Genomic DNA, 115343 nt, shown 5'->3' on the forward strand with positions numbered 1-115343 from the left:
GACACGGTGGCCACACCGTGCCACCCCCTGGGGCATTGACCTATGCACCCAGCGCCACACTGCGCGCTGAGGTGCTCGCCAACGACGCCTGGTGCCGATACCCCTACTGCGGGATGCCCTCACACCTGTGCGACCTCGACCACTGGCAACCGTTCAACCACACCAACCCCGAGACCGGCGGGTGGACGGTCCTCGGTGATCTGATCCCGCTGTGCCGGGCCGATCACCAACGCAAACACCTCGCCGAATGGGTACCTACGCTCCTTCTGGACCGGCGGGTGGAGTGGCGGAACCGGCGCACCGGGCAGATCATCGTCACCTACCCGCGGTGACGGTCTCTATGTTCGTGGTGTGGAACCAGCTGTGGCTCAACGGGTCTCGAGGCTCGGCGCACGCGCCTCACACCTCGACCATCGGGGGACAGGTTCTCACCCCACACAGTGGTTAGCGGGTTCGGGTCGTGGCGTCCTGGCATGCGGAGTTGACCGCGGGCATGACTTGCGGGCGGAAGCCGGTACCTTTCCGAATGGTCAGCAGCGCGACGAGACCACCTGCGGCGCAACACACTGCGGCGATGATCATGGCGACCTGGAATCCGCTTCCGAGTGGCTGGCCGGGTCCGGCGTCGAGGCCGGCGACTGCGGGTAGGACAGCGACTGCGAGGAGACCGGCGAGGCGGGCGACCGCATTGTTCACACCGGAGGCGGTGCCCGCACGGCTGTCGTCGACAGCGGCCAGTGCGGCGGAGGTCAACGGTGCCACCGTGATTGTCATACCGAGCCCGAACATCACCACCCCGGGCAACACACCCCCCAGATATCCGACTCCGGGTACGGCACGCGCCATCAATCCCAAACCAACTGCGGCCACAAGGGGTCCCACGGTCATCGGAAGGCGAGGCCCGGTGCGCTGCGCGATCTTTCCCGACAGCGGCGACCCGAACAGCATGATCACCGTGCTCGGGAACATCGCAGCACCCGCTTCCAACGCCGAATACCCCATGCTCTGCTGCAACTGCAGGGCAAGCAGGAACAGCGCTCCACCGAGCGCGGCATAAACAAGCAGGGTCGTCAGGTTGGCTCCGGTGAACTGACGTGACCGAAACAGGCTCAGCGGCAACAACGGATCACGCACCCGCAGCTCGACGATCACGAAAACAACCAGCGCCGCGCACCCGACTCCGGCGGCGCCGACCGACAGCGCAGACCAGCCCCGGGCAGGTCCCTCGATGAGCGCGTAGATGACTCCTGCCAGCCCCAGAATCATGGTGCCGGCGCCGAGCACGTCGAGCCGTGCATGCTCGGTCTGATCACGCGACTCCGGAACATGGCGCAGCGCAATCCATATCGCTCCCACCGCCAGTGGGACACTCAGATAGAACACCCCACGCCACGACACCGAATCGACGAGCCACCCGCCGACGAACGGCCCCAGCGCACTGGTGGCCCCGGACATCCCGGCCCACAGGCCGACCGCGGCACCTCGATCGTCGGGCGCGATCTCCGAGTTGATCAGCGCGAGACTACCCGGAACGACGGCGGCCGCTCCGACGCCCTGCACGAGACGGGCGACGACGAGCCACTCGATACTCGGGGCGAGTGCGCAACCCACCGACGCGACCGCGAACACCACGAGCCCGCCGACGAACACCGCCCGCCTGCCATATCGATCACCGGCCACCCCACCCACCAACAGCAACGCACTCAGGGTGAGCATGTACCCGTCCAGAACCCATTGCTGCCCACGCAGATCCGTGTCCAGATCACGCGCGATCGCCGGCAAGGCGACGTTGACGACGGTCCCGTCGAGGAACGCGACGCCGGAACCCAGGACGGCTGCGACGATCAGCCAGCGGCCGCGCGCCGACGCGGCGGCAAGCGTGCCCGACTGATCATCGTGGCCGTCGGAGGTCATCGGCCCTTACGCGCCCCGTAGTCGCCGGCAGCCAGTGCCCACAGCACCAGTACCGGTTGACCGAACAGGCGCCCCAATCGCTTGGCATCCGAATCGAGTCCGAAAGCGTCGATGTGCGCAACATATTGGTGGATATTTCCCGGGAACACCGCGATGAAGAACAGCGCCGTGATGCCGGCAACGATCCGCCGGTACCTCGGCAAGGCGATGAGCGCCGCACCCAGACCGATCTCCACCACCCCGGACGCCAAGACGGTGGCATCCTTGCCGAGGGGTACCCAATCGGGCACCTGAGCCTGGAACTCGTTGCGCTGGAAGGTCATGTGTCCGATGCCGGCAAGCGCGAGAACAGCACCCAACGCGGTTCGGGCCACGGCACGGCCACGGGTCTGGGGCATCGGGGATGGGGCTGGCAGACTACTCGTCGAGATCATCGGTGGCCGTTTTCAGTCGTCGGCCAGTGAGAGCGTGACCTCGACGTTGCCGCGGGTCGCGTTCGAGTACGGGCACATCTGATGGGCCTTCTCGACGAGGTCGCGCGCGGCTGCGGCGTCCACCGCGGGCAGACTGATCTCCAGATCGACGGAAATGCCGAACTTCCCGGCGTCGTCGGAATCCAACGATACCCGCGCGCCCACAGCCGAATCCGTGACGTCGGCCTTCTCCGACCGTGCCACCATCCGCAGTGCACTGTGGAAACACGCCGCGTATCCGATCGCGAACAGTTCCTCGGGATTGGTGCCCTCGCCGCTTCCGCCGAGTTCCTTCGGCGTGGCCAGATCGAGATCGAGGCGGCCATCGGCGCTGCGCCCGTGCCCGTTTCGGCCGTCACCGGTGGCGAGCGCCTCGGCGGTATAGAGATGATTCATGCTGATACTCCCTTGTTGTCGGACTTGTCGAGGTTGTTGAGCCTGTCGAGCTCTCCGATGAGGTTGTGGAGCAACGATCGGAGCGGAACGACGTCGTCGGGAACGAACTCCGGCTCCCCGGGCTGGTCGGCCGCCGCGGTCAGGCCCTCCAGCAGTGCCGCCAGAACGCAATCCGACCGCTCCCCCAACGCCGTGCCGGCCGGCGTCAGTTCGACGATGATCGACCGCTCGTCCTCCGTCGAACGCCTGCGTTCGACGAGACCGGCCCCCTCGAGCCTGCGGACCAATGGCGACACGGTTCCGGAATCGAGGTGCAGACGTTCACAGAGCCGGCCGACCGCCACCGACCGTTCTTCCCACATCACCAGCATCACCAGATACTGCGGATAGGTCAGTCCGAGTTCTTGCAGCCCAGGCCGTTGCGCGGCGATGACCGCACGCGAGGCGGCGTACAGCGCGAAGCACAGTTGGTCGTCGAGACGAGGAGTCGCCATGTGTCTGACCATAACCCTCAACTAGGTGCCACGCAACTAGGTGTTGCACAACCTAGTTGCCAAAACCATTTTCACCCTCACTCGACCTCGACGCGTACCGCATCGGGATAGAAGGCCAGATGATCGGCGATCTCGGCCACCGCCCGATAGGGCTCGGCGTAGAACCATGCCTTATCCGGGACCTCGGTACCGTCGGCCTCGCGCAGACCGTGATAGCCGGCGTCGCCCTTGTACGGGCAGTAGGTGCTGTGCGCACTCGTGGTGAGCACGTCGGCGACGACGTCGTCGCGCGGAATGTACTGCACCGGTGGATAAGTGGCCTCCCGCAGCGTCATCGCGTGCGTGGTGTCGGCGATGAGTTGCTCGCCCAGCCACACCCGTACCCGGCCGGGCGTCGGTTCGACGGTGATCGGATGGGTGGCGTCCGGGGTGAGTCGTGGTCGGTCGCTCATGATGCCTCCTGTTGATGGTCGGTTATCTGTCTGTCTTCGAGAAGCCTTGCCGCAGTGCGCAGATCCGCGCCAAGCGCGGCGGGAGCGAGGACGCGGATGCCGAACAGTCCGGCAACGGCGACCAACGGCACGGTCAGATGGGCACGTGCCCGCACGAGCGTCGAATGTTCGCCCTGCGCCTCGAAGTCGAGACTCAACGCCGCATCGACCGGTCCCCACCGCCCGATCTCGCGCCACCGCTGCGCTCGGCGGCTCTCCACGACCTCCATGGTCGGCCGGACGAAGGGGACGGCGGTGACATCGATCCAACTCGAACCGGCCTCACCCGGTTCCCCCACATCGGCCTCGTCGGCGACCCGGAGCAGGCTGGCCTGCCATTCGGCGCGGCGGCCGGGATCGCTGAGATAGTCGTATGCGACCTCCGAGGCGACACCGAATTGCACTGTCACATCGGCGATCTGCAGACGGGCCGTCGACTTCATCCCGACGCCGTCAGAGTGCGGGCCAGGACTGCGGGCCCGAACTGCCCGCCGGGTAGTCCTCCAGCGGCACCTTGTTCGCCTCCCACGCGTCGATCACGGGTTGCACGATGCGCCAGCATTGTTCGGCCGCATCACCGCGGACCGCGAGGGTGGCGTCACCGTCGAGGATGCCCGAGAGCACCTCGGCGTAGGCCCGGACCGACCCGTGACCGAGGTCGGCGTCGAAGTCGATGGTCTTGACGGCGAACGGGTTGGTGCCGTCGTGGATGTTCAGCTGCACGTTCATCACATCCGGACCGAGCTTGAGCCGCAACACATTCGGTGCCACTTCGGTGCCGAACTGCGCGGGTAGATGACGCACCGGCCGGAACGTCAGCGCGATCTCCTTGACCGGCGGCGCCAGGGCCTTGCCGGAGCGCAGCGTGAACGGCACCCCATCCCAGCGCGCGGTGCGCACGCCGAACGTCGCCTCGGCCAGCGTCTCGGTGTGGCGTGCGGGATCGACGCCCTTCTCATCGACGTAGGACGGCAACTGCTTGCCGTCGACCTCTCCCGCGGTGTAGCGCGCCCGACGGGAATGGGCGACCGCGTCGTCGCCCCAGATCTGCACCGCACGCAGCGCCGCGCCCGTCGCATCTCGCAGGTCGCGTTCGCCGAGCGTCGCCGGCGAATCCATCGCCACCACGGCGAGCAATTGCAACAGGTGGCTCTGCACCATGTCCCGCAATGCGCCGGTGCCCTCGTAGAAATCGGCACGCCCCTCCAGCCCGAGATCCTCGTCATAGCGGATGACGACGGACTCGATGTGGTCGGCCGACCAGACCGGCTCGAACATCCGGTTCGCGAAGCGCACGCTGAGCAGATCGAGCAGCACCGACTGCCCGAGGAAGTGGTCGACGCGAAAGACCTGCTCCTCGGGGACGAGTTGGGTGAGCAATTGGTTCAGCGCGTGCGCACTGGCCTCGTCGGTGCCGAATGGCTTCTCCGGGGCGAGGATCGTTCCGTCCGGAATGTCCACATCCCGCAACGCTTCACACGATTTCTCGGTGACCGCCGGCGGCACCGCGAAGTACAGCACGGGACGTCCCTTGGCCTCGCCGAGGAGCCGCGACAGATCGTCGGAATCGGTCAGATCGCCCTGCCGGTAGACGGTTTCGTCGGCGAGAGCCAGGGCGGTGGGGCCGGCATCGTCGCCGAACGCCTCGCGTACCTCGCCGCGCCAGGTGTCGGCGTCACGCTCCGATCGACCGACCCCGATGAGATGCACCCGGCGATCCGGCTCCCGGTCGAGCAACTGCCCCAGGGCGGGCAACAGCAGCCGCTTGGTCAGATCACCGGTGGCTCCGAAGATGATCAGGGTGGTGTCCGTCATGGCTTCTCCTGGTGATCATGTCCGGTGAACACCGGACCGGTGGACGCAGCAGGCCTCGTCCGAAGCCTACTCACACCCGCGACCGCGCAGGTGTGGATGCGAGCTCGGGCGGGTACCCACCGCGGGAGCAATGCACGTCGAAGGAAAGGAGCTCGATGATGTCGGGCACGGAGCCGATCGATGACCTGTGCGCCACGATCTCCCATCTGGCCGACGGCGATCGGACCCGCACGCTGGCCGTCGCCGAATCGCTGACCGGAGGAAACATCGCCGCGGCGTTGAGTCGGGCGGAGAACTCGGGCGCGTGGTTCGCCGGTGGCATCGTCGTGTACCGCCCCGAGGTCAAACACGGGCTGCTCGAGGTACCGCCCGGGCCGGTCGTCTGCGCGGAGGCGGCGTCGGCGATGGCCACCTCGACGGCGCGTCTGCTCGGCGCCGACGTGGCGGTCGCGGTCACCGGTGAAGGAGGGCCGCAGCCGCAGGAGGACGAGCCGGGAACGGTGTGGTTCGGCGTGTTCAGCGGCGACCACGCCGAGACGCGGCGTCGCCGATTCGAGGGCGAACCCGCCGAGATCGTCGAGGCCACCACCATCGAGGCCCTCCGATTGTTCGTGTCAACCCTGACCTGAGAGGCCCCTGAGCCGGTCGAGTGAGGGCAGAATCGACGGATGACCACCCGCATCGAGGACCTCGGATTCGTCGGCGACTGCCGGACGGGGGCACTGATCTCCCGCACCGGACGCGTGAACTGGCTGTGCGTCCCACGATTCGATTCACCGTCGATCTTCGCGTCGCTGCTCGGCTCCCACGAACACGGAAGCTGGTCGCTGAAGCCCGCAGGCGACGCGACCCCGGTCAGCCGCCACTACGACGGCAACACGCTCATCCTGGTCACCCGGTGGGAAACCGAAACCGGTGTCGCCGAGGTCCACGACTTCATGCCCGTCGACGGCGGGCGCGTCGACCTGGTACGCCGCGTCGTCGGGATCACCGGCACAGTCGAGTTCACGACATCGCTGCGCATGCGCTTCGACTACGCCCGGTCGGTCCCCTGGGTACGTCAGGTCGGCGAGGACGAACACGCCCTCCTGGCGATCGCCGGACCGGATGCCGTGATACTCCGCGGCGTCACCCTGCGCGCCACCGACCACGTCCACCGCGCAGGTTTCTCCGTCGACGCCGGCGAGCACCGCGACCTCGTCCTCACCTGGTATCACTCCTACCGGCCGCAACCCGCACCACTCGACGTCGACACCGCCCTCGAGACGACACGACAGTGGTGGACCGAGTGGGCGAGCCACATCGAACATCAAGGGCCGCACCGCGATCGGGTGGTCCGATCCCTGGTCACCCTGCGCGCACTGTCGAACCTCGACACCGGTGGCATCGTCGCCGCCGCCACCACTTCGCTACCGGAAATGCCTGGCGGGGAACGCAACTGGGACTACCGATATGTGTGGCTACGGGATGCGGCACTGACGCTGGACGTCCTGATCTGCCACGGCTTCCTGCATGTGGCCGATCATTGGCGCACCTGGTTGATGCGTGCGATCGCCGGTGACCCGAAACGGGTACAGATCCTCTACGGCATTGCCGGAGAACGTGATCTGCCCGAACGCGAGTTGCCGCTGCCCGGCTACGAGAACTCGACCCCGGTCCGGGTCGGCAACGCCGCCGTCGACCAGTTCCAGGCCGACACCATCGGCGAGGTGATGGTCGCGCTACACACCGCGCGGACGGCCGGACTCCCCGAGACGGATTTCTCCTGGCCCCTGCAACGGCACCTGCTCAAGCGCGTCGAGGCCTACCTCGACCAGCCCGACCAGGGCATCTGGGAGATGCGTGGCGAACCGAGGTTCTTCACCCATTCACGGGCCCAGGAGTGGGCGGCCTTCGACCGCGGCGTCAAAGCGATCGAGGACTTCGGCCTGACCGGCCCGCTGGACAAGTGGAAGCGGCACCGCGACGATCTGCGAGCCGAGATCGACAGCCGCATGGTCGATCCCGACGGCGGTTACTTCGTGCAATACGCGGGGACCGGCGAGGTCGACGCCGCACTCCTACAACTGCCGCAGATCGGTTTCTGCGCGCCGGACGACCCGCGGATGCTGGCCTGCGTCGAGCGCATCGAACGCGACCTGATGCCCGACGGACTGGTGGCCCGCTATCGCTCCGAATCGGGCGTCGACGGCGTCTCGGGCACCGAACACCCCTTCCTGGCGTGCACGTTCTGGCTCGTCGAACAGTACGCCCGCAGCGGGCGCGTCGAGGACGCCGAGACACTGATGACCCGGGCCTGCGACACCGCCAGCGACCTCGGGTTGTTCTCCGAGGAATACGACCCGGGCGACCGGCGGCAGGTGGGCAACGTCCCTCAGGCCTTGTCGCACCTGGCCTTTGTGCGTGCCGCGGACGCCTTGGCAGGTGCGGTCGACTGAAAGTGCCCACGAAAGCTGCAGCAGACCATGATCATTGCTGCGGCACAGGCGAATTGACGAACCAGAGGATCTCTTCACGCATGCCGCGGCTGCGCCAGCCGTCGGCGGTGCGGACCATCGTGTGGTGGTAATAGCCGCCGCACGTACTCAACTCGTCGAAGCCGGGTATCTGCATCGGGTTGTAGAACTGCGCGGTGACCGTGGCGGTGTCACCGTCGATGGTCGCGTCGATGTTCATCACGTAATGCATGGTCATCGGCAGTGCCGAGAGTCCCGCCTCCAACCACTCCACCACCTCGTCGACGGACCCGACGATCCCGAACGGCGATGAGCGGTAGTCGATCGTCGCGTCGGCGGTGAACAACGAGCGGTATCGCTCCCAGTCGCGGGTGTCCACGGCCCTGGCGTACCCGGTCAACAGGTGCTGTATCTCCAGCGTGTCGGCCACGCGCTTCGCATCCATGGCGTCCGACGCTACCCGGCTCTCACGAACTGCGTTCCCGATCGTCGAACTCCTCGGCCGCGACGATCCGTGCCGCCACCTCCGCGACCGGCGTGTTGGACTCCTGGGAGAGGCGCCGGATGATCTCGAAGGCCCGGACCGCGTCCACGCGGAAGCGCTCCATGATCATGCCCTTCGCCTGCCCGATGAGGTCTCGGCTGGCCAGCGCGCTGCGGAACTGCTCGCCCCGGTGCGCGGTGTTGAGCGCGATCGCCGCATGCGTCGCGAGGGTCTCGGCCAGATCGCGGGCCTCCTCGTCGAAGGCGTGCGGGGTGCCGGAAAACAGATTGAGCGCACCGAGTTCGCGGCCGGACACATACAGCTGGATCGACAGATTGGACCGGATCGGGGTGCGTTCACGCACCGCCCGCATGAGTTCGGGCCACCGCGGCTCGGTCTCCACGTCGTCGATGCCGACGATCCGCTCGTTCCAGATGGCCTCGAAGCACGGGCCGTCGCCATACTCGTGCTGCAGCACGTCGAATTGGCGGGCGATCAGATCGGTCTCGGCCGTCGACTCGAGCGTGGGTGTACCCGCCGCATCACGCACGACCATGGTGAACCCGGCGTGGTCGACGTCGGGCAGGATCTGCACCGCCGATTCGGTGACGTGTCGGATGACGCGGTCCGGCCCGAACTCCGCCTCGGACACCCCGTGGACGGCGCGCGAGTTCGGCGATCTTCGCGTGGATGGATGCGCCGGAGTCGTCGGTGTGCGTCACCCTTCCCTGCGTACTCCCATTCACCCCCGTCCGCAGCCGACCGACGGGACCAAGGTCCCGAATCCGCGGCCGGTATCCGCAAAACGCCTGGACCGCACCACTGCGCGGCGGCAGCGAAGGTGACGCGGGTGGGGCAGGTGAGTAAAGTGATCATGCCCGAGCCCGCTGGCACTTCTACTGGATTCACGTGTGGAGGTTTCTCAGTGCTCGATGACGCCGGACGTGATGCTGCCTTCGACGCCACGGCTCGCGCCCACAACGTCGGGAGTTTCCGCTTCCTCTTCGCCACGCAGCGATGGGAATGGTCCGACGAGGTCGCCGCCCTGCACGGCTATGCTCCCGGCGAGGTCGAGCCGACGACCGAACTGATGGTCGGTCACAAACATCCCGACGATCGCGAGGACTTCGAGCGCCTGGTGGGGCGGATGCTCTCCGAGCACAGCCCGTTCTCCAGCCGGCACCGCATCATCGACACGCGCGGCGTTCTCCATCACGTCGTCGTGATCGGGCATCCGCTCCTCGACGCGTCGGGGGTCGCGATCGGCACCGAGGGCGTCTACCTGGACATGGACGGGTGGGAGACGAACGTCGTCAAGGACCAGATCGACCACCACATCAACCGTTTTCGCGAAAGCCAGGGTGTCATCGAGCAGACGAAGGGCATGATCATGTTCGCCTACCGCGTCAGCGCGGAGCAGGCCTTCGAGGTACTCAAGTGGCGATCGCAGACCACGAACATGAAGATCAGCAGCCTGTGCCGCAGCATCCTCACCGGCAGCCAGGCGATCGAGGTACCCGACGCCGTCCGGCAAAACTTCGACCACCTGCTGCTCACCGCCCACGAGTCGGTCGACCCGGTCGAGTCCGAGGGGGCACAGGTGATCGAGCCATGAAGCCCGTGATCGAGCACAGCACGGCGAGCCCGGACCAGGTGTGGTCGGTCCTGTCCGACGGCTGGCTGTACTCGTCGTGGGTGGTCGGAGCCGCCCGCATCCGACAGGTCGACGCGGGGTGGCCGGCTGCCGGCACCCGTATCCACCACTCGGTTGGCGCGTGGCCCGCGCTGCTCAACGACAAGACCTGGGTTCGTCGCATCGACACCACGAGCCCGGACGCCACCGCGCTCGAGTTGTCCGCGGCCGCATGGCCGTTCGGCAGGGCGCGCGTGGTCGTGACGGTCCGGCCCGACCCCGACGGCACACAGCTGGAGATGGTCGAGCACGCCGAGACCCCGCCCATGTCCTGGTTACCCGACGAGGTGCAGCACCTCGCCATGGCACCGCGGCTGCGCGAGTGCCTCCGCCGGCTGGCGTCGATGGCCGAAGGTGTCGATCGCAAGGCCTGACGCGCACCCGGCCAGGTCAGGTCCGCGTGAATGCTCTCGGGCCGAACATGTTTGACGCACCCCATGTTTGACGCACCGCCGACCTGGGCACGCTGACGGGAGACCATCAGCGACCAGGAGGAACAGATGCGAGCGGTGACATGGCAGGGCAAGCGCACGGTATCGGTGGACGAGGTGCCCGACCCGAAGATCGAAGAACCCTCGGACGCGATCATCAAGGTCACCTCCACCAACATCTGCGGATCCGATCTGCACCTGTACGAGGTCCTCGGCGCCTTCATGACTCCCGGGGACATCCTCGGACACGAGGCGATGGGTGTCGTCGAGGAAGTCGGCGCCGACACCGGCGAACTGCGGATCGGCGACCGTGTGGTGATCCCGTTCCAGATCTCGTGCGGCACCTGCCGCATGTGCGACGACCGGCTCTACACCCAATGTGAGACAACACAAGTCCGCGATCAGGGGATGGGTGCGGCACTGTTCGGCTACTCGAAGCTCTACGGGTCGGTGCCCGGCGGGCAGGCCGAGTACCTCCGTGTGCCGCAAGCACAGTTCACCCACATCAAGGTGCCCGACGACGCACCGGATTCCCGGTACGTCTACCTGTCCGACGTGCTGCCGACCGCCTGGCAGGGCGTGGAGTACGCGGGCATCCCCGACAACGGCACCGTCACGGTGCTCGGCCTCGGACCGATCGGTGACATGGCCGCCCGCATCGCCGCCCATCGGGGTGCGCGGGTGATCGCCGTCGACCGGGTACCCGAACGACTGGCCCGTGCCGAGGCCCGCGGCATCACCACCATCGACCTCGACGCCGTCGACGACGTGGCCGAAGCGGTCCGGGAACGGACCGACGGACGCGGCAGCGACTCGGTGATCGACGCCGTCGGCATGGAAGCCCATGGCTCGCCGGTCAATCAGATGGCCCAGCGTCTGGTCGGTCTGCTACCCGACGCGGTGGCCGAGCCACTCATGCAGCACGCCGGTGTGGACCGGATGGCCGCCTTCTACACCGCGATCGACGCCGTCCGCCGCGGTGGCACCATCTCGTTGAGCGGGGTGTATGGGGGCACGGCCGACCCGATCCCGATGCTCACGTTGTTCGACAAGCAGATTCAGCTCCGGATGGGTCAGGCGAATGTGAAACGCTGGGTTCCCGACATCTTGCCTCTCCTCGGCGACGATGACCCGCTGGGAGTGGATTCCTTTGCCACTCATGAACTCTCGCTCGACGAGGCGCCGCACGCCTACGACATCTTCCAGAACAAGCAGGACGGCGCGGTCAAGATCACCCTCAAGCCCTGACGGCACGCGACAATCGCGGTCACCCGGCGGAAGGAGCGTCCTCGGGATCGGTCAGCTCCTCCCGCAGGGCCCGCAGGGTCCGGGAGAGCAGCCGCGACACGTGCATCTGCGAGATGCCGACCTCCGCGGCGATCTCGCTCTGCGACATCCCACGAAAGAAGCGCAGCGACAGGATGTTTCGTTCACGCTCGGGGAGTCGGGCCATCGCCGGGGCCAGCGTGACGTAATCCTCCACCGCAGCGAGGTGTTCGTCGTCGCCGCCGAGCGTGTCGCCGATCGACTGCCGCTGCTCGTCGGCCTCGGCATCGATGGAGATGGAGTTGTAGGCCGACCGGGCCATCAGACCGTCGATGACCTCGTCGACGGAGAGGTCGAGGAATTCGGCGAGTTCGCTGGGTCGCGGCGAACGCCCGAGGCGTTGCACCAGTTCGTCGGCGGCCCGGCCGATCCGCAGTGAGATCTCCTTGCTGCGACGCGGCACGCGCATACTCCACGTGCCGTCACGGAAATGACGCCGGACCTCACCCATCACGGTCGGCACGGCGAACGAGAGGAAATTCGCGCCGCGCTCGACATCGAAGCGATCCACCGCGTTCACCAACCCGATCCGGGCGACCTGGACGAGATCGTCGAAGGCCTCCCCACGGTCGGCGAAACGGCGGGCCACATGCTCGGCCAGCGGCAGGCAGCGCTCGATCACCCGATCCCGCAGAACCGAACGATGGTCGGCGTCGGATTCGGCCCGCATCTCCGCCAGCATCGGGATGACGTCGGCGTACTCGTCATCACGGCGATCCTGTCCTTGCGTAGACGGCGACAAACAAATCCTCCATGGCCCGAGGTGGCGTTCTCGGACGATTGACCGGCAGATATGGCTCTCTTGTCACCGTACCCAGTTGCGCCGGACCCGAAACTCCCCTTGAAGACCTACCCGCCGGTCCGTACGGTTGGACACAGCGGTTCAGTCAAGCAGCTGCGAGCGGCGCGGACTGGACCATCTCCGTCTCGTCGCATCCTTTCACCGACTCCGATCTTTCACTGACTCCGATGTCACCTATGCGACGGAGGCCGCCATGAAACAGCTCGACACCAACATGACTTTCCATCCGGCGAACGACCCGGATGATTCAGCAGCGACGTACTCGGCGCCGCATCGTGATCGCGCGTCCACACCGATGGCCGTCGGACGGTCGTTCTGCGTGCAGCAACTCTCCGGCGCCATCGACATGCAGACCACCGCCGATTTCGCGGTGGCCCTCGACAGGGTGCTGGCCAAGCAGCCCGAGGGTGTGGTCCTCGACCTCACCGATGTCCGATTCCTCAGCGCATCCGGACTCGGGGTTCTGGTCGGTTTCCATGACGAAGCCGCTCAACAGGGCATTCCCGTCGCCGTGGTCGGCGGTACCCCGATCGCAGGGCCGATCCGCGCATGCGCCGGAGAGGCGGGTATCGACGTCTACGACTCCGTCGAGACCGCCGGGTGGGCGGTCATCACCGCTGCCGCGTCTTGCCGATCGTGACGGTGAGATCCCGGTGATCGGGACGATCGACGCATTCGATGGTGTGCGCGTCGGTGAGCGTGGTCACCACCCGCCACCCGAAACCTGTTGTGTCGATCTCGAATCCGGGGATCACCGGGCCTGCGGCGCGGGCCACCGCACCGGTCGGGCCGACGGTCAGCGACAGGTGCACCCGCGCACCGGCAACGGCTGCGGAGATGAGCTGGGAGCAGATCTCGTCGATCGCGATCTTGACGTCGGTGACCTCGTCGACGGTCCAGTCGGCGAGGTACAGGGTGCGCTCGACGACCGACCGGATGATCGAGAGCCGGTCGGACTCCGCGCCTACGGCGAGCTCCACCGGTTCTCCGGAGGCGTCCAACAGGTCGACGATCACCGTCTGCCCGCCGCCACCACTCACGCCGCTGTCTGTCACTGATCCTCTCCTCACGATGGTTGGCTTCTGACTTGGTTCTTACCCATCCCTTCGCCGGGCAAAACCCCCGTTGTGCCGGCGGTCGTCTTCGGCCTGCCGGCGGGTGCGCTCCCGGTAGCCGTAGGTGGCGCGCAGGACGTCATCGTAGCTGTCGGCGCTCGACCCGATGGCGCCTGCGAACATTCCCAACGACGTCGCCAGCCACGCCAGGCTCAGGTAGTTCCACACGTCGACCGGCGCCCCCAGCGTCTGCGTCATGAACCCGGAGTCGATGACGATGACCGCGGCGAGCAGGGTCGCGGTGAACAATCCGAGATAGAGCACCGCCGCACTGAAGGCGACGGTGACCACGGTGGCGATGTTGTAGAGCCGCGCACGCCGCGCCGTCGTGCGGCGCGGGGTGTCCCACAGCCGATTGTTGACCACCAGCCAGACGGTCGCGAGAACCAGCGACATCAGCGAGATGCCCAGCAGCCGCCACACGCTCAGCGCATCGGCCATCGACCAGATCGAGGTGAAGAACACCCCGAACGAGGCCGCGGCGGCCGCGGCCGCGGTCATGCCGGTGAGCGTGGGGATCAGCCGCCACGGCCGGTTGCCCCGAACCATGCCCAGTGTCAACCGCATTCGGCCGATTCGCCCGCCGTCGAGCAGTCGGTCGGTGCCTGCTGTCGGGTCGGTCGACCAGCCGCGCCCGCCCGGCTGGGGCTCTCGCCGACCACCGAGTCGGCCGGCGGCGAGGCCGATCGCGTCGATCAGTCGCCTCCGCGGGAACGGGCCGAAGGCCGGCGCGGAGATCACCGCCGACTCGCGCGCGGCGTCGACCTCGATCGACACCACATCGGGTGTGCGGGTACGACTCTCGGCGAATCTCGGTATCTCGGTGAGGAACACCACCGCTTCGGGGCCGAGTGTCTCGCCCGAGCGCACGGCCTCCAGGTTGGATTTGGGTTCCAGCTCCAGCGACGATTCGTCGGCCACCGTCAGCCCCGCGTACTCGAATGCGTTGGGCTCCAGAACGTCGCGGATCTCGTCCTCGGACTTCTCCACGATGGTGGCGGGCAAGCCGGGTTCGGCGATGATGCGTAAACCGGGTGCTTCGTCTGCTGCTCGTGTCATATGGTCCGGGGTACCCATCGCGAACGCGGGTCAATCGCGGCGTTCTACGGGTTTGACCTCGGCGTCCCCGGGTATCCCCGGACAGCGGGAAGTCTTCCCCACCATTCAGACGAGGAGACGGCGATGGCCATCTGCGACATGTGCGGCAACGAGTATCCGCGGGCGATGACGATCACGATCGGGACGGATCCGCACTCCGGCGGGGTCTTCGACAGCTTCGAATGTGCAATCGCCGCTCTCGCACCGCACTGCGGACACTGCCGGTGCCGCATCCTCGGGCACGGACTCGAGAGCGGCAACGACATCTTCTGCTGCGCGCACTGTGCACGCGAGGCCGGCCATCGTGGCCTGGTCGACCACATCGGGACGGCCGACGGCGGGTCCGGGCGCTGGCGGGTGTTCGACGACCGTCATGCCGAATCTGTCGACTGACGGAATCGGGGAACTGACGTTGGAGCGCCCGCGCTATCGCGTGAATGGGTTGCCGTCGAAGCGTTCTCGCGTCACGAAGTCCTCGACGGGTTCCCGCCGTAGCCGGGTGAGTTGTTTGACCGGCTTGCCCAGCGGCAGCACCGCCGCCACCGCGTGGGTGTCGGGGATCGCCAGGAGTTCGCGGACGCCGGGTTCCTCGGTGACGGCCATCGTGGTGATCGTGCCGCCGAATCCGCGAGAACGTGCGGTGGTGAGGATGTTCCACACCAGCGGATAGATCGAGCCACCCGGGACCACGCCGATGCGGTCGAGGTCCTTGTCCATCGACGCCACGACCTCCAGGTTCACCGTCACCACCAGCAGCACCGGCGCAGCGGCGAGCGGGGCGACGAACTCGTCGACGCCTTCGGTGGCGGCGAGGTCGGCGTCGGTGACCGCGCTGGGATGCACGACGTTCCACGGCATTTCACCCGCGGCACGCTGGGCCAGGTAGCGGCGGGCACCGGTCTTGCTCACTTCGGCGATCGCCTGCTTGGTGTCCGGGTCGCGCACCACGATCACATGTGCGCCCTGGCGGTTACCGCCACTGGGCGCGAAGCGCGCGGTGTCGAGGATCTCCCACAGCACCTCGTCGGTCACCGGATCGTCGGTGAACTCGCGTGCGGCGAAAGTCGTGCGGATGACGTCGTCGAATTCCATGTCTCGATCCTCCCACCACGAATACGGCTTCCACGCGAGCGGGCTCCGGACCCGGAAAATCGGGGGTCGGAGCCCGCTCACGTGGTATCTGTATTCGGCAGCCGAGCTAGACCTTCTGCTGCATCGACGAGCGCGCCGGATTGCCCTGCTCGGCCTTCTTCGGGTCGGGCTCGTCGGCCTTCTCGGTGACACCCTTCTTGATCTTGGCGCCCAGATCGGTGTCGACCCGGCTCCAATACTCGAAGGCCCGGGCCAGCACGGGCTCGCTGACACCGTTGAGCAGGTGACCGACGATGTTGTCCACCAAGCGATCCCGGGCGGCGTCGTCGAGGACCTCGCGCACCATCGTGCCCGCCTGACCCCAGTCGTCGTCCTCGGGATGATCGACGTAGGCGCTGCGGATGATGTCGCCGTCGGCGGCCCACTGCGGCTCGGCTTGCCCGGCGAACGTCGCTGCCGGACCGCCCTTGGAGTTCGGCGCATACACCGGGTCGGTCACCGGATTGATCCGCATCGCACCGTCTTTGGAGTAGGTGTGTACCTCGTTGCGCGGGGCGTTGACCGGGATCTGCTTGTAGTTGGCGCCCAGACGGTGCCGGTGCGCGTCGGCGTAGGAGAACACCCGGCCCAGCAGCATCCGGTCGGGACTGAACCCGATGCCCGGCACCACGTTGTTCGGCTCGAAGGCGACCTGCTCGATCTGTGCGTGATTGTCGGTGGGGTTGGTGTGCAACGTCATCCGGCCCACCTCCTGCAACGGATAGTCGCCGTGCGGCCACACCTTGGTCAGGTCGAACGGATTGAACCGGTACGAGACGGCGTCGTCGTAAGGCATGATCTGCACCTTGAGCGTCCAGCTCGGATGGTCGCCGCCGGCGATGGACTCGAACAGATCCCGGGTATGGAAATCGGTGTCCGCCGCAGCCATCTGATCGCCCTCGTGCTGGGTGAAGAACTCGATGCCCTGATCACTGATGAAGTGGTACTTGACCCAGGACTTCACACCCTGCGCATTGACCCACAGGTAGGTGTGCGAGCTGTAGCCGTTCATGTGCCGCCACGTCTTCGGGATGCCCCGGTCACCCATCAGCCAGGTGACCTGGTGGGCCGACTCCGGCGAGAGGGTCCAGAAGTCCCACTGCATGTCGTGGTCCCGAAGGTTGTTGTCGGCGCGACGTTTCTGCGACCGGATGAAGTGCTGGAACTTCATCGGATCCTTGACGAAGAAGACCGGCGTGTTGTTGCCGACCATGTCGTAGATGCCCTCGTCGGTATAGAACTTGAGCGCGAAACCCCTTGGGTCACGCCAGGTGTCGGGGCTGCCACGCTCTCCCGCCACGGTGGAGAACCGGGCCACCATCTCGGTTTTCACCCCTGGCTGGAACAACCCGGCGCACGTGTACGCCGAGACGTCCTCGGTGGTCTCGAAGGTGCCGAAGGCACCGCTGCCCTTGGCGTGTGGCTGTCGCTCCGGGATGCGTTCCCGGTTGAACTGGGCCATCTGCTCGATCAGATAGTGATCGTGCAACACGATCGGCCCGCCGGCGCCGACGGTCAGCGAATGTTCGTCGCTGCCCGCCGGGGCCCCGGAATCGCGGGTGGTGTAGAAATCGTTGTTCTCGGACATATCGCCTCCAACGGCCTTGAGCCGGATTGATTGTGTCCATCGCCGACGCCGGGCTGTGGCGCCGGCTCGCATCGCAAAGGCGAGCGCGAGGGTGCCAGGCTTCTCGAGCACCACTGCTTCGAGGGTAGCCGCTCGCCGGGCGCCGATGTCCAGGTCGGTGTCAGAACAGCAGCGGACCGAGCGCCGAGGAGAGCCCCTTCGCCGCGTCGACCAGCGAACGGATCGCGTCGAGCCGGGTGGAGACGCCGCCGATCATCACCGCGCCGCGGACGTCGCCGTCGGCGTCGAGGATCGGCACGGCGACGTGGGCGTGGTCGCAGACGAGCTCACCGTCGTCGATCGCGACATCGGTCCGGCGGATCTGTGCGATCTCATCGCCGAGGCGGGTGAGGTCGATGATCGTTGCCGGGGTGATCGGTGCCGGTGAGGCGCCGACCACCTCCCGCCACTGCGACAGCGACGCGAGCAGGATCTTGCCCGGCGCCGACGCGTGCGGATAGCGCATGAGTTCGCCGATACCGGTCAGCGGGTGGTCGGGGTCTGGGTCGAGGATTCGCAGCGTGGTGGGCCGGAAGTAGACCAGATGCACCGCGAAACGCACCGATGACCGGAACTCGTCGATCAGCTCCCGCGCCCGCGCGGGCACCGGTGGTGGCAGCACCCCCGACAGCATCGTCGAGAGCCGGGCACCCAGCGCGAAGCCGCGCAGGTCGGCGGTCCGTACCAGGTACTCGTCGGCGACCAGTCCGTTGAGCAGCCGGTAGGTGCTGGCCTGCGGGAAGCCCAGATGACGGGCGATCTCGCTGCCGGTGGTGCCCAGCCCCAGATCGGCGACCGCCTCGATGATCTGCAGCGCCCGAGCCACCGAATCAGCACGGTCGGGTCGTCCTATCGCCACGGGTGCACCTGCCGCGTCATCGCAGGGTCACCGTGAGGATGTCGTCGCGGCTCGTGGCGTCGAAGACACCGACGCGGCCGAATCGGGTTGGCGCGCATCGTGCGACCACCGCCACCGCGACAACGACAACGATCATCGAGATCACATAGATCGCGCACAGCACCCGCCCGCTGCCGACGTCGGTGGTGAAGCCGGTGACGAGGAGCACCACGAGGATCGTCGCCGTCACCGCACCCAGCACGGTGATCGCGCGGCTCGCCTCGCCGATCCGACGCAACATCGCCGGCGCCGCCAGGCACGCGGTGAGGTAACTGCCCATGTAGCCCAGCGCGCTCAGCGTCAAGAAGTCGCGGATGCCGGTCTGCGGGTTGCCGCCGCACCACAGGAAGATCAGCGGCCCGGCGACGACGGCGCCCATCGCGCACACCGTCGCGAACGCCGGGGTGTGGAACCGCCGGTGCGCCCGGCCGAAACCGGCGGGCACGACCTGCTCGCGGCCAAGCGTGAACAGCACCCGGACCAGTGCATTCACCGAGGCCAGCGCGCAGGCGAAGAAGGAGGTCGCGATGCCGAGGTCGAGGATCACCGACGCGACGCGGGTGCCTTCGGACAGGAACAGGGCGGCCAGTGGGGTGGGACTCTCCCGGATGCGCTCGGGGGCGCCGGCCATCGCCACCGACTGCGAGGTGACCGCGAGCAGATAGATCACCGCAGCGGCCGGCGGCGTCCACATCAGGGTGCGGGGAACGCTGCGGAAGGGCCGTCGGGCCTCGGCGGAGAGGGTGGTCGCGGATTCGAATCCGACGAATGCGCTGACCGCGACGACGATGTTGAGACCCATCGAGCCGGGGTCGATGTGCGAGGTGAAGGCCGCCGAATATCCGGCACCGCGGTGAGTGATCCCCAACCACAGCATCAGACCGACCATGATGACGACGGCGACGATCTCGATGCCGAGGATTGCCGTTGCCGAGACCTTGACCCCGCGCACCATCAATACCGTCATCACCGCCGCCGACGCGACGACGATGACACACATCGCGATCACCGACGGCGCGGCGGCCACGCCGAGGCTGACCGCGATATGGCTCAGATACAGCCCGACGGCGAGCAATCCGGCCATGCTCACCGAGCCGTAGCCGAGGATCGCCGACCACGCCGTCGGTAGCGCCACACGAGGTCCGAACCCTTGGGCCACATAGGAATACAGCCCGCCGACCACCGCCAGTCGCTGGGCCATCGGCCGGATGCACGCAGCGACGAGCATGATGACGACGGCGGCCGCGGCGAAGGCGAGCACGCCACCGGAACCACTGATCGCCGCGATCACGAACAGGGGCGTCACCGCCGACGTGCCGGCCGGGGCGATGGCCGCGACCGATTGCGCGAAGACGGGTATGAAGGGGAGTTGACGACGCGTGAGCCCCCGGACGGGCGACTCGTCGGCGACGAGTGGCGATCCGGTGGCGCGACGGCGAGAGATCGACGAGGACATGGCGCCCTCCACGGTGACCGAGAGCGCGTTTCCGCGCGTCGTTTTCATGTTTCATCCGTGTTAACCAGCGTGAGAATGTCGGCGTCTGTGATTCTCGACATGCCTTACATGGGCGCCATTGTGACGTGACACACACCTCGTAGCGTCGATTCTCGTTCCCTTCCCGGCGAGACCGACGCCGATCTTGCCGCCCACCGAAAGAGGCGCCCATGAGCACCACCGAACACGGTCGCGTCGCCGACGCCACCGCTGCCACCACCGACTACCTGGACAAACGCCGACTCGCGACGGGCACCGCCGGGTGGGTGCTGCTCGCCGGGCTCGGCGTCAGCTACGTCATCAGCGGTGACTACTCCGGCTGGAACTTCGGCCTGGCCCAGGGCGGTTTCGGAGGTCTCGCGATCGCCGCGGTCATCATCGCCGCGATGTATCTGGCGATGGTGCTGGGCATGGCCGAAATGAGTTCGGCACTGCCCGCGGCCGGCGGCGGATACACCTTCGCCCGCCGTGCGCTCGGGCCGTGGGGCGGGATGGCCACCGGCACCGCTGTGCTCATCGAGTACGCGATCGCCCCGGCGGCCATCGCGACCTTCATCGGGTCCTACGTCGAATCGCTGCATCTCTTCGGCATCACCGACGGATGGTGGGTGTACCTCGCCGCGTACGCACTGTTCATCGGCATCCACCTCGCCGGCGTCGGCGAAGCACTCAAGGTGATGTTCGTGATCACCGCGATCGCATTGCTCGGGCTACTGATCTTCGCGATCGCGGCGCTCGGCGACTTCTCGTGGGCCAACCTGACCAACATCGCGCCCACCGACGCCGCAGGTGCGAGTTCGTTCCTCCCACACGGATATCTGGGCATCTGGTCGGCGATCCCGTTCGCGATCTGGTTCTTCCTCGCGGTCGAGGGTGTCCCGCTGGCCGCCGAGGAAGCCAAGGACCCGGCCCGCAACGTGCCGCGCGGCATCATCGCGGCGATGTGCGCGCTGATGTTCACCTGCGCGCTGGTCTTGTTCCTGGTGTCGGGAGCCGGTGGCGCCGAGGCCATGCAGGATTCGGGTAACCCGCTGGTCGAGGCGCTGGGCAGCGGCGCGGCGCACACCGTCGTCAACTACATCGGCCTCGCCGGCCTGATCGCGAGCTTCTTCTCCATCATCTACGCCTACTCCCGGCAGCTGTTCGCGCTGTCGCGCGCCGGCTATCTGCCGAAGTCGTTGTCGGTCACCAACTCTCGCAAGGCGCCGACGCTGGCGTTGATCGTGCCCGGCGTCATCGGATTCGGCCTGTCACTGACCGGTGAGGGCGCGATGCTGCTGAACATGGCGGTCTTCGGGGCCGCGCTGAGCTACGTGCTGATGATGATCAGTCACATCGTGCTACGTGTGCGCGAACCGCAGCTGCCACGCCCCTACCGCACGCCGGGCGGCATCGTCACCACCTCGTTCGCCCTCGTCGTCGCCGTCCTCGCGGTCATCGCGACCTTCCTCGTCGACATCACCGCCGCCACCGGCTGTCTGATCGTGTTCGCGGTGATCATGGGCTATTTTGGCTTCTACAGCCGCAAGCGGCTCGTCTTCGCCACCGCCGACGAAGAGTTCCAGGCCATCGCCGACGCCGAAGAAGGACTCTCGTGACCTACCGTCAGACATTGCGCGGACAGACCTACACCTTCGCCGACCTCGTCGAGGTGCTGGCCAAGGCCACGCCTGCACGCTCGGGCGACGAGCTGGCCGGGTGCGCCGCGGAGTCCGACGCCGAGCGGGCCGCCGCCGCCTGGGTGCTCGCCGACCTCCCGCTGACGGTGTTCCTCGAACAGATGGTGGTGCCGTATGAGTCCGACGAGGTCACCCGGCTGATCATCGACACCCACGACCGCGAGGCCTTCGCGCCGGCGTCACACCTGACCGTCGGCGGCCTGCGCGACTGGTTGCTCGAGCAGGTCGGTGATCCGGAAGGACCACGCCGGCTGCGTGCCGTCTCGCCCGGGCTGACCCCGGAAATGGTTGCGGCGGTGAGCAAGCTGATGCGCAACCAGGATCTGATCGCCGTCGCCCGTCGCGTCGAGGTGATCTCGGCGTTCCGCACGACCATCGGATTGCCGGGCCGCCTGGCGACGCGGCTACAGCCCAACCATCCGACCGACGATCCGCGCGGCATCGCCGCCGGACTGCTCGACGGATTGCTGCTCGGTTGCGGTGACGCGGTGGTCGGGATCAACCCGGCGACCGACTCACCGCACGCCACCGCCACCCTGCTGAGGTTGCTCGACGAGATCCGCACCCGCTTCGACATCCCGATGCAGTCGTGTGTGCTCTCGCATGTCACGACCACCATCGGGCTCATCGAGGAGGGCGCACCGGTCGACCTGGTCTTCCAGTCCATCGCCGGAACCGAGGGCGCCAACCGCGGATTCGGCGTCGACCTCGCCGTGCTGCGCGAAGCCAACGAGGCCGGACGATCGCTGGGGCGCGGCACCGTCGGCGACAACGTGATGTACCTGGAAACCGGTCAGGGATCGGCACTTTCGGCGGGTGCGCACCTGGGCACCGGGGGCCGCCCGGTCGATCAGCAGACCCTGGAGACCCGCTCGTATGCGGTGGCCCGGGCGTTGGACCCGCTCCTGGTCAACACCGTCGTCGGATTCATCGGGCCGGAATACCTGTTCGACGGCAAACAGATCATCCGCGCGGGCCTCGAGGATCACTTCTGCGGCAAGCTCCTCGGCCTGCCGATGGGTGTGGACGTCTGCTACACCAACCATGCCGAGGCCGATCAGAACGACATGGACACGCTGCTGAGCCTGCTCGGCCTGGCGGGCTGCCCGTTTGTCATCACCGTGCCCGGCGCCGACGACATCATGCTGGGCTATCAGAGTCTGTCCTTTCACGACGTGCTCTACCTGCGCGAGGTCATGGGACTGCGCGCCGCACCGGAATTCGAGGCGTGGATGCAAACCATCGGTATGGCCGACGACGGCGGACGGGTCACCCCCCTCGATCCGCACACCTCACCGCTGCGCGGATTGGCCGCCTCATGAGCACCGGGAACTCCCCCGCCCACGACCCATGGGATCTGATGCGGCGCACCACGCAGGCGCGAATCGGTTTGCGGCGCAGTGGATACACCCTCTCGACGCACGACGTCCTGACCTTCCAAGCCGATCACGCCGCCGCCCGCGATGCCGTCCACACCCCGATGGACATCGACACCGTCGGCAAGGGCTTGCGGGAGTTGGGTTTCGGCGAGCCGATCGCGGTGACCAGCCGGGCTTCCTCCCGCGCCGAATACCTGCGGCGGCCCGACCTCGGCCGGATGCCCGCGGATCTGTCGTCGATCGAGTCGTCGGGGGCCGACATCGGCATCGTCATCGCCGACGGACTGTCGGCGACCGCCGTCGACACCCACGCCGTCGCCCTCGTCGACGCCCTGACGTCGGTTCTGACACCGCAATTCGCCGTCGCGCCACCGGTTCTCGCCTCACAGGCCCGGGTGGCCCTCGGCGACCACATCGGTGAGGCACTCGGTGTGGAGATGCTGATCGTCATCATCGGCGAACGGCCGGGCCTGTCGGTGGCCGACAGTCTCGGTATCTACCTCACCTATGCGCCCGAGCCGGGTCGGCGTGACTCCGAACGCAATTGCATCTCCAACATCCACCCGCCCGACGGTCTCGGGTACGCCGACGCCGCCCGGATCGTCGCGGCGCTGGTCGCCGGCGCCCGGCAACTCGGCGCGTCGGGTGTCGCCCTGAAGGACACCTCCGCGGGTGAGGCCGCGGTGGCTGCGGCGGAGCAGTCGGGGCTCACCTGAGGCACGCCGGGCGTGTGTGCCGACAGTCTTCACACGATTGCACCGAACGCCTCGTCGGCGACCTCCAGTGTTCGGACGATGTCGTCGGAGGTGAGGGCGGCGTTGATGAAGTGGTTGTGGTGGGAGGTGAGAAACACGCCGCGTCGAACACATTCGGCGATCCAGCGTTGATGCAACATCAACGACGGATCGTCGGCGATGCGAAGGTAGAACAGCGCGGGCTCGCCGGAGGCGACAAGGGTCAGACCGTGACCGGCGGCGACGTCGACGAGACCTTCGGTCAGAGAAGTGCCGAGTTCCCGGAACAACGCAGGCGCATCGAGTTCTTTGAGCTTGCCGATGGTTGCCATACCGGCGGCGAACGGGACCGCACTCATCCAGTAGCTACCGGTGTAGGTGATGCTGCTGACCGCCGACCGCAAGCTCTCCCGGCCGCACAGGGCGGACACGTTGTAGCCGTTGGCGATCGCCTTGCAGAAACAGATGAGATCGGCAGAGAAGCCGTAGTGATGGTCACTGCCGGCGAGGTCGAGACGAAAGCCGGCGCGCACGTCGTCGACGATGAGCACCACTCCGTGTTCGTCGCAGAGTGCACGAACCGCAGCCCAAAACCCAGACGCTGGTAGCTCGTTGTCGGCGAAGTTCCCGTGTTGGTACGGCTGTGCAATGAGGGCGGCAATCTCACCGCGATGTTCGGCGAAAGTCTCTCTGAGCGAGTCGATGTCGTTCCACTTGATCTCGATGTTGCCACCGACGTCCTGCGGCAGGACGCCGGGATAGTCGAGCTTCTGTGCCCACGGGTCGACGCCGTGATAGTAGCCGGAGAAGAAGACGATTCGGCGGCGTGCGGTGGCGGCGCGCGCGGTCATGATCGCGAGCGTCGTCACATCGCCACCGTTCTTGGCGAAGAATGCCCAGTCGGCGCTCGCGACGGTGTCGACCATCACCTCGGCGAAGTCGACGAGCGCCACCGACGGAACCGAGACGGTATCTTCCTTGCGCGCCTGGACATCGGCTGCGGCAGCAACATCGGGATCACCGTAACCCAGGACGTTGGGACCGTATCCGCACATGTAGTCGATGAATTCATTGCCGTCGAGGTCCCAGAATCGGGTGCCCTGGGCATGTGAGGAGAACTTCGGGAAGGCCGATCGCGGGATGTGCATGCCCTCGGTGGGCGACAGGTGGCCGTAGACACCTCCCGGAATCACCTTGGCGGCACGGGCAAATGCGGCGTCGCTCGCCGCGTATGTGTAAGGGCGGCTGGGGGATTGGATGTCGGTCATGTGGCGATCACGGCTCCAGGTAGGCCCCGACACGGTCGAGGATGCGGTTGAGGTTGTCGATGAGCGGGATCAGTCCGTACATGGCTATGCGGCCGTCGCCAACGCACGCCAACGAGGATTCGCGCCCGGCGAGCACGTCGCCGACCACGGTCAGGTCGGCGAAACGCAAGACCGCGGTCGGACGGGCAGAGGTGACGTCGGTGCGTCGCATGTACGACGAGGCGACCCGGAATCGATAGGTGTATTCGTCACCGATCTGCATGTCGATGCGCCCGTCGGGCATATGCGCCGCCGAGAATCGGCCGCTGTCATCATGATTGGCAACAACGGTGAGTGCGCCGGCCACCACCTCGAGGGTCAGCAACGTGGAGATCTCCCGGAACCGCGGGTCGGCGAGACGCTGAGGGTCGGGTCTCAGATACTCACCGAGAAGGTTGGTCAGCGGTGTGAACACCGTGGTGAGGAATCGTAGCCCGCGCGGTCCGGTGGCCGGGATGGGCGACGAATCACCGGCGACGACCGCGTTGAGATGGCAGGCTGAGGTGAAGAACAACGTGGGACCGCCTGCGCCCCAACCAGGTCGGATACCGCCGCTCCCGAAGGTGTAGCGCGCGTTCAGTCCGCCGGGCGCCCGGAGTGTCAACGTGGTGTCCGAGCGCATGGGCGACAGGATGTCGCGGGCGTCGGGCACCAATTCGACCAGGGTCGGCAGTGCCCCGAGCACGGCGTCGAGGTTGATCTCGGCGCGGACGCGCTCGTCGACGTCGATCAGCATGGGCGGCCATCCTTTTCTCGAGGGCCGCTGCCGGCCCGGGTGGTCGATCGGGCGCCGACGGTCAGCACCAGCCGACGCGGGGCACATCGGGCGGCGAACGCCTGGATGCGGTTGCCGAGGCCGACGGTGACCACCGGCCCGGACGTGGTGTCGAGCGCGGCGAATGCGGCATCGACGACCTCCTCAACGGTGCCGAGCCGACCGACCTTGAACTGTTCGGAGCCCGAAGCCTCGAAGAACTCGGTGGCGGTCGGCCCGGGGCAGAGAGCCAGGACGCGCAGACCGCTTCCGCGGCTCTCCTCCCAGATGGCCGAGGTCAGCGACGTCACGAAAGCTTTGCAGGCGGCATAGACGGCGAGATTGGGCACCGGTTGGTGACCGGCAGTACTCGACACGGTGATCAGTGCGCCCGCCGGACCGGCCGCCAGCAACGAGGGCAGGAGGTGGCGGGTGAGCAGTGCCGGCGCCACCACATCAACCGTCATCTCCTCGAGGATCCGATCGGCGTCCTCGTCGACGAACCGACCGGCGGTGCCGAAACCCGCGCAGTTCACCAGGATTCCGATGTCGAGGCCAACCTCGCGAAGATGTGCGGCGAGCGCGCCCGGCGCGGCAGGGTCGGCCAGATCGGCGGGTACGACGGCCGCCGACACCCCGAATCGACGCTCGAGACTCTCGGCGAGGGCGCGCAGTCGCTCGACCCGACGCGCGACGAGCACGACGTTGTGGCCGTTCCTGGCGAACCGTTCGGCAAAGCCCTTGCCAATACCCGAGCTGGCACCGGTGACCAGCGCCGTCGGCACATCTGCGCTCACAGCTCCCGCTTCCCGGAGACAGCGTGCAATCACACACATCCCTAATTTCTGGACAAATGACTCGTTCGGCTGGCGACGCTGCCGCAGAATTCTCGAGTTTCATCGACGTAAACACTGAAACTTCCCACTTGCGGCGTCGACTTCCCGCACTCTTAATGGGAGTAACCGGGACATTAGTCCAGACTCTGGAGTCCGGCAAGGTTTCGGCGTCCACCACGCCACGCGCCGGTGATAATTGACCCGCACACCGACAGGGGGACCAGGCATGCAGATCACGCCGACAGGACCGGGCACGGTCGAGGGACTGCCCTCACTGCGGGTCCGTAAGACCGCGGTGGCCTGCGGATACGCTGCGCAGGGACTCGGATACGCCGCGGTCATGACGGCGTTGCCGACCTTCCAGGACACCTGGGGAATCGACGACCAGGGCGTCGCGGTGATCCTGCTCGGCACGTGCGTCATGGCCGGTATCGGCTCGGTGGCCGCCGACCTGATCTCGGTACGCCGGGGCAGCCGGGTTGCGGTCTGCACCGCCCTGACGGTGCAGGTGGCGGCGATCGCGACGATGGCCTTCGCGCCCGTGTTCGCCGCGTTCATCGCAGCCGTGGTGGTCTACGGCATCGGCCTGGGCACCATGGATGCCGCCGCCAACATGCAGGGCACCATGCTCGAAGCCCGCACGGCCACACCGCATCTCGGACGCTTCTATGCCGCCTACACCGCGGCGGCCGCCCTCGGTGCGCTGGCCATGAGCGCTTTCCTGTCCACCGCGGCGGGCGCGATCGGAGCGCTGCTGACCGCCGGCGCGATCCAACTCGCGGTCGCGGTGTTCGGCGTCGTCGGCCTCGATCCGTCCCGGGAGGCGGTCCACGCCCAGCCCGACGCCGAGCCGTCACCTGCGCCGGACGCGGAACGAATCCCGTTGCCGCGCCGCGCGATCTGGCTCGTCGGTGCCACGCTGATGGCGATCTACATGCTCGACTCCGCGGTCTCGACGTGGAGCACCGTCTACCTCACCAACGCCTTCGACAACCTCGCCCACCTCGCCCCACTGGGGTATGCGCTGTATCAGGTCACCACCCTGCTGTCGCGCCTGGTGACCGACCGCCTGGAGATCCGGGTGGGCATCACGCGTCTGGCCCTGGCAGCGATCGGCATCGGCGTCGCCGGCTGTGTGGTGATCGCCGCCGTCCCGGCCTTCGCCGGGGCGATCGTGGGCCTGGCCATCGCCGGCATCGGCGGCGGAATCCTGATCCCCGTGACCTTCGCCGCGGCCGGACGCATCCTGCCCGCACGCCGCGACGAGGTCATCGCACGGGTGAACCTCTTCAACTACGCGGGAGTCATACTGGGCGCGGTGATCATCGGCGCCATTGCATCGGGCTCCGGGATCGGTCTCGGATTCCTCATCCCCGCGGCCGGTCTCGTCGCGGTCATCCCGCTGGCGCGACGCATCGACACGACGCGCTGGCGTCCGGCCCCGAGCGCGGTGTGATGACCAGCCACCAGAGCACCGAGCGGGGCGTCCGCGGACGCAGCCGTCAGCGTCGGCAGAAGCTGCTCGACGCGACCATCGAGATCATGGCCGAGCAGGGTCTCGCCGCCGTCACCCACCGGGCAGTGGCCGCGACGGCCGGACTACCCCCGTCGTCGACCAGCTACTTCTTCGAGTCGATCGACGAGCTGATGGCCGAAGCCGTGACCGAGGCTATGGACCGCGAGGTCGCCCGACTCGGGGCACTCGAGGGCGCGTTCGATGACGGCCCCGCGTCGGCGGGCCGGTTGATCGGCAGCTTCGTCGACTTCATCCGCAGCGAACACGACCCGCACACCGTCGCACAGTTCGAGATCTACCTCTACGCCTCGCGCAAGCCGGAGCTGCGCGAGCGGGTCGTCACGATCATCGAGGCCACCCGCGACGTTGCCCGCCGCGCGCTGAATGCCGCAGGTGTCGAGAACCCGCTGGCCGCCGACGCCATGCTCGCGATGATCGACGGATTCTCGTTGCATCGCATCGCCGATCCCGACACCACCGACGTCGAGAGTCTTCTGCTCGGTCTCCGCGCGCTGCTCGTCGGATTGTCGGCGCTCGAGGTGGTCGGCGATTCCGACCCTCCGGGTCAGCGCTGATCAAGACCCTCCGGGTCAGCGCTGATCAAGACCCTCCGGGTCAGCGCTGATCCAGGTACGCCCGGATCATGTCCTCCAACTCGGCCAGCAACGCCGTGTCCGGGGTGGTCGCACCGTCCTCACCCACCGCACTGAACGCCTCGTGCATCACTGCGTCGGCCGCGGCGAACACGGTGCGCGCCACCGTCATATCGCATCCGGTGAGTCCACACGCCTGCATCAGCTCGCACACCTTGACCGCCATCCGCGCCTTGTGTGCTCGCCCGGGTCCACCCGGCAGCCGCGCGATGGACCGCACGATCTGCACGCTGCGCTCGTCGGTGTAGATCCCCGCGATGTGTCCGATCACCTCGGCGACCGGGTCGGCGAGCTCCTCGACCTCGATGCGATCGATGACGTCGTCCATCAGGTTCTCGATGCGCTCGTGGTAGCGGGCGACGAGGGCGGCGGCGATCGCGTCACGGTCGGGCAGATACTGATGCAGGGCGCCGACCGAGAGTCCCGCCTCCTCGGCCACCCGGGTCAGGGTCAGGGCGTCGACACCCTCGCGCACCGCGATCCGGTCGGCGGCTGCGAGGGCTTTGCTGACCTTCTCGCGTGATCGCGACTGGGTGGGCGTGCGCTTCAGGGGTACCGACGAAAGATCGTCTTTCGGCGGAGCGGCCGGAGCCGGCTCGTCTGGAGCGGAATACACCGGCCCACCATATCCGCCGAACGTCGAGCGACACACAACCAAACTTGACTTTGGTTTTCCGTCCACTCACGCTGTTGTGCGTGACAGTCGACACCACCGGTCTGCGCGAACGCGTCGCTGCGATGTCCCGCTACCTCGGCGAACGCGGGCTCTTCATCGGTACCGCAGGCAACGTCAGTGCCCGGATCGACGGGGTGGTGGCCATCACCGCATCCGGGATCGATCTCACCTCCGCAGACGCCGACGAGGTCACCGTCGTCGACCTCGACGGCGCGGTACTCGATGGGCATCTGTCGCCGAGTTCCGAGGTGGACCTGCATCTCGGGGTGTACCGGCAGCCGCAGTTCGCGGGCCTGTCCGGGGTGGTGCACACCCACTCCCGATTCGCGACGGCGCTGTCCGTCGTGTGCACCGAGTTGCCGGTGATCCACTATCAACAGCTCTCTCTCGGCGGATCGCTGCGTGTCGCCCCATTCGAGACCTTCGGCACCCTCGAGCTCGCCACGGCGGTGCACTCGGCGCTGAGCGGACGCCTCGCGGCACTGATGGCCAATCATGGTGCGGTGGCCCTCGGCAACGACCTCGCCGCCGCCGCCGACAACGCGCTGCTGCTCGAGTGGTTGTGTGAGATCTATTGGCGCGCACACGCCATCGGGGCACCCCGTACCCTGAACGAGACCCAGCAGCACGGTGTCATCGAACATGCGCTGCGCATCGGATACGGCGGCACGAAGGAGATCGGATGACCGCAACGCCCGGGCGTCAACTGGCCACCGGTCGCACCGCCGACATCTTCGAGTGGGGTCCCGACCGGGTCGTCAAGGTGTTCACCGGGGCCCTCGACGACGCCGCCATCGCCACCGAGGTCCGCGATTCGATCGAGGCGAATACGTTGGGCATCACCCCGATTCGCTGTCACGGCACCGCTGCGCTCGACGACGGGCGGGTCGGAATCGTCTTCGATCGTCTCCACGGGGTGGCCCTCACCACCGTCGCCGAACGACGCCCCTACCGCATCCCGGCGGTGGCCCGGATGCTCGCCGCCGAGCACGCCCGCATCCACGCCGCCCGCAGCGACGTCTTCCCCGATGTGCGGGAGGTGGCCGTCTCGCTGCTCGACACCGCTCCGTTGTCCGACCTCGACGACCCCGAACGCGACGTGCTGCGCCGTCGAATCCGCGCACTGCCGAGTGGTGATTCGGTGCTGCACCTGGACTTCCATCCGCTCAACGTGTTCGAACACGACGGCGGACTGGCCACGATCGACTGGCAGTCGGCAGCGCTCGGCGACCCCGCCGCCGACGTCGCCGCGACGTCCTTGCTGTTCACCGAAGCCGAATTGTTCCCCGGTATCTCGGCGCTGCAACGCGTTGTCTACCAATCGGTTCGGCGGGTGATGTTGCGGTTCTACCTCGCCGAATACCGACGCCGCACCGGGATCGGAGCCGAGCGGATCGCGCCGTGGATGACCACGGCCCGCATCCTGCGCCTGGGTTGGCTCAACGTCGAGAGCGAACGTACCGACCTACTCGCCCGCATCCGGGCCGACCTCGGCGGGACCGATCCTTCCGGGACCGGCCGATGAGTCCCGCACCCCGGTTGCGGCGCAACGACTTCGGCGGTCGCACGACGACGGTCGACGTCCTGGTCATCGGTGGCGGCATCACCGGTGCGGCGATCGCCTATGAAGCGGCGAGCCGCGGACTCGACGTCGCGCTCGTCGAACGGTCCGATTTCGGCGGTGCGACGTCGGCGGCGACGGGCAAACTGATCCACGGCGGACTGCGATACCTCAAGCAGTTCGATATCCGGCTGGTGCGCGAATCCCTGGCGGAGCGGCGGACCCTGATGTCGATCGCCCCGAACCTGGTCTCACCGATCCCGATGGTGCTGCCCGATCCCGGCATCGTCGAACGCCTCGGACTGACTACCTACGACCTCCTCTCGGCCGACCGCAACCGGATCGGCGATCCCACCAAACACATTCCGCGCCATCGCATTCTCGATCACGACGAGCTCGCCGCGCGCGGCCTGGCCGACCTGCATTCCGGCGCCCTGTTCCACGACGCGATGATGGCCTTCCCCGAACGCCTCACCCTGGCCTTCCTGCGCAGTGCCGCCGAGCACGGGGCCCTTGTCGCCAATGGTGTTGCGGTGCAGACGATCATCGGTGGCGGTGGACGTGTGGTCGGGGCGCACATCTGCGATCGGCTGACCGGGGAGGTCGGTGAGGTGCGCGCCCGCGTCACCGTCAACGCGACCGGGCCGTGGGCGCGCGACGTGCTGGCGGGCAGTCCGCTCACCGAAACCCTCGCCGGACCACCGCCTACGGTCCGGTCCGAAGGCATCTATCTCGTCACCCGTGAACTGTCGACGACGATGGTGCTCACCGTTTCCGGGCACGGACATTTCAGTTTCGCGCCGTGGCGTGGGCTCTCACTGATCGGGCCGACCGAGACCCCGTACCGGGGCGCGGTCGAGGACTGGCGACTGACGCGCGCGTCGATCGAGACCTTCCTCGACGCGATCAACTCCGCATCGATGGTCCCGGTCCGGCTCGATCTCGACGACGTCGTCGCGGCCTACGGCGGCTTGCGACCACTGACCGAGCAGAACGGCGAGGACACCTACAACGCCAGTCGCGCTTCGGAACTCGTCGACCACCGCAGGGACGGACTCGCCGGCATCGTCACCGCGACGGGCGGCAAGTACACCAATTCGCGGGCCTTCGCACAGAAGGCGGTCACCGCGCTGAGTGAACGTGAGGGGCTGTCGGTACGCCGGAGTTCCAGCGCATCAACACTTCTCGCGGGCTGCCTACCCACCGGCGAGCACGTCCGGCAGGCCGGCGGGCTCGATGCACGGACGGTCGCGATCGTCGAGCAGATCTTTGGCAGCGACGCCGACGACGTGCTGGCGACGGCCATCGAGCGCCCGGACCTGGCGCGCACGGTCACCCACGACGGCATCCCCCTCGCGGCCGTGGCCCACTCCGCGCGACACGAATCGCCACGCACCCTGCTCGATCTGCTGCTGCGACGCACCGGCATCGGGACCGTGGGTCGGCCCGCCGACGACGACCTCACCGAGATGGCACAGATCGCCGGCGCCGAGCTCGGATGGGACGCGGCGCGGATCACCCGAGAGATCGCCGATGCGCGCGCCGGCCTGGGCGTCCCGGTGGATTGACCGGGTCGTCGGGAATAGGCCCTGGTGGGTCGGCCTTGACAGGGATATGAGTACACACGAGATCACTCTCGAGAACTTCGGAGCCACCGTCGAACAGGACGGCATCGTGCTCCTCGATTTCTGGGCCGGCTGGTGCGGGCCCTGCCGCCAATTCGCGCCGGTCTTCGACAAGGCCGCCCAAGCCCACCCCGACATCACCTTCGGCAAGATCGACACCGAGGCGCAGCAGCAGCTCGCCGGGAGCCTGGGTATCCGTTCGATCCCCACGCTGATGGCCTTCCGCGACGGCGTCCTCGTCTTCAATCAGCCCGGCGCGCTACCCGCAGCGCAGTTCGAGCAACTCATCGACGCCGTGGAGGGCCTCGACATGGACGAGGTCCGCGCCGAGATCGCGAAGTCGGAGTCGGATCAGGCCTCGTCCTGACCGCTCTCCACAGTCGGCGCGAGGTAGGCGACGATGGCGTCGGCGAGTCCGCGACGCGCGACGTCGAGGTCGCTGTAGCTGCCGAGTTGTTTCTCCGAGACCAGCCCCCGCATTGCGCCGGGTAGAAAGGCGGCCACCGCCGTCACACGCTGTGGGTCGATCGTGAGATCGCCGAATGCGTTCTGGCAGGCGGTGTTCCACTGCGGCGCCCACGAGCGCAGTTCGGTGGCGGTCTGCGGGTAGAGGCGTTCGAGTTCTGCGGACTCGCGCGGCAGAGCGGCGCGCAGGGTCTCGATCGCGCGCGAGTCCGGCGCGGTGAGTCCCTCGTACATCAGGTCGACGATGGCGTGGACACGCTCGCCCAGCGAGCTGTGGTGGTCGAAGTCGCGCACCGGTAGGGTGCCCCGGCGCTCCGCGGTACGGCGCAACACCGCCGCCCAGAGTCCGTCGATGTCGCCGAACTGGTATTTGACCGCTCCCCAGGTCGCCCCGATGTCCTTGGCGATGCGGTTGCCCGAGACCGATCCCGGATCACCGGTGGCCAACGACGCCACCGCGGCGTCGAGCATCGCGTCGCGTGTGGCCTGTCCCCGCTTGTTGGGGCGACGCACCGCAGCCTCTGTCATGATCTGGAGCCTACTGCGCGAGGCTTTTCGTAGAACCCTCTTGTATTTTTTCGTAGAGGGTTCTACTTTTCTGGTGGGAACATCGCTCGCGACAGCCCGCGGGCGAGGCGAACTGCCGGAAGGACCCGAGGTGGCCAAGACTCCGTTGTCGATGGAACCGACCGGCTGGTTCCAGGTCGCGTGGTCGGCGGAGATCGAGGTCGGCGCGGTTGTCCGGATGACCTATTTCGGCCAGGAGATGGTCGCGTGGCGGTCGGCGTCGGGCCGGGTCTCGGTCTTCGACGCGTATTGCGAACATCTCGGTGCCCACCTCGGATACGGCGGACATGTCGAGGGCGAGAACCTCGAGTGCCCGTTCCACGGCTGGCAGTGGAACAGTGAAGGGCGCAACGTGTGCATCCCGTACGAGGCGCGCCCGAACAAGGGCCGCCGTATCCGTAGTCATCCGGTCGTCGAGCGCAACGAGTCGATCTGGATCTGGTACGACAAGCACGGTCGCGCACCGTATTTCGAGGTGCCCGACATCTTCACCGCGTTCGGGGACGACGCCGACGTCGCGCGCCGCTACTATCCGCCGGTGCCGGCGGCGATCCGCTGTTGGCGCGGGCTCGAGCTGCACCCGCAGTACGTGCTGGAGAACGGCGTCGATTTCGCGCATTTCCTCTTTGTGCACAAGACACCGTTCATGCCGGAGTTCACCCGGCACGACTTCGACGGCCCGGTGTCCTATGTCGACTTCACCATCGCGTTCGAGGAGGGTAAGACCCTCGAGAATGCCGGCAGCGGAGTCTATTCCATCAACGCCGGGCTCGGCTGCTCGGTGACGAGGTCCTGGGGCATGATCGAGAACCGGACGATGCCCGCGGTCACCCCGGTCGACGAGCACACCTGCGACGTCCGGTTCACCGTGTGGATCGGCCGCAAACCCGGCGAGGAGAACGCCACCGGGATGACCCCCTACGGGCAGACGATGGCCGACCTGGTCATCGAGCAGTTCGCCGCCGACGTCGAGATCTGGTCGCACCAGCGCTACTCTGACCCACCGGCGTTGTCCCGCAAAGAGTTCGCCGGTTTCACCGCCCTTCGACGCTGGGCTGAGCAGTTCTACCCCGACGGCGAGGATCTGGGAACCGACCCACGCATGCCGCACAGTGGGGCCATCGTTCCGTTGCATCCGTCCGCGCACGTGACCAGCGCCTGATCCCCGACACCACACCACGGCGAGAGGTAATCCCGATGAGCCTTCCCATCCGCGTATTCCAGGTCGCCACCGGCAATCTGGGCACCGAGACCATCGGCCGCATCCAGCGCCACCCGGATCTCGAGCTCGTCGGGCTGCACTGCTACACCGAGGACAAGATCGGCCGCGACGCCGGTGAGATCGTCGGGATGGAACCGATCGGAGTGCGCGCCACCGGGTCCGTCGCGGAGATCATCGCCGCGCGCCCGGACGTGGTGACCTTTCACGGTGTCTTCCCCGACGAAGACCTCTACGTGGCGGTCCTCGAAGCGGGGATCGACGTCGTGACCACCGCCGACTGGATCACCGGCTACCACCGCGACACCAACCACCCGCATCCATCGGGGCGACGCGTCAGCGAGGTGATCGCCGATGCCTGCGCACGTGGCGGGGCAACCTTCTACGGGACCGGGATGAATCCGGGGCTTTGTCAGATCCTCGGCATCGTCAATTCCGCCGACGTCGCCGACATCGAGAACATCACCGTGACCGAGTCGGTCGACGTGTCCTGCCATCACTCCGCGCAGACCTGGCGAGAAGTGGGTTACGGCCTGCCCGTGGATGATCCGCGTCTGCCGGACATGTTGTACAAATACACCGCGGTCTTCGCCGACTCGGTGTATCTGATGGCCGACGCCTTCGACCTCCCACTCGACGAGGTCACGTTCGGCTATGAGCTCGGCGCCTGCACCAAGGACGTCGATCTCGGCTGGTATCAGCTACCGAAGGGATCGCTGGGCGGCAGCTACATCCGCTATCAGGGCATGGTCGGCGGGGTCCCGCGTGTGGAGTCCCACCTCGAGTGGCAGATGACGCCGCACACCGATCCCTCGTGGGACATCAAGGGCTGCTACCTGACTCAGATCCAGGGCGATCCCTGTGTCTACAACAAGCACATGATCTTCCCGCGGCCCGGCGTCGATCTCTCCGATCCGCAGAATTTCGCGTCGATCGGGATGACGGTCACCGGAATGCCCGCGCTCCATGCGATCCGCGCGGTCGTTGCCGCGCCGCCCGGTATCGTCACCAGCGCCGACCTGCCACTGCGTGCGTTCGCCGGACGATTCGCCGGTTGAGACCCTCGCACGCAGGCATCGTCGGACAAACAACATGCCCCGATCCTCATCGAGGATCGGGGCATGCCCGGTCATGTTCTACTTGACGCCGCTGAAGATGTACTGCAGCACAGCGAGCACGGTGTCGTTGGATTGAATCGCGTTCCACAAGATGTTGTCGATCATGATGGCTCCCCCTTTCACGTGAGACAGGACCACAGAATACAGAACAAACCTGACAGTTGAACCCCGGACTGTAACGGTAGGGACGCGATCGTGTCGTCACCAATCGGGGCCTTCCCGTTCCGGACGTACACCGTGGTAGATCCCACGCCGCACGATGACCGGCCAGAGCACCCTCTCGACCGCCCACGCGGGGAACCGGAACGCGCGGCCGTTCGGCGCGAACACCTGCAGACCGTCGCTCTGCGGGCCGAGAACCGACCCCCACTGTCGGGGTGGCGGCCGATAGGTCCGCAGCCGGCCGCCCCGTAGGTGGGCACGGACGTTGTGGGCGACCAGCCGGTCGGCGCGATTGCGTGCCGACGACCTCAGCGGATCGGTGGCGGCGACGTCGCCGACAGCGAAGATGTTCGGATACAACGGGTTCTGCAGGGTCGGCGTCACCTGCACGAAGCCGTCGTCGTCGAGCAGCGCAGTCGGCAGTCCGTCGGTGTTGGGGGCGGTGCGGCCGACCGCCCACACCACGAGGTCGGCCTGCGCCGGGGGCTGGCCGGTGGACCAGTGCACCGTGCCCCCGTCGAGTCGGGTTGTGTCGACGTCGGTGAGGACGGCGCGATGGTCGGGGTGCAGCCGAACCCCTGCGTGTTCGAGCCGCGCACCGACGGTGCGCCAGGTGCGCGGATGGTGCGTCCGCAGTGGCGATGGACCGGGAAAATACAAGTCCACCTTGGTATCCGGGCTGTGTGCGGCAATGTTGGCGGCCGCACTGACCGCCGACGCCCCGCCGCCGACGACGATCACCGAGCGCGCCTGGCGGACCTGCCGATGATGGTCGGCCAATTCCGCGGACACCTGCTTCTCGTCGCGGAACCGGGTGGTCCGCCAGAACCCGTTGGTGACGCCGGTCGCGATGACCAGGGCGTCATACGCCTTGTCGAGGATCGTGCCGTCGGGCCGGGCGACGGTGAGTCGCCGCCCATCCGGATCCAGTGACGTGATGCGTCCGTGCACGATCGTCGCGGCGTCGAGCGCGCGATATCGCCGGTAGGGCAACGCATATTCGTGTGCCCACGCTTCTGGACGGGTCAACCGCATGCCGAGTTCCTGCCCGCTGATCAGGCCCGGTGCGACGGTGATCCCGACGACGTCGGCGTGACGTGCGAGGTGGATCGCGGTGAGGGTGCCGGTGTCGCCGAGCCCGGCGATCACCACCCGTGGCCTGCTCACGCCGGATCGGTCTGCACGGTCGGTCGTGGTGGCCAGGGCACGAACTTCGACACCCGGCCGATCACTCTCGCATAGTCGGGGCGCCGGTCGAGGCTGCGCCGTTCCATCATCGGAATGCTGGCGCCGAGGAACATCGCCAGCATCACCACCGCGCCGGCGAACATCCACCACGCGTCGGAAGGAGCTGCCGCCACCCCGAACAACGCCAGCGACAACCAGAATCCGAACTCGCCGAAGTAGTTCGGGTGTCGCGACCACGACCACACCCCGCGATCCATGACCGCTCCGGCCGGGGCCGTCGCAACGAACGCATGCAGTTGACGATCGGCGACGGTCTCGAGACCAAGTGCGGCCACCCCGACCACCAGCGCGACCGCGGTCAGCCACGGCACCTCGGTATCCGGTTGGCGTACCGCGATGTATGCGGGCATCAGCGCGAGAAACACCTGCAGCGTCGGGATCAGATGAATCGCGGTGAGATCGACGACGACCTCGGCACGTCCGGCCTGATCGCGCAACATCGGGTACCGCCAGTCTTCATGATGGAGCCCGGGAAACCCCCTGGCCCAGTTGACCGTCAGGCGGACCGACCATGCCACGACCAGCGCGGTGAGCAGCCAGCAGTGCACCGCCGCGATTCCCGCGTCGCCCTCGACCCACCACCACACCACCAGCAATGGCGGGATCACGCTCCAATATGCGTCGTAGAAGCTCGAATTGTGGTGTGCCCGACTGAAGATGAAGACCACCAGCGTCGCGAGCACGTCGGCGATCAATGCGTTCAGCCATGGCATCGACAGGTGCGGACCCCACAAGAGCCAGACCAGACCGACCACGATGGCGATGGTGTAGGCGATTCCGATACGCAGGAAGCCGGCTGATCGAGTCATCGGTCTGATCGTACGGGTCGACGGTCACGTGTACGGGTGAAATCGCCATCGCCCGATTCCCCTACAGATCGACATGCACCCCGGTGAGCTTCTCCGCGCACTCCCACAGCTGCCGACCCAGCACGGGGTCGGTGGCCTTCTCGGCCAACGGGATCTGGACCGGCGGACCGCTGAAACCCATGGCGCCACGCGGGCCGTAGTACTGACCGCCGAGCACCGCCGGATCGGTGGCGGCACGCACGGTGATGAGCGCCCCACCGGAGGGCTCCATGATGAAGGTGCGCCGCAGCCAGCGCAGTGACGGTGTGGTGAACAGCCACTGCAGGAGTGCGTTCTGATCGCGCATGACACCGGACTGTGTGGCACCGGGATGCGCGGCCACCGACAACGCGCGCTGCCCGGCGTGGGTGAGTCGCCGCTGCAATTCGACCGCGTACACCAGCTGCGCGAACTTGGCGCGGGAATATGCACGCGCGGCGGTGAACCCGCGGTCCATGGTCAGGTCGTCGAAGTCGATGAGGCCTGCGCGATACACCTTGGAACCGACCGTCACGAAGCGCCCGGCCTCGGCGGCGGTCACCGCGCCGAGCAGCAAACCGTTGAATGCGTAGTGGCCGAGGAAGTTGGTGCCGAAGTCCATCTCGAAGCCGTCCACGGTGAGTTCGCGACGCTGGCGCATCAGGCCCGCATTGTCGACCACGAGGTCGATGACCGGGTACTCGGCACAGAGCTTCTCCGCACATTCCCGTACCGACGCAAGATCACTGAGGTCCAGGCGAGCGATGTCGAGGTCGGCGTCGGGCACGCTTGCCGCGATGGTGTCACGAGCCTCGGCGGCGGAGCGCGGGTTGCGGCAGGCCAACACCACTCGCGCACCCAATCCGGCGAGCTGACGTGCGGTTTCCAACCCGATCCCGGAGTTGGCGCCGGTCACCACCGCCACCCGCCCGTGTTGCGAGGGGGCGTCCGCCAGACCCCAACCTTTACCGCTCATCGTTGCCCCTCCTGACCTGTTTTGTGCCCTTTGGGTATCACACAGCGGAAATGTCGGTGTCGGATGGGCGGTGCCGACGCGATGGCGACAGAATGTGGAGGTGCCCACCGAGCGCGTACCCCCGTCGCCGTCGCGTGTCGCGCGAGTGCGGTCGGCACTCGCTTACGCGGTCGTGGCTCTGTGCGTCGTGCTCGGGCTCGCGGCCTGCGCGGGCACCCATGACGCGGCGCAACCCCCGGTGCCCGTGGCACCCGCCGGACTCCGGATTCAGCGCATCGACTACCCGGTGCCCCACCCCGATCCGACTCAGAACTGGATGGACCTGTATCTCCCCGACCATCAACACCTGAGCCGGATACCGCTGGTGATCCTGATCCACGGTGGTGGATGGGGCAAGACCATCGGCGCAGGCAGCTTCAACGTCTTCGCCGCCAGCGTCGCCGACCGCGGAGTGGCGGTACTCAACGTCGAGTACCGGCGTGTGGGCAGCGGCGGTGGCTGGCCGACCACATTCTCCGACGTCGCCGCCGCCGTCAATGACATCCCGGCCGTGGCCCGGGACTACCCGATCATCGATACACGACGATCCGTGGTGGTCGGTCACTCTGCAGGCGCCCAGCTCGCGGTGTGGACCGCCACCCGCGATTACCGCAGCGTCGACGCTCTCGGTGTACCGGTGAGATATCGGCCAGCGGTGGCGATGTCGATCGCCGGGCCGCTCGACATGCGTCGTGCCGCAGCGCTCGGCGACCGCAATGTGATGCGGGTGCTCGGCGGCCCGCCGCAACGGGTGCCGCGTCGGTATTCCGCTGTCGATCCGATCCAGAATCTCGACCCGCAGGTCCCGGTGATCGGGCTCGTCGGCAGCCTCGACACCACAGTGCCGGCGATTCTCACCCAGGACTACGTCACCGCCGACACCGCGGTCGGCGGCAATGCCCGACTCATAGTCTTTGCCGGACAAACCCATTCGTCGGTCGTTTCGCCGTCGTCAAGAACCTTCGATCGCCTCGTGGACGAAATCGTCGCCGCCGTCGGCCTGACGGCACCGGCGCACGACGATCGCTGATCGATCGCCCCGCATACGAATACAGATTCCACGCCAGCGGACCCTCGACCCCGAAAATCAGGGTTTTCGGCCAACTTGGTGGAATCTGTATTCGTATGACACAACCGCGGCGGTCGAGAGGCCACCGGTGATACCGCTCAGGCGGGGACGGTTTCCTTCTGCTCGGGAGCGGCACTGAACTCCCCGGCCGGCGTGAACCGGGCCAGCACATCGTCGGCGGGCTCGCCGGCCACGGCGGAGATGAAGCCCAACACGTCGTCGCGAGACTTCAACGACAGCAACGGATTCGGGTCGGACAGCAGTCCGAACAAGGCGGAGGCGATGTCGGTGTTCACCGCCGCCGCCGGGAACGCGAGCTCGAGGTGGGTGGCGAAGTCCGGATCGCCGAGGTACAGACGGGTGACCTCGGTGGCTGCGTGACCACGTCGCTCCCAGTGCTTTTCGAACTCGCTGGTCAGCCAGTTCTCGTCGAGGGCGGCATTCGGGTCATCGGCCAACCGGGCGCGAGCCGCCTTCACCAGTTCGGCAACCTGGATGAGGGTGTTCGCCGCACCCTGACCCGCAACCGGGTCGACGGCGATCGCGGTGTCGCCGATGGCGGCGACCACATGACCACTTGCGGTGTGTCCGACGGCCTTACGAACCGTCGGGGTCACCGCGCCGGTCAGCCAGGAGTACGGATCGGACTCGATCACCTGCAGTTGCGAGACCACCGGGGCGTCCTTCGGGAAGAACTTCTCGAAGATGTCGAGGACGGTCTGGCGTGCCGATCGTGCGTCGACGACGTTGTCGATGAGCGGAGCCCACTGCCCGTCGGGCTTGGCGAACACGATGAACGACCACGTCGATCCGGCATCCTTGTGCAGGAACGGGCCGACGAAGATCTCGCCGTTGTCGCTGTCGAGATTGAACAGCGAGTGCTGCCCGCCCTCGCGCGAGCGGTAGGCGAATGTGTCCGGGCCGTGGTCGACACCCTCGAGGGTCACCTGCAGAAGCCGGCGCTGCGGCTCGTGATAGTGCGTACGCGATTCGTCGACCCCGAACAGTGCCGACAGGCCACCCTTGCCGGTGGCCACGAGGGTGACGTCGTGGGCACCGGCGATCTCGTCGAGGCGAGCGGCGTCGATATGCCCCACCTCGAAACGCCCGCCACGGTCCAGGAAACGGCCGAGGCGGTCGTCGGCCCGCAGTCGCAGATCCACCGCCTGCGCGACATAGCCGTAGTCGGGATTGAATGCGAGCACATCGGCGCGCTCGTCGCCTATACCCGCGTGCAGGCGAACGCTGATGCCGGTGGTGTTGCCGACCTCGTAGAGATCCTCGATGATCTCCGCGTCCCACTCCCGTGGCTTGCCGAACAGCACGCCCACCCCTGTCGGCGGCACCTTGTCACGGAGCTCTTCGCGGTTGCGGTCGCTGTAGAGGGTGACCTCGAAGCCGGCGTCAGCGAACCCAAGCGCCGCGCTGGTCCCGGCCAGTCCGGCGCCGACGATGGCCACCGACCTCTTCGACGCTCCCCCGGTGTGCTGATCTGTCATGTGTTGTCCTCTCCCTTGTCGAACTCGTGGTCCGCTCGGATTCGATGTCGCGGATCACGCGCCGCGAGTGGCCCGAGCGGGCAGGCGCCAGCCAGCCTGCCGCGTTCGCAGGGACGGCAACAGGATTTCGTTCAGTGCAATCCCATCGGTCGCCTGCAGGGAAAGATGAGGTCAGGGCGACGCGCATCAGAAGAGCACATGTCGGATTCGCGAAATTCATGTGATGTTATTCACTTGGGAACGTACGTCCAGAATTGTCTCAGCGACCCGCAAGGTGACGCTGATACTGTGACGCTTGATCACGGATAGATCACGACGGTCTTCGGGTGCGACGACGCATCCGCACGTCGGCCGTGTCGCGGACCACCCCGCGCAACGTGGCGATCATCCGTCCCGAGCAGCCGTTCGAGAGTTGAGGAATGACGACAGCACTCACGCGCGCGACCACCACCGGCGTGCAGACGCAGGCACCTTCGGCCACCGCCTCGTCCGTCGGGCAGCGCTCCAAGCGGGCCTACCTGCACCACGTCGATCTCATCCGCGCGACGACGTTCTCCCTCGTCATCTTCGTACACTGCCTCACCCAGACCACCGACGAGTTCACCAGCCTGCCGGTCAACACCACCTCGATGCTGTTGCACTTCACCCGCAACACCTTCTTCGCGCTGACCGGCTTCGTGCTGATGTACCAGAACTTCGACAAGCGTGACTTCTCGACGTTCGCCTTCTGGCGTCGGCGCATCAAGCTCGTCATCTTCCCCTATGTGATCTGGTCGTTCATCTACTGGGTCGTCGAGGACATGTGGGTACACGGACGGCTGCGCGAGGTCCCGACGAGCCTCAACGAGTTCGGCAAACTCGCGATGTGGGGCCTCTCGGGCTTCCAGATGTACTTCCTGTTCGTGATGTTGCAGGTCTATCTGCTCTTCCCGCTGGTTCTGTGGCTGGTGCGGGCCACCGTGGGCAAACACAAGTGGGTGCTGCTGGCCAGCCTCGCCGCGCAGCTCGCGATCACCGTCACCATCACCTACTGGGAGCCACCGGCCTCGGTCGCCACGTACTGGTGGCACAACTACGCGACCTTCATCCCGTACCAGTTCTTCATCTTCTACGGGGCAATCGCCGCGGTGCATCGCGAAGAGATCGGACGCTGGCTGTCCGGTAAGGGCTGGTGGCTGTTCGGCGCATTGTTGGCCACGGCTGCCCTCGCCCTGGGCACCTACCTCTACGGGGTGTGGTACGACGGAAAGCCGGTGCACGACAACAACTCCGCGTTCTACCCCGCGCTCGTGCCGTTTCTCGTCGTGGCGATGACGTGCCTGTATGCGGTGGCCGCGCATTGGGGTGAGCACTGGCGCGAGATGACGCCGCGGTTCGCCCGCGCGGTGTCGTTCGCCTCCAACCGGTCCTTCAGCGTGTTCCTCTGCCACGTACTGGTGTTGTTCTTCATCCTGTACCCGCAGATGAACGGCAGGCCCGCGATGCTGGTTCTCATCGGCGAGCCCTGGAGCACCTTCGTCGTGTACCTGCTGACCCTGGCCGGCTCGCTGCTACTCGTCGAGATCCTGCGTCACCTTCCCGGGTCGCTCTACGTCACCGGACGCCCACGCTTGCCGATCCCGATCCCGATGCCGTGGCGTCGGGACCGGGTGTCGCAGAGCTGACCGGGCGCACCGCGAGCACCACGGCCGACGCCGGCCGATAGCAGCTCCGGGCGAGGCATTCCGTCCGCACAGCCGCGCGAATGCACAATGGACCCGTGACGTCATCGGGGACACACCACACCGCTCGGTACCTCGTCACGCTCCTGGTGATCCTCGCGGGTCTCGTCGCGGCTTGCGGCGCACCCGAACCGGCAGGCCCGGCATCATCGCCGGGTGGATCGCCCTCGGACATATCGCGGTCACCATCGGCGCCACCGACGAAGAAGTATGTGGCGCTGGGAAGTTCATATGCGGCGGGACCGGGTGGGACGCGGCTGACCGACAAGCGGTGCATGCGCTCGGCCGACAACTATCCCAGTCTGGTCGCGCGGCGCCTCGGACTCACACTCACCGACGCGAGTTGCTCGGGCGCCGTCGTGGCCGACGTCATCGACCGCGCCCAACCGGGACGGGCGAGTCGACCACAGGTCGACGTGCTCACCCCCGACACCTCGCTGGTGACCGTCACGGTGGGCGGCAACAACATCCACTACGTCGGTCGAGTCATGGCCTACAGTTGCCAGGCGGTCGGCCCGGTCGTCGGGGTACGACCCGACCACTGCAATGCCAAGCCCTCCCCACCTCCGGGTGTGCGCGAATTCGCCCATCTCACCGACGATCTGGTCCGCATGCTGCGTGTGATCCACCAGCGTGCGCCGCGGGCGTCGGTCCTGTTCGTCGACTATCTCCCGCTCGTCGACGGCACGCAGTGCGACCTGCTGCCCTTGACCACCGAGCAGCAGGCCGAAACCGACGCCGTGTATCGCGGGCTGAACGCCGCCATCGCGACCGCGTCGAAACGCGGTGACGCGCGCGTCGTGGCGGTGTCGACGGCCGGGCGAGACCACGGGGTGTGCTCACCGGTTCCGTGGCTGCTCGGATACCAGGGGCCGGCCCCCTATCACGAGACTCCGGCGGGCAAGGCGGCAATCGCCGACTTGGTGTCCGAATCGGCGCGCGGCACAACCTGATCGGCACTACAGAACCGGATCGTCGCCGTCACCATCCGGTCACCGCCGTCACCAGTGCTCTGGGTCGTGCGAGCAGCGCCTCACGGATCACGTTGCGCGCCTGCGTGATCACCGAGCACTCGCACCGCGCATCCACACCGGTGGCGTCGACACCGAGACTGCGGCACAACGCAATCGCACGCGGGATGTGGAAGTCCTGCGTGATGAGCACCGGACGATCGACGTCGTACACCGTGCGCAGGCGTCGACAGGTGTCGGCGGTATCGAACCCCGCGGGATCGTCGACGATCACCCCCGATGGCACACCGCGCCGCTCGAGATAGGTGCGCATCACCGCAGGCTCGTCTCCGGCGTCGGCAGAACCGTTGCCGGAGTTGATGATCCGAGCAGCCGCACCGGATCGGTACAGGTCCAGCGCGGTGTCGAGACGGCCCCGCACGTAGTCACCGGGTTCGCCGTCGGAGACCAGGGACCCCAACACGACGACCGTCGAGCCGCGAGGCACCCGATCCGGCGCCGGCACACGACCATAGGCAGCGACGAACACCCATGTCGCCGCGACGGTGACGACGAGTTCGACGACGATCAGCGTCACCGGGATCGCACGCCGGGCCGCGCTCCGCAGATCCACCCGCCCACCGTAGCCCGGCCCGCCGACGGGCACCCGGGACCTTTGGCCTGCGTCGATGGATCTCGTGTGGGCGCCTGCCGCAAGAGGCGGTAGTGTGATCCCAGCCACAGTTCGAGTCAGCAGGAGGGGGTGGCCCGCATGCCGTACATGCCGATCACGGAATCGATGTTTCTCATCGCCGAGACCCGCGAGCAGCCGATGCACGTCGGAGGGCTGCAGCTGTTCGTCCCGCGCGAGGGCCAGTCGTCGAACGAGCTGGCCGAGGAGATGGTCGAGCGGTTCTACGCCTGCACCGAGCTGCATTCACTGTTCCGCAAGCGCCCGGCGAGTCCGGCCAGCGTCATGGGATATACCGCGTGGTCGTTCGACGAGGAGATCGACTTCGACTACCACGTGCGCCGCGCCGTCCTACCCCGGCCCGGGCGCGTCCGCGAACTGCTGCGTTACGTGTCGCTGCACCACAGTGCCCTGCTCGATCGCAATCGTCCGATGTGGGAGGTGCACATCGTCGAGGGTCTCGACGACGGCCGCGTCGCGCTCTACACGAAGATCCATCACTCGCTCATCGACGGCGTCTCGGCGCTGCGGATGCTGCAACGGACCCTGTCCACTGATCCCGACGACCGGAACGGGTCGGCGCCCTGGGATCCGGCGCTCTATCGGCGCTCCCGTAAACCCAAGGCGCCGAACCCCTCCCGTATCCCCGTCCTGTCCGGCGCGATGGGACTGGCGGGTGCGGCTCTCGAGGTCGGCGGACAACTCGTCGGCATGGTCCCCGCCACCACCAAGATCGCGTGGACGGCGATGACCAACAAGGACTTCGCCGCACCGTTCCGTCCGGCACCCAAGACGATCCTCGACGTCCCGATCGGCAGTGCACGCCGGTTCGCCGCCCAGCAGTGGCCCACCGAGCGCCTGCGGGCGGTCGCCCAACAGATGGACATCACCCTCAACGACGTGGTCATCGCCATGTGCTCGGGTGCGCTGCGGTCCTATCTGATCGACCGCGACGCCCTGCCGTCGGCGCCACTGATCGCCGCGGTCCCGGTGTCGATGCACCTCGGCGGGCCCGACGGCAAGGACGGCAACTCGATCACCGCGATCCTGGCGAACATGGCCACCGATCAGCCCGATCCCGAGCGTCGGCTGCGTACCCTGGTGAATTCGATGCGCGAGTCGAAGAAGGTGATCCGCGGACTCGCCCCGCTCCAGGCGCTCGCGTACGGCGCCGCGACGATCGCCTCGCTGGCGTTCGCCACCATCCCCGGCTTCGTGCGGTACACGCCGCCGCAGTTCAACATCATCATCAGCAACGTGCCGGGCCCGAGTGAGCACATGTACTGGAACGGCGCTCGCCTCGACGGCGTCTACCCGGTGTCGGTCGCCATGGAGGGCCTCGCACTCAACATCACCGTCACCACGACCGCCGAGCACGTGAACTTCGGCCTGATCGGTGCCCGTAAGGAATTGCCGAGCCTGCAGCGGCTGCTGACCCATCTCGACACCGCCCTCGAGGAACTCGAGAAGGTCGCAAATGTCACACCCGCCGGTACTGACTAGACAGTAAGTTACTGGCGGGTATTCTTTTCTGGACAACTCCGGAGACCGACCGAACGTTACTTAGGTCAGCCTTGGCAGCGCTTGCACGTCCTCAGCAATTACGGTTACCCGTAGTAGACGTCGGACCCCGCGCACGTCAGCCCGCGCCGGAAGGTCTCTAGACAACCAGAGAGGGGCCGTGACGCCGTGAATGCCACGACGATCACCATCGGCACGATTGCCGCGGTCATCAGCCTGTTCTGCTGGGCGTTGTTCCTGCGCGGCGTGTGGACAATGGTCCGCGCCATCGCACAGGGTCAGCGCGTCGACAGTTCACGCTACTTCCCGATCCTCCCGCGACTGTGGACGATGCTCAAGGAGTTCGTCGGCCACACCCGGATGGTGAAGTTCCGAACGGTCGGCTGGGCGCACTGGCTGGTGATGTTCGGCTTCCTCATCGGCGCGATCTTCTGGTTCGAGGCCTACGGGCAGATCTTCGACCCGCACTTCCACTGGCCGGTCATCGGCGCCTGGAACATCTACATCTTCGCCGACGAGGTCCTCGGACTCGGCACGGTCATCGGCATCACCGTGTTGATGATCATCCGCCAGCTCAATCACCCGCGGGTGCCCGAGCGCCTGTCCCGCTTCTCCGGCTCCCGCTTCGGTGCCGCGTACTTCGTCGAGTGGGTGGTGCTGCTCGAAGGTCTGGGCATGGTCTTCGTCAAGACCTTCAAGATCTCGGCCGGCCTCGAGGATCCGCCCATCTGGACCTCCTTCTTCACCCACTACTTCGCGCAGCTCTTCGAAGGGTCGTCGGAGTACTGGGTCACCGGTGCCGCGGTCATCAAGCTGATGAGCGGCATGATCTGGCTGGCCGTGGTGGGCTCCAACATCGACTGGGGTGTGGCCTGGCACCGCTTTGCCGCGTTCTTCAACATCTATCTCAAACGCGAGGCCGACGGCGGCGTCGCACTCGGCGCGGCCAAGCCGATGATGTCGGCGGGCAAGGTCCTCGACATGGAGACCGCCGACCCCGACGTCGACGCCTTCGGCGCCGGCAAGGCCGAGGACTTCTCCTGGAAGGCGTGGCTGGACTTCACCACGTGCACCGAGTGCGGCCGTTGCCAGAGCCAGTGCCCGGCATGGAACACCGGAAAACCGTTGAGCCCCAAGCTGCTCATCATGTCGCTGCGCGACCACGCGCAGGCCAAGGCGCCCTATCTCATCGCCGGTGGACGCACCGACATGGGTGGCGACGAGGTGGGTCTCGTCGACGCCGACGGCAATCCCGACGAGGCCAAGCTCGCCAAGATCCCCGAGGCCGCACGCGCCGAGGCCGCCCGCAAGCTGGTCGGCGAGTCGGCCGGCACCGGGGCGATCGACGGTGAACTCGGTGCGGTCATCGACACCGAAACCCTGTGGAGCTGCACCACATGCGGAGCGTGTGTGGAGCAGTGCCCGGTCGACATCGAGCACGTCGACCACATCATCGACATGCGCCGCTACCAGGTGCTCATCGAGTCGGACTTCCCGACCGAGCTCGCGGGCATGTTCAAGAACCTGGAGAACAAGGGCAACCCGTGGGGCCAGAACTCCTCGGCGCGCACCAACTGGATCGACGAGATGGACATCGAGATCCCGGTGTTCGGCCAGGACGTCGAATCGTTCGAGGGCTTCGAGTACCTGTTCTGGGTGGGTTGTGCCGGCGCCTACGAGGACCGCGCGAAGAAGACCACCAAGGCCGTCGCCGAGCTGCTCGACATCGCCGCAGTGAACTTCCTGGTCCTCGGCGAGGGCGAGACCTGTACGGGTGACTCGGCTCGCCGCGCGGGCAACGAGTTCCTGTTCCAGATGTTGGCGCAGCAGAACATCGAGATGATGAACGAGGTCTTCTCGACCGCTCCACAGCAGCGCAAGAAGATCGTCGTCACCTGTGCGCACTGCTTCAACGCGCTGGGCAACGAGTACCCGCAGCTGGGCGCAAAGTACGAGGTCGTACACCACACGCAACTGCTGAACCGCCTGGTTCGGGAGAAGCGTCTGGTCCCCGTCGCGCCGCTGGGTGAGGGCGTGACCTATCACGACCCCTGCTATCTCGGTCGCCACAACAAGGTTTACGACGCCCCGCGCGAGCTGATGGCGGCCTCCGGGTCGAACCTGCGGGAGATGCCGCGCCACGGCGAACGGTCCATGTGCTGCGGCGCCGGTGGCGCCCGCATGTGGATGGAAGAGCAGATCGGCAAGCGCATCAACATCGACCGGGTCGACGAGGCGCTCGACACTCTCGGCGACAAGATCGGCGGCGACGTCCCGCAGAAGGTCGCCACCGGTTGCCCGTTCTGCCGCGTGATGCTCACCGATGGTGTGACCGCTCGAACCTCGGGCACCGAGAACGAGGGCAAGGTCGAGGTCGTCGACGTCGCACAGTTGCTGCTCGAGTCGGTCACGCGTGGGGCCCCCGAGGTCAAGCGTGGTGGACGTTTCCTCGGTCCGATTCCCAAGCCGGCACCGGAGCCGGAGCCCGAACCCGAGGAGGAGAAGGCGCCCGCCGCGGCCGCCGCATCTGCTGGTGCCACGACCGAGGCCAAGCCGAAGCCGAAGGTCGGCCTGGGCATGAAGGGCGGCAAGAAGCCCGGTGCTGCCAAGGCCGCCCCCGCGGATTCGGGTGAGACCGCCTCGGGTGACGCCGCTGCGGCCGAAAAGAAGCCCGCGGCCAAGGGATTCGGGATGAAGGGCGGCAAGAAGCCGGGCGCCGCCGCGAGCTCCGCCCCGGCGCCTGCTGCCGACGCCGGCTCGACCGAGACCGGCTCAACCGAGGCCGCAGCTGCCGAAAAGAAGCCCGCCGCCAAGGGATTCGGCATGAAGGGCGGCAAGAAGCCCGGCGCCGCCGCGAAGTCCGCTGCGCCCGCACCGGCCGAGCAAGAGTCGTCGGCCGCGGTCGCCGACGCCGCCACCGAATCCGGTGAGACCAGCGGTGCTCCGAAGAAGGCCGCCGCCAAGGGCTTTGCGATGAGTGGCGGCAAGAAGCCCATGAAGAAGCCGGGGGGCGCTGCGAAGGCCCCGGCGCAACCGAATGCGGCCGCTGCCGATGCCGGAGTGACCGCACCCGCGGAAAACCAGGTGGACGACGCCGATTCCGCGCCCGACGCCGCGGCGACCGCCGACACCGAGTCGGCAGGTTCGGTGAGCGCGGTGACCGAAGCGAGTACCGCCAAGGCCAAGGGTTTCGGCATGGCCGCAGGCAAGAAACGCCCCGGCGCGAAGGCCGCCGCGGCGGCTGCACCCGCCGCACCCGCGACAGCGCCCGAAACAACGTCGACAGCGCCCGCTGAGGAGCCGACGGCGCCCGAAGCATCGCCGACAGCGCCCGAAACAACGTCGACAGCGCCTGAGGAGACCGCGACAGCGCCTGCTGAGGAGCCGACGGCGCCTGCCGAGGACGAAACCCCTGCGGCGTCGTCCAACGGATCGGCGTCGAACGGCTCGACATCGGACGATCGGACGATCGGCGAGGTCGGTGCGTCGAAGGCCAAGGGCTTCGGATTGGCCGCGGGCAAGAAGCGACCCGGTCACCGGTCGTGACGATCGACGCCTGAAAGCTCCGCTCGCGACGAGCCCGCCCGGTTGATTCCGGGCGGGCTCGTTGCTTTCGGCTCGTCGAAGCGCTGTCGGCGCCATGGGGAGCGCTGTCGGCGAAGTGGAGGGCGCCGTCGCGGGTTTACTGGGCGCTGTCGGCGATACAGGGGGCGCTGTCGGCGAAATGGAGAGCGCTGTCGGCGCGCTCACCAACCCCGAGAAATCGATTTGCCTGCGGCTGCGACAATTGAACCCGTGAGTAGGCCTTACGTATCCCACCTGAACCAGAACCTCAAGCCGCTCGAGCAGTCCCTGAAGCTGCAGAACGTGTGCTACGAGATCAGGGGGCCGGTGCACGCGCACGCGGCCCGGTTGGAGGCCGAGGGCCACCGGATCATGAAGCTCAACATCGGCAACCCGGCGCTGTTCGGCTTCGAGGCCCCCGACGTCATCATGCGCGACATGATCCACGCCCTGCCCTACTCCCAGGGGTACTCCGAGTCCGCGGGCGTGCTGTCCGCCCGGCGGGCCGTCGTAACGCGCTACGAGCTCATCCCCGATTTCCCGTACTTCGACGTCGACGACGTCATCCTCGGCAACGGTGTCTCCGAGCTGATCACGATGACGATGCAGGCGCTGCTCAACGACGGCGACGAGGTCCTCATCCCGGCACCGGACTATCCACTGTGGACCGCGATGACCGCACTGTCCGGCGGTCAGCCGGTGCATTATCGGTGCGACGAGAGCAACGGCTGGAACCCCGACATCGAGGATGTCGAGGCCAAGATCACCGACCGCACCAAGGCACTGGTGATCATCAATCCGAACAACCCGACGGGCGCGGTCTACTCCCGCGAGGTGCTCGAGAAGCTCGCCGACATCGCGCGCAGGCATTCGCTGCTGATCCTCGCCGACGAGATCTACGACAAGATCCTCTACGACGACGCCGTCCACACCAACATCGCCTCACTGGCCCCGGACCTGTTGTGCCTCACCTTCAATGGACTTTCCAAGGCCTACCGCGTGTGCGGTTATCGCGCCGGCTGGGTGGTCCTCACCGGCCCGAAGGAGCACGCGCAGGGTTTCATCGAGGGTCTCGGCATCCTCGCCTCGACGCGCTTGTGTTCCAACGTGCCCGGCCAGCACGCGATTCAGGTGGCACTCGGCGGGTATCAGAGCATCGACGCCCTCGTCGAGCCCGGCGGCCGCCTGTTCGAGCAGCGCAACGTCACCTGGGAGAAGCTCAATCAGATCCCCGGCGTCAGCTGCGTCAAACCCAGCGGCGCGCTGTACGCCTTCCCTCATCTCGACCCCGATGTCCACGAGATCCACAACGACGAGCTGTTCGTCCAGGATCTGCTGCTACAGGAGAAGATCCTCGTGGTGCAGGGCACCGGCTTCAACCTCGACGACCACAACCACTTCCGGATCGTCACCCTGCCGTGGGCGCGTGAGCTCGGCGAGGCGATCGAGCGGATCGGCAACTTCCTCTCCTCGTACCGCCAGTAGCCAATCCGGCGTCACACGTACCCGCACACCTGCGTCCGAGCCTCGGACGTCGGTGTTCTCGTATCCGAAGCCTGCCCATTGGCTATTCCTGTAACCGTTGGTAACGTGTACTCCTATCCAGGGGATCGAGGAGTCGATGGTGAGTTGGAAGCGGCGCAGGAACGTCAACAGCGCAGGGGTGAACCTCGCACTGTTCGAGGCGGTCGCCGACGACGGCACCGCCACCGACGACGACGCGCCGACGATCCTTCTCGTGCACGGTTGGCCCGATACCCACGTGGTGTGGGACGGCGTCGCCGCCCATCTGGCCCGTCACGCACGGGTCTTCGCCTACGACACCCGCGGCATGGGTGACAGCGATCGCCCGCTGCCGGTGTCGGCGTATCGGATCGAGAATCTCGCCGACGATCTGTTCGCCGTGGCGGCCACGGTCAATCCGGGCGGCAAGGTTCACGTCGTCGCCCACGACTGGGGATCCATCCAGAGTTGGGAGGCGGTCTCGCGCAGCGGCGCCGCAACGCAGATCGCGTCGTTCACCTCGATCTCCGGGCCGAGCCTCGACCATGTCGGAGCCTTGTTGCGCCACAACATCACTCACCCGATGCCACGCAATCTGGGCACCTCCATCTCGCAGATGGTCAGCTCCACCTACATCGGCCTGTTCCATCTACCGGTGCTGCCTCGACTGTTTCTCGGAGTTCTCGGCTCCCCGCGGGTGTGGCGCGAGTTCCTGCATCTGATGGACGGCACACCGCGCGATGCGATCACCACCGCCCCGACGCTACGCCGCGACATGAACTCCGGGATCCGGTATTACCGCGCCAACATCTTTCGGCGCCTGCTGTTCCCGTCGCCGCGTACGGTCGCGGTACCGGTTCTCGAACTGCTCAACACCCGCGACTTCGCGATCCGTCCGGCAACGTTCTCGACCACCCACCGCTACGTCACCCGGCTGTGGCGCCGCGACGCCGCGACCGGGCATTGGCTGCCCTCGACGCACCCCGCCTACATCGCCGAGAACGTACGCAACCTCCTGGCCACCCTCGACGGTGATCGTCTCGTCCCCGAGAGCTTTTCGCGAACACGACGTTACGGCCCCGGCCAGACGTTCACGGGCCGGCTCGCGGTCATCACCGGAGCGGGCAGCGGTATCGGCCGCGAAACGGCACGGGCCCTCGCCGAACTCGGATGCGACGTCGTCCTCGCCGACATCGACACCACAGGCGCCGAGGTGACCGCCCGCCTGTGCAAGGAAAGCGGCTCGGCCACAGCGGTATACCACCTCGACGTCGCCGACACCGACGCCTTCATCGACTTCGCGAAGGACGTCGAGCGTGAGCACGGGGTCCCCGACATCGTCGTGAACAACGCCGCGATCGGGCTCTCCGGATCGTCGCTCGACGCCACCGACGAACAGATCGATCGCCTGTTGGAGATCGATCTTCGCGGTGTCCTCACCGGGTGCCGGGAGTTCGGCCGACAGATGGTGACCCGCGGAACCGGCGGCCACATCGTCAATCTCGCGTCCGCGGCGGCCTTCACTCCGCAACGGGGACTGGGCATCTTCGCCGCGGCCAAGGCCGGGGTGTTGCTCTACAGCGAATCGTTACGCGCAGAGCTGGCCGAGCATCACATCGGCGTCAGCGCCATCTGCCCCACCGTGCGCGACACACCGGACGCCGACGAGGTCGCCGCACAGATCGTCACGGCGATCCGCGCCGACAGGGCCGTGGTACCGGTGACACCCGAAGCCCGGATAGGTTATCGCCTCTACCGTTTCACCCCGTGGATCTCTCGTGTCATCGCCCGACGTCAGGTCGTCGGCGCGACGCGACCGTGAAAGGAACGATCATGTCTGCCCAGGCCCATTCCATCAACGACTCCCGCGAGCCCGCCGACGCCGACGGGTCCGACCCGGGCCCCGTCGAACTGCATGCCCGCAACGTTGCTTTCGACTGGACGCAGACACCACTGCACTGGATTCCCGGACACCCGGTCGCGTCGAACTTCATCAGCGTTCTCAATCTCCTTCTCCCCGAGGGCGAACGGTGGTTCGTCCAGACCTACAACGAGGCACTGCCACTGGTGCGCGACGACGAACTCGCCGCGACGATGCGCGGATTCATCGGCCAGGAGGCCATGCATGCCGAGGCCCACGACCACGTGCTGTGGGAGTTCCTCGACCACCACGGCATCGATCCGCGCCCGTTCTGTCGGCAGATGGAGTGGATCTTCCGGAAGTTGTTGGGGCCACTGGAGAAAGCCACTCCGGCGGCACGCCAGAAACACCTCATCGAACGTTTGTGGCTGATCGCAGCGCTCGAGCACTACACCGCCATCCTCGGTGACTTCGCGCTCAACAACACCTGGGTCGAGCACGGTGCCGACCCGGCGATGACGGATCTGTTCACCTGGCACGGCGCGGAGGAGGTCGAACATCGGGCGGTCGCCCACGAGGTCGCGGTGTACTTCGGCGACAGCTACCTGCGTCGCGGGCGGGCCATGCTGGTGGCACTGCCGGTCTTGCTGCTGCTCGTCAATCGTGGGTTCCGGTTCATCATGAAGTCCGACCCGACGATCGACTACAACTTCTTCCAGCGCGAGTACCACTACTTCCGCGGGGTGCGAGCCGGGGTCCTGCCGAAGCTGTGGAAGATCGTCTTCTCGACCTTCAGCTACTTCCGTCCGGGGTTCCACCCCAACGAAATCGGTTCCACCGCACAGGCCGTCGCTTATCTGGCGGCCTCACCGGCGGCCCGGAACGCGAGCTGAGGAGCTGCGACGAGATGAACCAGCGCGCACATCCCCACACGACGACGATGACCTCTCCGCCACCGCATCTCTACGGGCGCTGGCGCCACGACCCGTTGCTGACCGTCGGCACGGCCATCTCGAAGATCTGGTGGCCACTGTGGCGGCCGTTGTCGCCGCTGCACGACACCGTCGCCGACAACGGCATCACCGTGGTGCGCGTCGTCAGCCGTGAGGTGGTCGCCGAGGACGAGAACGTCGTCGCACTGACCTTCGCCGACCCCGACGGCGGGCTCCTGCAGCGCTGGCACGCCGGGGCACACCTGGATCTGCTGTTGCCGTCGGGCCGGATGCGTGAGTATTCGCTGTGCGGCGATCCCGCCGATCAGTACACCTATCGCATCGCCGTGCGCCGCATCCCCGACGGCGGTGGCGGATCGATCGAAGTGCACGACACGCTGAAGGTCGGTGATCTCCTCTCGATCAAGGGCCCGCGCAACGCATTTCCGATCTCGCTTCCTGGTCATGGCTCCGCGGCGACAAAGCTGCGGTTCATCGCCGCGGGCATCGGGATCACACCGATCCTGCCGATGCTCGCCGCCGCCGAACGCTTCGGTCTGGACTGGTCGATGATCTACACCGGCCGCTCGCCCGAGTCGATCCCGTTCCGTGACGAGGTCGCGCGCTTCGGCGACAAGGTGACGATCCGCACCGACGACGCCGACGGACTTCCGACGATGGACGCACTCCTCGGTGACGTCGACCCCGAGACCGGTCGTGCCCCATCGGGTCTCGCGGTGTACTGCTGTGGCCCGGTGCCGATGCTGGAAAGTCTGCGCCGACATCTCGCCGACCGCCCCGACATCGAGCTGCACTATGAGCGATTCACCCCACCGCCGGTGGAGAACGGCCGTGAGTTCATCGCGACCATCGCCTCCACCGGTGCCGAGATCACGGTCGGTGCAACCGAATCGCTGCTCTCTGCTGTGCAGCGCGAGATCCCGTCGGTGCCGTACTCGTGTCGACAGGGCTTCTGCGGAACCTGCAAACTCGGGACCCTCGCCGGGGCGATCGACCATCGCGACAACATCCTCACCGAGCCCGAGCGCGCCGCAGGTCAGATCCTGACCTGCGTCTCACGCGCCCAGGGCGATCACCTCACGCTCGATCTCTGACCAAGACGTCGGCGGTATCACTTTCGGCAGCAACGGAATCCGCGGCGGGCGACACGCCACGCGGCGCTCCGCGCAACAGTGCCGCTGCGGCCACTGCCGCGGCCGCGGTGATGGCCACCGCGACCCACACCGCCGAGTGCAGCCCGTCGACGAAGACGTCTTGCACGGCCGCGCGCATGGCGTCGGCCGCGGCACCCGGCGCCCGCCCGGCGACCTCGACACCGGCCATCACCGACTGTTCGGCGATGGCGCCCGCCGCATGGGGAACACCAAGCGCGGCAAGCTTGTCCCCGACCCCCGAGGTGTAGACCGAGGTGAGCACCGACCCGAGCACCGCAACCCCCAGCGTGCCGCCGACCTCGCGCGTGGTGTCGTTGACGGCACTGCCCGCACCGGCTTGTTCGGGCTTGAGCGCATCCATGATCAGTTGGGTGCACGGGCCGGAGATGAACGCCAATCCCATGGCCATCAGCGACATCGACCAGATGATCAGTTCCCAATAACCCGAAGTACGCGTGGAGAATTCGACCAGCGCGAAGCCGCCGGCCATCAGCAGCGCTCCGGCCACCACCACCGGACGTGGCGAGAAGCGGTGCGACAGCGCCATCGCGACCGGCGAGAAGACGGCCATCACCACCGCGAACGGCAGTGTGCGCACACCGGCGTCGAGCGGGCCGTATCCCTTGACTGCCTGGAAGAACTGGGTGATGAGGAAGATGAATCCGAACAGCGCGAAGAATGCGACGCTGACCATGCCTGCGGCGGTGGCGAAGTGGCGATTGGCGAAGAGCCGGACGTCGAGAATCGGATGTGCGATGACGAGTTGGCGCCAGATGAACAGCCCGATCACCACCACGGCACCGGCGAGACCACCGATGGTCCGCGGATCGCCCCACCCGAAGTGCGGCCCCTCGATCAGCGAATAGACCAGCAGGCCGAGGCCGACGATCGAGAGCAGCAGACCGCCGATGTCGAAGCGGGACACCGTCGTCGGACGTGTTCCGGGTACGACGGCGAGGATCGCGACCGCCGCGATCACTCCCATCGGCAGGTTCACCCAGAACACCGACGACCAACTGAAGTGCTCGAGCAGCCACCCACCGAGTACTGGGCCGATCGCGACCGCCACGCCCGACGTCGCCGCCCAGACCCCCACGGCCGCAGCACGTTCGCGACCCTCGGCGAAGATCGTGGTGATGAGGGCCAGGGTGGCCGGGAAGACCAGTGCGGCAAAGAGTCCCAGCCCGCCACGGGCGGTGATCAGCTGTCCCAGGGTCTGCGACTCGGCCGCGAGCGCCGAGACGGCGACGAATCCGGCGATGCCGAAAAGCAGCATCCGGCGATGCCCGTAGCGGTCACCGAGATATCCGCCGGTGACGAGGAGACCAGCGAACACGAGGGTGTAGGCGTCGACGATCCATTGCAGTCCGGAGATGCCGGCGTCGAGATCGCGCGACATGGTCGGCAGCGCGACATTGACGATCGTGTTGTCGATCATCACGAGTAGTTCGGCGAAACACAGGGCGCCCAGCGCCCACCAACGAGTCCGCATCACACGTCCTTTCGGGAAACGGCCAGAAGAGTTCTGTAACGGCGATCCATTGTTGTAGCACGTTGTTCTACACAAGAAGAACACTGTTCTAGTAGGTTGTCAATATGGCCAGTCCCTCGACGCCCGGTTCTTCGACGCGCGCTTCGTCACCCCAGCGCCGCACCCCTGCCACCGAGGTCCGGGCCAATCTGATCCGCGCCGGTCGCCGCATTCTCGAGACCGAAGGGGTCAACGGCCTCACCGTCCGGGCGGTCGCGAAGGCCGCGGGGGTCGCGCCGATGGGTGTCTACAACCACTTCGATGGCAAGGAAGGCCTGCTCGATGCCCTGGTCAGCGATGCCTTCGTCGAGTTGGGACGGGTGGTTGCCACCACCGAGGCCGACGCCACCGAGCGACTGACCCACAGCGGGCGGGCCTACCGGCAGTTCGCCCTGGACTACCCGATGCTCTACGCGCTGATGTTCTCCGCAGACTGCGATCCGGCGACCGAGGCCGCCGGGTCGGCCTTCGACGCACTCGCCGACGTCATCCGATACGGCCAGGTTGCGGGCGTGATCCGGGCGGGTGACCCGCTGGGGTTGGCGATGGAGGTGTGGTCGTGTGTGCATGGCGCGGTCAGTCTCGAACTGGCGGAAGCGGGCCCATCGTTCATCGACCCCGCACAGAACTACGCCGCGGTGATCGCACTGATCGCGCGAGGACTGCGCCCCTGACCACTCGCAGTTCGCCGACCTGGCCGAACGTCGATGCCCATCTGAGAGAATGTGCAATCGTGACCGAATACCGGATTGACGACCTGGCGCGCGCGGCCGGGACGACCACCCGGAATGTGCGCGGGTATCAGGACCGTGGCCTGCTACCGCGACCGCTCCGACGCGGACGCATCGCCATCTACACCGATGCCCACCTCAAGCGCCTGAAGGTGATCAACGACCTGCTCAAGCGTGGTTTCACGATCCGCCACATCGGCGAGTTCCTCACCGGGGTGCAGCGCGGCGACGACCTCGCCGACGTCCTCGGGTTGCGCGAGGTGGTCTCCGAGCGGTGGTCGACGACACAATCGGCGACGGTGAGCGCCGACGAACTCGCCGAGATGCTGCACACCACCGACCCCGACAACATCGCGCGGCTCACCGAGTTCGGCCTCATCCGGCCCGACTCCGACGATCCCGACCCACAGGGCTATGTGATCCTCGATCCCGAGACCGTCGCCGGCTACGGCCGTCTCGTCGCGCTCGGTCTCACCCTGAGTCACATCCTCGACGTCCACGCCGAACTCGACCGCGCGATGGATGCCGCCGCGAACACCCTCATCTCGGCGGGCCGCCGTCAGGTGACGCTGGGGCATGCCGACGGGTGGATTCCGCAGACTGCCGAGGAGTCCGAGAAGACCACCCGGCTCCTCACCGAACTCCGACGCTCCGGCCAGGTTTCGGCGCACAACGCACTCGACCGCGCACTCGACCGGGACATGGCACGCCAGCTCGCCGACTACCTGGACGCCGCACGCGAATCCGGTCAGGACCCCGAGCTCGCCGACTGACCTGTAGGGCGCAAAATCGGGCGCTCGCGTGCCTCACGGGATGACGATGGGCGGGCGACCGGGGATCGGGATGGTCAGTCGGGGCGCGGGTCGCGGCTGAGCCCGGCGCGGAGGGTTGTTCGGGGTGCGCGAGTTGGTCTGAACCGGCGGCGGAGGCGGCGGCGTCGTGTAGACGACCGCGGGCTGGCGGGCTTGCACCAAATCGGACGGGTCGGCGAACTGCGGTGGCGAGATCGGCGTCGACGACGTCGCGGCGGCCTGCTCGGTGGTCGTCGAGACCGCGGCCGCGGGCGGTGCCGGTGCGGGTGAGCTGCCTGCGGACGACACGGCCATCGCGGCCCCGAAGACGAGTAGCACCCCGGCCACCGCACCGCCGAGCAGCCAGCGCGGCCGCGAATACCATCGGCGATCTGCCGCGTGGAGCTCCGAACCGACAAGCGCGTCGTGGTCGTCGAAGAGGGAGTCCTCGAGACGTGGATCGTCGCGGTGGGGATGATCGCCGCCGTGTAGGACCGGAAGCTTGTCGGTCACCGTGAGGATCTCCTCGGTGACGGCGTCGGCGACCTCGGGCGTGGACTGCTCGGCCGCAAGCGACTCCGCGGCCGGCGCTGCGGGGATCGGTGCTGCGGGGATCGGTGCGGGCTCCACGACGCTGACGACGTCACCACTGACCGGGCCGGGAGTCGGGAAATCGCCGGACGGCGTCGGCGTCACGCCATGGGTCGGCGTGTGCAGGCTCGCCTCGTCGTCGACGACGATGACCGGCTTGCGGCGGGCGTCGGCGAGCATCGCGGGCAGTCCGGGCCACTGCGTGTGGGTGGTGGTGAGCACGACGGGCGCCTCGGCGGCCCCGGCCTGAGCGAGCACGTCGTCGAGGTGCGCCGCAAGGTCGGCGACCAACGCGGCGGTGGCCACCTCGACGTCGCGTCGCGTCACGCGAAACAGTCGGACCTGCCGCTCGCCCATGATGAACGCGCCGCCCGACGCCGCGAGCCGGGTGCGGGCCCGGCCGGCCAGTTTGCGGAGTTCGTCGCGCCACTCGTCATCGGTGGGGCGGTTGACCCGGCCGACCGCAACAAGGTGCTCGGCGAGTGCGCGGTCGAGCTCGCGCGGCGTGATGTCGTGCAGCGGGGGTGCGGCCAGAAGTACCTGGTCATCGACGGTGTCGGCGACCACGATCACCGCTCCGGTGACGTCGAGGTCCACGACCGCGGCGACATGCGCGCCGAGGGTGGAGACCCGCTGCCGGACCGGCTCGGTGAGAGCCGCGTCGATCACGCGGGTTGCGGTGTGTGACTGTTCGATCATCGTGGGTGACATTCCTGCGGTCGTCGGGGGCGCTGCACTCGTCGACCGATTACCCCGGTCGAACCGGGATGAATCCCGGTCGCCCGGACGCCCCCTGCGCCCATCGATTGTCAACTTAGCATGTGACCGCGTCGTGACCGGACCGATGCGAGGGCGGTCATACGGTCGGCGGGACCGGCGACCTCCGCCGATGCGGTCACCGGCGATGGTCGGCGGACCTCGCCGCCGAGGGCTCGATACTCCCAACCGGCCGCCCGCCACTGTGCCGCCGCGAGGCATCGGCGGCCGTCGACGATGACGCGGTGCGCGACGACGCCGTCGAACTCATCGGGGCTCATGTGGACGAATTCGGCCCATTCGGTGGCCAGTACGAGGACGTCGGCGTCGGCGGCCGCGGCGCGTGCGGTGTCGGCGAAGTGGAGCATCGGGTACATGCGGCGCGCGTTGTCGGAGGCCTTCGGGTCGAAGACCGTCACCGACGCACCCCGCAACGCAAGCTGACCGGCCACCGAGAGGGCAGGCGAATCACGGACGTCATCGCTCTCGGGTTTGAACGCCGCGCCGAGGATCGCGATGTTGGCACCGATGAGATCACCGGGGCAGGCGTCCTCGATCAGATCGACCATCGCTGTACGCCTGCGCATGTTGATCGCGTCGACCTCGTGCAGGAAGCGCAAGGTGCGCCCGGCACCGAGCTCCTCGGCGCGAGCCATGAACGCGCGGATGTCCTTGGGGAGGCAGCCACCGCCGAAACCCAAGCCGGCGTTGAGGAATCGTCGACCGATTCGGTTGTCGTAGCCGATGGCGTCGGCCAAGGCCGAGACGTCGGCACCGACGACCTCACACAATTCGCTGACCGCATTGATGAACGAGATCTTGGTCGCCAGAAAGGCATTCGCGGAGGTCTTCACCAATTCCGCAGTGGCCCAATCGGTGGTGACCATCGGGACTCCGGTGTCGAGGATCTCGCGGTACACCTCTCCGATCACCGCGACGGCGGCACTCGACGACCGATCGTGCGTCGGGTCGGTTCCGACGACAATGCGATCGGGACGCAGGGTGTCCTCGACGGCGAATCCCTCGCGCAGGAACTCCGGACTCCAGACCAGTTCGACGTCGGCGAGGTCGCCGGTGATCGCCGCGATCGATTCGGCGAGCTCGGCCGAGGTTCCGACCGGGACAGTCGATTTCCCGACGATCAGATGCTCCCCCCGCACGAGCCCGGCGAGCGCTTCCACAGCCGAGAAGACATACGACGTATCGGCACCGTACCCGCGCGCCCGTTGCGGGGTGCCCACACCGACGAAGTGCACGTCGCCGTGGTCGGCGGCCGCTTGCATCGAGGTCGAGAACTCGAGGCGGCCGGCGGCGATGTTGCGGCGCAAGATGTCGGAGAGTCCGGGCTCGAAGAACGGCACCTCACCGGCACGGAGGCGGGCGACCTTCTCGGCGTCGACGTCGACCCCGAGGACGTCATGCCCGAGTTCGGCCATGCAGGCCGCGTGCGTCGCGCCGAGGTAACCACATCCGATCACGGTGAGCTTCATAGGAGTAGACCTACGCGCAGCGTCGGGCGCACAACCCACCATGGCGTGGCGACGCAGCGACGCGTCGGTGAACTCCCGCCCTCGGATCAGTGGTCCGGCCGCTGGTCGAGGTCTCCCTTCCCGTGGCCGACGTCTCTCTTCCCCGAAGGCAGATGTCCCTCTCCCCCGGATGGTCGAGGTTGGTCGAGGTGAGAGGAGCGCCAGCGACGAACCTCGAGACCACCGTCACCGACGCCGGAACCCGCCCGCGACCCCTCAGTCCGCGTCGCGCACGAAGTTCAGATACGCCTTTGACGGCGTCGGCCCCCGTTGCCCCTGGTACTTCGAGCCGACCGCGGCACTTCCGTACGGGTTCAACGCGGCACTGGTCAGCCGCAGCAGACAGAGCTGCCCGATCTTCATTCCCGGCCACAGCGTGATCGGCAGGTTCGCCACGTTCGACAGTTCGAGGGTGATGTGACCGGAGAAGCCCGGGTCGATGAACCCCGCGGTCGAATGCGTCAGCAGCCCGAGACGTCCCAGTGATGACTTGCCCTCGAGTCGGCCGGCGAGGTCGTCGGGCAGGGTGCACACTTCCAGCGTCGACCCGAGCACGAACTCGCCCGGATGTAGCACGAACGGCTCTCCCGGAGCCGGTTCGACCAACGTCGTCAGCTCGTCCTGGCGCTGGGCAGGGTCGATGTGGGTGTAGCGGGTGTTGTTGAACACCCGGAACAGTCCGTCGAGGCGCACATCAATGCTCGACGGCTGGACGAGAGCAGCGTCGAACGGGTCCAGCGCGAGGCGCCCGCTGTCGATGGCGGCATGGATGTCCCGGTCGGAGAGCAGCACACTGCGAGGCTATCGGACCAGCGTGCGCAGACGTAGCGTCACTACCCATGGACGACGAGCAGCTCTTCGCCGAGGTCGCCGACGAGCGCCGCGTCTGGCTGACCAACTGAGCGGTCTCACCAACGAAAGGTGGGCCACACCTTCGTTGTGCGCGGGCTGGACCTGTCGGGACGTCGTGGCGCATCTGGGGATGCCGTTGGTGGTGTGCGCGACAAGGCCGACAAGCGCTTCACCCCGACCGGCAACGGACCGCTTGCACCCTTGAGCGACATCGTGATTCACGGTGCCGGCATCCGCCGACCACTCGTCGGCTACGGGCCTGAAGCTCGGGGTCCCGCCAAGTCGTTGATGCTGGTCATGACGGACCGTGGCATCGCCATGGCCAATCTCACCGGCGACGGGGTTGCGACGCTGACCTGAACGTGTCGCATGTCGCGACCTGCTGTGACGCGCTCGACAGATCCTTTGCTAGCATTGCCGTCGCGGGTCCTCGGGTCCGCACGCCGATGTAGTTCAATGGCAGAACATCAGCTTCCCAAGCTGAATACGCGGGTTCGATTCCCGTCATCGGCTCCGCAGGTCAGAGGGCATTTTCACCTCTGCCTTTTTCGTGGGATAGGCGCTGCAACCTTGTAGCGCCATTGGGTTCGGTGTGAACCAAAACGACCCCGACCAGCGCGGACACGCTGAACCTGGGTCTCGGACACACGGAGAACACCCGCATGAGCCGTACCAGAATGGTACTCAGCGCCGTCGCTTTCCTTGCGGCCCTCTACTTCATCCCTCTCGGCATCCTCGCCGCCTGCATCAACCTCGGGTGACACGCATGAGCACCTGGCACCGGCTACCTCGCCGCCCTCGACGTCCTCGAAGAAACACCCGGCCCGATCCTCGGCACCTTCATCACCCGGCTACTCGCCGTCGAGCCCGACCCCGACGATGACCCAGCCTACGACGCCGGCTTCCGCTCCGCCCTCGTCAGTGCTCGCCGCCGAAACGGCGCACCCGGAATCGCACAGACCGCAAGCGGACGCCACCGTTACGCCCGCGCCGACATCACGTTCGCCCGCAGTCTCGGAATCGAAGCACGCGCTGTGTGTGGCGAATGGGCGTACCCCGGACGGACCTCGGGTGTGCTTGCGCCGTCGTGTGAGGCGTGCGGTCGCCCGTAACCCTGCCGTCAGCCCCGGACGGTTCAGCCGTAGCCGCGTCATAGCGGCACCGGGGCGCTCAGTGCGCGTAACCGACTCCCAACCACGCGCCCGTCGTTATCGGCCAGCTCGACGCAAACCAGCGGCCAGCACGTAGCTCAGTCCCACACCGTGCTTGTGGGCCACCCGAGGATCGCGACCGACGGTGCCATGACTTCACCTACCGACGCTCTCGGTGGGCTACTCGTCGTGGCCGTGATGCGATAACGGGCTATGGACTCGTGGGTCGACGGTGTGAGGGATTTTCGACACCGGCACCCGTAGGGTTCCGTTTGCTCGGGTAGGCACCCAAGCCACGCAAGACTTCAGCTCTCGTATCGGGCGGTACCCCGCGCAAGGCGACTGCAATGCAGAGCACGCGCGCAACGTAAGGGATTGCCGCACATTCGATTAGGGTCCATTTGGATCGTCAGACACGTCCTTCACGCCTCGCCAAACGTTGACGATTGACATGAGTGTTACGAGCCCGGAAGGCACGATCAAATGCGCCTGTGGACTGAGCTGTGTGAAACCCTGTGGATGGAGCCTGTGCAAAACTGTGCGTGCGACGCCGGGATAGCGACAGTATCCCGGACCCGCACGCGTTCCGGGGTGGCGGCTCCACCCCGGAACGCAGCAAAGCGCCCCACCGGCTCACTCAGAGCCATTGGGGCGCTTCACTATCCAGATCAGGCCGCAGCGGTGGCAATCTGAACCACACCGCCGGGACGCAACACCGAAACACACCGAACCGGCCCTCGGTGCGGACCCGGATCAGGTTGGCGCCGAAGTCGTCACCCTGAGTGCCCCAGTCGACCTTCACGCCCAGGGCGTCGGCGTCAACCCGTACGGCCGAACCGTCGAGCAGCACACCCTTCTTAGCGGGCAGCGCGTTCGACACCACCGGCACGCCATGCAACCGCTGCGCGGCGCGATCGACCGCGACGTTGCCGAGGTCGAAGGTGCCCGAGCCGTTGGCGCGCTGCAAGCTGATCGCCTCCCACGCGTCCGGCCGCAGCACGAAGACACCCGGAACGAACCCAGAGGCTTCCAGGCTCGTGACCGCTGTCCGATGACACCGTAGTTGGGAGTGGTGACAGCTACATGAGAGGCGCTGGCCTGCGGTTTCGGCACCCAGGATAGAGCGGTTCGATGCCAGCCGAAGCGGGGCTCCGGGCATTATGTGGTGATGAATTGTCTTCAGTGACAGCCGATGTGGGAGTTCGTGGTGGATTCTTGCAGGTCGGCGAGTTCCAAGTCCCAGGTTGGTGTCACAGGGTCTCATCTAGCTAAAGCGCTGACCAGGCCTTCCGCACGACTCCAGCAGAAGCGTGACACATCAACAAAGTGCTAACCTTGATGCTGTGGACGACGATGCGCAGCATTGGCTGAATAAGCGCGAAGCCCGTGCGTGGCAGGGGTTTCACCAGATGTGGGCGCAGCTCAACGGGCATCTGGCCCGCGAGCTCGCCCACGACAGCGCCATGACCGAATCGGAGTACGCAGTACTGGCCACGCTGTCCGAAGCTCCAGGTGGCCGACTTCGCGCTCGCGACCTGGGCCGCGAATTGGGCTGGGAACGCAGTCGACTATCCCATCAGATACGCCGCATGGAGGCTCGCGGCTCGGTCACCCGAGCCGCCTGCGATGACGACGGCCGAGGATTCGACATCACCATCACCCCGGTCGGAACCACCACCATCACCGCCGCCGCGCCCAAACATCTGGCGGCCGTCCGCACCAACTTCATCGACCTTCTGACCGATGACCAACTCGACACCCTTGCCGAGATCGGCGATGTCGTCGCCGAACACCTCCGGTCCACATACGCGGATCCAGCAAGCGCCAAGCACTCTGACGACTGTTGACCGAGAAAGCACGAAAGGCTCCAGCACCATGTCACAACCAAACACCCCCACCACGCCGACCGAGCCGTTCATCGTCGAAGTATGGAGCGACGTCGGATGCCCCTTCTGCTATATGGGCAAAAACCGTCTCGCCAAAGCGATTTCACAGCGACCCGACGCCGATCGCTTCGAGGTTCGCTTCCGCTCGTTCGAGCTCAACCCGGCGGCCGCAACCCAGCCCGAGCCGATGCCTGTGGCATTTGCCCGTGCCCATCCCGGAGTCACCACCGAACAGTTCATGCAGATGGAAGGACAGGCTAAACAGATGGCCGCCGCCGACGGTCTTCCGTATTCGCTCGATCGACTGAGCGGCAACACATTTGGAATCCACCGGGTCGCCCACTACGCCGCCGAGAAGGGTGTCGGCGCAGAGTTCTACTCGACAGTCCAAGACCGCTTCTTCGAGGGCACCCTGAATCCGTTTGATGCCGACGACCTCATCTCGGTGGCAACAGAACTCGGGCTTGATTCCGATGAGGTGCGCGACGTCGTGACCAGCGAGCGCTACTCCGACGAGGTGACTGCCGACATCGACCAAGCACGCGAGTACGGCGTCCGAGGCGTACCTTTCGCGGTCTTCGGCAATCAGCTCGCGGCTCAGGGAGCCCAATCCGTCGAGGGCTACGCCGCCGCACTGGCACAAGCGTTCCCGGTTAGTGAGGCGGCGACCCGATGACTGCCGAAACACCACATCCCATCCTTCGACTGGTCGGGGGGCCTGCCGCGATCTGCGATGCGGAGACCGGCATTTGCGAGATCCCCAACGCCGGCGTCCCAGCATCCACCGAGACGCCGATTCCCCGGGAGCAGGCAACGCAGATCCAGCCACAGCCGAATCCCTGAATGCGCCCAAGCACCACAACACCACAGCGGTTGCCGAATCTCTGAAGGATTCGGAAACCGCTGTGGCGACTACTCTTTGTTTCTAGCTACCTTGAGGTGACGCCACCTGCTTGCCGTTGACAAAGAACTGGCCGGCAAACTGCGTTGCCGGGTCGTAGTAGAGGTAGCTGAAGTGACGCTTGGCGAACTTCCAGCCTGTCGCGGTACGCACATACTCGTCGTCGTAGACACCGTGCAACGTCTGCCCCGTCCCGTCGTGCCGATAGCCCAGTTCGGTGATGTACGTACGTCCGGTAGCACTGTCACTGTCGACTTCGACGAGAACCTGGTGGACCTGCTGAATGAACGTAGCCCACATCGCTTCAGCCCCTGCCGCAAACCCTGCGGCGAGCTCCGCACCCGAGCCGGTCATCGTGATATCCAGCGGCGGGGCGATGACCCACACACCGGAGTCCGACCAGACATCGGCGAAGGCGTCGACATCGACCCTGGTCACCGCGTCGGCGAACCGCGCCGACAGCGCAATGAGTTCCTCTTGATCAGACATGGGCAACCTCCTCGTTATCACGACCGGAGTCCCGATCGCATCCCATAACCAGTTAAACTGAGGGCCAACCTCAAGTTATTCCCGGGTTCAACCCGTTGATGGGCGCTGTTTCGGCTAGCCGACCTCGACAAGTTCCGGCAACGGGTCTCGACGATCCGATACGCCCGCGCGCCGCGCTGTCTCCGCAGTGACCTTTCCATCACGGAAGAACTCCAGCCACAACTGATTCACGAGTTCCGGCTGATCCGTCTGGCCCTGGTGCCCGGTCTTCTCCGGGTAGAAGAACTGCACATTCGTGAGAGCATCCTCCTGCGGGTATCCGAACACATCGTGCGGAACGAGGATGTCTTCTTTCCCGTACAGATAGATCCCCGGTATGGACAACTTGTCCAAGCGACCCTTGGTGGACAGACGGGCTGAAATATCGGGGTCCTCACCACCGAAGGCATACAGGGTGCGGCGCTCGTAGTAGTCCTGATGACGAAGCGCAGCGGCGGTGCGCATGTCGACGAGATCATCGGTCACCGCGGATGCATCGAGGATGATGGCCGACATCATTGCACGCATCGACTCCCGGGTTCCGTCGAAGGACATGATGCTGGGGCGCTCCCGACTCTCCCGACCCGGGCGCAAGTCCGGAGACGGCACGAGATCACCCACGCCGCCGGCAATGAGCGCGAAGCTCAGCACCCGCTCGGGGTGCGCGACGGTGTAGTTCACCGAATTCAAGCAACCCATCGAATTGCCCGAGATATGGAACTTGTCCAGACACAGCGCGGTCACGAAGTCATGCAGGAAGTCGACATGTGCGGCATTTCCATGCTCTGCCGGGTAGGCGTCCTCGTAGTCCGATGTCAGACCGAACCCCGGCATATCCGGACAATAGACCCGAAAGCCATTGGCCCCCAAGAACGGGGCCATGAATCGAAACCCGGCCAACGCCGATGACCCGATGATGCCCCCGTGCAGCAGGATCACCGCGGGCCCCGTTTCCCCGGACGTCATGTAGTGCGCGTTCGCACCGCTCGCCAGTCGGACGTTCCGACTCAGCATCCCGGGGATAGTGATAGTTCCTTCGTTATTCAAAGTCATCGTGAAACTTTCTATGGTGGTGTTGTCGGTGCAGAGTGAAGCGGGCCGGACGAGTCAGTCCTCGGCGCCCAAACCGTCCATGACCTCGGCTCCCGGCGGCGGCCGATGACCCCATACGCTTGCGGCGTCGAAGTGGCCGGTGGTGTGATCGCCACCGACGAGCATTCCGCCGTAACCGTATTCGACCTTCACGCCGGAAGGGCTCTCGCAGTAAAACGAGAGCATGTGGTCATTGGTATGCCGACCCAGCGTGAGACTCAACGGCACATCGTTGTCGACTACTCGATCCAATGCCCTTCCGACGGCGTCGATCTCGTCCACTTCCAGCATGAGGTGCTGCAACGCGGGCTCCACGCCCGGTAGCGCCACGAAGGCGACGGTGTGATGCCGCGGGTTGGGCGAGGTGAACGAGCAATCCGGCCCCATCATCAACATGTCGCTGACGCGGAAACCCAGAGTGTTCACATAGAATTCGCGAGTCTTCTCGTGATCGTCGACAAACAGCACGATGTGACCGAGGCCCTGGGTTCCGGTGACGAAATGTGCGCCGCGCGGCGAGACGAACGGCTCGCGATCGCTCTTGGCGCCATAGAAGAACTCGATGGGATGCCCGGACGGATCCAACGCGGTGAAGACGTCGAGAACACCGCGGCGCGCCGCCAGCTCGGGCACCTCGGTGATCTGGGTTCCACTGTTGGCCAGTCGCTTTCGTAGACTGTCAAGAGCTTCGCGAGTGGATACTTCGAGGCCGATTCCGACGACGCCTCCGTTGCTCCCTGGCTCAACCGCGATCCGCCAACTCCGCTCATCCACCCGCAGGTAGAGCGCATCGTCGTCGGTTCCATCGGGTGATCCCGTAACCTGCAGTCCGAGAATGGATTCAGCGAATTCTCGCCAGGCTGGTAGGTCCTCTGCCGTGATGACGAGGTACCCGAGTGATGTGACTTCCGGGGTCATGTCAGCACCTTCCGGTTCGATTACTTGGTGGTTCGCTCGACGCTATGGATACATGCATCAGGTCACAATCGTCACGTTCCGCATGCCGGACCGAAAGTCTGTCGATTACTCGCGGCGTCATCATTCGGTTGCGCCGGACCGCATAGCGGAACAACACACTTCCCTGGTCACTACCGGTTCGCCCAAGGTGGCGCCTATGAGCAACAGCATCGCCGACCCCACGGTCACCCACCACGCAGAACCGGATGCGGTCCGATCAGCGGCACGACGGCTGGTTCGGGCGGCCCGATCCGGCACACCCTGCGATCCGGTGCGAGACCTCATCGGAAGCACCGATGTCGCAGTCGCCTACTCGGTGGCCGAACTCGTCAGCCGCGAGCGGGTCTCAGCGGGCGCACGCATCGTCGGACGCAAGATCGGTCTCACGTCGGCAGCGGTACAGGCCCAACTCGGTGTCGACCAGCCCGACTTCGGGTTTTTGCACTCCGACATGGAGTTCCTCGGCGGCGACGAAATCCCGGCGGATGCGGTCCTGCAGCCACGAGTGGAAGCGGAGATCGCCTTTGTGTTGGCCGCCGATCTGGTCGGCCCCTCTATTACCGAGGACCAAGTCCGCGACGCCATCGCGTACGCGGTACCCGCGCTCGAAATCTGCGGCAGCCGTATCCGCGACTGGGATATCTCCCTCGCCGACACCGTCGCCGACAACGCGTCGGCCGGCGCATTCGTTCTTGGACCACGCCACATCGCCATCGACCACGTCGAGCCGCGAGATGTGGAAATGGTGATGACCGTCGATCGCGAAGTCGTGTCGACCGGGTCGGGCAGCGCATGCCTGGGTGACCCGATCCGCGCCGTGACGTGGCTAGCCAATCAGGCACAGCGTTTCGGTCAACCATTGCGCGCCCGCCAGGTGATCCTGTCCGGCGCCCTTGGCCCCATGGTTCCGGTGCGTCCCGGCGCCTCGGTCCGCGCCGACCTCACCGGACTTGGCGCTGTCACAGTGCAATTCGCAGCGGTCGACAACCCCGAAGCGCCCGACTCCGACGGCGCGGACGAGCCCACCGCACTCCCATCAGCCACGCGCAAGCCGGAGGACAAGTGAACACCACCACGAAAGTCGCGATCATCGGATCGGGAAACATCGGCACCGACTTACTCATCAAGATCCTTCGGACCAGCGACACCCTTGAAGTTGCCGCGCTGGTGGGAATCGACCCGGCGTCCGATGGGCTCGCCCGCGCCCGCCGCCTGGGCATCGCTGCTGTCGACAGCGGCGTCGACGGACTCGTCTCCTTGCCCGACTTCGACGATATCGAGATCGTCTTCGACGCCACCTCCGCCAAAGCCCACGAGTTCAACGCTGCACGCCTGGAGCCCTTCGGCAAACGCTTGGTCGACCTCACTCCTGCCGCTATCGGCCCCTACGTGGTGCCGGCTGTCAACCTGGATCAGCACATAGGGGCGACCAACGTCAACATGGTGACCTGCGGCGGACAGGCCACCATCCCCATCGTCGCGGCGATCAGCGCCAAAGCACCAGTGCCCTACGCCGAGATCGTGGCATCGATTGCGTCCGCGTCGGCGGGCCCGGGCACCCGGGCCAATATCGATGAGTTCACTGAAACAACCTCGGCGGCCATCGTCGCGGTCGGCGGTGCCGCGCGCGGCAAAGCCATCATCATCCTCAATCCCGCCGACCCTCCACTCATCATGCGTGACACAGTTTTTGCCCTCATCGAAGCGCCAGATGTCGCCACCCGCGAAAGTATCCGGGAATCAATTGCGACCATGGTTGCTGCCGTGTCGGCCTACGTGCCCGGTTACCGACTGAAACAAGAGGTTCAGATAGCGGAGGTTCCCGCCGACCAGACCGTGGAAACGCTCCTACCGCTCGGTGCAACCCGTCCGACACATCAGGTTTCGGTGTTTCTCGAGGTGGAGGGCGCCGCCCACTACCTACCCGCATACGCCGGCAATCTCGACATCATGACCTCCGCCGCCCTTCGGACCGGCGAACGCATTGCAGCACTGCTGACTTCCCCACTGACAGGCGGACGATGAGTACACCGATCTACATTCAAGACGTCACACTCCGCGACGGTATGCACGCCGTCCGTCACCAACTGTCGACCGCACACGTCGCGGAGATTGTCACCGCACTCGACTCGGCCGGCGTCGACGCCATCGAAGTCGCACACGGAGATGGGTTGTCGGGCGGCTCACTGAACTACGGTCCCGGCTCGCACTCGGATTGGGCATGGATTGAAGCGGCCGCATCGGTCATCTCCAGGGCGCGCTTGACCACGCTCCTGCTCCCCGGCGTCGGCACCGTCGAAGACCTCCGGCTTGCACACGAACTCGGTGTCACATCGGTACGGATTGCCACCCACTGCACCGAAGCCGATATCTCGGCACAACACATCGACGCGGCCCGCGACCTCGGCATGGACGTGTCCGGTTTTCTGATGCTGTCGCACATGGCATCTCCCGAGCAGCTCGCCAACCAGGCGCGGCTAATGGAATCGTATGGGGCCCAATGTGTCTATGTGACCGACTCCGGCGGCCGGTTGACCATGTCAGATGTGGTCGCCCGGGTACGCGCCTATCGTGACGTACTCGACGACGACACTCAGATCGGCATTCACGCGCATGAGAACCTCTCACTGTCAGTTGCCAATTCAGTGGTCGCGGTGGAGAACGGCGTCTATCGGGTCGATGCCTCGCTCGCCGGGCAGGGTGCCGGCGCGGGGAACTGCCCGATCGAGGCCTTCGTGGCGGTCGCCAACCTTTCCGACTTCGAGCACCGTTGCGACCTCTTTGCACTCCAGGATGCCGCCGACGACATCGTTCGCCCGCTGCAGGATCGGCCGGTTCGCGTTGACCGGGAGACCCTTTCGCTCGGCTACGCGGGCGTGTATTCAAGCTTCCTGCGCCACGCCGAGATAGCGGCGCGCCGATTCGGCCTCGATACGCGCGACATCTTGCTCGAATGCGGGCGCCGCCGTCTGGTCGGCGGACAGGAAGACATGATTGTCGACATCGCGCTGGAACTCACCGCAGATCTTGCGGCATCCATACGATGACAAGTCGACAAGCCCGACCACAGGACCTGCCATCCGAGTCCGAGACCGACTCGCTCCCAGATAAATTCGCATGGGGAATTCTGCTCACGGTATCCGCGGTTCAAATGGTGGTCATCGTGGAGAACACCATCACCAATGTGGCGCTACCGTCGATCCAGCGTGATCTCGGATACGCGCAGAGTCTGTCATCGTGGGTGGTCACCGCATACGCCCTGACCTTCGGGACACTTCTGCTTGTGGGCGGACGAATCGCCCAAACCATTGGATATCGCCGGGCAGCGCTGATCGGTCTAGTCGGCTTCTGCCTGGCATCCGGACTTGGCGGTGCCGCACAGGGATTCGGTATGTTGGTCGCCGCCCGCACGCTGCAGGGCGTCTTTGCCGCCCTCCTCGCACCCACCGTGCTGGCTGCACTGTCGTCGAACTTTCCCACCGGAACCCAACGCGCCCGCGCGTTCGGCATCCTGGCGGCCGTCACCGGGATCGGAGTGGTTGCCGGCTCGGTCCTTGGTGGAGTCCTGACCGAGTACCTGTCGTGGCGGTGGACTTTGTATGCCACCTGTCTGCTATCGGCAGTGACCATTGTCGGAGTCCTCTTCTGGTTGCGATCAGCACCGACCGGTCGACGGCATCCCATCGATGCCTTCGGCGTGACCCTCTCTGCTGTAGCGCTTTTCACTACGGTGTACGGATTCACGGAAGCATCGCGGTCGGGGTGGACATCCCCCATCGTGATCGGCACTCTCGCGATCTCGGCATGCAGCTATGTCGCGTTCCTCATAGTGGAGTCGCGTGTCCAATCGCCATTGCTTGCCTTACGAGTGTTGGGCAATCGGGTGCGCTCGGCCGCGTACCTCAATCGACTGACCACGTCGATCTCGACGTTTGGCCTCATGTTCATGATGACCTACCTGCTGCAGGACGTCATGAACTACTCCGCGGTGGCAACGGGATTCGCGATGGCGCCCATGGTGGTCGGTATCATCGTAGGCTCCAACGCCGGATCATTGATCCTGCTGCGCACCATCGGAGCGCGCGGGGCGGCGACGGTCGGCATGCTGATCGCCGGCGGCGCACTGATCGCTTTGACCCGCATCAGCCCATACACCCAGTACGCTCCAGATATCCTTGTGCCACTGCTGATTTTCGGGTTCGGTCAAGGTATCGCCACCACAGTCGCGATGAATGTGGCGACCATGGGTCTGGACACCGACGACATCGGGGCCGGCTCCGCGCTGGTCAACGTGATGCAGCAGGTGGGTGGCGCGGTCGGCCCGGCCCTGCTGGCCACGATCGCCGCCACGTCGATCAGTTTCGAGGACGATCCGTCGATTGCCGCGCAGATCGACGGCTATTCAGCAGGTTTCGTGGCTTCAGCGGCAATCATCATGATCGGCGCGGTGCTGGTCTGGTTGCTCGGCACGTCAAGTACACCCATTGGTGACGCGGTGGACCGCGAACCCCCCACCCCTCACATCGAGCTCGAACCGTGAGCTTCTTGACCAAACGACGAAATGGAGTGCCCTCATGACCTGGCTGCTTGCCTGCGGAGTAGACGAGTTGGACGACGGCGACGCACGCCGCATCCACACTCTGCCCCCGATTGCGCTCTATCGCGTCGGTGACGAGTTCTACGCTACCGATGACACCTGTTCCCACGCCGAGTCATCGCTCTCAGAGGATGGCTACCTCACTGGCGACCAGGTGGAATGCGGTTTTCACTTCGCCAAGTTCTGTGTCCGCGACGGGCGAAACCTGTCACTTCCCGCAACCACACCTCTTGCGACGTTCGACGTGAAAATCGGCGACGATGGCGTCTACATCGACATCGGCGACCGGCCGTACCGCGACGGGTGACAAACGGATGACGGGTAGCAGGCGGATATTGTTGACGCGTCAACGTGTCCTGAGTAACATTGTGTCATGTGTAGCAGTTCGCATCACAGTCGCCATCCCAATCTAAGCAGCCGCCGCATGCGCGCCATCCGCCAGGACCCCCGCACCGAAACCCACAAACCGGGGCACAGCGAATGACGGCGGCTACCCACCACCCTCGCGACCCTCACACTGCCAATCCGGATGTCCTGTCGTCCGCTATGGCGGCCGTGCAGTCCGTCATACCCGCGGACGAGACGCACGATCACGGACTCCACCCCGATAACTCACTCAATTCAGTCCAGAAGGCATTGGCCCTACTCAATGCACTCGCATCGGTCGGTTCCAAAGCCGGGCTGACCGACCTGGCGCGGCGGGTCGGCATCCCCAAGTCCACCGCCTACCGACTGCTGTCCGTGCTGACCGACGCCGGGATCGTCGAACGCCGCGGAACCGACTACCTTCTTGGGCTTCGGCTCTTCGAATTGGGCGCAGCGACCAGCCGACCGGCGTCGCTCAACCTTCGCGAACGCGCCCTGCCCTTCTTGGAAGACCTATACGAACAGACCCACCAGACGGTCAACCTCGGCATCCTCGAGGGTGACGAAGTCTTGTACATCGAGAAGATTTTCGGTCACCGCTCACCACCGACGCCGTCGCACGTCGGCGGCCGCCTCCCGGCATCGTGCGTCGCCCTGGGAAGGGCCATGCTCGCCTTCAGCGAGCCTGGCATCGTTCGCCGCCTCGCGTCCAAGCCGCTGCCCGCGATGACCTCCAGGAGCACAATTCAACCTGGCCTACTGCTCAATGAGTTGAAAGCAGCCCGAACCGCCGGAGTGGCCTTCGACCGAGAAGGCGCCGGACTGGGACTCACCTGCGTCGCCGCACCAATCTTTGACGTCGACAAACACGTCGTCGCCGCAGTGTCGGTGTCGTCGTCGTCATTCCATTTCGATGAGAAGGCGCACGCCCGGGCGGTGGCTCGGGCCGCCCACCTGATCTCCACAACCGTGATGCCGTGGCTGGAGCCGCAGCGCACCCAACCCGACCACGACTAGATCAACATAGAATCGACCCCGCCGCAACATCATTGGCGGCGAGGTCGATCAGAATAGCGTCGATGAGGATCGGAACAGCCAGACTGTCACCAAGGATCGATGTCCACACGCCCCACTGAATCGAGTTCTGCGAACTGCTCAGCGTCGAGCGTCACTCCGAACGCCTCGACCGCAGAATCGAGCTCGTCGACCGACTCGGGACCGATGATGGCAGTCGCAACGCCAGGGCGACTCCACAGCCACTGCATCGCCAAATGCGCAGGTGCCACCCCCCAACGTCGGGCCAGGCCCGACAATTCGCCCGCGACGCGCCGCTGAGTATCGGTGAACGCGAACGGCACCCCAAACCGTTTCATCCCCGCGTGCGAACGGTCCAGGACCTCGGCACCCGCCAACGCACCGCCGGCAAGCGGACTGAAGCAGGTCAAGGAGACCCCCAATTCGCTTGCGGCCGGGACTACTTCAACTTCGGGTCCGCGGCTGATCATGTTGTAGTGAATTTGGTTCAGTATCGGCCGAGGCAGACTGTGGGAATCTGCCACCATCACCGCCTGCGTCATCTGCCAACCAAGGTGATCCGACAGCCCGACGTATCGAATTTTTCCCTGCTGCACAAGGGAATCCAAGGTGTCCAGCGTCTCCAGAATTGGAGTATCCGGATCCGGATGATGGAGGTGGTAGATGTCGATGTGGTCGGTGCCGAGCCGAGTCAGCGAACGATCGACCTCACGCATGATATGAAATCGGCTCAAACCGCCACCGGTATTCACCTGCCCGGGAATCGTCAGTCCGCCGTCGTTGACGCCGTCACCGACAGGTTCGCCCACCTTGGTACACACCAGCACGTCATCGCGCCGGCCACGCAGCGCCTCGCCCAATACTTCCTCGGCGTAGCGCCGTTCCGATGCCGGCGGAAGTCCAGGACGATCAAACGCCGGCCGGTTACCGTACGTATTGGCACAATCGAAAACATTGATACCGTGGTCGATCGCCGCGTGCACAAGCTTTTCCGCATCCGGCCCAGACGGGGCAAGTCCGAGTAGCGCTGTGCCCAATGCGATGCGCGACGCCCGCACTCCGCTCCGCCCCAATAGCTGGTACTGCATTCTGACTCCCATCGATCTAAGAAACTGTGTGACATAGGGATTGGCGATCTACGGGTAGGCGGCCACCGCATCGATCCACGGCGCCGCCCCAACCACCAGACGCCGCAACTTTCCGAACATCTTCGGTTGGTCCACCACGACCGCACCGGTGACCACGCCGTCGACGCCGGTGAGCGCCGCCACTCCCGACGAGCGGTCACTGAGCAGGTGCACGTCATGCTGCGGACCGGGTCTACCGATCACCTGGATCCGATGACCGAACTGGTCCGACCACACATACGGCACGGAATTCGGTACCGATTCCGCCCCGACAATATTCGCAGCGATGACGGCCGCTTCCTCACCCGCCGCAGTCCAATGCTCAGTCCGAATCGGGGCACCCTGACCCGGCACCATCCACCGTGCGACGTCGCCGGCGGCGTACACCCCTCCCGCCCCGATGACCCGACCACGGTCATCGCACAGCACACCGTCGGCGATGTCGATACCCGAGCCCTGTAGCCACTCAGTGTTGGGCAAGGACCCGACGCCGACGACAAAAATGTCACCGGCGATCGACCGGCCGTCGGCAAGTTCGACGGCATGCGCGACGCCGTGATCGGCCACGAAACTCGCCACCGTCACTCCACAAAGCAAGTCACTGCCCGCCTCGCCGTGAAACGAACCAAGTAGGCCACCTATCCGGGGGCCTAGTACACGCGCCATCGGCGTCGACATCGCCTCTATGACAGTGACTTCCAATCCCAGATCGCAGCCCACCGAGGCGACCTCCGATCCGATGAAACCCGAGCCGATCACCACCAGCCTGCGGGCGCGACTCATGGCGTCGCGGATGGCGAGCGCATCGTCCAAGGAACGCAGCACATAGACATTCGAGAGATCCTCGGTGCCCGCAAGATTGCGCGCACGAGCACCGGTGGCTATCACGACACTGTCAGCAGATAGATTGGATCCGTCCCGCATAGTGACCGTTCGTCCGGCCACCGACAGGTCGACGGCTTCGACACCCGTCCGCAGGTCGACATCGAGATCGACGAGTTCCTCAGGGGTGGCCAGCGCGAGTTCTGGCGTCTCCACCTTGCCGAGCAGCACAGCTTTCGACAGTGGGGGTCGGTCATACGGGAGGTGAATCTCGTCGCCGATCATGGTGATCTGCGCGTCTGAGCCCAAAGCTCGAAGTGACTGGACGGTGCGGAATCCGGCGAGACTCGCACCAACTATCAAGACTCTCATAGTGGTATCTCCAGATATGGGCCGCCGGTCGTGCCAACGAGAGTGTCGCGGCACGACCGGCGGTGTGGCGGTGTCTGCTCAGAAGAAGACGCTGAGGTTCTTCGACAGCAGCGTCGCCTGGTCCAGAAGGATGGAGCGGCGCACAAGCCGCCACTGCTGTTTGCCCACTCGCCGAATGATGTCGTCCCGGCGACCGACCCACATATCCCATTCGCTCTCGCCCCGAGTGCGATAGGTCAGGAAGTACGACGTGACCTCGAATTCATCTACGACCTCACTCGGCCTGGCTTCGATATTGGTGACGATGTGCCGAGCACGACTGGGCGGATCCTCGGCCCAGGCCATTCCGGTCCGCAGTCGCACGACTCGCTGCCACATACTCTGCTTGTCGTCTTCGAAGTTGGCGGCTTCGCCGTAAGCGGACGTCTCCTTGTCGATTTCGCGTAACAGCTTGTTGTACCGAACGGGCATCCAGTAGCGCAGGTCGTCAGCGAGCAGCACGAACCATTCCTCGAACCTCCGCTCATCGAGCAGTCGAGCTTCCAGATAGAGGAACTGGCTGATCTCGTAGTGCGTGGCGGCGTCGACTCCCAGTTCTACACTCGGCGCCTCCGGCAGTGCGGCATCCTGTAGTGTCACATCAATCTCCTCACTGCTGCCCGGCGGCGAGTGGCGTTGGAGCACAGTCGCCTTCGGGAATCGGCCACTGGTCGGATTCCATCATTTCCACCCAGCGCCTATAGAAGGCGCGTTGCGGCTCTTCTCCGACGAGTACGTTACCGATTGTGCCCGGATAGTCCTCGCTTGGTCCGTGGTGCCCGATCCCCATCTGGTAGTTGAGCTTGAGGCTGTTGATGACCGTACCGCCGTGCCCAAGGTTCTCGCCGATCTGGCTCCAGTTCTCGCCATCGTCCTGCTCGTAGAGGCCAGCCGCACTGAAGGTGAGCTGCGATTGAATCCGCTGTGCTTCTTTGACTTCCGGCGGGGCAGCCTTGTCGACAAGGGTGAGTGCCCATACCTCGAAGGCATTCGGTCCGCGCGGATGCCAGACGCGAAGGCTGTTCTGTGGCATCAGGTAGGACAGGTTCGGGAAGATGTTGTTGTGTGAGGTGTGGTATCCGAACGGCGCGCCCAAACGCTCGATTTGCTCGGCATGGGTTGATCGGTAGTAGTTGGTCAATACTTCCGACGCGAAGAACACCGGGAACAGCTGACCGCGGGGATCGAAAGAGAATCCGGTCCCATGCCCCCACTGGTCAGAATACTGATATCCCACCACATTGCCGAATGGATTACCGGCACCCTCATCAGCTGACGGAGGATTGACTTCAAACATTGCTGCGGCAGCCGATGCATGACTCATTTGGCCGTGATAGGCATCGCCCGCGAACTGTTCAGCGGCCAGTTTCCAGTTGCCAATGAAGGACCATTTGTGAATACCCGGAAGAACCTCGACCCCGCCCTCTCGACGATCGATCATCACGTCGAGGAACTTGGTCGAGTCACCCAGGTACTCCTGCAGCGATGGGGCTGTCGGATCCCAGTTGCCGAAGTACAAACCTTTGTAGTGATCCAGCTGCGTAACCGGTACCAGCCCGTTCTTGGAGGTATCGAGCTCGTTGAAGTAGCCGTCTTCCAGCCCCGGAACGTTCACGAGCGACCCGTCCATTCCGTACGCCCAGCCGTGGTAAGTGCAGGTGAACGCTTTCGCATTACCGGAGTCGGCCCGGCACACTTTCATTCCGCGATGGCGACACGCATTCAGATAGGCACCGACGGTTCCATCGCGCTTGCGCACAACCAGAATCGGGTCGCCACCCATCCATGTGGTGAAGAAGTCCCCGGGCTTGGGAATCTGTGTTTCATGGGCCAGGAACAACCACGACCTGGCAAAGATCTTCTCCTGCTCCTGTCTGTAAATCGCTGGATCAGAGAAGATGGCGGCATTCACCAATCCTTCATCCATGTCCACGTGGTGAGCGACATCTGCCATACCGGCGCCTCCTTGGCATCTCAGGCTGCTGTTCGCAGAGATCGGGTCTATCCATTCCCGATGTGACATGGACCATAGGTTTGCCCCGCGCACGTGAACAACGGACCTGTGCCACATGCCGGACCGACCACATCGAATCGACTCGCGGTACGCCAAGCGACTGCGGAGAACGCGTCTGCGTGCATCGGAAGCCCCCCGATACGCTTCGCACCATCTTGACGGGGGCACGTGAAGCACGTGCGTTACCACAGCGCGTCGCCGAAGGAGTTGATCGACGCACCGGGCTGGCCGCGCGCCTCCTCGTACACAGCCAGCGACGCCACGTAAATGAGCGGAACCGAACTCTGAATCGCCCTGGTTCTGCCGGAGGCTCGGGCTATTGGATTTCGACCAGGTGTTGGTCGCTCCGTTGGGCATCGTAGGACGCGGCTTCGAACTCGGTCGGCGGTAGGTCGTCGAGGTAGCCGTGGAGGCGGGTGGTGTTGTGCCAGTGCACCCAGCCCAGGGTGGCCAGTTCGACGTCCTCGACGGTCTTCCACGGGCCGCTGCGGGCGGGCCCGTAGATCAGCTCGGACTTGTAGTTTCTGCGGTGGGGTCCGCCCGGGTCGTCTTGACCCGTTTGCCGCGCCGGGCCCCTTCGATGCCGGCCACCCGCATCAGACGGGCCACCTGATCGCGGCCCACGTCGTTCCCGGCTCGACCGGCGGCTTTCCACAGCTTGCGGGCCCCCGTAGACCTTGTAGTTGTCCTCCCACAGCGTCACCAGCGCGGGCCCAGCTCCGCGTCGCGTTGGGCGCGTGCCGACGGTGCGCGGGTCTTGGCGTCGTAGTAGGTGCTCGGGACCATCGACACCCCTGCGGTGCGCAGGACGGTGCAGATGGGCTCGACCCCGAAGTCGCCTCTGGTGGCGTCGATGACGGCGACTATTTCTTGTGTTGGCGCATCGTGCACCGCCGGACAAGAAACTGGCTGCTCGTTTCAGAATCTCGTTGGCGCGCTTGAGTTCTCGGTTATCCTGCTCAAGCTCTTTGATATGCGCGGACTCCGCGGTGGAACCCCTGGCGCCAGGCCTTCGTCGATGTCGGCCTGACGGACCCGGGACCGCACCGACTCGACTCCGTATCCGAGCTGGCGGGCAACCCGCGCGACCGTGCCCTGCTCGGCGCCCAGCTCAGCCCTCAGACTCCGGACCATCCGCACCGCGGCGACCTTCTCCTCCGGGCTATAGCGGCGTGCGGTCGGCTTCCCAGCAGACTGTTCCTTCGGCATGACTCCATCCTCGTTTCCAAGGTCAGGAGCCTCTGAGATTTCCAGGGCGATTCAGGAGGACGACCAGCCGCCAAACCCAGTAGCGGCCTAACACACGCAGGTCTCAAACCCCTTGACAAGTTCCAGCGTGAGAAATTGCAGAGTTCGCACTCGATCGGACCTGGCTCCCCGTACCCTCGCAATTCAGGCTGATTCGGCCGGACGGCGATACGGTGTTGCGACCGAGCGTAGGAATTCTTCCCACCCCAGTGGGGCACCCGACCGATGTACGACACTGTTGGCTTGGATCAGCGCGGTCAGGGCATCGGCACTGGCAAACGCGGTGTGGTAGCCGGCCTCATGGGTATCGGTCAGCAGCGTGGCGCCCAACTCCATGACCTGTGCGCAGGAGTTTGCGACCTGGTCGGGTAGTGGAACCGGAGTCGAGAGCACGTCGGACAGGAGGCGGTCGGTGCGCTGCACGTCAAAGAGGGTGACCAGGTAGCGCTCGAAGCGCTCGGCGGGACCATTGCTCTGCGCGACGGCCGCGCGGATCCGATCCCACTGGGCCTGAGCTGCCATCGGCAGCACCTCATCGAGCAGGCATTCACGATTCCGATAGTGGTTGTAGAGGGTTCCGATGCTGACTCCAGCCTCCCGAGCGACGTCTTCCAGCGGTGCATCGATGCCGCGCGCCATGAATGTTGTCAACGCGGCGTTGCGGAGGCGTTCCGCGTTGAGTCGGGCGTCGCGGCGCTTTGCTGTGGGCATGGGTGATTCACCTAACTTGAGGAATAGTCTCAGGATACCTAGGCTTGAGATGAGGGCGTGCCTCAACTTGTGTGCGCGCTCGGTCATGGACTGAGTACACTCGACTCGAACGACTTGGAGTAACGATGACGACCATCGCTGTAGTTGGTGGAACCGGTTATGCAGGCGGGTTCATCGCCGCCGAAGCGGCTCGGCGCGGACATCAGGTGATCGTGGCCAGCCGTAGCGCGGACCGGTCAGCGACCGCCGCCGACAACGTGGAGTACCGCAAAGTAGACGTGCTCGATGACCAGCAGCTTGCTGGAGTCGTCGCGGGTGCGGACGTGGTGATTTCGGCGCTGTCACCTCGGGGGGAACTCGACGGCAAGCTCGGCGATGTTGACCGGCGCATCGCCGACCTGGTTGGTGCAGCGGGGTCCCGGCTCCTCGTAGTCGGCGGCTACAGCTCGCTACGCCAAGAAGCTGACGGACCGCGGATCATCGACGCCGGCTTCCCGCCCGCGACCGAAGCCGAGCTCGACGGCCAACTGGCCGCCCTCATCAACGAGGCATCGCAGATGAATGCAATCCTGCTCGACTTGCTCGACCGGAAAGACGACCTGAACTGGACCTTCTTCTCGCCGGGTCTGGAATTCGGAGCACATGTCCCGGGTGAGGCGACAGGGCAGTATCGGATTGGTACCGACGGTACTGTTCTGGCCAATGCCGCAGGCGTATCTGCCATCGGGGGCGCTGACTTCGCCGTCGCACTCATCGATGAAGCCGAAGCCGGTAAGTACCCACGCGCACACATCGCCGTCGCGTACTGAGCGCGAGTTCTCCGCAAACCACGCGGGAACGTGCGCCGCATCGACTATCGACGCCGTCGACGTTCCCGGTGTTGGTTTGGCATGGCGTTTCGGTGGGCCGCACGGTCACCGACAGGCAGGGCAGGGCCACGAAGAAGAGCAGCGGGGCGCCACGATCCTCTCAGCGCAGGCTCGAGTCGGTTCGCGACGCGGCGACTGGTGGTGGCCATCGCCGAACGCGCGGTACGGTCGAGGTGAACTCGGTACCCGGTCGACGCAAATCAGCGCCTGATCGACGCACATGAGCGCACCGTCGACGCCGAAGCGACCCAGCCGCTCAGCCCTGAGGCCGGCGAGGTAAGGGCCGTTGCCCTACCGCCAGGCGGGACGCACGATGGACACACCATACCGTCCAGATCGCCGAGCAGGCTGCCAGCGTCAGCAATTCGCTTGTCAGCCACCACAGTCGGCCACCGGCGACGGTGTTGGATGGGTCCTGGACGATGAGGACCGCCGCCCCCACATCCAACGCAACGACCGCACCCGACGGCCAGGCGGCGCGAGCCTCGAGATGATGCTTCTCCTCGATGACCGCGGCCGCACGCACCTCCCTGCCCGACACTGCGGCATCGTCGTTCAGGTCTGCCAGCGCGACGAAGAGGTCGGGGTCGCGCCGCACCTGCGCCGACCGCCGATACGACAGCACCCACCCGCCCACCGCAACAACGGCGACGAGGAGTGAAAGATAGACCACACCTAAGGCTAACCACTCATGCGGCGCCGAGTCGCGATGACTTCGGCCACGGCGTCGGCTCTACCTGTGTGACCCTGTCCGGCACAGGACACCGCACAACCGCAGGAGACCCCCGATGCACACCATGATGTTCCTGAACCTGCCCGTGGACGACCTCGCCCGCTCGCGGAAGTTCTTCACCGACCTCGGCTACACCATCAACGAGAAGTTCTCCGACGAGAACGCGATCACCGTGGTCCTCGGCGAGAGCTTCGTCGCGATGCTCCTCACACGCGACTTCTTCGGTTCCTTCCATCCCGCGACCACCGCTGATGCGACGACCACCAAGGAGTGCATCATCTGCCTCGACGGCGAGTCCCGCGACGCCGTCGACGCCATGGTCGACCGGGCGATCGCAGCCGGCGCCAAGCCGGGTGACACCGAGGACCACGGCTTCATGTACGGCCGCAGCTTCGACGACCCCGACGGCCACTCGTGGCAGATCGCGTGGATGGATCCGGCTGTCATGCAGGGCGATACGGCCGACTCCTGAGCACGGGGTCGAATGCGCCGAGATGAACCGCGAGCATCCGCCGCACCGACTCGGGCCACGCGAAGGCGGCGGCCCGCTGCCGAGCAGCACGTTCACGCTGCGCACGCGGCACCGTCAACACCCGCTCGATCGCGGAAGCGAAAGCGGCACCGGAGTTCTCGGCGACAGCACCGCAGGTGTCGTCGACGAGTTCGTTGACCGCGGACGAGCGGGAGGCGACGACGGGCGTCCCCGATGCGAGCGATTCGAGTGCGGCCAGGCAGAAGGTTTCGTGCGGACCGGGCGCCAACGAGACGTCGGTGCTGGCCAACAACGCCGCCACCTGCCCGCGATCGGGGACGTGACCGAGAAAGGTCACCGGTAAGCCGCGACCACGTGCGCTGTGCTGCAACGCCGTTCGCATCGGCCCGTCTCCGGCGACGACGAGATGCGCGGGTATCCCGGCGCGGTCCAGTCGGGCCACCGCGGCGATGCTGCGGTCGGCGCGCTTCTCCACCGACAGCCGACCGCAGTGCACCAGCAACGCGGCATTCGGTTCGGTCCACCGCTGATGCAGTTCGGGATCGAGCCGGCGCGGATCGAACAGGTCGAGGTCGACGCCGAGCGGTACGCGAACGAGGTTGTGCGCACCGATCTTCTCGAACTCGGTGGCGGCAAATGCGGTGGTGCACACCACTGCGTCGTAGTTGTCCGCGGTGGCACGGTTGGCGCGGTCGGCGAGCGCTCGGGCCGCGGCGGCCGGCAGCATCAGGCCGAGGAGTCGATCGAGTCGCTCGTGCGACACCATCGTCGAGTGGATGTCACGGCGTCGGGCCCAATTTCCGAAGCCGCGCAACGTGAGTCGGTCCGACACCTCGATGGCATCCGGTCGCAGCGTCGCAAGAATGTCGGCCACACGTCGTGGTGGGGCCAGCCGGTAGCCGCCGGCGAACGGCACCCGCGGTGCGGGTACCGACACCTTCGCGACGCCGGATGGCAGCACCTCGTCGGCATATCGTGCGCCGGGCACGATCAGCACCACCTGGTGTCCGGCGCCGACGTAACCCGCTCCCCACCGGTCGACGGCGGTCCGTAGTCCACCGGATCGCTCTCCGTAGAAGTTTGCGAGTTGCACGATGCGCATGAGCCCAGTGAGCCGTGCGCGTGTGAACACTGCGCCATCAGCCGCCGACCCCCACGTGAACCGCACGAGTACGTGCCGGCGATACCGCCGCTCAGGCCTCGCGACGGTCCCGGCGCAGCAGGTCGCCGACGTCGACCACGTCACGAACCGCGGGCGACGCCGGCTCGAAATACTCTGCGCGGCCCACATGATGGGCCGCGGCCACCCACGCCGACGGCATCGATTCAATCCTGGTGTTCAGTGCGCGCACGTTGGCGTTGTAGAGCCGACGTGCGGCGGCGATCCGGTCCTCGGTGTCGGCGAGTTCACGCCGCAGCGCGTCGTATCCACGCACCGCCTGCACCTGCGGGTACTGCTCGGCCAGCGCCTGCATCCGGGTCAGCGAGGTGCTCAACGACTCCTCGGCTGCGGCGACCGCGACGACGTCGGCGTCGTCGCGCGCCGTCAACCGTTGTGCGTCGGTGCGGGCACGCGTGACCGACTCGAGCACACCCTGCTCGAATGATGCCGCCTGACGCACGGCCGCAACGAGATTGGGTACGAGGTCATGGCGGCGCTGCAACTCGACGTCAACCTGCTTCCACGACTCGGCCACGAGGTTGCGCAGTCGAACGAAAGTGTTGAACGCCGACAGGTACCACAGCCCGGCACCTGCGAGGACGACCACGACGACGATCACCGCGACCCAGGTACTCATGACACGCTCCGCTCACCCGGACTGGCTGACACACCGAAATCGGTCCAGATGAATCTCGGGATCCCGTCGGCGATCAGCGCCATCGCGGCGAACACCTCCGAGATGTGGTGTGGCCGATTCCCGAGGGTCGTCACGGCGACCAGGCTGTCGCCGACGATCTCGAACTTCGTCATGATCACCGCGCCGCTCGTGCGGCCCAATTCGGTGAGGCGCTCGATGGTACGTGGCGTGAACACCGCGTGCGCGAAGGCCGGATTCGTCGAGTAGACACTGAATCTCTCGTTGAAGTCCGCCGACTCGAACAGCACGCGTTCTCCGGTGGTGGCGTCGATGGTGACGCCCATCGTCAGTCGCGGCAGCGCCGCAGGCAACCGGAGGGTGAACACGTTGCGGTAGTGCGTCGTCAGATTCACCCGGTTGTTGTTGAGCCAGGTGTAGTGAAAGTACGTTGCCGGATACTCGCCGATGCGACCGGTCATCGCGTCGCGCACCCGCTTGCGTCGGGCCCGCCCGACGGAGAACGGTGTGAAGTCCCACGGCGGTAACGGCCACCCGGACTCGGGAAGATGGTGAAAACCATTGGCGGACGCCCACTCCCGAACCCACCGTCGGCGTGCACACTTGATGATCACCCCGGACGGCACGAAGGCCAGAATCGGGGTGCCCAGCAGGAGGACCCACAACAGGGGCCGTCCGTGACCCTGCCACCACCACACGTGAAAGGCGGTCAGCGCGAGAAAGGTCAGCGCCGACAACGTATTCAGGAACCACGTGCGTGACCACCAGGGACCCGAGACGGGCCCACCCGCGCGAGCACCGTGGCGCCAGACGTCGATCCCGATCATGGCGAACACGCTAGTCCAGGAGATCGCGTGATCACCGATCGGAGCGGCCCGCCAGTCATTCGGTCGGCTGCTTGCACCGCGATGACTTCCGGGCGCCCAGCAAGTCAGCATTCGAGACAACAGGATCAACAGCAGTGGAGGGTGACCGATGGGTTCTCGGCGCGAGGTATGGCCGGTCGTGCACGCCGAACGCCGACGGCTCGTCGATGCACTCGAGAACGTCGACGCGGACGCCTGGACCACACCGTCGCTGTGCCCGGGCTGGGATGTCCACGACGTGCTGGCCCATCTGGTCGACGGCGCCCGCACCACGCGGGCCGCCTTCGTGTGGCGGATGATGCGCTCGCGCTTCGATTTCGACGCCGACAACGACCGCGGGATCGTCTCGGCGAAAGCTCCGAACCCACGGGAGACCCTTGCCCGTCTGGCACGGTCGGCACAGCTGCGCCGCACCCCGCCGGCGGCACCGGCGACGCGGCTCGTCGAGGTGTTCGTCCATGGTGAGGACATCCGCCGACCTCTCGGTATCGACGCTGACCTCCCCGTCGAGCATGTCATGACCGCGCTGGTCCACCAGACACGCACCCGGGTCGCCTGGGGAGGCGGGCGCGAGCGGGTGGACGGGCTGCACCTCGTGGTCACCGACGCCGAGATGCTCTACGGCGAGGGCCCCACGGTGCGTGGTCGGGCGATTGATCTCCTGCTCGCGGTGTCGGGACGACCGGTCGTCGACGGGGCTCTCACCGGGCCGGGCGCCGCACGGCTCCGGACGCACGCCGTCGCCCACTGAACCAATCTCGAACGTCGGTGAAGATCGTCATCTTCGGGCAGACCGGACATCACCGGTGTACGTAATGTCCGAATCTTCCTGATCTGCAGAATCTTTCACCCAACTTGTAACCCACTTCACAGCAATCTGACGAGCGATCTGACGAGTACTTCGCTTAGAGTAACTAAGTAATTAGTTACCCAAGGTCAACTATCAATCCGTTCGGTGGTGAGTCATGGACGAGACGTCCGGCGCAGCGTCTGTCGCGACCCTCAGCGAAGCCGCTGCGATTCATCGCGACCTCATCCGGATCGGACGAGCCATCCGCGCCCGGTCCGACGCCGGACCGCTGTCGCCGGGGCAGTTGTCGGCGTTGTGGACGATCGCGCAAAACGCCCCGATCCGCGCGACCGAACTCGCCACGCGGGAATCGGTGGCGGGCCCGACGATGTCGCGGGTGGTGGCATGCCTCGAGCAGTCCGGCATGGTCACCCGCACCACCGATCCGCACGACGGCCGTGTGAGTCTGCTGACCCCCACCGCCACCGGTTACCAGTTCATGCGCGGTGCCACCTCCCGGAAGTCGGACCTGTTCGCGGAGGCACTCGACCTCCTCGAACCCGCCGACCGCATTGCGGTCACCCGCTCGATGCGCCTGCTCGCCGACACCGTCTGCGAGCTCGACCACCCGTCCACAGCCCCACACACTGCAGAGGAAGGAGCCTGATGGAACCCGCCATCAACGGTCACGGAGGTTCAGGCCTCAACAATTCGGGTCGCGTCGACTCGGTTGTCGGTCTGATCCAGGGCGTGGTCCACCGCCCGGACGGCGGCCCGATCGCCGATGCCACCGTCACCGTCATCGATCCCGGCGGCAGCCAGGCCGCCCGTACCATCGCCGGCGTCGACGGCACCTTCGGTGTGCAGGTCGCCGGCGCCGGCCACTACGTGCTCGCCGTATCGGCGGCCGGCCACGAACCGGCCGCGGTCACCGTCACCGTGGGGACCGCCCCGGTCGACACCGAGATCATCCTCGCGTCGATGGGAACTCTCGCGGGCGTCGTGACCACCTCGGCCACCGGCGAGCCGGTCGCCCGCGCGACCATCGCCATCGCCGACCGCACCGGGCAGGTCGTGGCGACCACGGTCACCGACGCTGCCGGCCACTGGCAGATCGGCGGACTCGGCGACGACACACTCACCGTCATCGTCACCGCCGCAGGCTGCGATCCGGTCGCCGAGACCGTGCACCTCGCCGACGGCGAGATCACCACCGTGCTGCGCACCGCAGCCGAACTCACCGGCGTGATCACCGACGGCACCACCGGTGCCGGGACCCCCGTGGGTCACAGCCAGGTGGCACTGCTCAACGACGCCGGGGAGATGGCCGCCAGCACCCTCACCGACGAGGTCGGCCGCTACCTGTTCGCCAACCTCACCCCGGGCGACTACACCGTTGTCGCCAACGGCTACGCACCCGTGGCGGCCACCATCGACGTCGCGGCGGGTCGCGTCGCTAACCACGAATTCGTCTTGGGCGCAAGGGGGCAGGCATGAACGCCACCATCACCGCACGGGTCGTCAGTACCGCCGGACGGCCGGTCCGCGATGCGATCATGACGATCATGTCCGACGCCGGCGCGCAGCAGGCCGTCGCCCGCTCCGATGACAACGGCACCGCGGTCGCCGACGACCTCGGCACCGGGACCTACACCGTGGTCATCGCCGCCGAGGGCTACCAGCCGACCGCGAGGGTGGCCGTGGTGGCCGGCGCCGGGACGGTCAGTCTCGGTGAGATCACCGCGGTACGCGCGGGCGACGCACCGACCCCGAGCACCGGACACTGGGAGATCGATCCGGGACACTCGTTGCTCGAGATCAGCGTGCGTCACTTCGGGATCTCCACCATCCGTGGACGTTTCACCGATTTCACCGGGCACATCAAGGTCCCCGAATCGGTCGAACAGTCCTCGGTGTTCGCCGAGATCAAGACCGCAAGCATCGACACCGACAACCGGACGCGTGACGAGCATCTGCGTTCGGATGCGTTCTTCGACGTCGAGAGCTTCCCGGTTGCCACCTTCGCGGCCACCGGCGTCCGGCCGCGTGGTGACGACACCTGGACCCTGGCCGGCACTCTGACGCTGCGCGGGCATGCGGTTCCGGTCGAGCTGGAACTGAGTTATCAGGGCGAGGTCGACGATCCCTGGGGTGGCCGTCGCGCCGCCTTCGGTGCGACGGGGACGTTGCACCGCAACGACTTCGGCATCAGCTTCGACGACACACTCATCAGCGGTGTGGCTCAGATCGGCGGCACCGCACGGATTTCCCTCGAGGTGGAGGCGGTCCGGACCGACGGATGACTCCGTCACACCAGTTGTTCGCGGACACGGTCAGCGCCGACCGCACAGAATTGACATATTGATCTGAAAGGCAGGACATGTCGAATACCGCAGTCGCCGAGACCGGCGCCTCTGCCGGACCGCCACGCCGGTCCCGGCAGCGCTCGCTGGAGGAGCTCGGTCCTCACTACAAGTGGATTGCGTTGTCCAACACCACGTTGGGCATGCTCATCGCCACCATCAACTCCTCGATCGTGCTCATCGCACTGCCCGACATCTTCAAGGGCATCAACGTCAACCCTCTCGACAGCAGCAACACCAGCTACCTGCTGTGGATGATGATGGGCTTCCTCGTCGTCACCGCCGTGCTCGTGGTCAGCTTCGGCCGCCTCGGCGACATGTTCGGCCGAGCCCGCATGTACAACATGGGCTTCGCCATCTTCACCATCTCCTCGATCTTCCTCGCCATCACCTGGTTCGACGGCAGCGAAGCAGCGATCTGGCTGATCTTCTGGCGCATCGTCCAAGGCGTCGGCGGCGCCTTCCTCATGGCCAACTCCTCAGCCATCCTCACCGACGCCTTCCCCGCCAACCAACGCGGACTGGCCATGGGCATCAACGGAGTCGCCGCCATCGCCGGCTCGTTCCTCGGCCTGCTCATCGGCGGCATCCTCGCCCCCATCCAGTGGCACTACATCTTCCTCGTCTCCGTGCCCTTCGGCGTCATCGGCACCATCTGGGCGTATCTGAAGCTGCACGATCTCGGTGAACGCAAGCACGCCAAAATGGACTGGTGGGGCAACATCACCTTCGCCATCGGCCTCATCGCGATCCTGATCGCCATCACCTACGGCATCCAGCCCTACGGAACCCACTCCATGGGCTGGACCAACCCCTGGGTGTTGACCGGGCTCATCGGCGGCGTCATCGTGTTGATCGCCTTCGTGTTCATCGAAACCAAGGTCGACAGCCCACTGTTCGAACTGAGCCTGTTCAAGAACCGGTCGTTCACCTTCGGTAACCTCGCCAACCTCGCCGGCTCCATCGGCCGAGGCGGCCTACAGTTCATCCTCATCATCTGGCTGCAGGGCATCTGGTTGCCGCAGCACGGCTACGACTACTCCCGCACCCCGCTGTGGGCCGGTATCTACATGATCCCGATGACCATCGGCTTCCTGATCAGTGCACCGGTTTCCGGGGCGTTGTCGGACAAGCTCGGCACCAAGTGGTTCACCACCATGGGCATGTTGATCACCGCGGGTACCTTCGGTGCGCTGATCGCGATGCCGGTGAACTTCACCTACTGGGTGTTCGCCCTCGTCCTACTCATCAACGGCATCGGCATGGGTTTGTTCGCCTCCCCCAACCGCGCCGAGGTCATGAACTCCCTACCCATCACCTCCCGTGGCTCCGGGGCGGGCATGATGACCACCTTCCAGAACGCGGCCATGGTCCTGTCAATCGGCCTGTTCTTCTCCCTCATGATCGCCGGACTCTCCACCCACCTACCCGACGCCATGTACTCCGGACTGACCGCCAACGGCATGCCCGCACCCGCCGCCGACGGCATCGCCCACATCCCGACCGTCGGCATCCTGTTCGCCGCATTCCTCGGCTACAACCCCATCCGAGAAGTCGCCGGCCAAGCACTGCAAGGACTCCCCCAAACCAGCGTCGATCACCTCACCGGCCTCAACTTCTTCCCCCACCTGATCAGCGACCCCTTCTCCGACGGCCTCACCGCAGCATTCACCTTCGCACTCATCTGCTGCGTCCTCGGCGCCATCGCCTCGCTGTTCACCGGCTCGAAGAAGAAGCCGGCGACCCCGGAGACCCTGGGCGCGGAGTTGGCCGCAGTGGCCGGTGACGTCGGCTTCGGCACACCGTCCGAACTGGTCACCGAGGAGGAGTCGACGCGCACGACCACTGCTCCGCGGCATCTGCTGACCTCGGCCGGCGAGGCCGGGACGCAGCCGGTGCGACCGCGAATCGCGGGTCTGATCACCTCGGGCGACGGATCGCCGGTCACCGACGCGGCGATCACCGTCACCGATCTGCGTGGCCATCAGGTCGGCGCGACCGCGGTTCACCCGGACGGGTCGTATGCGGTGACCGATCTGGTCGACGGCACCTACACGGTGATCGCGACGGCTCCCGGGCTCTCGCCGCGGGCGCTGGCGGTATCGGTGGTCGGGGATCTGGTCTTCCGGCGTGACTTCGCCCTCGGTGGCGGTGCGTCGCTGCGGGGTTGGGTCCGTGACGCGCATCGTCCCTTGCCCGCGAATCTGGTTGTCACCGACCAGTCGGGTGCGGTCATCGCCAACGCGCAGGCCGATTCGGACGGTCGGTTCACCGTCACCGGTCTGTCGGCCGGTGACACCCTCGCGGTGACGGCCTCGGCACCGGGCTATGCGCCGTCGAGCCAGCTGATCACCGTCGAGAATGGTTCTGCCGCAGAGGCCGAGATCGTGTTGTCGGCCACCGGCGGCGTCCAGGGCACGGTCCGGACCGTCGACGGCACCCCGCTGATCGGGGCAACCGTGTCGGCGATCGGGCCGGATCAGACGATCGTCGCGTCGGTGACCACCGACTCCGACGGCCGTTACCGGATCGAGGGACTCACCGACGCCCAGTTCACGTTGGTCGCCAACATGTATGAGCCGACCGCGGTGCAGGCGCGCGTCGTGACCGGCGAGCGCACCACCGTCGACATCGGCCTCGGCGTCGATCGCCCGACGGTGCGGTGAGCACCCCCGTGACGTAACCGACGTCCTTCACCAGCGACTGCGCGGTGTGCCCGCAGGGGCACACCGCGTAGTTGCTTTGTGGATCGTCTGCGGGGCAGGCTGTCTCAGCTCGCGCTCCACCCGCCGTCCATCGGGTAGGACGCACCGGTGACCATCGCCGCGTTGTCCGAGGCCAGCCAGACCACCAGGGACGCCACCATGTCCGGGGTGGTCATGGTCTTGATGGCGCTCTCGGCGAGCAGCACGTTCTCGACCACCTCGGTCTCCGACATGTGGTGCACGCGTGCCTGATCGGCGATCTGTCGGTCGACGAGATCGGTGTGCACGTAGCCGGGATTGACGCAGTTGCTGGTGACGCCGTGTACGGCGCCCTCGAGTGCGGCGACCTTCGACAGTCCTTCGAGCGCATGCTTGGCCGAGACGTAGGCCGACTTGTATGCCGACGCCCGCAGCCCGTGGACCGACGAGATGTTGACGATCCGCCCGAAACCGTTGCGGTACATGGCCGGTAACGCCGCACGCATCAGTAGGAACGGCGCCTCCACCATCAGCCGGTGCATCCGGCGGAAGGTGTCCGGCGCCATCTCCTCGATTGGCGCGACCGATTGGATACCGGCGTTGTTGACGAGGATGTCGACGTCGAGGGTGAGATCGTCGAGTTCGGTGGTGTCGGTCAGATCGACCGTCCAGACCTCGCCGTCGAGGTCGGCGGCGACCTGCTTGGCGGCGATCCCGTCCACGTCGGCGATCGTCACCTGTGCCCCCGCGGCGGCGAGACCACGGGCGCAGGCGGCTCCGATGCCGTTGGCGGCGCCGGTGATCAGCGCGCGACGGCCACTCAGATCGACTCCGGCGGCGCTCATGCGGTGACCTCCGTCCGCGCCCGCGGCGCACCGAGATTGTCCCGGGCGTCGGCGGCGTCGATGGATTCCAGTGACGCACCGCGGGTTTCGCGGGCGAAGGCGACGGCGATCAAGGTGATCACCGAGGCGCCGGCCAGGTAGATCGCGATGGGTACCGAGGAGTGGAAGCTGCTCAGCAGTTCGGCGGCGATGATCGGCGCCAGTGATCCGGCGACGATCGAGGTGACCTGATAGCCCAGGGACACACCGGAATACCGCATTCTGGTGGGGAACATCTCGGCCATGATCGCCGGCTGACCGGCGTACATGAAGGCATGGAAGACCAGGCCGATGATGATCGCCGACATGATCACCAGGTGATGACCGGTGTCCATCATCGGAAAGGCGAAGAATCCCCAGAAGGCGGTGGCGAACGCGCCGAGGGCGTAGACGGGTCGGCGGCCGACGCGGTCGGAGAGCCGCCCCACCAAGGGGATCACCGCGAAGTGCACGGCGTTGGCGACGAGCATCCACCACAGGATGAGTTCGGTGTCGGCGTGCACGACGACCTTCAGATAGGTGATGGAGAACGTCACGACGAGGTAGTACATGATGTTCTCGGCGAAGCGCAGGCCCATCGCGGTCAGCACACCACGCGGGTAGAGCCGGATGACCTCGAGCACGCTGAACGAGGTGGCCTTGGCGTCCTCGATCTCCTCTTGTGCGCGAACGAAAATGGGGGCATCGGTGACCTTGGTGCGCACGTAGTAGCCGACGAACACGATGACCGCCGACAGCCAGAACGCCACCCGCCACCCCCAGCCCAGGAAGGCCGCGTCGCTCAACGTCGAGGTCATGATGAGCAGCACCATCGTGGCCAACAGGTTCCCGACGGGGACACCGGCCTGCGGCCACGACGCCCAGAAGCCGCGGCTGCGGTCGGGGCTGTGCTCGGCCACCAGCAGCACCGCGCCACCCCACTCACCGCCGACGGCGAATCCCTGGACGAACCGCAGCACCACCAGCAGCACCGGCGCGAGGTAGCCGATGGCGCCGAAGGTCGGCAGACAGCCCATCAGGAATGTCGAGACGCCGACGAGCACCAGGCTCAGTTGGAGTAATTTCTTGCGGCCGAACTTGTCGCCGTAGTGACCGAAGACCACCCCGCCGAGCGGGCGGGCGGCGAAGCCGACGGCGTAGGTCACGAACGCGGCGATGATGGCGTCGAGTTCGTTGCCGCCCGCGGGGAAGAACACCTTGCTGAAGACCAGGGTCGCGGCGGTGCCATAGAGAAAGAACTCGTACCACTCGACGACGGTGCCGGCCATCGACGCCGCGACGACTCGCCGCAGCCCCGAGGGTCGATAGGTCTGCGCAGCGTCGGGGTTCGGCCCGTCTGCGATCTCACGGTTGGCCATGATCACTCCTCTTCCGGGCATCGGGTGTGATGCCACTCACATCTCGTCCGAGTATCAATGCCCGTCAATGCGCTTTCAATGACCTCTTCGTCGCATCGGATCTGCAAATATGCAGATATGCCCTCCACCAGCCCCAGCTCCGACGACCTGCTGGTGCTGCTGGCCGTCGGACGGACCGGCCGCTTCACCACCGCCGCCGACTCGTTGGGCCTCAACCACACCACGGTCGCGCGGCGAATCGAGAGCCTGGAGAAGGCCTTGGGCGGCCGCGCGTTGGCGCGCGGGTCGGGCGGTTGGGAGCTCACCGATCTCGGCAGGCGGGCATTCGCCGCTGCCGAACAGATCGAGGCTGCCGTTCGCGACCTCGGTGCCGATGCGCGAGACGGTGTGTCGATCAACGACGTGGTCCGAATCTCGGCCACCGACGGCTTCTCCGCCCTGCTCGCCGCGCCCGCCGCGGTCGCGGTGCGCACCCGGCATCCAGGTATCGGGGTCGAGATCGTCACCGCCACCCGACTGGCCTCACACACCCGCACCGGCCTCGACATCGAGATCGTGGTCGGTGAGCCGCACGTTCACCGCGCCGAGGCCATGCGACTGGCCGACTACCGGCTCGGGCTGTACGCGTCACGGCGCTACGCCGCCGAACACGCCATGCCGCACACCGCCACGGAGCTGACCTCGCATCCGCTCGTCTACTTCGTCGACTCGATGCTGCAGGTCGACGATCTCGACCTCGCCCGCACCCTGGTCCCGCAGATGGCCGAGGGGCTCACCTCGACCAACGTCTTCGTCCACGTCGAGGCGACCAGGGCCCACGCCGGAATCGGTTTACTCCCTTGTTATCTGGCCGATCGTCACGACGATCTGGTGCGCGTACTCCCGGATGTCAACGCCCAGTTGACCTATTGGCTGGTGACCCGGACCGAGGCCTATCGCCGGCCCGCGGTGGCCGCGATGGTCGAGGCGATCCGTGAGGTCGTCGAAGCACATCGGGAGGCGCTGTTGGGGGCGTGAGCGGGTGCCCTCGCGATGAGTTCACGTGCGCCGGGCGGTCTGTCTCTGTGCCACAACCACCGGCAGAGGAGAAGTCATGCGCAAGCTCGTCGTCACCCAGAACGTCACCCTGGACGGATCGATCGAGATGCTGACGTCGTGGTTCGATCCGACGGACCAGACCCCGGACCTGATGGCCGAGAGTCACCGTCAGGACGCCGAATCCGACGCACTCCTGGTCGGACGCCGGACGTTCGAGGACTTTCGTGGCTATTGGCCGCACCAGCACGATGATCCGACGGGCATCACCGACTACCTGAACGCGGTCGACAAGTATGTGGTGTCGTCCACCCTCACCGAACCCGGGTGGCAGAACTCGACCATCGTGCCCGGCACGTCCGTGGCCGAATCCGTTGCGGCACTGAAACAACGCGACGGCCTCGACATCGTCGTCACCGGCAGCATCATGCTCACCCACGCACTCACCACGGCCGGCCTCGTCGACGAGTTCCGTCTGTTCATCTACCCCGCGGTGCAGGGCCGCGGCCGCAGGCTGTTTCCCGAGCACGGGTCAGCTCCTCAGCTACGCCTGCTGGAAGCGCGGTCGTTCACCAATGGGGTTGCACTGCTGCGCTATTCGACTCATTGACCGGAATCATTGCCCGTCAGCGCCGCAATTCCGAGGGCGCCGCGAACTCCGCCGGACGATCGGATTGCCACGTGTGCCAACGCTCCCACTGGGCCACCGACCACTGCTGCAGACGCTCGTCGACGCCGGGCACGAGTCGTCGGGCCACCTCACCGACGAGTCGTGGGGGCACCTGCGCGAGCAGGAGCGCGACGCCGATCCAGCCGGCCGGGAGATCGAACCGCCGGCGATTCTGCGGCAGCATGAACAGTCGCGCATATCCCGACTGGGCCTGCAGGTGATACCAGGCGCGCCATCGATCGCGTCGGGTCATATCGGGTCGCGGCGCAAAGCCGGGCACGAAAGATTCGACGAGTTCGGCTCCGGCAGAACCGGAATCGTGCGATCGGGTGGCGTCGAACAGATACAGCAGGCGTAGACCGTCGGAGATGGTCCGTGGATAGATGTCGTCGACGCGCACCCCGAGCAGATAACCGAGGTAGCGATTGAAGACCAGCGACGCCTCGAGTTCGGCCTTCGACGTGAGGTAGCCCAATCCGTAGAGCCCCATCGCGGGCCCCACGCTACCGCCGAGCAGGGTCAGCATCATCTCACTCTGGCTGATCGGCAGCCCCCACTTCTGGTCGTCCCACTCGTCGTGGCGCCGGACCCCGGCGCGCACCGACACGTGCATCACCCGGACACGCATGGTGATCGCGCGAGCCAGACTTCCCTGGCGCACAATGGCTCCCGGCCGCGAGACCTCGATCCACCAGCGGCCTGTCTCGAGGTAGCGATTGAGTGCGCGTTCGCCGGCATAGCCTCCGGCCAACGACAGCGGCACCGCCAGCGAACCCTCGGTGTAGGTGTCCATCGTTCCGGCGTTGCCGACGCCGCCCAGTGCGTACGCCCACCGACGCCACACCGCGGCACCGGCTTCGATCTGGGCGGGATCGGCCCAGTCGGGCATCGCGTCGAAGTCGGCGAATAGCGCGCGCATGGACTCCGGTGCGTCGTCGACGGCGTCGATTCCCTCGTCCAGCGCGCGGTCGAGCAACTCGCGGCTGCGTTGCGGACCGAGCTCGCCGCGGTAGGTGTCGGCGACGAACCGTTCGGCCACCGGGTCGCCCGCGCACAGCAACTCGCCGTAGCGCTGCGCGATGCGCTCGTCGGGCAGCAGTTCAACGCCGGTCCATCGCTTGACCCGCTCGGCCAGGCGGCGATGCGCGGAATCACCCAACGGCCAGCGGTAGGCGGTCGGCAGTTCGCCGGCGCCCACGTCGCCACCGCCCGCGATCGAGGCGTCTGGGAGGGAAACGTCTGAGATGGATTCTGCAATTCGTCTCACGTGGTCAGGGTAGCCGATCGCGGCCGCCCGGGTCACAGCATCGCGAAGTACCCCGCGGCGTACGCGACTGCCGGGGCCATGGTGCCGAGCACCTTCTGGTTGACGTTGGCGAAGGTGTCGCGGGCGGTGTGGTAGTTCTGATCGAAGATCTCACCCGCGGTCCCGCCCCAGCGCGCTGCCTGCCCGGGGGTCTTGACCTTGTCGGCACCGGAGTCGACGCCGCCGGTGGCAATGCCCGCCTGCGCGAACGCATCGTAGTCGGAGCGGCCGTCGAATCCGGAGGGCTCGGGGCCGACTCCTCTGCGGGCGAGGAAGTCGGTGAACACCCGCTCGATCTCCCCGGACCCTTGCGGCCCGGCGTAGGAGTCCGGCAGGTGCGACGACCCGTCGCCGTCGGAGACGAAGTAGCCACCATTGTGGGAGCCGAGCATGTCGAAATTGAGGTACTGCCGGATCGAGGCACGGCCGGCGGCGGGCAGCGTCTCCACGTAGTGAGTGGAGCCGATCAATCCCTCCTCCTCGGCGCCCCAGAACGCGAAGCGCACCTTGTTCTTCACCGGCGCGAGTGCGGTCATCGCCAGCGCGGTCTGCAGCACGGCCGCGGAGCCGGAGCCGTTGTCGTTGATGCCGGGGCCCTCGGGGACGCTGTCGAGGTGCGCGCCGAGCATGACCACCGAATTCGGCAGGCCGGTGTGGGTCTCGGCGAGGAGATTCCATGATGTCACGCGCGCGGTGCGGGCATCGACCGACAGGGTCAGCGACCCCGCCTGCCGCACCTGCGATCCCAGGTCGCGTGACACCGCCACCGCCGGCAGCGGATCGCGGGCATCTTCACCCAAAGTGCCTTGGAGCGGGCCATTCTCGGTGTTCACGATCACCACCGCACGCGCCCCGGCGATCTTGGCATTGGCCACCTTGTCACCGAATGGGCACACACCACGGTCGACCACGACGATCGCGCCGCGGGCGGTCGCCGGGAAATCGCCCGGCTGGCAGCCGGGGGTGGTGTCGGTGGCAGGCACCGCGCTCACGGGCGCGGTGAGTGGCGCACTCGCCCCGGAATAGCCGAGAACCTGCGAATCGATCGGCGCGCCACCCGCACTGAGCTGATGGCTCTTCTCCTCGAACATCGTCGCGCTGAATTCCTGCCGCGTCGGGGTGTAGCCGGCTTCGCGCAGCCGGGCCTCGACGTAGTCGAGGCTTCGGAGGTACCCGGCGGCGCCCAGGGCACGGTTGCCGCCGTTGCGGTTGGCGATGTCCTGCAGTGCCCGAAGGTGATTCGACACATTCGACGCCGTCACCCCACCGGCGACCGTGGTGCCGTATGTCTCGGGCAGCGTGCTCGCGAAAGCCGGTGCGGCAGCGGCACCTCCTGCCGTCGCGATCACCGTCGCGGCGATCACCGCCACGAGCGCCGCGCGCCGTACCGACCGTCGACCCCGAACCCGCATACCCGCACCGCCCTCTCGGCCCCCTGAGAGCCTTCTCGGTCGTGACCTGATCACCCGAATCGGGCAATCCTCTCGGGTACGGTAGCGCAGTTCTCGCCGAGCTGTGCGGTTCCGGCCGATCTGCGCAGTGCTAAGCGATTTGCGGCACAACCTCTTTCGCCACGAGTTCGAGATGATCGAGATCGGCGAGATCGAGGACCTGCAGGTAAACGCGGCTCACACCGATGTCGCGGAAACGGCTGATCGTCTCGACGACCTCGTCGGGTGTGCCGGCGGCGCCGTTCGCACGCAGTTCGGCGACGTCGCGACCGATCGCCTGCGCGCGACGTGACAGTTCGTCTTCGCCACGGCCACAACACAACACGAGGGCGACCGAGTAGGCGAGATCGTCGGCGTCGCGGCTGGCGGCGGCGCACGCCGAGCGCACCGTGTCGAATTGTGCGGCCACGGTGTCGAGTGACTGGAACGGGATGTTGAACTCGTCGGCGAAGCGTGCGGCGAGGGCGGGCGTCCGTGTGCGGCCCATGCCCCCGATGATGATCGGCGGCCGCGGAGACTGCGTCGGCTTGGGCAATGCGGGGGAATTCTTCACCGTGTAGTGCGCGCCATGGTGGTCGAAGCGCTCGCCGACGGGTGTCTGCCAGAGTCCGGTGATGATCTCCAGTGATTCCTCGAGCCGGTCGAACCGTTCTCCGAGCGATGGGAACGGGATGCCGTAGGCGAGGTGCTCCTCTTCGAACCACCCCGCTCCGAGGCCCAATTCGACACGGCCACCACTCATCTGGTCGACCTGGGCGACCGAGACCGCCAACGGTCCGGGGAGCCGGAAGGTCGCCGAGGTGACGAGCGTGCCGAGCCGGATGCGAGAGGTGTCGCGGGCGAGCCCGGCCAGCGTCACCCACGCGTCCGTCAGGCCGGGTAGGCCGTCGGCGTCGCCCATCGCCAGGAAATGATCCGACCGGAAGAACGCATCGAATCCGAGATCCTCGGTCGCCGTGGCCACGGCGAGCAACTGGTCGTAATCGGCGCCCTGCTGGGGTTCGGTGAAGATTCGGAAGTCCACGTGGCCACGGTACGTCAGCCCCGATCCGCGATCGGTGTCCCCCGATAACAGGACACCGGCGGCGATTTTGTCAAGCTCGCCGTCACCGAGGACGGTTTGTGACATAAGCTCAATCGCATCACACGCATTATTCAACGATTCGGGGATTGAGAATGCGAAATTGCATAAAGCAATCCGTGTGGCGCCGCGAGGCCCTGTGAGTTCTACGTCAGCGGTGTGGCAGCCTTTTCCGTGGTATTTGACCTCGATTCCCCACGCTCGGCCCGACACCATTGTTCGGCACCGACTCAGCATCGCACTCGGGACCCTGGTGGGTGAGCACCGCGTGGTGGCGGTGAGCGCCCCGTCCGGCCACGGCAAGACCGTCGCCGTCGCCGACTGGGCCCGCGACACCGGGCTCCCGGTGGCGTGGCTGTCGATGCCCCGCACCGAAGCCGATCCCGCCGAGCTGTTACGCGGCATGATCAGCGCGATCAGTCGCCTGCCCGAACTCGGTGATCATCCGACGCTGGCCTCGTTACACAAACCCACGGTGACGGCATCGATCAGGCCGTGCGAGTTCGCCGACGCGATCGACACCATCGGTCAACGCGTGGTCGTGGTCATCGACGACGCCCATCGCGTCGCCGACGCCCTCGCCGATCCCGGCATCGCCGACCTGATCGAGAACGGCCCGGACACTCTCCGATTCGTCCTCGTCGGTCACAGCGGTGGACTCACCCACGCGATCAGCCGAGCATTGCTGCACGGCACGTGCGCGATGGTCGATGCCTCCCACCTCACGTTCACCGCCGAGGAGGTGGCGGCCACGTGTGCCACCTCCGGGGCATCCCTCGATCCGGCGGAACTCTGGGCGGCCACGGGCGGATGGCCGATCGCCGTCCACGCCGCGCTCATGGGCGGCGGCCTCACCCCCACCGGCCCCGACACCCCCTCCACCCTGCTGACCGACTACGTCGCGACCGAGATCCTCGCTCCGTTGCCGGCCGAACTTGCCGAGTTCATCCTCGACATGACCACCACGTCACGCTTCGATCTCGCGCTGGCGATGGCACTCAGCGGCCGCGCCGACGCCGCCACCCTGGTTGCCGACTGCGTCGTCCGCGGGCTGTTCCTCAGCCGGGTCACCGACCGGCGTTCGACGGACGGCGACCCGACCACCGTCTACACGTGGCATTCGCTCTTCGTCGAGCACTGCCGGCTGATCCTGCAGCGCACCGACCCCGACCGCCAGCGCAAACGCCGCATCTCCGCCGCCGAACACCTCCGCGATTCCCACCCCCTCCACGCCGCCGAACTGTCCCTGCTCGCCGACGACGCCGAACGTGCGGTCGACATCCTCACCGACAACTGGATCGGCCTCGTCATCTCCTCCGGCGTCACGGCAACCGAGACCACGGCCACCGCACTCGAGTCCCAGGTCGACGACCCGGTCCGCGCCAGCCGACTGACCTACATCCGTGCGTGCTGCCGGGCGATCCGGGGCGACGCGATCGGGGCTCGCCGATTGTTCGCCGACGCCGAAGCCCTCCACGAGCTCCACCCGAATCCCGATACCGACCTGACCCGCGCCGTCGCCACGCTGCTGTACCACGACGATCACCGCCTGCTGGTGCAGGCGCACACCCACATCGTGTCGGTACTCGACGATCCGGCGCAGGACGCCCGCATCCGACCGGTCTTCCGCGCCGGCTGCACCTTTCTCGTCGGATGGACCGCTCCGCGGCTGCGTATAGACCCCGCCCGAGGAGTCGACCTGCTGCGCAACGCAATCGAGGAATGCCGGGCCGCCGGACTGACCGCGATGGCCACACGCGCCGAGAGCAGCCACACCTTCGCACTTGCCTTCGCCGGGCGGTTCACCGAGATCACCCGCGTCATCGCCGACTCCGACGGCGGGGATGAATGGGATTACTACGACGTCGGCATGAATGCTTTCACCCGCGGCTGGATCGATTTCTGGACCGGCGATCTCGACGCCGCGCTGCACAATTTTTCCCGCCACGACAATTCGCGATCCATGGACGGATATCCGCCGCTGGCGCGGGTATATCGCCTGATCAGTGCGTCGATTCTGCGGCGTGGCGCCGAGGTCGACTCCGCGAGCGCCGACCTGGAGTGGGTCACCGACGAAGATCTGCACGGTGTGCCGTGGCCGGTCTACCGACGTCTGGCCCAGGCGCGGGCGGCGGAGTTCGGCAACGCCGACGACGAGGTCCGGCGACTGGCCGCCGAGGTGGAGAGCACCTCGGCGGTACCGGTGTCGCGCGCACTCTTCGCCGGCATGCTGCGCCGCCAGGGTGACCTCGTCCAGGCGCGGCGGTTCACCCACGGACTCGACTCCGGGGCACTGCCCGCCTACGTCCGGGTGTATGCCACGCTCACTAACGCGATCGTCGCGTGGCAGTCGGGCGACCGGCGCGGGGCGCATCGCCTGCTCGACCGGTCGATCACCCTCGCCGCCCCCGAGTTCATCACCCTTCCCTTCCTCGACAATCACGACCAGCCCACCACCGACCTACTCGCGGCGCACGCCCCCCGGGTGTCCGAGCCCGGCTTCCTGGCCGAGATGTTGACTCGACGGCATACACTGTTGCGCAACGACTCCGAGTCCACCAGAGGGCTGACGACCCGCGAACTCGAGGTGCTCGAATACCTCCGGACGCCGATGACCGTGCAGGAGATCGCGGCGGCGTTGTTCATCTCTCCCAACACGCTCAAGACGCACTGCCGCTCGCTGTATCGCAAGCTCGGCGTCGACAACCGGCGCGACGCGGTACGCGTCAAGGGGTTCCTGCGGCCCTGACCGGTTCGGGTCATCCCTTCGGGGTGAGAATTGCGCGTCACGCACGAGTCCGGTCACAAACAGACCGGAAAGATCGGTGTCCCAGTTATTCTCGGCGCAGATCACTTCGCCCTCGGCGAAGGAGGAGTCTCCGATGATCGGCATTCCCGAACACCTGGTCCCGACCAAGCAACGGCGCACCCTCGACGAGCTCGTCGGTCGCCTGGACCTCGGTTCCGGAGAACGGTTGTCGAAGCAGTCGGCGTTCTGGGTGATGCTGACCCTCTCGGCCGTCATCGCCGTGGCAGGCGTGATCGGCGACAGTACCGCCACGGTCATCGGCGCGATGATCGTCGCGCCGCTGTCGACACCGATTCTCGGGATCGGGCTGGGGATCGTCACCGGTCGCGGTCGGCTCGTGCTGACGAGCATCACCTACGTGCTCGCCGGGGTCGTGCTGGTGACCGTGCTCGGAGTGCTCTTCGCGCAACTGTTGCCCGATCCGACCAACGTGCTGACCAATTCGCAGGTGCAGGGCCGCACGTCACCGCGGCTCGTCGACCTCCTCGCGGCGCTGGCCACCGGGCTCGTCGGCGCGGTCGCGGTCACGCGCCGCGACGTCGGTGATGTGCTGCCGGGAGTGGCCATCGCCATCAGCCTCGTTCCGCCACTCGGTGTCGTCGGGGTGTGTCTGGGGTCGGGTGCGCCGTCATTGGCGTTGGGCGCCTTCGTGTTGTTCGCGTCCAACGTGGTGGCGATGGTGATCACGAGTGTCGTCGTGTTCACCATCGCCGGTGTCGCGCATCCTGCGCAGGCGACCGCAGAGTCGGCCGCGAGACCGCGCCGGGCACGCGCCTACGTGGTGTTGCTGATCGCCCTGGTGGCCGTCGCCGTACCGATGGTCGTCAACTCCCTGACCTCGCTGTGGGCACAGCAGGTCGCGGACGCCACACGCAGCTGGCTCGACGCCGCGCATGTGCCCTCGGCAGTGGTGACCAGTGCGTCGTGGAGCGGGGACACGGTGACCGTGCACGTCCTGGCGCCGGACGATCTGCCGCCGGTTGCGGCATTACAGAAGACCGTCGATGGTCTGGTGCCCTGGAATCCGCAGGTCATCGTCGAGCACACCTCGGGTAGCCGGGAAACCGCCAACTGAGGTCGGGAGATCCGAAGTCATCCGCCGAAGGTGAGGACACCGGTCTACTCGGCGACGAGACTGGGCGGGGACCGTACTCGACCGCACCATGACCTCGAGGTGAGCAATGACCGACCCGCGCGCTGCGACCCCGACCATCTCCGCCGCGAACGATCCCGACGGGTCGTCTCTGCCGTTCGGCGACACCCGAGATCAGGCCGCCACCGACCGCGGCTTCATCGCGGCGCTCGAATCATCGGTGGTCGCGGGTGCTGATGGCAACGCGGTGTGGGACTGCGCGGAGTTCGCCTTCCTCGACGACGCATGCCCGCCGACCGCGAATCCGAGTCTGTGGCGTCAATCCGGGCTCGTCGCGAAACATGGCCTGTACGAGGTCACCGACCGCATCTATCAGGTGCGTGGGCTGGATCTGTCCAATATGACTCTGGTCGAGGGCGATTCGGGTGTCATCGTCATCGATCCGCTCATCTCCAGCGAGACCGCGGCCGCGGGACTGGCGCTCTACCGCGCCCACCGTGGTGAGCGGCCGGTGACCGGGGTCATCTACACCCACTCGCACATCGACCACTTCGGCGGTGTCAAGGGGGTGACCACGCAGGAGGCCGTCGATGCCGGAGAATGCGTGGTCATCGCACCGGTCGGGATGGTCGAGCATGCCGTGGCCGAAAATGTCTACGCCGGAACGGCGATGGGCCGTCGAGCCGCCTACATGTACGGTGCGGCGCTACCCCGTGGGCCGCAGGGCGCGATCGGCGCGGGCCTGGGTCAGTCGACCTCGACAGGCACCGCCACGCTGATCCTGCCCACCATCGACATCTCCACCACCGGCCACGTCGAGACCGTCGACGGCGTCACCATCGAATTCCAGATGACCCCGGGCACCGAGGCGCCCGCGGAGATGAACTTCTACTTCCCGCAGATGCGCGCACTGTGCATGGCGGAGAACGCCACGCACACCCTGCACAACCTACTGACGCTGCGCGGAGCGCTGGTCCGCGATCCGCACGTGTGGGCCAAGTACCTCACCGAGGCCATCACCACCTTCGCCGGACGATCCGATGTGCTCTTCGCCTCCCACCACTGGCCCACCTGGGGCACCGAGGAACTCACCGAATTCCTGGCACTGCAACGTGATCTGTATGCGTATTTGCACGATCAGACGTTGCGCGCGCTCAACCAGGGCAAGACCGGACTCGAGATCGCCGAGGACATCGAGTTGCCGCCCGCATTGACCAATGCCTGGCACACCCACGGCTATTACGGCTCGGTGAGCCACAACGTCAAAGCCATCTACCAGCGGTACATGGGCTGGTTCGACGGCAATCCCGCACACCTGTGGGAACATCCGCCGGTGGCGTCGGCGACCCGTCACGTGGAGTTCATGGGCGGTGCCGACGAGGTTATCACCAAGGCCCGCAAGTCTTTTGACGATGGCGATTACCGCTGGGTGGCCACTGTGCTGAATTACGTGATCTTCGCCGACCCCGGCAACGTCGAGGCCAAGCAGTTGCAGGCCGACACCTACGAGCAACTGGGCTACGGCTCGGAGAACGGCACCTGGCGCAACTTCTATCTGATGGGCGCGTATGAACTACGGCACGGGCCAATCGGTACGCCGACCACCACCTCGGCTCCCGATATCGCCGCAGCCCTGTCGGTGGAGCAACTGTTCGACGCAGTCTCGTTGCGGGTCAACGGACCTGCGGCATTCGATGCCCACATCATCATCGACTGGCGGATCACCGACGAGGAGCGAAAGCATCGAACAGAGCTCCGCAACGGCGTTCTCGTCCACCACGATCTGTCTCCCGAACACGAAACGCCGACGGCCGGACTGACGGTGACCTGCACCCGCGCAGAACTGCTTGCCATCGTTCTCGCCGCGGCCGATCCCGCGGCGGCAGTGGCCGATGGTTCGGTCGAGATCGAGGGTGACGGTGCACTGTTCACCGAACTCGCCGGCTACCTCGATTCGCCCGATCCGGATTTCGCGATCGTCACACCGTGACGCACGGGGTCAGGCGAGTGCCGAGATGCCCTTGCCGATCAGCATCACCCCGATGACGAGGAAGAGGGTGGCCATGACCGCTGTGTTGGCCTGCAGCCACTCCTCGAGTCGGGCCAGTGGCGCCCGCAATGCTTGCGCGGCAACCTGATAGGTCACCGCGGTGCACTATTAGGGCACGTCACTGTTGGCGGAGGTCCCGCGAGTGGCCAAGGGCTGGCCGCGCGCACGGCCGAACTCCGCAGTCGGGGCGGACGTTTCATTCTCGCCGGGGTCAACCCGGCGATGCGGCGCCGCCTCGACAGGTCCGGGCTGACCGCCACACTCGGCGCCGAGAACATCGTCATGGCCACCGACGTCGTCTTCGAGGCCGCCGATCTCGCCTACGAGGAAGGCTGCCGCTGGCTCGCCGACGAGTCGTGACGCCGGAATTCTAGTCACCCCAGGGTGATCGCGTCCAACCGCTCCTTGATGAACTCCCCGGCAATCACATCGGGCCGCCCCGAGACCCGACCGACCGGCGGAGCCAGCGGAGTCACGACGGCGTCGTGATCGAGCTCGTAGAAGAAGATCAATGACACGAGATCCTCCTCCGGGCTCTCCGGCTGCGGTGGCAGCACACGATGACGCCCGGCCGGCCACCGTCCACCCGACCAGTACTCGAGAAGATCGCCGATGTTGATCGTGAGTGCGGTCGGATCGTACGGGGCGTCGGCCCAACCACTTTCGTCGCTGTACACCTGTAGGCCACCGGCTCCCGGTTCACGGTCGAGAACGGTGACCGTGCCGAAGTCGGTATGCGGGCCGATCCGGAACTGCCCGGGCTCGGGGTCGCCGACAACCGTCATCGGCGGATAGTGGTTGATGTTCGACGTCCAGGTGGCATTGCCCGCCAGATTGCGGAATGGATTGTCCTCACCGGCCTTTCCGAGCGCCTCGGCCATCAGCGCGAGCAGGTCGTCGGAAAGTGCCTTCATCTGAGAGGTCCACGCGGTGAACAACTCCCGCAGTCGCGGGGTCTCGGTGGGCCAGACGTCGGGGGCGAACCAGTAGTCGTCGACCTCGGGAATCCCGACCGGAGTCTGTGCGCCGGAATTGTAGGTCTCCTTCAGGTCCGGTGGTGTTTCGGTGCCCTCGGCGTAACCGTTGGCCTCCAGACCCGGGCCGATCCATCCGCGACCGCCGACGCCGACCGCATACTGTGCCTTGACATCGGCGGGCAGGGCGAAGAATTCACGGGCCGCGGCACGCAACGCCGCCGGAAGGAACGGATCGATCCCGTGTCCGGTCACCAGCAGGAAACCGGCCTTCTGCAGGGATTCGTCGACGGCGGCACACACCTGCGCTGCGGCGTCCCCGCCCTGCCGCCATTGCTGCAGATCGACGGTGAGGATGGGGCTGGCGGTTTGGGGGTTCGCGGTTCGGGGGTTCGCGGCGGTCATGCTGTCTCCTCGGCTGGGTCGGAGACGGTGTCGGCGACACCGATGTCCTCGTTCCACAGGTGCGGATGGCTCTCGATGAAGCCGCTCATCATCGCGATGCAGCGGCCGTCGTCGACGATGGTGACCTGCACTCCGAGCTCACGCAGCCAGTCCTGACCGCCGGAGAAGTTCGTCGTCTCGCCGATGACCACCGACCCGATCCCGAACTGTCGGATCAGCCCACTGCAGTACCAGCAGGGGGCGAGGGTGGTGACCATGATCGTCGAGGAGTAGTCCCGTTGCCGGCCGGCGGCGCGGAAGGCGTCGGTCTCGCCGTGCACCGACGGATCGTCATGCTGCACGCGCCGATTGCGGCCCTGACCGAGCAGGGTGCCGTCGGCGGCGAACAGGGCGGCACCGATGGGGATACCGCCCTCGGCGAGACCGGTCTGCGCCTGGCCGTAGGCGACGTCGAGCAGTGATCGCGGGTCGAGCCCGGTGTCGGCAATCGTGGAGGTCATGCTTCGAGGGTGCCGTCGGGCGCGGCCGTACTCAACCGACAAATCGTCCGGTCGCGAGTGAGCGTCAACGGGCATATCGTCGGCGTCGTGTCTGAATCTCCGCTGCCCGCCGCACCGTCGCTCACCCTGCGGCACATGGTCGAGACGCACCTCGCCCCGGCCGCCCCACGTGTGCTGACCGCGCACGACCGGCTCGACGCTGCGGTGAGCTGGGTGCATTCCAGCGAGATCTTCGAGATCGGCCCACTGCTGACCGGTGGCGAACTATTGCTCACCACCGGCCTGGGCTTGGCCGGCCTGGACGCCGGTACCCGTCGCCATTATGTGCGTGACCTGGCCGAACGCGGCGTCGCCGGGTTGGCGTTCGAGGTCGGACGCAGCTTCGACGCGGTACCCGAGGAGATGATCCGGGAGGGCTCGGCCGCGCACCTGCCGATCATCGAATTGACGCGGATCGTGCCGTTCATCGAGGTGTGCCGGACGGCCAATACCGAGATCGTGTCCGAGGAGGTCGGCGACCTGCGGCTGCGCAGTGGACTCGACGCAACCCTGCACGACGACCTCGCCCGCGGCGCCGCGGCCGCGATGATCGAGCACATCGCCGAGGTGACCGGGACGCCGCTCGTCGTGGTGGGTGGTGGCGGCGCCCTGCTGGCGGTGCACGGTGTGGACGACGACCGGGCCGCGTGGCGCGTGGTCGACGGTGCGATCGCCGCGCAACCGATCACCTTGCGCGGCCGCGAGATCGGGCAGGTCTTCGCGGGACCAAGCGCGTCCTCGATACCCGCCGCACGTGTGCAGGCGCTGCTCGGTGTCGGAGCCGGACCGCTGGCGGCGGTATTGACCCGATCCGGTGGGCGGTCGTCCATCGGTGCGCAACTGGTGGCCGAGCTCGTCGACCGTCGGCCTCTGCGGCGCGCGGATCTTCTTGCGCGGCTGTCGACGTCGGGGTTACCGGTCGGCGACAAGGCCGTGCTCGTGCCGGTGGCCGGCCACGCACCCGACACCCGGATGGTCGAGACGGCGTTGTCGGCGGCCGCGGATCTCGGCGGACTCGTCCACGCCACCGTCGATGCGACCGTCTACGGCCTCGTCGTGACCACCGACACCGAACTCACCGAGCCGGCCGAGCAGGTCCGCGCGGCGCTGGCCGACGATCCGCGGCGCCTCGGCCGCCTCACCGTCGTCGTCGGGACCCCATGCCCGCTCGCCGACACGGGCGCGGGTCCCGGCCTTGCCCTGACGTTGGCCGACGAACTCCGCATTTGTTCGGAAAGGCTGGGTGTGGCAGTCGAATTGCGCTCTGCCGGCGGTACGGCCGCCGACATCAGGACCAGCCGTGAACTCGTCTCCGACGCCGCGGCGCGTGAGTTGTCGGACGGTCTACGCAGCGAGCTGAGCCGCATCATCGCCCCGCTTGTACGCCACGATGCGACGTCGTCCTCGCAACTCGTCCGCACCCTCGAAGTCCATCTCACTCACGGATGCAGCGCCACCCGCTCGGCCGAGACCCTCCACATCGGGCGCCAGAGTCTGTATCAGCGCCTCGACCGTATTCGCGCCCTACTCGGCTTCGACCCGACCGCCCCGGCCATGTACGCATCAATCCTGGTGGCCATCAACGTCTTCCACTCCCGGGATGCAGATCAGCGGTGAGTTCCCGCCGCAGCCATCCGCTGGTCGACGAACCCGTCCGGCACCAGCGACCCCCTCCGCCCGATGGTCAAGGCGCCCTCCTCCGAGCGACGAGCACCCTATTCCCGATGGTCGAGGTGCACGGCGCCCCAGGCGCCGGGCCTCGAGACCCGTTGAGACAACAAGCTTCCCAATCACATCGATGCGGCTCACAGCGAAAGCCGCACCGCCTACCACACCCCACCGACAGAAAACTGCCGCCAGCCCACCACCGAAACCTGTTGTCCACAAGCACCTTTCCTTCCACAGAATTCTCGAACACCCTTGCCCTGATCCATATGTTCGAGTAGAGTGGACCCATCACACCGATCAGCCATCGGGGAGGGGCCCATGATCGACACCACCACAACTCTTGACGTCAAAGATGTTGACGCCGAGGCGATCTTCGCCGATATCGTCACCCAACTCAGCGACCTGCAATGGAATCCGGAGATGACCGGGCCGCAAGCCTTCGGCGCGATGAAACAAGTCCTGTTGTTGCGCAATCTGGTTGATCACCACGCCACCACCCTCACCGGCGAGATGGACCGGCTGGGCGTGGCCGATCACAAGACCACCCGACTGCGGGAGTTGTTGATCAGCATGGGTTGCGCACCTGCCGTCGCAGGTCGGTATGTGCGGGTCGCCGCCACCACCGATGTGGATCTGTTGTTGGCACATGCCGCGGACGGGTCCATCTCGTCCGAACACGCCGATGCCATCGTGCGCGGGTTGGCGCACATCGATACCCGATGCCCCGAACCTTTGGACACCGTGCGACGGTGTGAATACCTCCAAAAGCTGCTGTCGCATTACTTTGCCGGTTTCACCCCCGCCGAGATCACCACCTACGCGCGGCAGCTGGGGAACGAGTTGGCGGCCGAGACACCGGGCGGGTTACCGGCCGCGGAGGACAAGTCGATCAACTCCTACAGCGACCGCATCACCGACGACGGCCGGTTGGAGATCTCGGCGAACCTCGACATCATCGCGGGGGAGAAAACCAGAACTCTGATGGAAACCTTGTCGGCACCCAAACCTCAACCCGACGGCTCCCCTGACCCCCGCACACCCGAACAAATCTGCGCGGCCGCGTTCGAGACGATTGTTGAACTCGCGGCACGAGGCTTGGCCGACACCACGTTCTCGGCGAAACCGACCAACGGGTTGTTGTGGACCTGGTCGGCGGACAACCCGGCACTGGGCGGGAATTTGCAGAACATGGGCGCCATCACCGAAGCAACCGCGAAAATGCTGTCGTGCGACACAACCATCACCAAAATCATCCTCGACCCCAACGGGGTGCCCCTCAGCGTCGGCGAAGAAAAACGCTTCTTCACCCCCGGCCAACGCAAAGCCCTACTCGTGCGTGACCGCGGATGCATCAAATGCGGCGCGCACGCCGGGCGCTGCCAAGGACACCATTTGCACCACTGGGCCGATGGTGGTCCCACCGACCTCGACAACGGATGCCTGCTGTGCACCAGCTGCCACGATGATGTGCATCACCACGGGTGGGACATCATCATGGGCTTCGACCGGCACCCCTGGTTGATCCCACCCGCCAGCGTGGATCCGAAACGCCGACCCGTGCCGTCGTATCACCGTAGAACCATGCGACTCGACGACGCCGCAGCCTGACCTACCCTGCCCCACTACCTGATTCCTTGCACCCGGCATCGCCGGGACCGCATCTGTTGTTTGAGAACTCCATAGTGAAATCCCCTCCCAATGGTCGAGGTGTGGTGCCGCCTGTGGCCCGGACTCCTTTCGGCACAAGGGGTCTCGAGGCTCGTCGCTGGCGCTCCTCGGCACCTCGACCATCGGGATGGGACGACCACCGGGAAGGGCGAGTATCCTTCCATGGCGAGTCGTCTCCCCCCGATGGTCGAGGTGCGAGCCGCGTGCGGCGAGCCTCGAGACCACTTGCAGCAGCGCTGAAACCGCACCACCGTGCCCCGGAATCCTTTCAGCACAACAGGTCTCGAGGCTCGTCGCAGGCGCTCCTCGGCACCTCGACCATCGGGATGGGACGACCACCGGGAAGGGGCGAGTATCCTTCCATGGCGAGTCGTCTCCCCCCGATGGTCGAGGTGCGAGCCGCGTGCGGCGAGCCTCGAGACCACTTGCAGCAGCGCTGAAACCGCACCACCGTGCCCCGGAATCCTTTCAGCACAACAGGTCTCGAGGCTCGTCGCTAGCGCTCCTCGGCACCTCGACCATCGGGATGGGGCGGCCATCGGATGGGAAGGCCTGGAGCATTCCGCGCGGGGTGGGACGGCCACCGGGATGGGAACGGTCCCCCCGATGGTCGAGGTGCGAGCCGCGTGCGGCGAGCCTCGAGACCGCCGCAAGTAAACGCTGGAACCCTACGCCTCGTGTCAGCCGTACTGCTGCACCGACTTCTCGACCCGGGAGCGGGCCAGGAGGAGGTAGGCGATGAAGGCGATGGCGAAGCCGACGAAGGCGCCGATGTCACCGAGTTCGGGTACCGCCCGGACGACGAAGCCGACGAAGCGTTCCTGGTTGCAGAACAACAGGACCGAGGCGACGAGAGCGATGACGAATGCAGCCAGTCCACCCCAGTTGGTGTATTTGCGGTCATAGAGGAGTTCGAGTGACGGCGGCTCGCGTCGCAGCACACGGTCGGCGAAGACCACACCGAGCCAGGGACCGATCCAGTACGCGACCAGCAGCAGGAACGCCTCATAGGAGGCCGCGGCGTCGGCCAGCGCCCACCAGGCGACGAGGAACCCGACGACACCGAAGAACACCGACACCAGTGCCCGCTGCGCGCCGACCGGGAGTTTGAACCCCATTGTCACGAAAGCCATTGCGCCCGAGTACACATTGATGGCGTTGGCTGCGATCGCTCCCACCGCGATGGCCAGCAGGGTGAGGTCGGCGATGGCCGACGGGAAGTTGGCGGTGAATGCGTCCGTGGGGTTGTCCGACGTCGGCGCACCGATCGTCATCGACGCGGCGCCGACCACCATCAGCAGCGTGCACGAGAGGAACAGGCCTGCCGAGGCGAACAGTCCGGTCTGCATCTTAGACACGGTCGGCGGCAGGTAGCGGGTGTAGTCCGCGGCGTAGGGCGTCCAGCCCGCCGTGTAGCCGAACGAGGCGCCCACGGCGAGGAGAAAGCCCCCCATCGAGAAACCACCCTCGGCCGATCCCGCCGACACGTCGGACTTGCTGAAGATGATGACCGCGCCGATGAGGAAGACGATCGCGAGGATCGGGGCCGCCAGGCGCTCGAAGCGCTGCACCAGATTGTGGCCGAAGAACGCAAATGCCGTCTGTAGCACCACGATCACGATGAGTCCGGCGAGCGGCGTGATGCCGAGCAGGGTCGCCAGGGCGAAGGCCCCGCTGACGCTGTTGGTGGCAAACCACCCGACGCCGCACATCACCGCCATGAACGTCGCCGGCAGGATGTTGCCATTGTGACCGAAGGCCAAGCGCCCCAACACCATCTGCGGTACACCGTGCAGCGGTCCCTCGGCGGAGAGCAGGAAGTGCGCGACCGCACCGAGCAGGTTGCCGAGCACCACGGCGCCGACGGCCTGCCAGAATGACAGCCCGAAGTAGGCGACCGAGATGACGCCGACGAAGATCGTGGCGAACTCCAGGTTCGGCGCCGTCCACGTCCAGAACAGGCCGCGGGGTTTGCCGTGCCGGGCCTCGAGAGGAATCGGCTCGTTGCCGCCGGGTTCGACGGCGAGAACCTTGCCGCCGTACTCGACGGCTGCCGGATCGGCGGAAATATCGGGTGTAGCTGTCATGGCGATACTGTGCTGCGTCCACCTCCACCCGGCAACCGACGATCTGTCAGTTGATCGCTGCCCACGGCGGGACAATCCGCCCACCCCGCTCTCAGCCCACGATCACCACGTGCAAGGTGCGCGGACCGTGCACGCCTTCAACACGGTCGAGTTCGATGTCGCTGGTGGCGCTGGGCCCGCTGATCCAGGTTTGCGGGCGTGCGGCAGCACCGTCGGCGATCAGCCGAGCGACGGCCTCGGGGACGTCGCTGACGATCTGTGCGGCGTCGACGATGCAGAGGTGGACGTCGGGCACCAGCGACAACGCACGCCGACCCTGCCCGGCGCCGTGGTCCAACACGATGGTGCCGGTGTTGGCGATCCCGACGGCGGCCGTGGTCACCACCGCACCGACCCGGTCGAGCTGCGTCGGGGAGAGTGTCTCGTCATCGATCCAGTTCTCCTCGACGCCCAGTAGCGAGCGCAACGCCGGGTCGGCGAGCACCGGCCCGTCGACGTCGGCCAGCGCCGCAGAGATCCGTTGTGCCAGGTCGTGTTCTCTGACGCGTTCGACGACGGCACGGTAGTCGGCCACGCGCTCGGCGAATCGTTCGACGGTGTCGAGATCACCGGTCGGCACCGCTTGTCCGTAGTCCCAGTCGATGTCGCTTTCACGTGTGGCGTCGTCGACGTCGGAGATCGCGGCTCGCACACGGGTCAGGACCTCCTCGCGGGCGCTCATCGGTCCTCCTCCCCGGCCGCACGGTTCCCGCGTTCGCGTTTCCACCAGTCGCGAAACGATTCCGCGGGCGGCACCGGGACGTCACGGGCCGAGCTCCACGCCGACAACGGCCACGGCAGGGCACCGATCGTCGTGCGCTTGCCGAAGAACCGGTGACTGGTGGTGGCCGCCTTCTGCGCTGCCTCGAGGCGGCGGTGGTCGGCGAACATCCACGCACCGGCCTTCATCGCGGCGGCCTCACCGCTCGGCAGACCACCGCGCTTCTCATCGACGACTCGGGTTCGTAAGTGCACCAATATGTCCGGGATGTTGATACGCACGGGACACACATCGAAGCATGCCCCGCACAAACTGGAGGCGAACGGCAGCGACTTGTCGACCGCCGACGATGTACCCCGTAGCTGCGGGGTGAGGATCGCGCCGATCGGCCCGGGATAGACCGAACCGTAGGCGTGTCCGCCGGCGCGCTCGTACACCGGACACACATTCAGACACGCCGAACATCGGATGCAGCGCAACGCATCTCGGCCGACCTCGTCGGCGAGCACGTCGGTGCGATGGTTGTCCAGCAAGACGATATGCACGTTCTGGGGTCCGTCGCCGGGGGTGACGCCGGTCCAGATCGAGGTGTACGGGTTCTCGCGCTCCCCGGTACTCGACCGCGGTAGCACCTGCAGGAAGACCTCGAGGTCGGACCAGGTGGGCAGGATCTTCTCGATCCCGACCACCGAGATCAGCGTTTCCGGCAGGGTCAGGCACATGCGGCCGTTGCCCTCGGATTCGACGACGACGAGACTGCCGGTGTCGGCGACCGCGAAGTTCGCGCCGCTGATGCCGACCTTGGCGCGTAAGAACTTCTCGCGCAGGTGAAGTCGTGCGGCCTCGGCGAGCCGCTTGGGATCGTCGGTGAGATCGTCGGGTGCCGGGCGGCCGACCTCTTTCATCCGTCGCCGGAAGATCTCGCGGACCTCGCTGCGATTGCGGTGGATGGCCGGCACGAGGATGTGACTGGGCCAGTCGTCGCCGAGTTGGACGATGAGTTCGGCGAGATCGGTCTCCCAGGCGTCGATGCCCGCCTCCTGCAGGGCTTCGTTGAGTTCGATCTCCTGGGTGGCCATCGATTTGACCTTGACCACCTCGTCGGCTCCGGTCTGACGAACCAGGTCGACGACGATCCGGTTGGCCTCCTGCGCATCCCGGGCCCAGTGCACCACGGCCCCGGCGGCACTCGCCTTCTCCTCGAACTCGATCAGATAGCGGTCGAGGTTGCGCAGGGTACGGTTCTTGATCTGTTCGGCGGCGACGCGCAACTGCTCCCAGTTGTCGAGTTCGCCGA

Annotated in this window: 106 protein-coding genes, 1 tRNA gene and 3 pseudogenes (1 of these 110 running past the window's edge); 55 read left to right on the forward strand and 55 right to left on the reverse strand. The window is 66.3% G+C overall.

The genetic code is table 11. The features are described from left to right. Window positions 1-332 (forward strand): HNH endonuclease signature motif containing protein (locus P3L18_RS04640; RefSeq protein ID WP_276113420.1); only part of this gene is annotated, 332 nt, incomplete at its 5' end. A 112-nt stretch (window positions 333-444) separates the two neighbouring features. Here the strand turns inward: P3L18_RS04640 and P3L18_RS04645 are convergent. The 7 genes from P3L18_RS04645 to P3L18_RS04675 form a co-directional block, all read right to left on the reverse strand. Continuing rightward, a complete protein-coding gene (locus P3L18_RS04645; protein WP_276113421.1) occupies window positions 445-1914 on the reverse strand; it encodes a DHA2 family efflux MFS transporter permease subunit in 1470 nt (489 codons plus the stop codon). After that, window positions 1911-2312 (reverse strand): membrane protein, encoded by a 402-nt coding sequence (locus tag P3L18_RS04650; RefSeq protein ID WP_020173272.1) that lies wholly within the window; start codon window positions 2310-2312, stop codon window positions 1911-1913. The genes P3L18_RS04645 and P3L18_RS04650 overlap by 4 nt, the downstream gene beginning before the upstream one ends. 48 nt (window positions 2313-2360) lie before the next feature. Then, window positions 2361-2783 carry an organic hydroperoxide resistance protein gene (locus tag P3L18_RS04655; protein ID WP_079931119.1) on the reverse strand — a complete coding sequence of 141 codons (423 nt, stop codon included), beginning with the start codon at window positions 2781-2783 and terminating at the stop codon, window positions 2361-2363. Next, complete coding sequence (locus P3L18_RS04660; protein WP_014361767.1) at window positions 2780-3277, reverse strand: MarR family transcriptional regulator; 498 nt, start codon at window positions 3275-3277, stop codon at window positions 2780-2782. The genes P3L18_RS04655 and P3L18_RS04660 overlap by 4 nt, the downstream gene beginning before the upstream one ends. A gap of 77 nt (window positions 3278-3354) precedes the next feature. Beyond that, window positions 3355-3729 (reverse strand): DUF427 domain-containing protein, encoded by a 375-nt coding sequence (locus tag P3L18_RS04665; RefSeq protein ID WP_006369949.1) that lies wholly within the window; start codon window positions 3727-3729, stop codon window positions 3355-3357. Next, a complete protein-coding gene (locus P3L18_RS04670; protein ID WP_006369950.1) occupies window positions 3726-4211 on the reverse strand; it encodes an SRPBCC family protein in 486 nt (161 codons plus the stop codon). Before P3L18_RS04670 ends, P3L18_RS04665 begins: the two co-directional genes overlap by 4 nt. Before the next feature lie 10 nt (window positions 4212-4221). After that, window positions 4222-5583: a glucose-6-phosphate dehydrogenase gene (locus P3L18_RS04675; RefSeq protein ID WP_020173268.1), complete on the reverse strand. Its 1362-nt coding sequence runs from the start codon at window positions 5581-5583 to the stop codon at window positions 4222-4224. Between the two features lie 155 nt (window positions 5584-5738). On the opposite strand from P3L18_RS04675, the gene P3L18_RS04680 reads away from it, so the two are divergent. Then, a complete protein-coding gene (locus tag P3L18_RS04680; RefSeq protein ID WP_276113422.1) occupies window positions 5739-6212 on the forward strand; it encodes a CinA family protein in 474 nt (157 codons plus the stop codon). Window positions 6213-6251: 39 nt separating this feature from the next. Further along, window positions 6252-8021, forward strand: a complete 1770-nt coding sequence (locus P3L18_RS04685) for a glycoside hydrolase family 15 protein (RefSeq protein WP_079931124.1) — start codon at window positions 6252-6254, stop codon at window positions 8019-8021. 31 nt (window positions 8022-8052) lie between these two features. Here P3L18_RS04685 and P3L18_RS04690 read toward each other — a convergent pair whose 3' ends face one another. Beyond that, the gene (locus P3L18_RS04690; protein ID WP_276113423.1) at window positions 8053-8484 is read right to left on the reverse strand and encodes a nuclear transport factor 2 family protein; all 432 of its coding nucleotides are present in this window, start codon (window positions 8482-8484) and stop codon (window positions 8053-8055) included. A 22-nt stretch (window positions 8485-8506) separates the two neighbouring features. Beyond that, window positions 8507-9175, reverse strand: a complete 669-nt coding sequence (locus tag P3L18_RS04695) for a GAF and ANTAR domain-containing protein (RefSeq protein WP_276113424.1) — start codon at window positions 9173-9175, stop codon at window positions 8507-8509. Between the two features lie 273 nt (window positions 9176-9448). Here P3L18_RS04695 and P3L18_RS04700 point away from each other — a divergent pair, with 273 nt between their 5' ends. The 3 genes from P3L18_RS04700 (at window position 9449) to P3L18_RS04710 (ending at window position 11895) form a co-directional block, all read left to right on the forward strand. After that, window positions 9449-10138, forward strand: coding sequence for a PAS and ANTAR domain-containing protein (locus P3L18_RS04700; protein ID WP_276113426.1), 690 nt, complete (start codon window positions 9449-9451; stop codon window positions 10136-10138). Further along, complete coding sequence (locus P3L18_RS04705; protein ID WP_276113428.1) at window positions 10135-10590, forward strand: SRPBCC family protein; 456 nt, start codon at window positions 10135-10137, stop codon at window positions 10588-10590. The genes P3L18_RS04700 and P3L18_RS04705 overlap by 4 nt, the downstream gene beginning before the upstream one ends. Window positions 10591-10716: 126 nt before the next feature. Continuing rightward, complete coding sequence (locus P3L18_RS04710; RefSeq protein WP_276113429.1) at window positions 10717-11895, forward strand: zinc-dependent alcohol dehydrogenase; 1179 nt, start codon at window positions 10717-10719, stop codon at window positions 11893-11895. Between the two features lie 19 nt (window positions 11896-11914). Here P3L18_RS04710 and P3L18_RS04715 read toward each other — a convergent pair whose 3' ends face one another. Further along, window positions 11915-12655, reverse strand: a complete 741-nt coding sequence (locus tag P3L18_RS04715; RefSeq protein ID WP_346348422.1) for a SigB/SigF/SigG family RNA polymerase sigma factor — start codon at window positions 12653-12655, stop codon at window positions 11915-11917. Window positions 12656-12968: 313 nt separating this feature from the next. On the opposite strand from P3L18_RS04715, the gene P3L18_RS04720 reads away from it, so the two are divergent. Beyond that, window positions 12969-13415, forward strand: a complete 447-nt coding sequence (locus P3L18_RS04720) for an STAS domain-containing protein (protein ID WP_276113431.1) — start codon at window positions 12969-12971, stop codon at window positions 13413-13415. Here the strand turns inward: P3L18_RS04720 and P3L18_RS04725 are convergent. Further along, window positions 13387-13830, reverse strand: coding sequence for an anti-sigma factor (locus tag P3L18_RS04725; protein WP_276113433.1), 444 nt, complete (start codon window positions 13828-13830; stop codon window positions 13387-13389). The two genes, P3L18_RS04720 and P3L18_RS04725, sit on opposite strands and share 29 nt — an antisense overlap. Before the next feature lie 39 nt (window positions 13831-13869). After that, on the reverse strand, window positions 13870-14949 hold the full coding sequence (locus tag P3L18_RS04730) for a hypothetical protein (protein WP_276113434.1): 1080 nt from the start codon (window positions 14947-14949) through the stop codon (window positions 13870-13872). A 123-nt stretch (window positions 14950-15072) separates the two neighbouring features. Here P3L18_RS04730 and P3L18_RS04735 point away from each other — a divergent pair, with 123 nt between their 5' ends. Then, window positions 15073-15381: a hypothetical protein gene (locus tag P3L18_RS04735; RefSeq protein ID WP_276113436.1), complete on the forward strand. Its 309-nt coding sequence runs from the start codon at window positions 15073-15075 to the stop codon at window positions 15379-15381. A gap of 33 nt (window positions 15382-15414) precedes the next feature. Here the strand turns inward: P3L18_RS04735 and P3L18_RS04740 are convergent, their stop codons facing one another. The 4 genes from P3L18_RS04740 to P3L18_RS04755 all read right to left on the reverse strand — a co-directional run bounded on the left by P3L18_RS04740 (window position 15415) and on the right by P3L18_RS04755 (window position 20148). Continuing rightward, on the reverse strand, window positions 15415-16080 hold the full coding sequence (locus P3L18_RS04740) for a nitroreductase family protein (RefSeq protein ID WP_020173263.1): 666 nt from the start codon (window positions 16078-16080) through the stop codon (window positions 15415-15417). A 106-nt stretch (window positions 16081-16186) separates the two neighbouring features. Then, on the reverse strand, window positions 16187-17707 hold the full coding sequence (locus P3L18_RS04745) for a catalase (RefSeq protein WP_006369965.1): 1521 nt from the start codon (window positions 17705-17707) through the stop codon (window positions 16187-16189). Window positions 17708-17867: 160 nt separating this feature from the next. Further along, complete coding sequence (locus tag P3L18_RS04750; protein WP_079931130.1) at window positions 17868-18605, reverse strand: IclR family transcriptional regulator C-terminal domain-containing protein; 738 nt, start codon at window positions 18603-18605, stop codon at window positions 17868-17870. Window positions 18606-18621: 16 nt separating this feature from the next. After that, a complete protein-coding gene (locus P3L18_RS04755) occupies window positions 18622-20148 on the reverse strand; it encodes an APC family permease (RefSeq protein WP_271354337.1) in 1527 nt (508 codons plus the stop codon). A gap of 161 nt (window positions 20149-20309) precedes the next feature. Between P3L18_RS04755 and eat the strand changes: the two genes are divergently transcribed. Genes eat through eutC form a run of 3 tightly spaced genes read left to right on the forward strand, consistent with a single transcriptional unit; the run spans window position 20310 to window position 23913 of the window. Next, window positions 20310-21737, forward strand: a complete 1428-nt coding sequence (eat, locus tag P3L18_RS04760; protein WP_020173259.1) for an ethanolamine permease — start codon at window positions 20310-20312, stop codon at window positions 21735-21737. Then, window positions 21734-23140 (forward strand): ethanolamine ammonia-lyase subunit EutB, encoded by a 1407-nt coding sequence (locus tag P3L18_RS04765; RefSeq protein ID WP_276113437.1) that lies wholly within the window; start codon window positions 21734-21736, stop codon window positions 23138-23140. Before eat ends, P3L18_RS04765 begins: the two co-directional genes overlap by 4 nt. Further along, window positions 23137-23913, forward strand: a complete 777-nt coding sequence (gene eutC, locus P3L18_RS04770; protein WP_276113438.1) for an ethanolamine ammonia-lyase subunit EutC — start codon at window positions 23137-23139, stop codon at window positions 23911-23913. The genes P3L18_RS04765 and eutC overlap by 4 nt, the downstream gene beginning before the upstream one ends. Before the next feature lie 29 nt (window positions 23914-23942). On the opposite strand, the gene P3L18_RS04775 is transcribed toward eutC, so the two are convergent. From P3L18_RS04775 to P3L18_RS04785, 3 genes are read right to left on the reverse strand one after another with little or no spacing between them, the layout of a single operon-like run. Further along, entirely contained in the window at window positions 23943-25199 is a 1257-nt protein-coding gene (locus tag P3L18_RS04775; RefSeq protein ID WP_276113439.1) for an aminotransferase class III-fold pyridoxal phosphate-dependent enzyme, read from the reverse strand. Window positions 25200-25206: 7 nt separating this feature from the next. Beyond that, a complete protein-coding gene (locus P3L18_RS04780) occupies window positions 25207-25974 on the reverse strand; it encodes a hypothetical protein (RefSeq protein ID WP_276113440.1) in 768 nt (255 codons plus the stop codon). After that, window positions 25968-26789 (reverse strand): SDR family oxidoreductase, encoded by an 822-nt coding sequence (locus P3L18_RS04785; protein ID WP_276113441.1) that lies wholly within the window; start codon window positions 26787-26789, stop codon window positions 25968-25970. The genes P3L18_RS04780 and P3L18_RS04785 overlap by 7 nt, the downstream gene beginning before the upstream one ends. Before the next feature lie 265 nt (window positions 26790-27054). Here P3L18_RS04785 and P3L18_RS04790 point away from each other — a divergent pair, with 265 nt between their 5' ends. Continuing rightward, window positions 27055-28284, forward strand: coding sequence for an MFS transporter (locus tag P3L18_RS04790; RefSeq protein WP_276113443.1), 1230 nt, complete (start codon window positions 27055-27057; stop codon window positions 28282-28284). Continuing rightward, a complete protein-coding gene (locus tag P3L18_RS04795; RefSeq protein WP_276113444.1) occupies window positions 28284-28919 on the forward strand; it encodes a TetR family transcriptional regulator C-terminal domain-containing protein in 636 nt (211 codons plus the stop codon). The genes P3L18_RS04790 and P3L18_RS04795 overlap by 1 nt, the downstream gene beginning before the upstream one ends. Window positions 28920-28959: 40 nt before the next feature. Here the strand turns inward: P3L18_RS04795 and P3L18_RS04800 are convergent, their stop codons facing one another. Next, entirely contained in the window at window positions 28960-29613 is a 654-nt protein-coding gene (locus tag P3L18_RS04800) for a helix-turn-helix domain-containing protein (protein WP_276113445.1), read from the reverse strand. A gap of 80 nt (window positions 29614-29693) precedes the next feature. On the opposite strand from P3L18_RS04800, the gene P3L18_RS04805 reads away from it, so the two are divergent. The 4 genes from P3L18_RS04805 to trxA are packed head-to-tail and all read left to right on the forward strand — an operon-like array spanning window position 29694 to window position 33226. Continuing rightward, window positions 29694-30359, forward strand: a complete 666-nt coding sequence (locus P3L18_RS04805) for a class II aldolase/adducin family protein (RefSeq protein WP_276113446.1) — start codon at window positions 29694-29696, stop codon at window positions 30357-30359. Further along, window positions 30356-31198, forward strand: a complete 843-nt coding sequence (locus P3L18_RS04810; protein WP_079931140.1) for an aminoglycoside phosphotransferase family protein — start codon at window positions 30356-30358, stop codon at window positions 31196-31198. Before P3L18_RS04805 ends, P3L18_RS04810 begins: the two co-directional genes overlap by 4 nt. Then, complete coding sequence (locus P3L18_RS04815) at window positions 31195-32802, forward strand: FAD-dependent oxidoreductase (protein WP_265077080.1); 1608 nt, start codon at window positions 31195-31197, stop codon at window positions 32800-32802. The genes P3L18_RS04810 and P3L18_RS04815 overlap by 4 nt, the downstream gene beginning before the upstream one ends. A 46-nt stretch (window positions 32803-32848) precedes the next feature. Next, window positions 32849-33226 carry a thioredoxin gene (gene trxA / locus P3L18_RS04820; RefSeq protein ID WP_014361789.1) on the forward strand — a complete coding sequence of 126 codons (378 nt, stop codon included), beginning with the start codon at window positions 32849-32851 and terminating at the stop codon, window positions 33224-33226. Here the strand turns inward: trxA and P3L18_RS04825 are convergent. Beyond that, a complete protein-coding gene (locus P3L18_RS04825) occupies window positions 33211-33852 on the reverse strand; it encodes a TetR/AcrR family transcriptional regulator (RefSeq protein WP_276113447.1) in 642 nt (213 codons plus the stop codon). The genes trxA and P3L18_RS04825 overlap by 16 nt on opposite strands. 130 nt (window positions 33853-33982) lie before the next feature. Between P3L18_RS04825 and P3L18_RS04830 the strand changes: the two genes are divergently transcribed. Together P3L18_RS04830 and P3L18_RS04835 are read left to right on the forward strand one after the other, a co-directional pair. Then, a complete protein-coding gene (locus P3L18_RS04830) occupies window positions 33983-35053 on the forward strand; it encodes a Rieske 2Fe-2S domain-containing protein (protein ID WP_276113448.1) in 1071 nt (356 codons plus the stop codon). 35 nt (window positions 35054-35088) lie between these two features. After that, window positions 35089-36168, forward strand: a complete 1080-nt coding sequence (locus P3L18_RS04835; RefSeq protein ID WP_020173248.1) for a dihydrodipicolinate reductase — start codon at window positions 35089-35091, stop codon at window positions 36166-36168. A 261-nt stretch (window positions 36169-36429) separates the two neighbouring features. Here the strand turns inward: P3L18_RS04835 and P3L18_RS04840 are convergent, their stop codons facing one another. From P3L18_RS04840 to P3L18_RS04850, 3 genes are all read right to left on the reverse strand, one after another. Next, on the reverse strand, window positions 36430-37557 hold the full coding sequence (locus P3L18_RS04840; RefSeq protein ID WP_276113449.1) for an FAD-dependent oxidoreductase: 1128 nt from the start codon (window positions 37555-37557) through the stop codon (window positions 36430-36432). Further along, window positions 37554-38447, reverse strand: a complete 894-nt coding sequence (locus tag P3L18_RS04845) for a DUF1295 domain-containing protein (protein ID WP_276113450.1) — start codon at window positions 38445-38447, stop codon at window positions 37554-37556. Before P3L18_RS04845 ends, P3L18_RS04840 begins: the two co-directional genes overlap by 4 nt. Before the next feature lie 61 nt (window positions 38448-38508). Beyond that, complete coding sequence (locus P3L18_RS04850) at window positions 38509-39441, reverse strand: oxidoreductase (protein WP_079931147.1); 933 nt, start codon at window positions 39439-39441, stop codon at window positions 38509-38511. Window positions 39442-39541: 100 nt separating this feature from the next. Between P3L18_RS04850 and P3L18_RS04855 the strand changes: the two genes are divergently transcribed. Continuing rightward, complete coding sequence (locus P3L18_RS04855) at window positions 39542-40510, forward strand: alpha/beta hydrolase (protein ID WP_276113451.1); 969 nt, start codon at window positions 39542-39544, stop codon at window positions 40508-40510. A gap of 137 nt (window positions 40511-40647) precedes the next feature. On the opposite strand, the gene P3L18_RS04860 is transcribed toward P3L18_RS04855, so the two are convergent. Beyond that, entirely contained in the window at window positions 40648-42048 is a 1401-nt protein-coding gene (locus tag P3L18_RS04860; protein WP_276113452.1) for a styrene monooxygenase/indole monooxygenase family protein, read from the reverse strand. A 419-nt stretch (window positions 42049-42467) separates the two neighbouring features. On the opposite strand from P3L18_RS04860, the gene P3L18_RS04865 reads away from it, so the two are divergent. After that, a complete protein-coding gene (locus P3L18_RS04865) occupies window positions 42468-43712 on the forward strand; it encodes an acyltransferase (protein WP_276113453.1) in 1245 nt (414 codons plus the stop codon). Between the two features lie 332 nt (window positions 43713-44044). Next, window positions 44045-44722, forward strand: a complete 678-nt coding sequence (locus P3L18_RS04870) for an SGNH/GDSL hydrolase family protein (RefSeq protein ID WP_231386924.1) — start codon at window positions 44045-44047, stop codon at window positions 44720-44722. A gap of 28 nt (window positions 44723-44750) precedes the next feature. Here P3L18_RS04870 and P3L18_RS04875 read toward each other — a convergent pair whose 3' ends face one another. Then, window positions 44751-45353, reverse strand: coding sequence for a YdcF family protein (locus P3L18_RS04875; RefSeq protein ID WP_276113454.1), 603 nt, complete (start codon window positions 45351-45353; stop codon window positions 44751-44753). A gap of 138 nt (window positions 45354-45491) precedes the next feature. On the opposite strand from P3L18_RS04875, the gene P3L18_RS04880 reads away from it, so the two are divergent. The 6 genes from P3L18_RS04880 (at window position 45492) to P3L18_RS04905 (ending at window position 55906) form a co-directional block, all read left to right on the forward strand. Beyond that, a complete protein-coding gene (locus tag P3L18_RS04880; RefSeq protein ID WP_276113455.1) occupies window positions 45492-46913 on the forward strand; it encodes a wax ester/triacylglycerol synthase family O-acyltransferase in 1422 nt (473 codons plus the stop codon). Window positions 46914-47099: 186 nt separating this feature from the next. After that, window positions 47100-50477 (forward strand): heterodisulfide reductase-related iron-sulfur binding cluster, encoded by a 3378-nt coding sequence (locus tag P3L18_RS04885; RefSeq protein WP_276113456.1) that lies wholly within the window; start codon window positions 47100-47102, stop codon window positions 50475-50477. A 249-nt stretch (window positions 50478-50726) separates the two neighbouring features. Continuing rightward, on the forward strand, window positions 50727-51980 hold the full coding sequence (locus P3L18_RS04890; protein WP_276113457.1) for a pyridoxal phosphate-dependent aminotransferase: 1254 nt from the start codon (window positions 50727-50729) through the stop codon (window positions 51978-51980). 136 nt (window positions 51981-52116) lie between these two features. Then, entirely contained in the window at window positions 52117-53820 is a 1704-nt protein-coding gene (locus P3L18_RS04895; RefSeq protein WP_276113458.1) for an SDR family oxidoreductase, read from the forward strand. 11 nt (window positions 53821-53831) lie between these two features. Continuing rightward, window positions 53832-54752, forward strand: a complete 921-nt coding sequence (locus P3L18_RS04900; protein ID WP_006369997.1) for a metal-dependent hydrolase — start codon at window positions 53832-53834, stop codon at window positions 54750-54752. 14 nt (window positions 54753-54766) lie between these two features. Continuing rightward, window positions 54767-55906 carry a ferredoxin reductase gene (locus tag P3L18_RS04905; protein WP_079931155.1) on the forward strand — a complete coding sequence of 380 codons (1140 nt, stop codon included), beginning with the start codon at window positions 54767-54769 and terminating at the stop codon, window positions 55904-55906. On the opposite strand, the gene P3L18_RS04910 is transcribed toward P3L18_RS04905, so the two are convergent. Continuing rightward, the gene (locus P3L18_RS04910; protein ID WP_276113460.1) at window positions 55890-57458 is read right to left on the reverse strand and encodes an MFS transporter; all 1569 of its coding nucleotides are present in this window, start codon (window positions 57456-57458) and stop codon (window positions 55890-55892) included. The two genes, P3L18_RS04905 and P3L18_RS04910, sit on opposite strands and share 17 nt — an antisense overlap. A gap of 104 nt (window positions 57459-57562) precedes the next feature. On the opposite strand from P3L18_RS04910, the gene P3L18_RS04915 reads away from it, so the two are divergent. Then, window positions 57563-58171 (forward strand): TetR/AcrR family transcriptional regulator, encoded by a 609-nt coding sequence (locus P3L18_RS04915; protein WP_276113461.1) that lies wholly within the window; start codon window positions 57563-57565, stop codon window positions 58169-58171. Between the two features lie 59 nt (window positions 58172-58230). Next, on the forward strand, window positions 58231-59001 hold the full coding sequence (locus tag P3L18_RS04920; protein ID WP_079931157.1) for a MerR family transcriptional regulator: 771 nt from the start codon (window positions 58231-58233) through the stop codon (window positions 58999-59001). Window positions 59002-59034: 33 nt separating this feature from the next. Here the strand turns inward: P3L18_RS04920 and P3L18_RS04925 are convergent, their stop codons facing one another. The 3 genes from P3L18_RS04925 to dcd form a co-directional block, all read right to left on the reverse strand. After that, window positions 59035-60309 (reverse strand): hypothetical protein, encoded by a 1275-nt coding sequence (locus tag P3L18_RS04925; protein ID WP_276113462.1) that lies wholly within the window; start codon window positions 60307-60309, stop codon window positions 59035-59037. Between the two features lie 110 nt (window positions 60310-60419). Next, window positions 60420-61856: a UDP-glucose/GDP-mannose dehydrogenase family protein gene (locus tag P3L18_RS04930; protein WP_276113463.1), complete on the reverse strand. Its 1437-nt coding sequence runs from the start codon at window positions 61854-61856 to the stop codon at window positions 60420-60422. Window positions 61857-62111: 255 nt separating this feature from the next. Continuing rightward, window positions 62112-62687, reverse strand: a complete 576-nt coding sequence (dcd, locus tag P3L18_RS04935; RefSeq protein WP_014361808.1) for a dCTP deaminase — start codon at window positions 62685-62687, stop codon at window positions 62112-62114. 47 nt (window positions 62688-62734) lie between these two features. Between dcd and P3L18_RS04940 the strand changes: the two are divergent. Beyond that, a pseudogene (locus P3L18_RS04940) lies at window positions 62735-63107 on the forward strand (maleylpyruvate isomerase N-terminal domain-containing protein). An 82-nt stretch (window positions 63108-63189) separates the two neighbouring features. Beyond that, window positions 63190-63260 (forward strand) — tRNA-Gly (locus P3L18_RS04945). 1275 nt (window positions 63261-64535) lie between these two features. Here the strand turns inward: P3L18_RS04945 and P3L18_RS04950 are convergent. Further along, window positions 64536-64898: a hypothetical protein gene (locus tag P3L18_RS04950; protein ID WP_276113464.1), complete on the reverse strand. Its 363-nt coding sequence runs from the start codon at window positions 64896-64898 to the stop codon at window positions 64536-64538. A 343-nt stretch (window positions 64899-65241) separates the two neighbouring features. Between P3L18_RS04950 and P3L18_RS04955 the strand changes: the two genes are divergently transcribed. After that, window positions 65242-65745, forward strand: coding sequence for a MarR family winged helix-turn-helix transcriptional regulator (locus P3L18_RS04955; protein WP_276113465.1), 504 nt, complete (start codon window positions 65242-65244; stop codon window positions 65743-65745). Next, on the forward strand, window positions 65675-66460 hold the full coding sequence (locus P3L18_RS04960; RefSeq protein WP_276113466.1) for a DsbA family oxidoreductase: 786 nt from the start codon (window positions 65675-65677) through the stop codon (window positions 66458-66460). Before P3L18_RS04955 ends, P3L18_RS04960 begins: the two co-directional genes overlap by 71 nt. Before the next feature lie 249 nt (window positions 66461-66709). On the opposite strand, the gene P3L18_RS04965 is transcribed toward P3L18_RS04960, so the two are convergent. From P3L18_RS04965 to P3L18_RS04975, 3 genes are all read right to left on the reverse strand, one after another. Further along, complete coding sequence (locus tag P3L18_RS04965; protein WP_276113467.1) at window positions 66710-67174, reverse strand: nuclear transport factor 2 family protein; 465 nt, start codon at window positions 67172-67174, stop codon at window positions 66710-66712. A gap of 114 nt (window positions 67175-67288) precedes the next feature. Continuing rightward, window positions 67289-68227, reverse strand: a complete 939-nt coding sequence (locus P3L18_RS04970) for an alpha/beta hydrolase (RefSeq protein ID WP_253194255.1) — start codon at window positions 68225-68227, stop codon at window positions 67289-67291. A 93-nt stretch (window positions 68228-68320) separates the two neighbouring features. Next, the gene (locus tag P3L18_RS04975) at window positions 68321-69223 is read right to left on the reverse strand and encodes a VOC family protein (protein WP_276113468.1); all 903 of its coding nucleotides are present in this window, start codon (window positions 69221-69223) and stop codon (window positions 68321-68323) included. Window positions 69224-69419: 196 nt separating this feature from the next. Between P3L18_RS04975 and P3L18_RS04980 the strand changes: the two genes are divergently transcribed. From P3L18_RS04980 to P3L18_RS05005, 6 genes are all read left to right on the forward strand, one after another. Continuing rightward, window positions 69420-70328 (forward strand): fumarylacetoacetate hydrolase family protein, encoded by a 909-nt coding sequence (locus P3L18_RS04980; RefSeq protein ID WP_276113469.1) that lies wholly within the window; start codon window positions 69420-69422, stop codon window positions 70326-70328. Further along, window positions 70325-71287, forward strand: a complete 963-nt coding sequence (locus P3L18_RS04985; protein ID WP_276113470.1) for an acetaldehyde dehydrogenase (acetylating) — start codon at window positions 70325-70327, stop codon at window positions 71285-71287. The genes P3L18_RS04980 and P3L18_RS04985 overlap by 4 nt, the downstream gene beginning before the upstream one ends. After that, window positions 71284-72309, forward strand: coding sequence for a 4-hydroxy-2-oxovalerate aldolase (gene dmpG / locus P3L18_RS04990; protein ID WP_276113471.1), 1026 nt, complete (start codon window positions 71284-71286; stop codon window positions 72307-72309). Before P3L18_RS04985 ends, dmpG begins: the two co-directional genes overlap by 4 nt. Before the next feature lie 104 nt (window positions 72310-72413). Further along, window positions 72414-73802 (forward strand): MFS transporter, encoded by a 1389-nt coding sequence (locus tag P3L18_RS04995; RefSeq protein WP_276113662.1) that lies wholly within the window; start codon window positions 72414-72416, stop codon window positions 73800-73802. A gap of 34 nt (window positions 73803-73836) precedes the next feature. Then, a complete protein-coding gene (locus tag P3L18_RS05000; RefSeq protein ID WP_079932182.1) occupies window positions 73837-74166 on the forward strand; it encodes a non-heme iron oxygenase ferredoxin subunit in 330 nt (109 codons plus the stop codon). Between the two features lie 239 nt (window positions 74167-74405). After that, the gene (locus P3L18_RS05005) at window positions 74406-75242 is read left to right on the forward strand and encodes an IclR family transcriptional regulator (RefSeq protein ID WP_276113472.1); all 837 of its coding nucleotides are present in this window, start codon (window positions 74406-74408) and stop codon (window positions 75240-75242) included. A gap of 86 nt (window positions 75243-75328) precedes the next feature. Here the strand turns inward: P3L18_RS05005 and P3L18_RS05010 are convergent, their stop codons facing one another. The 6 genes and pseudogenes from P3L18_RS05010 to P3L18_RS05035 all read right to left on the reverse strand — a co-directional run bounded on the left by P3L18_RS05010 (window position 75329) and on the right by P3L18_RS05035 (window position 81680). Then, the gene (locus P3L18_RS05010) at window positions 75329-76348 is read right to left on the reverse strand and encodes an aldo/keto reductase (protein WP_276113473.1); all 1020 of its coding nucleotides are present in this window, start codon (window positions 76346-76348) and stop codon (window positions 75329-75331) included. A gap of 48 nt (window positions 76349-76396) precedes the next feature. Then, window positions 76397-77581 (reverse strand): FAD-dependent oxidoreductase, encoded by a 1185-nt coding sequence (locus tag P3L18_RS05015; protein WP_276113474.1) that lies wholly within the window; start codon window positions 77579-77581, stop codon window positions 76397-76399. A 78-nt stretch (window positions 77582-77659) separates the two neighbouring features. Continuing rightward, entirely contained in the window at window positions 77660-78220 is a 561-nt protein-coding gene (locus tag P3L18_RS05020; protein ID WP_216354298.1) for a 3-phenylpropionate/cinnamic acid dioxygenase subunit beta, read from the reverse strand. A gap of 10 nt (window positions 78221-78230) precedes the next feature. Beyond that, the gene (locus P3L18_RS05025; RefSeq protein ID WP_079932186.1) at window positions 78231-79574 is read right to left on the reverse strand and encodes an aromatic ring-hydroxylating dioxygenase subunit alpha; all 1344 of its coding nucleotides are present in this window, start codon (window positions 79572-79574) and stop codon (window positions 78231-78233) included. 376 nt (window positions 79575-79950) lie between these two features. Then, window positions 79951-80843 (reverse strand): annotated as a pseudogene (locus tag P3L18_RS05030) (IS3 family transposase). A 183-nt stretch (window positions 80844-81026) separates the two neighbouring features. Next, on the reverse strand, window positions 81027-81680 hold the full coding sequence (locus P3L18_RS05035) for a TetR/AcrR family transcriptional regulator (protein WP_079932187.1): 654 nt from the start codon (window positions 81678-81680) through the stop codon (window positions 81027-81029). 38 nt (window positions 81681-81718) lie between these two features. Between P3L18_RS05035 and P3L18_RS05040 the strand changes: the two genes are divergently transcribed. Further along, window positions 81719-82402 (forward strand): NAD(P)H-binding protein, encoded by a 684-nt coding sequence (locus P3L18_RS05040; protein WP_276113475.1) that lies wholly within the window; start codon window positions 81719-81721, stop codon window positions 82400-82402. Between the two features lie 316 nt (window positions 82403-82718). Here the strand turns inward: P3L18_RS05040 and P3L18_RS05045 are convergent, their stop codons facing one another. Then, window positions 82719-83135 carry a hypothetical protein gene (locus tag P3L18_RS05045; RefSeq protein WP_276113476.1) on the reverse strand — a complete coding sequence of 139 codons (417 nt, stop codon included), beginning with the start codon at window positions 83133-83135 and terminating at the stop codon, window positions 82719-82721. A 115-nt stretch (window positions 83136-83250) separates the two neighbouring features. Here P3L18_RS05045 and P3L18_RS05050 point away from each other — a divergent pair, with 115 nt between their 5' ends. Further along, a complete protein-coding gene (locus tag P3L18_RS05050; protein WP_276113477.1) occupies window positions 83251-83667 on the forward strand; it encodes a VOC family protein in 417 nt (138 codons plus the stop codon). Here P3L18_RS05050 and P3L18_RS05055 read toward each other — a convergent pair. From P3L18_RS05055 to P3L18_RS05065, 3 genes are all read right to left on the reverse strand, one after another. Beyond that, window positions 83639-84790 (reverse strand): glycosyltransferase, encoded by a 1152-nt coding sequence (locus tag P3L18_RS05055; protein ID WP_276113478.1) that lies wholly within the window; start codon window positions 84788-84790, stop codon window positions 83639-83641. The genes P3L18_RS05050 and P3L18_RS05055 overlap by 29 nt on opposite strands. Window positions 84791-84881: 91 nt before the next feature. Next, on the reverse strand, window positions 84882-85487 hold the full coding sequence (locus P3L18_RS05060) for a LemA family protein (RefSeq protein ID WP_276113479.1): 606 nt from the start codon (window positions 85485-85487) through the stop codon (window positions 84882-84884). Beyond that, entirely contained in the window at window positions 85484-86332 is an 849-nt protein-coding gene (locus tag P3L18_RS05065; protein ID WP_276113480.1) for a DUF3137 domain-containing protein, read from the reverse strand. Before P3L18_RS05065 ends, P3L18_RS05060 begins: the two co-directional genes overlap by 4 nt. Window positions 86333-86480: 148 nt before the next feature. Between P3L18_RS05065 and P3L18_RS05070 the strand changes: the two genes are divergently transcribed. The 5 genes from P3L18_RS05070 (at window position 86481) to P3L18_RS05090 (ending at window position 92190) form a co-directional block, all read left to right on the forward strand. After that, window positions 86481-87122: a maleylpyruvate isomerase family mycothiol-dependent enzyme gene (locus P3L18_RS05070; RefSeq protein ID WP_079932317.1), complete on the forward strand. Its 642-nt coding sequence runs from the start codon at window positions 86481-86483 to the stop codon at window positions 87120-87122. Between the two features lie 214 nt (window positions 87123-87336). Further along, window positions 87337-87828 carry a MarR family transcriptional regulator gene (locus P3L18_RS05075; protein WP_276113481.1) on the forward strand — a complete coding sequence of 164 codons (492 nt, stop codon included), beginning with the start codon at window positions 87337-87339 and terminating at the stop codon, window positions 87826-87828. Beyond that, entirely contained in the window at window positions 87828-88658 is an 831-nt protein-coding gene (locus P3L18_RS05080) for a carboxypeptidase regulatory-like domain-containing protein (protein WP_276113482.1), read from the forward strand. The genes P3L18_RS05075 and P3L18_RS05080 overlap by 1 nt, the downstream gene beginning before the upstream one ends. Then, window positions 88655-89464: a YceI family protein gene (locus tag P3L18_RS05085; protein WP_276113483.1), complete on the forward strand. Its 810-nt coding sequence runs from the start codon at window positions 88655-88657 to the stop codon at window positions 89462-89464. Before P3L18_RS05080 ends, P3L18_RS05085 begins: the two co-directional genes overlap by 4 nt. A gap of 77 nt (window positions 89465-89541) precedes the next feature. Beyond that, a complete protein-coding gene (locus tag P3L18_RS05090) occupies window positions 89542-92190 on the forward strand; it encodes an MFS transporter (RefSeq protein WP_276113484.1) in 2649 nt (882 codons plus the stop codon). 104 nt (window positions 92191-92294) lie between these two features. Here the strand turns inward: P3L18_RS05090 and P3L18_RS05095 are convergent, their stop codons facing one another. Together P3L18_RS05095 and P3L18_RS05100 are read right to left on the reverse strand one after the other, a co-directional pair. Beyond that, the gene (locus P3L18_RS05095; protein WP_079932033.1) at window positions 92295-93053 is read right to left on the reverse strand and encodes a 3-hydroxybutyrate dehydrogenase; all 759 of its coding nucleotides are present in this window, start codon (window positions 93051-93053) and stop codon (window positions 92295-92297) included. Continuing rightward, the gene (locus P3L18_RS05100; RefSeq protein ID WP_276113485.1) at window positions 93050-94450 is read right to left on the reverse strand and encodes an MFS transporter; all 1401 of its coding nucleotides are present in this window, start codon (window positions 94448-94450) and stop codon (window positions 93050-93052) included. The genes P3L18_RS05095 and P3L18_RS05100 overlap by 4 nt, the downstream gene beginning before the upstream one ends. A gap of 117 nt (window positions 94451-94567) precedes the next feature. On the opposite strand from P3L18_RS05100, the gene P3L18_RS05105 reads away from it, so the two are divergent. Both P3L18_RS05105 and P3L18_RS05110 read left to right on the forward strand, forming a co-directional pair. Further along, window positions 94568-95467 carry a LysR family transcriptional regulator gene (locus tag P3L18_RS05105; protein ID WP_276113486.1) on the forward strand — a complete coding sequence of 300 codons (900 nt, stop codon included), beginning with the start codon at window positions 94568-94570 and terminating at the stop codon, window positions 95465-95467. A gap of 76 nt (window positions 95468-95543) precedes the next feature. Beyond that, window positions 95544-96095 carry a dihydrofolate reductase family protein gene (locus P3L18_RS05110; protein WP_276113487.1) on the forward strand — a complete coding sequence of 184 codons (552 nt, stop codon included), beginning with the start codon at window positions 95544-95546 and terminating at the stop codon, window positions 96093-96095. Window positions 96096-96111: 16 nt separating this feature from the next. Here the strand turns inward: P3L18_RS05110 and P3L18_RS05115 are convergent, their stop codons facing one another. From P3L18_RS05115 to P3L18_RS05125, 3 genes are all read right to left on the reverse strand, one after another. After that, complete coding sequence (locus tag P3L18_RS05115; RefSeq protein WP_276113663.1) at window positions 96112-97353, reverse strand: oxygenase MpaB family protein; 1242 nt, start codon at window positions 97351-97353, stop codon at window positions 96112-96114. A 101-nt stretch (window positions 97354-97454) separates the two neighbouring features. Next, complete coding sequence (locus P3L18_RS05120; RefSeq protein ID WP_276113488.1) at window positions 97455-98873, reverse strand: M28 family peptidase; 1419 nt, start codon at window positions 98871-98873, stop codon at window positions 97455-97457. A gap of 130 nt (window positions 98874-99003) precedes the next feature. Then, entirely contained in the window at window positions 99004-99936 is a 933-nt protein-coding gene (locus P3L18_RS05125; protein ID WP_276113489.1) for an LLM class F420-dependent oxidoreductase, read from the reverse strand. 334 nt (window positions 99937-100270) lie between these two features. Between P3L18_RS05125 and P3L18_RS05130 the strand changes: the two genes are divergently transcribed. From P3L18_RS05130 to P3L18_RS05140, 3 genes are all read left to right on the forward strand, one after another. Continuing rightward, window positions 100271-102742 carry a LuxR C-terminal-related transcriptional regulator gene (locus P3L18_RS05130; protein WP_276113490.1) on the forward strand — a complete coding sequence of 824 codons (2472 nt, stop codon included), beginning with the start codon at window positions 100271-100273 and terminating at the stop codon, window positions 102740-102742. A 133-nt stretch (window positions 102743-102875) separates the two neighbouring features. Then, window positions 102876-103877 carry a TIGR00341 family protein gene (locus P3L18_RS05135; RefSeq protein WP_079932026.1) on the forward strand — a complete coding sequence of 334 codons (1002 nt, stop codon included), beginning with the start codon at window positions 102876-102878 and terminating at the stop codon, window positions 103875-103877. A 106-nt stretch (window positions 103878-103983) separates the two neighbouring features. After that, window positions 103984-105885: an alkyl sulfatase dimerization domain-containing protein gene (locus tag P3L18_RS05140; RefSeq protein WP_276113491.1), complete on the forward strand. Its 1902-nt coding sequence runs from the start codon at window positions 103984-103986 to the stop codon at window positions 105883-105885. A gap of 9 nt (window positions 105886-105894) precedes the next feature. Here P3L18_RS05140 and P3L18_RS05145 read toward each other — a convergent pair. Beyond that, window positions 105895-106041, reverse strand: a pseudogene (locus P3L18_RS05145) (GAP family protein); the annotation flags it as partial. 126 nt (window positions 106042-106167) lie between these two features. Here P3L18_RS05145 and P3L18_RS05150 point away from each other — a divergent pair. After that, window positions 106168-106305 (forward strand): hypothetical protein, encoded by a 138-nt coding sequence (locus P3L18_RS05150; RefSeq protein ID WP_276113492.1) that lies wholly within the window; start codon window positions 106168-106170, stop codon window positions 106303-106305. 14 nt (window positions 106306-106319) lie between these two features. On the opposite strand, the gene P3L18_RS05155 is transcribed toward P3L18_RS05150, so the two are convergent. Together P3L18_RS05155 and P3L18_RS05160 are read right to left on the reverse strand one after the other, a co-directional pair. After that, a complete protein-coding gene (locus tag P3L18_RS05155; protein ID WP_079932024.1) occupies window positions 106320-107324 on the reverse strand; it encodes a 2-oxoglutarate and iron-dependent oxygenase domain-containing protein in 1005 nt (334 codons plus the stop codon). Continuing rightward, window positions 107321-107824: a nucleoside deaminase gene (locus P3L18_RS05160; RefSeq protein WP_079932023.1), complete on the reverse strand. Its 504-nt coding sequence runs from the start codon at window positions 107822-107824 to the stop codon at window positions 107321-107323. Before P3L18_RS05160 ends, P3L18_RS05155 begins: the two co-directional genes overlap by 4 nt. Window positions 107825-107833: 9 nt before the next feature. Between P3L18_RS05160 and P3L18_RS05165 the strand changes: the two genes are divergently transcribed. Both P3L18_RS05165 and P3L18_RS05170 read left to right on the forward strand, forming a co-directional pair. Further along, the gene (locus P3L18_RS05165) at window positions 107834-109480 is read left to right on the forward strand and encodes a PucR family transcriptional regulator (RefSeq protein WP_276113493.1); all 1647 of its coding nucleotides are present in this window, start codon (window positions 107834-107836) and stop codon (window positions 109478-109480) included. 369 nt (window positions 109481-109849) lie between these two features. Continuing rightward, window positions 109850-111139: an HNH endonuclease signature motif containing protein gene (locus P3L18_RS05170; protein WP_276113494.1), complete on the forward strand. Its 1290-nt coding sequence runs from the start codon at window positions 109850-109852 to the stop codon at window positions 111137-111139. Window positions 111140-111879: 740 nt separating this feature from the next. Here the strand turns inward: P3L18_RS05170 and P3L18_RS05175 are convergent. The 3 genes from P3L18_RS05175 to P3L18_RS05185 form a co-directional block, all read right to left on the reverse strand. Then, window positions 111880-113286, reverse strand: a complete 1407-nt coding sequence (locus P3L18_RS05175; protein ID WP_020173212.1) for a cytosine permease — start codon at window positions 113284-113286, stop codon at window positions 111880-111882. A gap of 91 nt (window positions 113287-113377) precedes the next feature. Continuing rightward, on the reverse strand, window positions 113378-114007 hold the full coding sequence (locus P3L18_RS05180; RefSeq protein WP_276113495.1) for an LUD domain-containing protein: 630 nt from the start codon (window positions 114005-114007) through the stop codon (window positions 113378-113380). After that, window positions 114004-115343: the 3' portion of a LutB/LldF family L-lactate oxidation iron-sulfur protein gene (locus tag P3L18_RS05185; RefSeq protein ID WP_271354367.1), read on the reverse strand. It continues 211 nt past the right edge of the window; the window shows 1340 of its 1551 coding nt (coding positions 212-1551); its start codon lies beyond the right edge, outside the window; the stop codon is at window positions 114004-114006. Before P3L18_RS05185 ends, P3L18_RS05180 begins: the two co-directional genes overlap by 4 nt.

The organism is Gordonia sp. N1V (assembly GCF_029269935.1).
Taxonomy (GTDB): Bacteria; Actinomycetota; Actinomycetes; order Mycobacteriales; family Mycobacteriaceae; genus Gordonia; species Gordonia polyisoprenivorans.

Excerpts from the sequence above, each read along its gene's own strand:
- P3L18_RS04645 (WP_276113421.1), bottom strand. The coding sequence starts at position 1,914 with ATGACCTCCGACGGCCACGATGATCAGTCGGGCACGCTTGCCGCCGCG.
- P3L18_RS04650 (WP_020173272.1), bottom strand. The coding sequence starts at position 2,312 with ATGCCCCAGACCCGTGGCCGTGCCGTGGCCCGAACCGCGTTGGGTGCT.
- P3L18_RS04655 (WP_079931119.1), bottom strand. The coding sequence starts at position 2,783 with ATGAATCATCTCTATACCGCCGAGGCGCTCGCCACCGGTGACGGCCGA.
- P3L18_RS04660 (WP_014361767.1), bottom strand. The coding sequence starts at position 3,277 with ATGGCGACTCCTCGTCTCGACGACCAACTGTGCTTCGCGCTGTACGCC.
- P3L18_RS04665 (WP_006369949.1), bottom strand. The coding sequence starts at position 3,729 with ATGAGCGACCGACCACGACTCACCCCGGACGCCACCCATCCGATCACC.
- P3L18_RS04670 (WP_006369950.1), bottom strand. The coding sequence starts at position 4,211 with ATGAAGTCGACGGCCCGTCTGCAGATCGCCGATGTGACAGTGCAATTC.
- P3L18_RS04675 (WP_020173268.1), bottom strand. The coding sequence starts at position 5,583 with ATGACGGACACCACCCTGATCATCTTCGGAGCCACCGGTGATCTGACC.
- P3L18_RS04680 (WP_276113422.1), top strand. The coding sequence starts at position 5,739 with ATGATGTCGGGCACGGAGCCGATCGATGACCTGTGCGCCACGATCTCC.
- P3L18_RS04685 (WP_079931124.1), top strand. The coding sequence starts at position 6,252 with ATGACCACCCGCATCGAGGACCTCGGATTCGTCGGCGACTGCCGGACG.
- P3L18_RS04690 (WP_276113423.1), bottom strand. The coding sequence starts at position 8,484 with ATGGATGCGAAGCGCGTGGCCGACACGCTGGAGATACAGCACCTGTTG.
- P3L18_RS04705 (WP_276113428.1), top strand. The coding sequence starts at position 10,135 with ATGAAGCCCGTGATCGAGCACAGCACGGCGAGCCCGGACCAGGTGTGG.
- P3L18_RS04710 (WP_276113429.1), top strand. The coding sequence starts at position 10,717 with ATGCGAGCGGTGACATGGCAGGGCAAGCGCACGGTATCGGTGGACGAG.
- P3L18_RS04715 (WP_346348422.1), bottom strand. The coding sequence starts at position 12,655 with ATGCTGGCGGAGATGCGGGCCGAATCCGACGCCGACCATCGTTCGGTT.
- P3L18_RS04720 (WP_276113431.1), top strand. The coding sequence starts at position 12,969 with ATGAAACAGCTCGACACCAACATGACTTTCCATCCGGCGAACGACCCG.
- P3L18_RS04730 (WP_276113434.1), bottom strand. The coding sequence starts at position 14,949 with ATGACACGAGCAGCAGACGAAGCACCCGGTTTACGCATCATCGCCGAA.
- P3L18_RS04735 (WP_276113436.1), top strand. The coding sequence starts at position 15,073 with ATGGCCATCTGCGACATGTGCGGCAACGAGTATCCGCGGGCGATGACG.
- P3L18_RS04740 (WP_020173263.1), bottom strand. The coding sequence starts at position 16,080 with ATGGAATTCGACGACGTCATCCGCACGACTTTCGCCGCACGCGAGTTC.
- P3L18_RS04745 (WP_006369965.1), bottom strand. The coding sequence starts at position 17,707 with ATGTCCGAGAACAACGATTTCTACACCACCCGCGATTCCGGGGCCCCG.
- P3L18_RS04755 (WP_271354337.1), bottom strand. The coding sequence starts at position 20,148 with ATGAAAACGACGCGCGGAAACGCGCTCTCGGTCACCGTGGAGGGCGCC.
- eat (WP_020173259.1), top strand. The coding sequence starts at position 20,310 with ATGAGCACCACCGAACACGGTCGCGTCGCCGACGCCACCGCTGCCACC.
- eutC (WP_276113438.1), top strand. The coding sequence starts at position 23,137 with ATGAGCACCGGGAACTCCCCCGCCCACGACCCATGGGATCTGATGCGG.
- P3L18_RS04775 (WP_276113439.1), bottom strand. The coding sequence starts at position 25,199 with ATGACCGACATCCAATCCCCCAGCCGCCCTTACACATACGCGGCGAGC.
- P3L18_RS04780 (WP_276113440.1), bottom strand. The coding sequence starts at position 25,974 with ATGCTGATCGACGTCGACGAGCGCGTCCGCGCCGAGATCAACCTCGAC.
- P3L18_RS04790 (WP_276113443.1), top strand. The coding sequence starts at position 27,055 with ATGCAGATCACGCCGACAGGACCGGGCACGGTCGAGGGACTGCCCTCA.
- P3L18_RS04795 (WP_276113444.1), top strand. The coding sequence starts at position 28,284 with ATGACCAGCCACCAGAGCACCGAGCGGGGCGTCCGCGGACGCAGCCGT.
- P3L18_RS04810 (WP_079931140.1), top strand. The coding sequence starts at position 30,356 with ATGACCGCAACGCCCGGGCGTCAACTGGCCACCGGTCGCACCGCCGAC.
- P3L18_RS04815 (WP_265077080.1), top strand. The coding sequence starts at position 31,195 with ATGAGTCCCGCACCCCGGTTGCGGCGCAACGACTTCGGCGGTCGCACG.
- trxA (WP_014361789.1), top strand. The coding sequence starts at position 32,849 with ATGAGTACACACGAGATCACTCTCGAGAACTTCGGAGCCACCGTCGAA.
- P3L18_RS04825 (WP_276113447.1), bottom strand. The coding sequence starts at position 33,852 with ATGACAGAGGCTGCGGTGCGTCGCCCCAACAAGCGGGGACAGGCCACA.
- P3L18_RS04835 (WP_020173248.1), top strand. The coding sequence starts at position 35,089 with ATGAGCCTTCCCATCCGCGTATTCCAGGTCGCCACCGGCAATCTGGGC.
- P3L18_RS04845 (WP_276113450.1), bottom strand. The coding sequence starts at position 38,447 with ATGACTCGATCAGCCGGCTTCCTGCGTATCGGAATCGCCTACACCATC.
- P3L18_RS04850 (WP_079931147.1), bottom strand. The coding sequence starts at position 39,441 with ATGAGCGGTAAAGGTTGGGGTCTGGCGGACGCCCCCTCGCAACACGGG.
- P3L18_RS04860 (WP_276113452.1), bottom strand. The coding sequence starts at position 42,048 with ATGACAGATCAGCACACCGGGGGAGCGTCGAAGAGGTCGGTGGCCATC.
- P3L18_RS04865 (WP_276113453.1), top strand. The coding sequence starts at position 42,468 with ATGACGACAGCACTCACGCGCGCGACCACCACCGGCGTGCAGACGCAG.
- P3L18_RS04870 (WP_231386924.1), top strand. The coding sequence starts at position 44,045 with ATGCGCTCGGCCGACAACTATCCCAGTCTGGTCGCGCGGCGCCTCGGA.
- P3L18_RS04880 (WP_276113455.1), top strand. The coding sequence starts at position 45,492 with ATGCCGTACATGCCGATCACGGAATCGATGTTTCTCATCGCCGAGACC.
- P3L18_RS04895 (WP_276113458.1), top strand. The coding sequence starts at position 52,117 with ATGGTGAGTTGGAAGCGGCGCAGGAACGTCAACAGCGCAGGGGTGAAC.
- P3L18_RS04900 (WP_006369997.1), top strand. The coding sequence starts at position 53,832 with ATGTCTGCCCAGGCCCATTCCATCAACGACTCCCGCGAGCCCGCCGAC.
- P3L18_RS04905 (WP_079931155.1), top strand. The coding sequence starts at position 54,767 with ATGAACCAGCGCGCACATCCCCACACGACGACGATGACCTCTCCGCCA.
- P3L18_RS04910 (WP_276113460.1), bottom strand. The coding sequence starts at position 57,458 with ATGCGGACTCGTTGGTGGGCGCTGGGCGCCCTGTGTTTCGCCGAACTA.
- P3L18_RS04915 (WP_276113461.1), top strand. The coding sequence starts at position 57,563 with ATGGCCAGTCCCTCGACGCCCGGTTCTTCGACGCGCGCTTCGTCACCC.
- P3L18_RS04925 (WP_276113462.1), bottom strand. The coding sequence starts at position 60,309 with ATGATCGAACAGTCACACACCGCAACCCGCGTGATCGACGCGGCTCTC.
- P3L18_RS04930 (WP_276113463.1), bottom strand. The coding sequence starts at position 61,856 with ATGAAGCTCACCGTGATCGGATGTGGTTACCTCGGCGCGACGCACGCG.
- P3L18_RS04960 (WP_276113466.1), top strand. The coding sequence starts at position 65,675 with ATGTCGTCGCCGAACACCTCCGGTCCACATACGCGGATCCAGCAAGCG.
- P3L18_RS04965 (WP_276113467.1), bottom strand. The coding sequence starts at position 67,174 with ATGTCTGATCAAGAGGAACTCATTGCGCTGTCGGCGCGGTTCGCCGAC.
- P3L18_RS04970 (WP_253194255.1), bottom strand. The coding sequence starts at position 68,227 with ATGCTGAGTCGGAACGTCCGACTGGCGAGCGGTGCGAACGCGCACTAC.
- P3L18_RS04975 (WP_276113468.1), bottom strand. The coding sequence starts at position 69,223 with ATGACCCCGGAAGTCACATCACTCGGGTACCTCGTCATCACGGCAGAG.
- P3L18_RS04980 (WP_276113469.1), top strand. The coding sequence starts at position 69,420 with ATGAGCAACAGCATCGCCGACCCCACGGTCACCCACCACGCAGAACCG.
- dmpG (WP_276113471.1), top strand. The coding sequence starts at position 71,284 with ATGAGTACACCGATCTACATTCAAGACGTCACACTCCGCGACGGTATG.
- P3L18_RS04995 (WP_276113662.1), top strand. The coding sequence starts at position 72,414 with ATGGTGGTCATCGTGGAGAACACCATCACCAATGTGGCGCTACCGTCG.
- P3L18_RS05000 (WP_079932182.1), top strand. The coding sequence starts at position 73,837 with ATGACCTGGCTGCTTGCCTGCGGAGTAGACGAGTTGGACGACGGCGAC.
- P3L18_RS05005 (WP_276113472.1), top strand. The coding sequence starts at position 74,406 with ATGGCGGCCGTGCAGTCCGTCATACCCGCGGACGAGACGCACGATCAC.
- P3L18_RS05010 (WP_276113473.1), bottom strand. The coding sequence starts at position 76,348 with ATGCAGTACCAGCTATTGGGGCGGAGCGGAGTGCGGGCGTCGCGCATC.
- P3L18_RS05015 (WP_276113474.1), bottom strand. The coding sequence starts at position 77,581 with ATGAGAGTCTTGATAGTTGGTGCGAGTCTCGCCGGATTCCGCACCGTC.
- P3L18_RS05025 (WP_079932186.1), bottom strand. The coding sequence starts at position 79,574 with ATGGCAGATGTCGCTCACCACGTGGACATGGATGAAGGATTGGTGAAT.
- P3L18_RS05035 (WP_079932187.1), bottom strand. The coding sequence starts at position 81,680 with ATGACCGAGCGCGCACACAAGTTGAGGCACGCCCTCATCTCAAGCCTA.
- P3L18_RS05040 (WP_276113475.1), top strand. The coding sequence starts at position 81,719 with ATGACGACCATCGCTGTAGTTGGTGGAACCGGTTATGCAGGCGGGTTC.
- P3L18_RS05050 (WP_276113477.1), top strand. The coding sequence starts at position 83,251 with ATGCACACCATGATGTTCCTGAACCTGCCCGTGGACGACCTCGCCCGC.
- P3L18_RS05055 (WP_276113478.1), bottom strand. The coding sequence starts at position 84,790 with ATGCGCATCGTGCAACTCGCAAACTTCTACGGAGAGCGATCCGGTGGA.
- P3L18_RS05060 (WP_276113479.1), bottom strand. The coding sequence starts at position 85,487 with ATGAGTACCTGGGTCGCGGTGATCGTCGTCGTGGTCGTCCTCGCAGGT.
- P3L18_RS05065 (WP_276113480.1), bottom strand. The coding sequence starts at position 86,332 with ATGATCGGGATCGACGTCTGGCGCCACGGTGCTCGCGCGGGTGGGCCC.
- P3L18_RS05070 (WP_079932317.1), top strand. The coding sequence starts at position 86,481 with ATGGGTTCTCGGCGCGAGGTATGGCCGGTCGTGCACGCCGAACGCCGA.
- P3L18_RS05075 (WP_276113481.1), top strand. The coding sequence starts at position 87,337 with ATGGACGAGACGTCCGGCGCAGCGTCTGTCGCGACCCTCAGCGAAGCC.
- P3L18_RS05080 (WP_276113482.1), top strand. The coding sequence starts at position 87,828 with ATGGAACCCGCCATCAACGGTCACGGAGGTTCAGGCCTCAACAATTCG.
- P3L18_RS05085 (WP_276113483.1), top strand. The coding sequence starts at position 88,655 with ATGAACGCCACCATCACCGCACGGGTCGTCAGTACCGCCGGACGGCCG.
- P3L18_RS05090 (WP_276113484.1), top strand. The coding sequence starts at position 89,542 with ATGTCGAATACCGCAGTCGCCGAGACCGGCGCCTCTGCCGGACCGCCA.
- P3L18_RS05095 (WP_079932033.1), bottom strand. The coding sequence starts at position 93,053 with ATGAGCGCCGCCGGAGTCGATCTGAGTGGCCGTCGCGCGCTGATCACC.
- P3L18_RS05100 (WP_276113485.1), bottom strand. The coding sequence starts at position 94,450 with ATGGCCAACCGTGAGATCGCAGACGGGCCGAACCCCGACGCTGCGCAG.
- P3L18_RS05105 (WP_276113486.1), top strand. The coding sequence starts at position 94,568 with ATGCCCTCCACCAGCCCCAGCTCCGACGACCTGCTGGTGCTGCTGGCC.
- P3L18_RS05110 (WP_276113487.1), top strand. The coding sequence starts at position 95,544 with ATGCGCAAGCTCGTCGTCACCCAGAACGTCACCCTGGACGGATCGATC.
- P3L18_RS05120 (WP_276113488.1), bottom strand. The coding sequence starts at position 98,873 with ATGCGGGTTCGGGGTCGACGGTCGGTACGGCGCGCGGCGCTCGTGGCG.
- P3L18_RS05135 (WP_079932026.1), top strand. The coding sequence starts at position 102,876 with ATGATCGGCATTCCCGAACACCTGGTCCCGACCAAGCAACGGCGCACC.
- P3L18_RS05140 (WP_276113491.1), top strand. The coding sequence starts at position 103,984 with ATGACCGACCCGCGCGCTGCGACCCCGACCATCTCCGCCGCGAACGAT.
- P3L18_RS05150 (WP_276113492.1), top strand. The coding sequence starts at position 106,168 with ATGCGGCGCCGCCTCGACAGGTCCGGGCTGACCGCCACACTCGGCGCC.
- P3L18_RS05155 (WP_079932024.1), bottom strand. The coding sequence starts at position 107,324 with ATGACCGCCGCGAACCCCCGAACCGCGAACCCCCAAACCGCCAGCCCC.
- P3L18_RS05160 (WP_079932023.1), bottom strand. The coding sequence starts at position 107,824 with ATGACCTCCACGATTGCCGACACCGGGCTCGACCCGCGATCACTGCTC.
- P3L18_RS05170 (WP_276113494.1), top strand. The coding sequence starts at position 109,850 with ATGATCGACACCACCACAACTCTTGACGTCAAAGATGTTGACGCCGAG.
- P3L18_RS05175 (WP_020173212.1), bottom strand. The coding sequence starts at position 113,286 with ATGACAGCTACACCCGATATTTCCGCCGATCCGGCAGCCGTCGAGTAC.
- P3L18_RS05180 (WP_276113495.1), bottom strand. The coding sequence starts at position 114,007 with ATGAGCGCCCGCGAGGAGGTCCTGACCCGTGTGCGAGCCGCGATCTCC.